At 71.2% G+C, this 115,343-nt stretch carries 92 protein-coding genes and 1 riboswitch (1 of these 93 cut by a window edge); of the genes, 36 read left to right on the plus strand and 56 right to left on the minus strand.

Annotation, left to right across the window (positions count from 1 at the left end; translation table 11 throughout):
- The 4 genes from FRAEUI1C_RS32840 to FRAEUI1C_RS32855 form a co-directional block, all read right to left on the minus strand.
- Positions 1-1,436, minus strand: partial view of a helix-turn-helix transcriptional regulator gene (locus FRAEUI1C_RS32840; protein ID WP_013427692.1) — the 5' portion only. It extends 1,303 nt beyond the left edge of the window; only the first 1,436 of its 2,739 coding nucleotides appear in the window; its start codon is at positions 1,434-1,436; its stop codon lies beyond the left edge, outside the window.
- Positions 1,437-1,473: 37 nt separating this feature from the next.
- On the minus strand, positions 1,474-3,987 hold the full coding sequence (locus tag FRAEUI1C_RS32845; protein WP_198318670.1) for an ATP-binding protein: 2,514 nt from the start codon (positions 3,985-3,987) through the stop codon (positions 1,474-1,476).
- A 129-nt stretch (positions 3,988-4,116) separates the two neighbouring features.
- Positions 4,117-5,055 carry an NADP-dependent oxidoreductase gene (locus FRAEUI1C_RS32850; RefSeq protein ID WP_013427694.1) on the minus strand — a complete coding sequence of 313 codons (939 nt, stop codon included), beginning with the start codon at positions 5,053-5,055 and terminating at the stop codon, positions 4,117-4,119.
- 107 nt (positions 5,056-5,162) lie between these two features.
- Positions 5,163-5,954 carry an alpha/beta fold hydrolase gene (locus FRAEUI1C_RS32855; RefSeq protein ID WP_049807054.1) on the minus strand — a complete coding sequence of 264 codons (792 nt, stop codon included), beginning with the start codon at positions 5,952-5,954 and terminating at the stop codon, positions 5,163-5,165.
- An 840-nt stretch (positions 5,955-6,794) separates the two neighbouring features.
- Between FRAEUI1C_RS32855 and FRAEUI1C_RS32860 the strand changes: the two genes are divergently transcribed.
- Positions 6,795-7,373, plus strand: coding sequence for a TetR/AcrR family transcriptional regulator (locus FRAEUI1C_RS32860; protein WP_013427696.1), 579 nt, complete (start codon positions 6,795-6,797; stop codon positions 7,371-7,373).
- Between the two features lie 87 nt (positions 7,374-7,460).
- The gene (locus tag FRAEUI1C_RS32865) at positions 7,461-8,417 is read left to right on the plus strand and encodes an alcohol dehydrogenase catalytic domain-containing protein (RefSeq protein ID WP_232425204.1); all 957 of its coding nucleotides are present in this window, start codon (positions 7,461-7,463) and stop codon (positions 8,415-8,417) included.
- Between the two features lie 360 nt (positions 8,418-8,777).
- Here FRAEUI1C_RS32865 and FRAEUI1C_RS32870 read toward each other — a convergent pair whose 3' ends face one another.
- The 4 genes from FRAEUI1C_RS32870 to FRAEUI1C_RS32885 form a co-directional block, all read right to left on the minus strand.
- The gene (locus FRAEUI1C_RS32870; RefSeq protein WP_013427697.1) at positions 8,778-10,001 is read right to left on the minus strand and encodes an epoxide hydrolase family protein; all 1,224 of its coding nucleotides are present in this window, start codon (positions 9,999-10,001) and stop codon (positions 8,778-8,780) included.
- 1 nt (position 10,002) lies between these two features.
- On the minus strand, positions 10,003-10,491 hold the full coding sequence (locus tag FRAEUI1C_RS32875) for a MarR family winged helix-turn-helix transcriptional regulator (RefSeq protein WP_041259803.1): 489 nt from the start codon (positions 10,489-10,491) through the stop codon (positions 10,003-10,005).
- Between the two features lie 93 nt (positions 10,492-10,584).
- Entirely contained in the window at positions 10,585-10,848 is a 264-nt protein-coding gene (locus tag FRAEUI1C_RS32880) for an anti-sigma factor family protein (RefSeq protein WP_013427699.1), read from the minus strand.
- Positions 10,845-11,510 carry an RNA polymerase sigma factor gene (locus FRAEUI1C_RS32885; RefSeq protein ID WP_013427700.1) on the minus strand — a complete coding sequence of 222 codons (666 nt, stop codon included), beginning with the start codon at positions 11,508-11,510 and terminating at the stop codon, positions 10,845-10,847. Before FRAEUI1C_RS32885 ends, FRAEUI1C_RS32880 begins: the two co-directional genes overlap by 4 nt.
- 233 nt (positions 11,511-11,743) lie before the next feature.
- On the opposite strand from FRAEUI1C_RS32885, the gene FRAEUI1C_RS32890 reads away from it, so the two are divergent.
- A complete protein-coding gene (locus FRAEUI1C_RS32890; RefSeq protein WP_013427701.1) occupies positions 11,744-13,507 on the plus strand; it encodes a glutamate synthase-related protein in 1,764 nt (587 codons plus the stop codon).
- 70 nt (positions 13,508-13,577) lie between these two features.
- On the plus strand, positions 13,578-14,291 hold the full coding sequence (locus tag FRAEUI1C_RS32895) for a hypothetical protein (protein ID WP_013427702.1): 714 nt from the start codon (positions 13,578-13,580) through the stop codon (positions 14,289-14,291).
- A gap of 61 nt (positions 14,292-14,352) precedes the next feature.
- Here FRAEUI1C_RS32895 and FRAEUI1C_RS32900 read toward each other — a convergent pair whose 3' ends face one another.
- Positions 14,353-15,072 (minus strand): SDR family NAD(P)-dependent oxidoreductase, encoded by a 720-nt coding sequence (locus tag FRAEUI1C_RS32900; RefSeq protein WP_013427703.1) that lies wholly within the window; start codon positions 15,070-15,072, stop codon positions 14,353-14,355.
- 138 nt (positions 15,073-15,210) lie between these two features.
- On the opposite strand from FRAEUI1C_RS32900, the gene FRAEUI1C_RS32905 reads away from it, so the two are divergent.
- The 3 genes from FRAEUI1C_RS32905 (at position 15,211) to FRAEUI1C_RS32915 (ending at position 18,945) form a co-directional block, all read left to right on the plus strand.
- The gene (locus tag FRAEUI1C_RS32905; protein ID WP_013427704.1) at positions 15,211-16,143 is read left to right on the plus strand and encodes an AraC family transcriptional regulator; all 933 of its coding nucleotides are present in this window, start codon (positions 15,211-15,213) and stop codon (positions 16,141-16,143) included.
- 86 nt (positions 16,144-16,229) lie between these two features.
- Positions 16,230-17,510 carry an MFS transporter gene (locus FRAEUI1C_RS32910; protein WP_013427705.1) on the plus strand — a complete coding sequence of 427 codons (1,281 nt, stop codon included), beginning with the start codon at positions 16,230-16,232 and terminating at the stop codon, positions 17,508-17,510.
- Positions 17,511-17,814: 304 nt separating this feature from the next.
- Positions 17,815-18,945: a sulfite oxidase gene (locus FRAEUI1C_RS32915; RefSeq protein WP_013427707.1), complete on the plus strand. Its 1,131-nt coding sequence runs from the start codon at positions 17,815-17,817 to the stop codon at positions 18,943-18,945.
- A gap of 64 nt (positions 18,946-19,009) precedes the next feature.
- Here FRAEUI1C_RS32915 and FRAEUI1C_RS32920 read toward each other — a convergent pair whose 3' ends face one another.
- Entirely contained in the window at positions 19,010-19,549 is a 540-nt protein-coding gene (locus FRAEUI1C_RS32920) for a MarR family winged helix-turn-helix transcriptional regulator (RefSeq protein WP_013427708.1), read from the minus strand.
- 60 nt (positions 19,550-19,609) lie between these two features.
- Here FRAEUI1C_RS32920 and FRAEUI1C_RS32925 point away from each other — a divergent pair, with 60 nt between their 5' ends.
- Entirely contained in the window at positions 19,610-20,614 is a 1,005-nt protein-coding gene (locus FRAEUI1C_RS32925) for a CE1 family esterase (protein WP_013427709.1), read from the plus strand.
- A 57-nt stretch (positions 20,615-20,671) separates the two neighbouring features.
- Here the strand turns inward: FRAEUI1C_RS32925 and FRAEUI1C_RS32930 are convergent, their stop codons facing one another.
- From FRAEUI1C_RS32930 to FRAEUI1C_RS32955, 5 genes are all read right to left on the minus strand, one after another.
- Positions 20,672-21,913: an MBL fold metallo-hydrolase gene (locus tag FRAEUI1C_RS32930; protein ID WP_232425205.1), complete on the minus strand. Its 1,242-nt coding sequence runs from the start codon at positions 21,911-21,913 to the stop codon at positions 20,672-20,674.
- Between the two features lie 94 nt (positions 21,914-22,007).
- The gene (locus tag FRAEUI1C_RS36895) at positions 22,008-23,195 is read right to left on the minus strand and encodes a hypothetical protein (protein ID WP_013427711.1); all 1,188 of its coding nucleotides are present in this window, start codon (positions 23,193-23,195) and stop codon (positions 22,008-22,010) included.
- A gap of 67 nt (positions 23,196-23,262) precedes the next feature.
- Positions 23,263-24,012, minus strand: a complete 750-nt coding sequence (locus FRAEUI1C_RS36900; RefSeq protein WP_013427712.1) for a class F sortase — start codon at positions 24,010-24,012, stop codon at positions 23,263-23,265.
- Positions 24,009-24,899 (minus strand): DUF4397 domain-containing protein, encoded by an 891-nt coding sequence (locus tag FRAEUI1C_RS36905; RefSeq protein WP_157735130.1) that lies wholly within the window; start codon positions 24,897-24,899, stop codon positions 24,009-24,011. The genes FRAEUI1C_RS36900 and FRAEUI1C_RS36905 overlap by 4 nt, the downstream gene beginning before the upstream one ends.
- 251 nt (positions 24,900-25,150) lie before the next feature.
- Positions 25,151-25,654 (minus strand): carboxymuconolactone decarboxylase family protein, encoded by a 504-nt coding sequence (locus FRAEUI1C_RS32955; protein WP_013427714.1) that lies wholly within the window; start codon positions 25,652-25,654, stop codon positions 25,151-25,153.
- A 47-nt stretch (positions 25,655-25,701) separates the two neighbouring features.
- Between FRAEUI1C_RS32955 and pdxR the strand changes: the two genes are divergently transcribed.
- Positions 25,702-27,147: a MocR-like pyridoxine biosynthesis transcription factor PdxR gene (gene pdxR / locus FRAEUI1C_RS32960; protein ID WP_013427715.1), complete on the plus strand. Its 1,446-nt coding sequence runs from the start codon at positions 25,702-25,704 to the stop codon at positions 27,145-27,147.
- A gap of 160 nt (positions 27,148-27,307) precedes the next feature.
- The gene (locus FRAEUI1C_RS36910) at positions 27,308-31,450 is read left to right on the plus strand and encodes a DUF4062 domain-containing protein (RefSeq protein WP_013427716.1); all 4,143 of its coding nucleotides are present in this window, start codon (positions 27,308-27,310) and stop codon (positions 31,448-31,450) included.
- Between the two features lie 62 nt (positions 31,451-31,512).
- On the opposite strand, the gene FRAEUI1C_RS32970 is transcribed toward FRAEUI1C_RS36910, so the two are convergent.
- Together FRAEUI1C_RS32970 and FRAEUI1C_RS32975 are read right to left on the minus strand one after the other, a co-directional pair.
- Entirely contained in the window at positions 31,513-33,354 is a 1,842-nt protein-coding gene (locus tag FRAEUI1C_RS32970; RefSeq protein ID WP_013427717.1) for an nSTAND1 domain-containing NTPase, read from the minus strand.
- Entirely contained in the window at positions 33,354-34,301 is a 948-nt protein-coding gene (locus tag FRAEUI1C_RS32975; RefSeq protein ID WP_013427718.1) for an SIR2 family NAD-dependent protein deacylase, read from the minus strand. Before FRAEUI1C_RS32975 ends, FRAEUI1C_RS32970 begins: the two co-directional genes overlap by 1 nt.
- Before the next feature lie 448 nt (positions 34,302-34,749).
- Here FRAEUI1C_RS32975 and fxsT point away from each other — a divergent pair, with 448 nt between their 5' ends.
- Positions 34,750-37,305, plus strand: coding sequence for an FxSxx-COOH system tetratricopeptide repeat protein (fxsT, locus tag FRAEUI1C_RS32980; protein ID WP_013427719.1), 2,556 nt, complete (start codon positions 34,750-34,752; stop codon positions 37,303-37,305).
- Here the strand turns inward: fxsT and FRAEUI1C_RS32985 are convergent.
- From FRAEUI1C_RS32985 to FRAEUI1C_RS33010, 6 genes are all read right to left on the minus strand, one after another.
- Positions 37,236-39,563 carry an HEXXH motif domain-containing protein gene (locus FRAEUI1C_RS32985; RefSeq protein WP_013427720.1) on the minus strand — a complete coding sequence of 776 codons (2,328 nt, stop codon included), beginning with the start codon at positions 39,561-39,563 and terminating at the stop codon, positions 37,236-37,238. The two genes, fxsT and FRAEUI1C_RS32985, sit on opposite strands and share 70 nt — an antisense overlap.
- Positions 39,557-40,843 carry an FxsB family cyclophane-forming radical SAM/SPASM peptide maturase gene (locus FRAEUI1C_RS32990; protein ID WP_013427721.1) on the minus strand — a complete coding sequence of 429 codons (1,287 nt, stop codon included), beginning with the start codon at positions 40,841-40,843 and terminating at the stop codon, positions 39,557-39,559. The genes FRAEUI1C_RS32985 and FRAEUI1C_RS32990 overlap by 7 nt, the downstream gene beginning before the upstream one ends.
- A 34-nt stretch (positions 40,844-40,877) precedes the next feature.
- Positions 40,878-41,066 carry an FxSxx-COOH cyclophane-containing RiPP peptide gene (gene fxsA, locus FRAEUI1C_RS32995; protein WP_013427722.1) on the minus strand — a complete coding sequence of 63 codons (189 nt, stop codon included), beginning with the start codon at positions 41,064-41,066 and terminating at the stop codon, positions 40,878-40,880.
- Positions 41,067-41,695: 629 nt separating this feature from the next.
- Positions 41,696-43,015, minus strand: coding sequence for a fatty acid desaturase family protein (locus FRAEUI1C_RS33000; RefSeq protein ID WP_013427723.1), 1,320 nt, complete (start codon positions 43,013-43,015; stop codon positions 41,696-41,698).
- Between the two features lie 22 nt (positions 43,016-43,037).
- Positions 43,038-44,147, minus strand: coding sequence for a ferredoxin reductase (locus FRAEUI1C_RS33005; protein ID WP_232425206.1), 1,110 nt, complete (start codon positions 44,145-44,147; stop codon positions 43,038-43,040).
- Between the two features lie 392 nt (positions 44,148-44,539).
- Positions 44,540-44,743 (minus strand): cold-shock protein, encoded by a 204-nt coding sequence (locus FRAEUI1C_RS33010; RefSeq protein WP_013427725.1) that lies wholly within the window; start codon positions 44,741-44,743, stop codon positions 44,540-44,542.
- Between the two features lie 535 nt (positions 44,744-45,278).
- On the opposite strand from FRAEUI1C_RS33010, the gene FRAEUI1C_RS33015 reads away from it, so the two are divergent.
- Positions 45,279-46,490 (plus strand): RNA polymerase sigma factor, encoded by a 1,212-nt coding sequence (locus FRAEUI1C_RS33015; protein WP_013427726.1) that lies wholly within the window; start codon positions 45,279-45,281, stop codon positions 46,488-46,490.
- A 19-nt stretch (positions 46,491-46,509) separates the two neighbouring features.
- Here the strand turns inward: FRAEUI1C_RS33015 and FRAEUI1C_RS33020 are convergent, their stop codons facing one another.
- The 4 genes from FRAEUI1C_RS33020 to FRAEUI1C_RS33035 all read right to left on the minus strand — a co-directional run bounded on the left by FRAEUI1C_RS33020 (position 46,510) and on the right by FRAEUI1C_RS33035 (position 48,606).
- Positions 46,510-47,367, minus strand: coding sequence for a class I SAM-dependent methyltransferase (locus tag FRAEUI1C_RS33020; RefSeq protein WP_013427727.1), 858 nt, complete (start codon positions 47,365-47,367; stop codon positions 46,510-46,512).
- Between the two features lie 42 nt (positions 47,368-47,409).
- On the minus strand, positions 47,410-47,754 hold the full coding sequence (locus FRAEUI1C_RS33025) for a VOC family protein (RefSeq protein ID WP_013427728.1): 345 nt from the start codon (positions 47,752-47,754) through the stop codon (positions 47,410-47,412).
- A gap of 1 nt (position 47,755) precedes the next feature.
- Complete coding sequence (locus FRAEUI1C_RS33030) at positions 47,756-47,935, minus strand: ribbon-helix-helix protein, CopG family (RefSeq protein WP_013427729.1); 180 nt, start codon at positions 47,933-47,935, stop codon at positions 47,756-47,758.
- A 467-nt stretch (positions 47,936-48,402) separates the two neighbouring features.
- A complete protein-coding gene (locus tag FRAEUI1C_RS33035; protein ID WP_013427730.1) occupies positions 48,403-48,606 on the minus strand; it encodes a cold-shock protein in 204 nt (67 codons plus the stop codon).
- A gap of 1,373 nt (positions 48,607-49,979) precedes the next feature.
- On the opposite strand from FRAEUI1C_RS33035, the gene FRAEUI1C_RS33040 reads away from it, so the two are divergent.
- The 4 genes from FRAEUI1C_RS33040 to egtD all read left to right on the plus strand — a co-directional run bounded on the left by FRAEUI1C_RS33040 (position 49,980) and on the right by egtD (position 54,315).
- Positions 49,980-50,567, plus strand: a complete 588-nt coding sequence (locus tag FRAEUI1C_RS33040; RefSeq protein ID WP_157735132.1) for a hypothetical protein — start codon at positions 49,980-49,982, stop codon at positions 50,565-50,567.
- A complete protein-coding gene (locus FRAEUI1C_RS33045; RefSeq protein ID WP_013427733.1) occupies positions 50,564-51,787 on the plus strand; it encodes a radical SAM/SPASM domain-containing protein in 1,224 nt (407 codons plus the stop codon). Before FRAEUI1C_RS33040 ends, FRAEUI1C_RS33045 begins: the two co-directional genes overlap by 4 nt.
- A gap of 174 nt (positions 51,788-51,961) precedes the next feature.
- Positions 51,962-53,290, plus strand: coding sequence for an ergothioneine biosynthesis glutamate--cysteine ligase EgtA (gene egtA / locus FRAEUI1C_RS33050; RefSeq protein ID WP_013427734.1), 1,329 nt, complete (start codon positions 51,962-51,964; stop codon positions 53,288-53,290).
- 29 nt (positions 53,291-53,319) lie between these two features.
- A complete protein-coding gene (gene egtD, locus FRAEUI1C_RS33055) occupies positions 53,320-54,315 on the plus strand; it encodes an L-histidine N(alpha)-methyltransferase (protein ID WP_013427735.1) in 996 nt (331 codons plus the stop codon).
- 79 nt (positions 54,316-54,394) lie between these two features.
- Here the strand turns inward: egtD and FRAEUI1C_RS33060 are convergent, their stop codons facing one another.
- Positions 54,395-55,192 carry an SAM-dependent methyltransferase gene (locus tag FRAEUI1C_RS33060; RefSeq protein WP_013427736.1) on the minus strand — a complete coding sequence of 266 codons (798 nt, stop codon included), beginning with the start codon at positions 55,190-55,192 and terminating at the stop codon, positions 54,395-54,397.
- A 387-nt stretch (positions 55,193-55,579) separates the two neighbouring features.
- Here FRAEUI1C_RS33060 and FRAEUI1C_RS33065 point away from each other — a divergent pair, with 387 nt between their 5' ends.
- Positions 55,580-56,443, plus strand: a complete 864-nt coding sequence (locus tag FRAEUI1C_RS33065; protein WP_013427737.1) for a Sco1979 family transcriptional regulator — start codon at positions 55,580-55,582, stop codon at positions 56,441-56,443.
- Between the two features lie 69 nt (positions 56,444-56,512).
- A complete protein-coding gene (locus FRAEUI1C_RS33070) occupies positions 56,513-56,878 on the plus strand; it encodes an FKBP-type peptidyl-prolyl cis-trans isomerase (protein WP_013427738.1) in 366 nt (121 codons plus the stop codon).
- A 99-nt stretch (positions 56,879-56,977) separates the two neighbouring features.
- Here the strand turns inward: FRAEUI1C_RS33070 and FRAEUI1C_RS33075 are convergent, their stop codons facing one another.
- The 7 genes from FRAEUI1C_RS33075 to FRAEUI1C_RS33105 form a co-directional block, all read right to left on the minus strand.
- Complete coding sequence (locus FRAEUI1C_RS33075; protein ID WP_013427739.1) at positions 56,978-57,766, minus strand: SDR family oxidoreductase; 789 nt, start codon at positions 57,764-57,766, stop codon at positions 56,978-56,980.
- Between the two features lie 161 nt (positions 57,767-57,927).
- A complete protein-coding gene (locus FRAEUI1C_RS33080; protein ID WP_013427740.1) occupies positions 57,928-58,992 on the minus strand; it encodes an NAD(P)H-dependent amine dehydrogenase family protein in 1,065 nt (354 codons plus the stop codon).
- Positions 58,993-59,241: 249 nt separating this feature from the next.
- Positions 59,242-60,543: a wax ester/triacylglycerol synthase domain-containing protein gene (locus FRAEUI1C_RS33085; RefSeq protein ID WP_013427741.1), complete on the minus strand. Its 1,302-nt coding sequence runs from the start codon at positions 60,541-60,543 to the stop codon at positions 59,242-59,244.
- Positions 60,544-60,860: 317 nt separating this feature from the next.
- Positions 60,861-61,889 (minus strand): heme-dependent oxidative N-demethylase family protein, encoded by a 1,029-nt coding sequence (locus FRAEUI1C_RS33090; protein WP_013427742.1) that lies wholly within the window; start codon positions 61,887-61,889, stop codon positions 60,861-60,863.
- Complete coding sequence (locus FRAEUI1C_RS33095) at positions 61,889-62,851, minus strand: PDR/VanB family oxidoreductase (RefSeq protein ID WP_013427743.1); 963 nt, start codon at positions 62,849-62,851, stop codon at positions 61,889-61,891. The genes FRAEUI1C_RS33090 and FRAEUI1C_RS33095 overlap by 1 nt, the downstream gene beginning before the upstream one ends.
- Positions 62,851-63,417 carry a dimethylamine monooxygenase subunit DmmA family protein gene (locus tag FRAEUI1C_RS33100; protein WP_013427744.1) on the minus strand — a complete coding sequence of 189 codons (567 nt, stop codon included), beginning with the start codon at positions 63,415-63,417 and terminating at the stop codon, positions 62,851-62,853. Before FRAEUI1C_RS33100 ends, FRAEUI1C_RS33095 begins: the two co-directional genes overlap by 1 nt.
- Positions 63,418-63,435: 18 nt before the next feature.
- Entirely contained in the window at positions 63,436-64,077 is a 642-nt protein-coding gene (locus FRAEUI1C_RS33105) for a TetR/AcrR family transcriptional regulator (protein WP_232425207.1), read from the minus strand.
- A gap of 306 nt (positions 64,078-64,383) precedes the next feature.
- Here FRAEUI1C_RS33105 and FRAEUI1C_RS33110 point away from each other — a divergent pair, with 306 nt between their 5' ends.
- The 7 genes from FRAEUI1C_RS33110 to FRAEUI1C_RS33140 all read left to right on the plus strand — a co-directional run bounded on the left by FRAEUI1C_RS33110 (position 64,384) and on the right by FRAEUI1C_RS33140 (position 71,976).
- Entirely contained in the window at positions 64,384-65,649 is a 1,266-nt protein-coding gene (locus FRAEUI1C_RS33110; protein ID WP_013427746.1) for an aromatic ring-hydroxylating oxygenase subunit alpha, read from the plus strand.
- A 41-nt stretch (positions 65,650-65,690) separates the two neighbouring features.
- On the plus strand, positions 65,691-66,455 hold the full coding sequence (locus FRAEUI1C_RS33115; protein WP_013427747.1) for an SDR family NAD(P)-dependent oxidoreductase: 765 nt from the start codon (positions 65,691-65,693) through the stop codon (positions 66,453-66,455).
- Between the two features lie 80 nt (positions 66,456-66,535).
- A complete protein-coding gene (locus FRAEUI1C_RS33120; protein ID WP_013427748.1) occupies positions 66,536-67,348 on the plus strand; it encodes an Fpg/Nei family DNA glycosylase in 813 nt (270 codons plus the stop codon).
- A gap of 209 nt (positions 67,349-67,557) precedes the next feature.
- Positions 67,558-67,830, plus strand: a complete 273-nt coding sequence (gene tatA / locus FRAEUI1C_RS33125; protein WP_013427749.1) for a Sec-independent protein translocase subunit TatA — start codon at positions 67,558-67,560, stop codon at positions 67,828-67,830.
- A 747-nt stretch (positions 67,831-68,577) separates the two neighbouring features.
- A complete protein-coding gene (locus FRAEUI1C_RS33130; protein ID WP_013427750.1) occupies positions 68,578-69,792 on the plus strand; it encodes an amidohydrolase family protein in 1,215 nt (404 codons plus the stop codon).
- Between the two features lie 116 nt (positions 69,793-69,908).
- Entirely contained in the window at positions 69,909-71,057 is a 1,149-nt protein-coding gene (locus FRAEUI1C_RS33135) for an alkaline phosphatase family protein (RefSeq protein WP_013427751.1), read from the plus strand.
- A gap of 52 nt (positions 71,058-71,109) precedes the next feature.
- Positions 71,110-71,976, plus strand: coding sequence for an HpcH/HpaI aldolase/citrate lyase family protein (locus tag FRAEUI1C_RS33140; protein WP_013427752.1), 867 nt, complete (start codon positions 71,110-71,112; stop codon positions 71,974-71,976).
- Positions 71,977-72,075: 99 nt separating this feature from the next.
- On the opposite strand, the gene FRAEUI1C_RS33145 is transcribed toward FRAEUI1C_RS33140, so the two are convergent.
- From FRAEUI1C_RS33145 to FRAEUI1C_RS33155, 3 genes are all read right to left on the minus strand, one after another.
- Positions 72,076-73,242 carry an acyl-CoA dehydrogenase family protein gene (locus tag FRAEUI1C_RS33145; protein ID WP_013427753.1) on the minus strand — a complete coding sequence of 389 codons (1,167 nt, stop codon included), beginning with the start codon at positions 73,240-73,242 and terminating at the stop codon, positions 72,076-72,078.
- A 45-nt stretch (positions 73,243-73,287) separates the two neighbouring features.
- Complete coding sequence (locus tag FRAEUI1C_RS33150; protein ID WP_013427754.1) at positions 73,288-73,761, minus strand: MaoC family dehydratase; 474 nt, start codon at positions 73,759-73,761, stop codon at positions 73,288-73,290.
- A 251-nt stretch (positions 73,762-74,012) separates the two neighbouring features.
- Positions 74,013-74,924 (minus strand): threonine ammonia-lyase, encoded by a 912-nt coding sequence (locus FRAEUI1C_RS33155; protein WP_232425208.1) that lies wholly within the window; start codon positions 74,922-74,924, stop codon positions 74,013-74,015.
- 170 nt (positions 74,925-75,094) lie between these two features.
- Between FRAEUI1C_RS33155 and FRAEUI1C_RS33160 the strand changes: the two genes are divergently transcribed.
- Positions 75,095-76,093 (plus strand): LysR family transcriptional regulator, encoded by a 999-nt coding sequence (locus FRAEUI1C_RS33160; protein ID WP_041259810.1) that lies wholly within the window; start codon positions 75,095-75,097, stop codon positions 76,091-76,093.
- 119 nt (positions 76,094-76,212) lie between these two features.
- Here the strand turns inward: FRAEUI1C_RS33160 and FRAEUI1C_RS37850 are convergent, their stop codons facing one another.
- The gene (locus FRAEUI1C_RS37850) at positions 76,213-77,283 is read right to left on the minus strand and encodes a helix-turn-helix domain-containing protein (RefSeq protein WP_013427757.1); all 1,071 of its coding nucleotides are present in this window, start codon (positions 77,281-77,283) and stop codon (positions 76,213-76,215) included.
- Positions 77,284-77,440: 157 nt separating this feature from the next.
- Here FRAEUI1C_RS37850 and FRAEUI1C_RS39930 point away from each other — a divergent pair, with 157 nt between their 5' ends.
- Complete coding sequence (locus tag FRAEUI1C_RS39930) at positions 77,441-78,121, plus strand: hypothetical protein (RefSeq protein ID WP_157735136.1); 681 nt, start codon at positions 77,441-77,443, stop codon at positions 78,119-78,121.
- Between the two features lie 252 nt (positions 78,122-78,373).
- Here the strand turns inward: FRAEUI1C_RS39930 and FRAEUI1C_RS33170 are convergent, their stop codons facing one another.
- The 6 genes from FRAEUI1C_RS33170 to FRAEUI1C_RS33195 all read right to left on the minus strand — a co-directional run bounded on the left by FRAEUI1C_RS33170 (position 78,374) and on the right by FRAEUI1C_RS33195 (position 87,322).
- Positions 78,374-80,896, minus strand: a complete 2,523-nt coding sequence (locus tag FRAEUI1C_RS33170) for an ArnT family glycosyltransferase (protein ID WP_013427759.1) — start codon at positions 80,894-80,896, stop codon at positions 78,374-78,376.
- A gap of 198 nt (positions 80,897-81,094) precedes the next feature.
- Positions 81,095-82,462: a bifunctional glycosyltransferase family 2/GtrA family protein gene (locus FRAEUI1C_RS33175; RefSeq protein WP_013427760.1), complete on the minus strand. Its 1,368-nt coding sequence runs from the start codon at positions 82,460-82,462 to the stop codon at positions 81,095-81,097.
- A gap of 292 nt (positions 82,463-82,754) precedes the next feature.
- A complete protein-coding gene (locus tag FRAEUI1C_RS33180) occupies positions 82,755-84,605 on the minus strand; it encodes a sensor histidine kinase (protein ID WP_013427761.1) in 1,851 nt (616 codons plus the stop codon).
- 224 nt (positions 84,606-84,829) lie between these two features.
- On the minus strand, positions 84,830-85,606 hold the full coding sequence (locus tag FRAEUI1C_RS33185) for a response regulator transcription factor (protein ID WP_049807309.1): 777 nt from the start codon (positions 85,604-85,606) through the stop codon (positions 84,830-84,832).
- 331 nt (positions 85,607-85,937) lie between these two features.
- On the minus strand, positions 85,938-86,681 hold the full coding sequence (locus FRAEUI1C_RS33190) for an anti-sigma factor (RefSeq protein ID WP_013427763.1): 744 nt from the start codon (positions 86,679-86,681) through the stop codon (positions 85,938-85,940).
- A complete protein-coding gene (locus FRAEUI1C_RS33195) occupies positions 86,678-87,322 on the minus strand; it encodes a sigma-70 family RNA polymerase sigma factor (protein ID WP_013427764.1) in 645 nt (214 codons plus the stop codon). The genes FRAEUI1C_RS33190 and FRAEUI1C_RS33195 overlap by 4 nt, the downstream gene beginning before the upstream one ends.
- 202 nt (positions 87,323-87,524) lie before the next feature.
- Here FRAEUI1C_RS33195 and FRAEUI1C_RS33200 point away from each other — a divergent pair, with 202 nt between their 5' ends.
- Positions 87,525-88,235 (plus strand): alpha/beta fold hydrolase, encoded by a 711-nt coding sequence (locus tag FRAEUI1C_RS33200; RefSeq protein ID WP_013427765.1) that lies wholly within the window; start codon positions 87,525-87,527, stop codon positions 88,233-88,235.
- A gap of 56 nt (positions 88,236-88,291) precedes the next feature.
- On the opposite strand, the gene FRAEUI1C_RS33205 is transcribed toward FRAEUI1C_RS33200, so the two are convergent.
- Positions 88,292-89,257 carry a helix-turn-helix domain-containing protein gene (locus tag FRAEUI1C_RS33205; RefSeq protein WP_157735140.1) on the minus strand — a complete coding sequence of 322 codons (966 nt, stop codon included), beginning with the start codon at positions 89,255-89,257 and terminating at the stop codon, positions 88,292-88,294.
- A 27-nt stretch (positions 89,258-89,284) separates the two neighbouring features.
- Between FRAEUI1C_RS33205 and FRAEUI1C_RS33210 the strand changes: the two genes are divergently transcribed.
- Complete coding sequence (locus tag FRAEUI1C_RS33210; RefSeq protein ID WP_013427767.1) at positions 89,285-89,824, plus strand: VOC family protein; 540 nt, start codon at positions 89,285-89,287, stop codon at positions 89,822-89,824.
- A 3-nt stretch (positions 89,825-89,827) separates the two neighbouring features.
- Here the strand turns inward: FRAEUI1C_RS33210 and FRAEUI1C_RS33215 are convergent, their stop codons facing one another.
- From FRAEUI1C_RS33215 to FRAEUI1C_RS33225, 3 genes are all read right to left on the minus strand, one after another.
- Positions 89,828-92,227, minus strand: coding sequence for a HelD family protein (locus FRAEUI1C_RS33215; RefSeq protein WP_013427768.1), 2,400 nt, complete (start codon positions 92,225-92,227; stop codon positions 89,828-89,830).
- Between the two features lie 544 nt (positions 92,228-92,771).
- Complete coding sequence (locus tag FRAEUI1C_RS33220) at positions 92,772-94,028, minus strand: ABC transporter substrate-binding protein (RefSeq protein ID WP_013427769.1); 1,257 nt, start codon at positions 94,026-94,028, stop codon at positions 92,772-92,774.
- Positions 94,029-94,463: 435 nt separating this feature from the next.
- Positions 94,464-95,504 (minus strand): SRPBCC family protein, encoded by a 1,041-nt coding sequence (locus FRAEUI1C_RS33225; RefSeq protein ID WP_157735142.1) that lies wholly within the window; start codon positions 95,502-95,504, stop codon positions 94,464-94,466.
- 256 nt (positions 95,505-95,760) lie between these two features.
- Here FRAEUI1C_RS33225 and FRAEUI1C_RS33230 point away from each other — a divergent pair, with 256 nt between their 5' ends.
- The gene (locus FRAEUI1C_RS33230; protein ID WP_013427771.1) at positions 95,761-96,528 is read left to right on the plus strand and encodes a class I SAM-dependent methyltransferase; all 768 of its coding nucleotides are present in this window, start codon (positions 95,761-95,763) and stop codon (positions 96,526-96,528) included.
- A 74-nt stretch (positions 96,529-96,602) separates the two neighbouring features.
- Here the strand turns inward: FRAEUI1C_RS33230 and FRAEUI1C_RS33235 are convergent, their stop codons facing one another.
- Entirely contained in the window at positions 96,603-97,391 is a 789-nt protein-coding gene (locus tag FRAEUI1C_RS33235; protein WP_013427772.1) for a VOC family protein, read from the minus strand.
- 182 nt (positions 97,392-97,573) lie between these two features.
- Entirely contained in the window at positions 97,574-98,203 is a 630-nt protein-coding gene (locus FRAEUI1C_RS33240; protein WP_013427773.1) for a pyridoxamine 5'-phosphate oxidase family protein, read from the minus strand.
- Between the two features lie 748 nt (positions 98,204-98,951).
- Here FRAEUI1C_RS33240 and trxA point away from each other — a divergent pair.
- Both trxA and FRAEUI1C_RS33250 read left to right on the plus strand, forming a co-directional pair.
- Positions 98,952-99,332: a thioredoxin gene (trxA, locus tag FRAEUI1C_RS33245; RefSeq protein WP_013427774.1), complete on the plus strand. Its 381-nt coding sequence runs from the start codon at positions 98,952-98,954 to the stop codon at positions 99,330-99,332.
- A 124-nt stretch (positions 99,333-99,456) separates the two neighbouring features.
- A complete protein-coding gene (locus tag FRAEUI1C_RS33250; RefSeq protein WP_013427775.1) occupies positions 99,457-99,897 on the plus strand; it encodes an NUDIX hydrolase in 441 nt (146 codons plus the stop codon).
- A 43-nt stretch (positions 99,898-99,940) separates the two neighbouring features.
- On the opposite strand, the gene FRAEUI1C_RS33255 is transcribed toward FRAEUI1C_RS33250, so the two are convergent.
- Both FRAEUI1C_RS33255 and FRAEUI1C_RS33260 read right to left on the minus strand, forming a co-directional pair.
- A complete protein-coding gene (locus FRAEUI1C_RS33255; protein WP_013427776.1) occupies positions 99,941-101,374 on the minus strand; it encodes an amidohydrolase family protein in 1,434 nt (477 codons plus the stop codon).
- A gap of 161 nt (positions 101,375-101,535) precedes the next feature.
- Positions 101,536-101,979 carry a DUF3052 domain-containing protein gene (locus FRAEUI1C_RS33260; RefSeq protein ID WP_232425209.1) on the minus strand — a complete coding sequence of 148 codons (444 nt, stop codon included), beginning with the start codon at positions 101,977-101,979 and terminating at the stop codon, positions 101,536-101,538.
- Positions 101,980-102,201: 222 nt separating this feature from the next.
- Between FRAEUI1C_RS33260 and FRAEUI1C_RS36915 the strand changes: the two genes are divergently transcribed.
- Complete coding sequence (locus tag FRAEUI1C_RS36915; protein WP_013427778.1) at positions 102,202-103,977, plus strand: sensor histidine kinase; 1,776 nt, start codon at positions 102,202-102,204, stop codon at positions 103,975-103,977.
- Positions 103,978-104,547: 570 nt separating this feature from the next.
- Here FRAEUI1C_RS36915 and FRAEUI1C_RS33270 read toward each other — a convergent pair.
- Positions 104,548-105,582, minus strand: a complete 1,035-nt coding sequence (locus FRAEUI1C_RS33270) for a magnesium transporter CorA family protein (protein WP_232425210.1) — start codon at positions 105,580-105,582, stop codon at positions 104,548-104,550.
- 225 nt (positions 105,583-105,807) lie between these two features.
- On the minus strand, positions 105,808-106,386 hold the full coding sequence (locus FRAEUI1C_RS33275) for a hypothetical protein (protein ID WP_013427780.1): 579 nt from the start codon (positions 106,384-106,386) through the stop codon (positions 105,808-105,810).
- A gap of 670 nt (positions 106,387-107,056) precedes the next feature.
- Between FRAEUI1C_RS33275 and FRAEUI1C_RS33280 the strand changes: the two genes are divergently transcribed.
- Genes FRAEUI1C_RS33280 through FRAEUI1C_RS33290 form a run of 3 tightly spaced genes read left to right on the plus strand, consistent with a single transcriptional unit; the run spans position 107,057 to position 112,853 of the window.
- Complete coding sequence (locus FRAEUI1C_RS33280) at positions 107,057-109,249, plus strand: APC family permease (protein ID WP_013427781.1); 2,193 nt, start codon at positions 107,057-107,059, stop codon at positions 109,247-109,249.
- Between the two features lie 50 nt (positions 109,250-109,299).
- Positions 109,300-112,041, plus strand: coding sequence for a sensor histidine kinase (locus tag FRAEUI1C_RS33285; protein WP_013427782.1), 2,742 nt, complete (start codon positions 109,300-109,302; stop codon positions 112,039-112,041).
- Positions 112,038-112,853 carry a response regulator gene (locus FRAEUI1C_RS33290; protein ID WP_013427783.1) on the plus strand — a complete coding sequence of 272 codons (816 nt, stop codon included), beginning with the start codon at positions 112,038-112,040 and terminating at the stop codon, positions 112,851-112,853. The genes FRAEUI1C_RS33285 and FRAEUI1C_RS33290 overlap by 4 nt, the downstream gene beginning before the upstream one ends.
- 13 nt (positions 112,854-112,866) lie before the next feature.
- On the opposite strand, the gene FRAEUI1C_RS33295 is transcribed toward FRAEUI1C_RS33290, so the two are convergent.
- A complete protein-coding gene (locus FRAEUI1C_RS33295; protein ID WP_013427784.1) occupies positions 112,867-114,348 on the minus strand; it encodes a substrate-binding domain-containing protein in 1,482 nt (493 codons plus the stop codon).
- 757 nt (positions 114,349-115,105) lie between these two features.
- A riboswitch (cyclic di-AMP (ydaO/yuaA leader) is annotated at positions 115,106-115,277 on the plus strand.
- Positions 115,278-115,343: the final 66 nt, after the last annotated feature.

The following is a 115,343-nucleotide window of genomic DNA, read 5'->3' on the forward strand; positions in this document are numbered from 1 at the left end:
GAACGCGCGGAGCGCCGGGCGATGTCACACAGCTCGAACACCCGGGTGGCGTCGCCGGGGATGCCGTCGTTGAAGATCTCGCGGAGCCATTCCATCCGGGCTCGGTCCAGCTCGGAGAGGCTGTTGCGGCTGGCCGCGGTCAGCAGCCGGTTGACGAGGTCTGCGCGGCCGAGGCCGAAGCTCAGCTCGGCGGCCAGCAGCAGCCGGCGGCCTCTCGTCGGCGCGGCGGTGCTCAGCGCGGCCGACCGCTCCAGCGCCGCGATCGCCTCGGTGACCGAGCCGCGCCGCAGGCTCGTCAGGTGCGCGGCCTCCAGCTCGTCGGCGACCTCGTCGTGCGGCCCGACGACCCCGTGCGCCCGGTGCCAGGTGCGGCGGTAGGGCTCGTCGACGAGTACCTCGGCGAGTGCGGCGTGGGCCGACTGGCGGCGGTGGACCGACTCCGTCTGCAGGATGCCGGACCGGACCAGCGGGTGGCGGAAACGGATGCTGTGCGCGTCGAGGTAGATCAGGCCGGCGTCGACGGCGGCGGTGAGCGCGTCCACGTCCGTCGGCTGCCCGGCGAGGATCTCGGCCGCCGCGAGGATCTCGGCGATCCGGTTGTCGTAGTCGACCGAGGCGACGAGCAGCGCGTCACGTGTCTTCGCCGGCAGCGTCGTCACCCGGCCGGCGAAGCTGCGCTCCAGCCGGGCGCTCAGCGGCAGGTACGGCGGGAGCACGTCCGAGATCGGGGTCTCGGCCGAGCGCCAGGCGGCGGGCAGCTCCACCAGCGCCAACGGGTTGCCGTCCGCCTCCCGCAGGATCCGCTCGCGGTCCACGGGCCGCAGGTCGGCCGCCGAGACGGCCAGGATCTCGCGGGCCGCCGCCTCATCGAGCCGGCCCAGATCCAGGTGACGCCGAGCCGAGGCGAGAAAGGGCCCGTGATGGCCCTTGCGCACGACGCCGACGATGAGGATCGGGTCGTTGGAGACCCTGCGGGCCAGGAAGGCGAGGACCTCGTGGCTGGGCGCGTCCAACCACTGGACGTCGTCGACGAGCATGACCAGCGGAACCCGCGCCGAGGCGTGCGTGAGCAGGTTGAGTGCCGCCAACGAGATCAGGAACGGCTCCGGCGGTGGGCCGTCCTCGACTCCGAGCGCCGAGAGCAGGGCCCGTCGCTGCCCGCCGGGAAGGACGTCCGCGTCGGCCACGAACGGGCTCAGCAGCTGGTGCATCCCCGCGAAGGGAAGCTGAGCCTCGGCCTCCATGCCGACGACCTCGAGGACCCGCCACCCGGCCGCCGCGGCGTGGGTCGCAGTCGCCTGCAGCAGGCTCGACTTGCCGATGCCGGCGTCGCCGAGCAGGACCAGGGAGTCGCCGTGGTCAGCGACGCCGCCAACCGCTTCGGCCAGGGCGCGCAGCTCGGTCTCCCGGCCGAAGAGCCTGCTCGTCTCGGTCACCACACCACCTTCGACATCGTCACAAGTCTGGCCCAGGTCAGCAGTGCGCGAGTTCCACGCGGGCCAGCTGCGCCCAGGTGATCGCGCCGAGGCCGCCGAGAACCTGGTGGGAGTGGCGCAGCCAGCCGCGGGCGTCCTCGCACCGGCCGGCCCGGCGCAGCCAGGTGCCGTAGGCGAGCTCGATGCGTGCCCGCACCCAGGGCCACTGGCTCAGGTCGTCGTCGAGGGCCGCCCGGAACTGCGCCTCCGCGTCGGCGGGCCGCGCGAGCACGGCGCGGGCGTACCGAAGCTGGACGTGCAGCAGCGGGGACGGCGTCACCGCGGCGACGCGTTCCAGGTCCGCGAGCACGGCCAGGGCGTCCTCGCGGCGCCCGACCAGCACGGCCGCCTCCGCGAGGAACATCACCGCGTCGAACCGCTCGCGCTGGTGATAGCTCGCCGAGTCGGGGTCGAACAGCGCCCGGTAGGCGTCGTAGGCGGCCTCGTAGCGGCCCTCGGTGAACCACGCGATGCCGCGCGCCAGCTGCACGCAGGACAGCAGGTCGTTCAGCCGCTGCTGGTTGGCCGCGAGCTCCGCCTGGCCGGCCAGGTCCAGGGCGCGCTCCGCGTCCCCCCGCAGTGCCTGGGCCCGCGCGTCGCAGACCAGGGTTCCGGTCGTCCAGATGGGCTGCCCGGTGTCCTCGGCCAGGCGGCGGCCCTCGGCGGCGGCCGCCGCGGCCCGGTCCCAGCTCCCGAGCTCCAGCCGGACGACGACCTGCATGCTCAGCACGTGCGCGAGCAGCCCGAGGCGGCCCTGGTCCCGCAGCAGGGTCTCGGCGCGGTCGAGCAGCTCGGCCGCCCGCGGGCTGTCGCCGATCGCGTGCGCGGCCATCCCGAGCAGCCGCAGAGACGCCGGATCGTCGACGATGTCGATCACGACGCGGTCCAGCAGCCGCGTGACCTCCGCGCCCTGAAGGACGGGCTCGGCGACGGCGAGAGCCGCGATGAACCTCGGATCGCCGGACTGGCCCGGCAACGTCGCGAGGACCTCGGTGACACGAGCCCTGGCGGCCGGCCCGGTGTCGGCCCACCAGCAGCGCATTCCGGCACCCAGCAGCAGGTTGAGCGCCAGGCTGACGTCGCCGGCCTGGGCCGAGCGTCGAGCGACGTCACAGAGCTCGAACACGCGGGTCGCGTCGCCGGGTATCCCGTCGTGGAAGATCTCGCGGAGCCACTGCGTCCGGGCCCAGTCGAGCTCGTCGAGGTCGTTGCGGACGGCGGCCTTGATGAGCCGGCTGACAAGGTCCGCGCGCCCCAGGCCGAACGCGTGCTCGGCGGCCACGAGCAGCCGGTGGCCGCGCCGGGCCGGACCGGTGGTCAGCTGCGCGGCCCGCTCCAGCGTCGCGATGGCCGACATGACCGCGCCCCGCTTCAACGAGACGGCCGCGGCCGCGTCGAGGCCGTCGGCGATGTCGTCATCCGGGCCGACGACCGACTGCGCCCGGTGCCAGGTCTGCCGGTACGGCTCGTCGACCAGGACCCGTGCCAGCGCGGCGTTCGCGGACTGTCTGCGCCCCAGCGGCTCGGACTGCAGGACACCCGATCGCACCAGCGGGTGCCGGAACTCCACGCAGCGGCCGGACACGCGCAGCAGCCCCGCCCCGACCGCCGGATCCAGCACCTCCGCGGAGACCGGCCCCTGACTGAGCACGGCCGTCGCCGCGAGGATCTCCGACACCGTGTTCTCGCCGTCGACCGCGGCCACCAGCACGGCATCCCGGGTCTGGGCCGGCAGGTCCGTGATCCGGCCGCCGAACGCCCGCTCCAGCCGCGCGGACAGGCTCAGCGGCGCTCCCTCGAAGGGAGCGCCGCCGGACAGCCGCCAGGACTCGGGCAGTTCGAGCAGGGCCAGCGGGTTCCCGGCCGACTCCCGCAGGATGCGACGCCGGTCGGGCATCGGCAGGTCGCCCGCATGACGACCGAGGATGTGCTCGGCCGAGGCGTCGTCCAGGCCGGTGACCACCAGCTCGCGCAGGCCCACCGCGAGGAACGGGCCAGGGTGGCCAGTCCGCGCCGCCCCGACGACCACCAACCCGGCCTGCGCCGACCGCCTGGCCAGGAACGCCAGCACCTCATGCGTCTGCGGGTCGAGCCACTGCACGTCGTCCGCGATCAGCGCCACCCGGGCCCCGTCCGCGAGCGAGGTCACCAGGCTCAGGACGGCACGCGCGATCAGGAACCCCTCCGGCCTCGGGCCGTCGGACATGCCGAACGCCGAGAGCAGCGCGTCGCGCTCCGCGGCCGGCACCCCGTCCAGGCTCCGCAGGACGGGCTGGAGGAGCTGATGCAGACCGGCGAACGGCAGCTGCGCCTCCGCCTCCACCCCCACGGTCGTCAGAACGCGGCAGCGACGGGCCCGTGCTCGGCGTTCCAGCTCACCCAGCAGCGCCGACTTGCCGATTCCCGCCTCGCCGACCAGGACGAGCGCGCCGCCCCGCGACGAGGTGCCATCGAGCACCTCGTCCAGCACCGCGAGCTCGCGTTCCCTGCCGGTCAGAGCGGACATAGCCATCGACGGCCCTGTCATGTCGGCATGCCCACCTTTCCTACCGTCGCCGCTGAGATCAGCCGAAGGTAGTAAATGATCACGGTGGGCGGCTTCAGTCATCCGACTGCACCTGCCCTCGGCTGCGGCGGGGCGTCACCGGACGACGAGGACCGTCTTGCCCGGTGGCCGCGGGCCGCGGCCGCTCTCGAACGCCTCGCGGCCCTGGGCCAGCGGGTAGGTCCGCGCGACCACCGGGCGCAGCCTTCCGTCGTCGACCAGCGCGGCGAGGCGGTTGAGCTCGGTGCGGTCGGGCCGTACGACGAAGAAGATCGCCCGTACCCCGTAGCCGTCCGCCACCTCCGCGGACGGCGGCGCCCCCAGCGTGACGAGCCGGCCACCCGGACGCAGGACGCGATACGACCGGTCGAGCGTGCTCCCGCCGACGGTGTCGAGCACGACGTCCACGTCGGCGGTGACCTCGTCGAAGGCGGTGGCGGTGACGTCGATGAACGTCTCGGCGCCGAGTTCCCGCACGAACCGCTCATGCGCCGGCAGGTCGGTCGCCGTCACGTGTGCTCCCAGGATCGCCGCGAGCTGGACGCCGTAGACACCGACTCCGCCGGCGCCGCCGTGCACCAGCACCCGCTCGCCGGGCCGCAGCCCCGCGTGGTCGACAAGCGCCTGCCAGGCGGTGAGAGCGGCGAGCGGGAGCGCGGCGGCCTCGACGTGCGACGCCCGCGCGGGCTTGGCGCCGAGATCGGCCGCCGGCACGGCCACGTAATCCGCCGCGGCACCGTCCCGGTCAAAATCGATCAGGCCGAAGACCTCGTCGCCCACCGCCATCCCGTCGACGCCCGCGCCCACGGCGGCGACGACCCCCGACACCTCGTGCGACGGAATCATCGGGGTTCGATCGGCGCCGTTCCGGGTCGTCCACGACTGCTCCCAGGTGAGCTCGGCGAAGGTGATCGCCGCCGCGTGCACGGCGACAAGCACCTCCCCCGGCCCGGGCACCGGCCTCGGGGCCTTCTCGTAGACCAGCTCTTCCGCGCCGCCGCGCGCGTGGGCACGAAGCGCCATCATGACGTCCATCCGCACTCTCCTTTGTCTGTGCAATGTGTTGACGCGTCGGATTTCACGTCGGACCACCGCCGCGTCCCGTTTCCGGGACGCGGCGGCGAAACCACTCGGGTGACAGCTCACGCGACGCCGCGCGACGCGCTTTCGATGAGGCCCGTGACCGCGTCCGGCCGCGAAATGAGCACGGCATGCGACGCGTTCACCTCCGCCGTGTGCGCGCCCGCGCGTCGAGCCATGAACCGCTCCGTGGCCGGCGGGATCGCCTGGTCGGCGGATGCCACCAGATACCACGACGGGATCGTCTTCCACGCCGCCGACGTGGCGGACTCCTGTAGGGCGGAAAGCGTCACCGGGCGCTGGGACGCGGCCAGGACGGCCGCGGTCGTCGCCGGCAGGTCAGCCGCGAAGACCTGGGAGAACCGTGCGCTGTTGATATAGACGTCGACGCCGTCATCGCCACCGGTTCCGGCGAACGGCAGCGAGGTCACGGCGGTCGGCAGCGCGCTGCCCGGGTTCATTCCAATCAGCCCGAACGCACTCTCACCGACCGTGGGCGCGAAGGCGGCGACATAGACGAGGGCCTTCACGTTCGGCGCCGCCGCGGCGGCCTGGGTGATGACCGCGCCGCCGTACGAGTGGCCCACCAGGATCACCGGCCCGGGGATCGTGTGGAGCACGCTGTCGAGATAGGTCGCGTCGCTGGCCAGACCGCGCAGCGGGTTCGCGGGCGCCACGACCGGGTAGCCGGCACGCTGCAGACGCGTCACGACGCCACTCCAGCTGGACGCGTCCGCGAACGCACCGTGTACCAGGACAATGGTCGGCTTCGGCGGGCCGCCGTTCGGCTGCCCGGCATCCGCCCGCGGGGCGAGCACCATGAGCAGTACGCCGAGCACGGCCAGCGCACCCATCAGGCGCACCGGTCGCAGGGCGAACAGACGACGAAACGGCCGACTGACCGGACGGCCAGAGGACATGAACAGCCTCCCAAAATGGTCGCCAGAAGACGGCGAACGACCTACGGCTTTCCGGCAGGGAAAATCGAGCCCGGCCATGCGAATGCCAGGCAGCATTCCAGCTGAGCATCCGGTTCCCGTCCGCGCCGTAACCGCCGATACGCAGCAGGCTGGCAGGGGTGAAAGAGGAGTACAGGGCAAAGAATCAAAGTTCGTGGACCAGCACCGTGGCCATCACGCTAGACAGCGACACCCCGGCTGAGCTTGCGTCATCCGACTGCAATCCCCACACGAGTCACCAGAGCCCACCCGACGACCCGCGGAACCGGACTGTGACCGACGACGTCGAGGCTCGCGACAAGGGAGTCCCGGAACCCGGAGGACATACACCACCGAACGCGGCATGGACCCCGCCGAGGCGACCCTAAGTCGGCAGGACGGACGTCACTACACGCGAGGCGTTCATCCAGAACCTGCGGCAGGTCAAGTCCTTCACCGGCAGCGGCCTGATCGCTCCGGTCGACCTCTCCCAGCCCAAGCTCCCGACAACCTGCAAGACCTTCCTCCGAGTCGACCCGACCGGCCGCGACTTCGTCGCGGTATCGCCACCCGCCGCGCTGAACCACAACGGCTACTGGTGCGGCCAGCCGCTCCAGTGACGCCGAGGACCCCCGTCCCGCCTTCGCGGCCACCGCGGCCCGGGGGCCGAGGACCATCGACCGAGCTCGGCGCTTGCGACCTCACCGCGTTTTACGTTAGAGTTCATATCGAATCGTAATTTGGAGAGGGGGTGCCGTGCGGGACGAGCTGGCTCGTGGCCGGCCACGGGACCCCGGGATCGACGCGCGGGCGCTCGCCAGCGCCCGGGAGATCCTCGCCGAGGGCGGATTCGCGGCGACGACCGTGCAGGCCGTTGCCCGCCGCGCCGGAGTCGGCGCCTCGGCGATCTACCGGCGCTGGCCGTCGCGCGTCGCGCTCGTCGAGTCCGCTGTCTTCCCTGGGCCTGATGCTCTGAACCTGACCCACACCGGGGACATCGACGCCGACGTTCGCCGGCTGGTGGCCGCCTACTGTGGGCTGTTCGACTCGCCCGCGGCGCGAGCCGCCATCCCCGGTCTGTTCGCGGCCTACCAGTCCCAGCCAGACCGGCATCGCGTTGTGGTGGACCGGGTTGGCGAGGGTGTCCGACCCGCCTTCCGGGCCATGCTCGCCGCCGCCGCGCCGGGGAGCGTCGAGCCGGGCCTGGACCCGGACACCGTCCTGGACGTCCTGATCGGCGCCGCGCTGTACCGATCGTTCGTGCATCCCTTCACCGGGCGGGACAACCCACCGGATCGCATCGCCGAGTTCCTGCTGCGCGCACTGCGGCCCTGACCGGCGTCCGCGGCCGGCGGAATTCTCGATTGATTGTCACACGCACTGTGAATCGACGAATGCGTCGAGGCGGAGATGAGGGTCTGCATGCGAGCGGCGGTGCTGCGGGGTAGGCGGATAGAGGTCCGGGAAACCACGGATCCGGTGCCGGGCCCCGGCCAGATCCTCGTACGGACGTTGTCGTGCGCGATCTGCGCGTCCGACCTGCATTTCATGGACAACCCGGAGGGCGTGGCCGAGGACGACAGCGGTTTGTGGGACTACCACGAGGACCGCGACATCGTGATGGGTCACGAGTTCGTCGGCGAGATCGTCTCCTTCGGACCGGACACCGAGCAACGGCTGCCGGCCGGCACGCGGGTGACCAGCCTGCCAGTTCTCGTCGGGGCTGGACCGGTCCGCATCATTGGGTGCAGCCCGGAGGCGCCGGGAGGGTTCGGCGAGCTGATGCTGCTGACCGAATCGCTGGCCCGCGCGGTTCCCGACCACATTCCACCCGACCAGGTCGCGCTCGCGGACGCGTTCGCTGTCGGTGAGTACTACGTCCGGCGGGCGGCGCTCGACTCCCGCGACGTCCCCCTCGTGATCGGCGCGGGCGCGATAGGTCTGTCCGCCGTTGCCGCCCTGCGCCTACGCGGCGTCAGCCCGATTCTCGTGTCGGACTACAACACCGACCGGTTGGAGACGGCGCGCGTGCTAGGTGCCACCCACACGGTCAATCCGGCCGACGGGTCCCCGTACGACCTGTGGCGGGAGGTGGCGCTCGGCGGCGGTCCGGGCCGGCCCGCGTTCGGCGGCGCCGACCCGTCGGCACCGCGGTGTGTGGTGTTCGAGTTCGTCGGAAGGCCCGGTGTCCTCGACGGAATCATCCAGCAGTGCGAGCGTGGTACCCGCATCCTGACGGCGGGCGGCCCTCCGGAAGGCGACCACATCTCCTCCCTGGTGGCCAAGCGAAAAGGCGTCAACATCCAGTTCGGCGGTGGGCCGGACCGGAGGACTGGTACGGCACCCTGGACGCGATCTGCGCCGGCGAACTGGACGTGAGCCCGGTCATCGGGATGACGGTCGATCTGGACGGCGTCCCCGACGCCCTCCAGCTTGCCCGACGGGCCGACGGCCCGGCCCGCATCATGATCCGGCCCGCGGGCGGCAGGGGCGGGGAGGAAATCCGATGAGCGACACCGAACCGCTCGCGCAGCTGCGGGCGACCGTGGCCGCCCTCGGCGGGGGCCCCCGAGACGATGCGAGGGGTCGGCTCCATCGAGCTGTACGCCGAGCTCTACCGCTGACGTAGTCACCGCACCGGCCTGACGCTGCCGGCCGACGACGGATTCGTCAGACGATCACGCCCGTACCTCACGCGGCTGGGCTGCGCTCTGGCGACTGGTTCGGTAGCGGCCGGGACTAACGCAGCCCTCGGAAGGTCCGGCGCAGGTCGCTGACCCAGGCCTCAGGGTTCTCCCAGGGGATGAAGTGGCCGCCGTGCTCGTGAGCGTTGACGTTGACGTGGTTGCTCCAGGCGGCTTGCGGGCTGGCCTTGAACGCGCGGACGCGTTCGTCGGTGGTGTGGATGCCGGGTGGGTTCTCGTAGCTGACGAAGGTGAGGCCGACGGGGGCCTGCACCACCGGGACGCGGTCGTGGGCTGGGGTCCAGGGGTAGCGGTTGGCGTTGGCGTAGTAGCGCATCGATGTGGCGATGGAGTTGTTCGCCCAGTAGATCGTGGCGTGGGTGAGCAGGTCGTCCTTGGTGAAGACCGATTCAAGGTCGCCGCCGTTGTCGCTCCAGGCGTTCCAGCGTTCCAACAGCCAGGCGAGCAGTCCGGCGGGTGAGTCGCTCAGGCCGTGGGCGAGGGTGGCGCCGTCGAGCATGTGCACGGCGAGGTGGGACGCCGAGCGGCGGTCGCGCTCGATGATGCGGGCGCGGATGTCGGCGGGCTGGTCGTCGGTGAGGGGCTGCTTCTGGGCGAGGTCCCAGGCGCGCGGGCCGGTGAAGAAGTCGAGCGGCAGCCCGGAGGCGATGTGGATGCCGTAGAGCTCGTCGGGGTACTTGTGGCCCAGCTGGCTGCTGATAAGCCCGCCGATGTCGCAGCCGCCGGCCGCGTACTTCTCGTACCCCAGGGTCTCGGTCATCAGGGTGTGCCAGAGGTCGGCGACCTTCCAGAAGTTGACGTCGGGAAAGTCGGTGAGTGGGCCGGGGAAACCGAAGCCGGGCAGCGAGGGCACGAGAACGTCGAACGCGTCGGCGGGGTCGGCGCCGAACGCGCCCGGGTCGGCGAGCGGGTCGATCACCTTCGACCAGTGCCAGAACGTCCAAGGCCAGCCGTGGGTCAGAATCAACGGGATCGGGCGAGGCCCGCGGCCGGGCCTGCGCAGGAAGTGCACCGGGACACCGGAGACGTCCACCTGGTAGTGCTCGTAGGCGTTGATGGCCGCCTCGGCCCCGCGCCAGTCGTAGCCGTCCCGCCAGTAGGCGACAAGATCACCCAGATAGCTTTCCGGGACGCCGTAGAACCAGTCCGCATTCCCCTCGTCCAGTGGCGGACGGGTGAGTGTGAGACGGACACGGAGGTCATCGAGGACCTCGTCGGAGACGCGGATCGGGGTTGGCTCCAGGGGAAATCGGGTCATGTCATTCTCCTCGCCCGCGGTCGGGACCGCTCGACGGCTCGGTCGGTGCCTCGTGGGCGATGGCGACCAGCCGGGACAGGACTTCCTGGGCCTCGGCGAGCACAGCCCGGTCGTGGTCGTCCAGCCGGTCGGTCAACCGCTCCAGCCGCGCGACTCGGTCGGCGTGCCGGGACTGGACGACCGTCTCGCCGGCCGAGGTCAGCGAGAGCAGCGCCGCACGGCCGTCGCTCGGATCAGGCCGGCGGGATACCAGGCCGGCCGCCTGCAGTTTTGCGACCAGGCTGGTCAGAGCCGGCTGTTTGATCTGCTCGGTCGCCAACAGCTCGGTGAGCCGCATCGGCCCGCCACGCGAGAGGCTATGGAGCACCGACAGCGTCGAGAAGTTCAGTCTCTGCACCGACGCGAGCCGGATGAAGACCGTGTTGAAGTCCTCGATCACCGTCGCCAGGCGATCGACATCGAGCGATCTGCCTGTCGCTGATCGACCCACACCCCGACTATATCAATCTTCGATGTAAATCGTTGCGCGAGGAGCTGGACCTGGCCAGGCGGCACACGACCGTCCAGCACCGGCCGCGGACCGTCAGGGGGGCGGCGCGGTGTCGGCCTTCCATCCCCTAAAGGCCGCGAGCAGCTTGTCGCGCATGTCCGGTCGAAGCTCGTCCTGCTGGAGCGTGCCGGCCAGCCGGATGGTGTCGCGCATCTGCTCGACGTAGGCGTCGCAGCCGTCGCACAGGTCGAGGTGTTCGGTGAATCGCCGACGGGTGTCCGCGTCCAGCGCTCCTTCGAGATAGTCGGTGACGATCTCGACGAGCTCATCGCAGTCGATCTCCAGGCCGCGGGTCATGCCTGTGCCTCGTTCATGTAGTCCTCCAGCACCTGCCGCAGCCTGGCCCGCCCGCGGTGCAGCAGCACCCGCTGGTTGCCCGGTTCGATGTCGAGCAGCGCGCAGACCTCGTCCGCGTCCAGCCCCTGCACGTCGCGCAGGTGCACGACGGTGCGTTGCCGGGACGGCAGCGCGTCGAGGGCGGCGCGCAGCCGGGTGCGGACCTCGTGGGACAGCAGGGCCGACTCGGGCAGGTCCCAGGGCCGGGGCGCGGTCGCCCAGTGCCCCGGCCACTCGTCGCCGGGTGGGCGGAACCGGCTGGGGTTGACCGTCGGGCCGCTCTCGCCCTCGGGAAACGCGGTGCTGAACGGGACACTGCGGCGCTCGCGCGCGCCCCGGCTTCGGGCGAGATTGAGCAGGATGGCGAACACCCAGGTTCGTAGGCTGGACCGGCCCTCGAACCGGTCGAGGCCGGTCAGCACGGCCAGCCACGTCTCCTGTACGACCTCCTCAGCCACGGTCCGGCTAGGCACATGGCCCGCCGCGACCGCCAGCATCGCCGGTGCCATCCGGTCGACCAGGTCCGCGAAGGCCGCCTCGTCACCGGACCGCAGCGCCTGAACGACGCGGGCGTCCTCGGTGCTCGCAGCCGAGCTGGCCGGCGCAGTCCCTCGAACCTCCACGAAACGGAACCTAGGCGGCACCGGGCGGCACCACAATCTCCCGCGCCCACCGCGCCCAGGGAGTTTGGCCGGGCGCCCCGGCGCTCGCGGGAAACGGTCAGTCCAGAGGTTGTCGATGAGCAGGCGCTGCCTGATGACTGTCGCGCGCGCGACGTTGTGGGGTTCCGTGTAACGCCTGGCCTTCTGTGACGACTGTGCTGGCGTCCGAGTAGCGCGGTGACGGGGAGGCCCGGATGACGGGTGCGGAGATGGTCGTCGAAGCGGTGGCGGCCGACGAGGTCGCGGGCGGTGCGCCGTGGGAGGTCGTGATTGCCGACTGGGCGGCGCTGCCAGCACGGGAGCCCGTCCGGGCGGTGGTGGACGGCCTCGACCTGGTGGTGGTGCGTCTGCGCTCGGACAGTCCGGGAAGCGGGGCGGCGGGCGCGGACGGTGCCGATGGGGCTGACAGGGCCGATGGGGCTGACAGGGCCCACCTGGCTGATGGGGCGGTGGCGGTGTACGAGGGGCGGTGCCCGCACCGCGGCGCGCTCCTGGCCGACGGCCGGATCGAGGGGCACAGCATCGTGTGCGGCGTGCACGGCTGGGACTTCCGGCTGGACACCGGGGTGAGCGACTACGACCCTTCGCAGCGGCTGCACCGCTTGCCGGCCCGGGTGCGCGCGGACCGGATGGTCGTGGTCGACCGGCGCGAGCTGGACGCCTACCGGGCGGTGAAGCCGCAGACGGCGGTGACCGACGTGTACGCCCGGCTGTTCGCCGACCCTCATCAGGCCAGTGCGGAGGAGCCGTACGTCGGGGAGATCCACGAGCTGGCCGCGGACGGGCTGACCAGGCTCGGTCACCACGGCCGGACGGCGGCGATGGGCGTGCCACGGACCGAGCTGCCGAAATGGGAGGACCTGCAGATCCTCACCGCACAGCTGTCCCGGTTTCCGCTGCTGGACGACGAACCGGTCGGCACCGACGTGGTGATCGGGCCAGCAGCGGCGCGGCCGTTGCGGCTGGACATTCCGCTGTTCGTCTCCGACATGAGCTTCGGCGCGCTGTCCGCCGAGGCCAAGCGAGCGCTGGCTGCCGGCGCGGAGGCGGCCGGGACCGCGATCTGCTCGGGCGAGGGCGGGATGCTGCCGGAGGAGCAGCAGGCCTGCTCCCGCTACCTCTACGAGCTGGCGTCGGCGCGGTTCGGCTGGGACGAGGGGCACCTGGCGCAGGTGCAGGCGCTGCACCTCAAGCTCGGGCAGGGAGCGAAGACCGGCACCGGCGGGCACCTGCCAGGCCACAAGGTCACCGGCCGGATCGCGCAGGTCCGCGGGCTGCGGGAGGGCCAGCCGGCGATCTCGCCGGCTCGCTTCCGGGACTGGCGGTCGCTGGATGACGCCCGCGACCTGGTGAACCGGGTGCGCGAGGTCTCCGGGGGCATCCCGGTCGGGGTGAAGATGTCCGCGCAGCACGTGGAGTCCGACCTGGACGCCGCCCTGTCGCTTGGCGTGGACTACGTGATCCTCGACGGCCGGGGTGGCGGTACCGGTGCCGCACCGACGATCTTCCGGGACAACATCAGTGTGCCGTCGATGGCGGCGCTGGCCCGGGCCCGCCGCCATCTCGACCGGGTCGGCGCGGAGCAGGTCAGTCTGGTCGCGACCGGCGGACTGCGCCGGCCCGCGGACTTCGTCAAGGCACTCGCGCTGGGCGCGGACGCAGTGGCCGTGTCGAACTCCGCGCTGCAGGCCATCGGCTGCGTGGGGATGCGCGCCTGCCACACCGACAACTGCCCGATGGGCATCGCCACCCAGAAGCCACACCTGCGGGCCCGGCTGCCGGTCGAGCGGGCCGCCGGCCAGCTGACGCGGTTCCTGACCTCGTCGGTCGAGCTGATGGCGGTACTGGCCCGGGCGTGCGGCCACCGGCACCTGTCCGGGTTCAGCGCGGACGATCTGACGAGCTTCAAGCGGGACGTGGCCGATCTGGTCGGCGTGGCCTACGCCGGCGTCCGCTGACCCCCCGCTGCCGGGACCTACGCCGCTCCGTCGCACAGCCAACAACGACCGACAGGATCGTGGAGACCAGATGAGCGAGAACATCAGCCGGCACTCCGGTGTCGACGACACCTTCGTCCGTACCCGGGCGGCGCTGCACGCCGTCGCCGAGCACGTGCTGGCCGCCGCGCGGTACCGAGCCATCGGCCGCATCGGTCTGGTCGTCACCCCGGGTGGGTTCGGTACGCCGCCGTTCGGTGCCGAAGAGCGGGTCGTCGCGGTCGACGGCACCGACCTGGTCGTCAGGTCCGGCGGTACGGACGGGGCTTCGGCCGTGAGACGGGCGCCGCTGCGCACCCTGGCCGCGGCCGCGGCGCTCACCGGGCTGCCCGCGCCCGGAGGCCCGGCCGACGTCTACCACCTGAACACGCCGTGCGACCCGGACGCGGCGCTGGACGTCGACCCGGACGCGGCCCGCCGCATCGCCGACTGGTACGCGCTCGGCGACGCGGCGCTGCGCCAGTGGTGTGCCGAGATCCCTGCCGACGAACCCAGCGGCGTCACGCTCTGGCCCGAGCACGCTGACGTCGCGATCCGTGCCGCGGACATCAACTATGGCGCGTCGCCCGGCGACGATTACGTCTCCGAGCCCTACCTCTACGTCGGCCCGCCGGCGCCCCCGCCGCCAACCGAGGACGGGTTCTGGAACGCGCCCTTCGGGGCGTTCCTCACCTGGGACAAGGTGAGCTCCGTCGCCGACGCCGTCGACTTCTTCCGTCAGGGCCGCCAACTCGCCCGCCGCTGACGGCTGGCGGCGGGCGAGTCGGCGGCGACGGCCACGGAGGGCCCAGGGATGACGGCGTCGGTCAGCCGGCGAGGGTGCGCTCGAGGGCGAGCGGGTCGCCGAGGTAGAGCGAGCCAGCCCCCGCCGAGGCGTCGTCGGGCCAGATCACCGTCTGCCCGGCGGTGAGCCCGGCGACGATCCTTTCCGCGACGGTCTCGGGCGCGGCCTTGTCGGCGTCGACTCCGGCGAGCATGTCGGTGTCGATGCCGCCGGGGTAGGCACCGATGACCTCGACGCCCTTGCCCCGCAGCTCGGCCCGCAGCGACTGGGTGATCGAATGCGCGGCGGCCTTCGAGGCGCAGTAGCCCGCCATTCCTGCCACGGGCGCCAGCGCGATCAGGGTGAGCACGTTGACGATCGCGCCCGGGGCGTTCGTGGTCAGAACCGGGGCGAAGGCCTGGCTCACTCGCAGCAGACCGATGTAGTTGGTCAGCGCGTCACGCTGGAAGAGATCCAGGTCCGCGTCGAGGGCGGTGCCGAACCCGAGCACCCCGGCGTTGTTGACCAGCAGGGTGACGTCCGCCGCCGCCTTCGCCGCCGCGTCCACGCTCGCCTGGTCGGTCACGTCCAGGGCCAGCGTGCTGACCCGCGGGTGGCTGCTGACGACCGGGTCGACGGTGTGGGGGTCGCGCGCCGTGGCGTAGACCTTGCTGGCGCCGGCGTCCAGGAGGCGGTCAACCAGCCGGGCGCCCAGGCCTCGGTTGGCACCGGTCACCAGGGCGATGCTGCCGTCGACGTTCATGGTTCGCCTTCCGGTTGAAGTGTGGGACACGAAAACCGTATGGCGCAGATAGTCGGCAATCGATGCTAGAAAATCTCAGATTCTTGTCCAAACGTCTCACCGAACGATGCATCGGGTACCTATCGGTAGTGTGCGATCGTGGATCTGCTCGCCGACGTGCTGGACGTCGCCGGAGTGCGTGGCACCGTCGCCGCCACGGTGCACGCCGGTGACCCGTGGGGGCTGCGGCTGTTCGGGGTCCCAGGCGCCGCCTTCCACGCCGTGACCGCGGGCGCCGCCTGGCTGCGCCTCCCCGGAGAACCGCCGCTGCGGCTCATGCCGGGCGACGTGGTCCTCCTGCCGACCGGTTCCGAGCATGGGCTCGCGGGGGATCCCGCCGGTCCGCTGGAGCCCTTCGACCACGCCGCGTCGAAGGCCGCGCTCGCCGCCGGTGGCCGGCTCGACCTCGGACCACCCCCCGCGCGGACCAGGATCCTGTGCGCCTCCTACCGGCACGACCCGGCCGTCACCACCCCGCTGTTCACCCTGCTGCCCGAAGTCGTCCACGTGCCCGCGGGGGCGCCGGGAGCCGGCCTGCTCGCCGACACCGTCCGGTTGCTGTCCGGCGAGCTCGCCGAGCCCGGGCCAGCCAGCACCACGCTGCTCGACCGGCTCGTCGACGTGCTGCTCATCCAGGTCCTGCGAGCCTGGCTGCGCGCCGAACCCGCGTCGCCGTCGCTCTCCTGGCTGCGCGCCCTCAACGATCCGACCATCAGCGCGGCACTCACCGCGCTGCACGCCGACCCGGGCCGGGCCTGGACGCTGCCCGCGCTCGCCGACCACGTCGCCGTCTCCCGAGCCACCCTCGCCCGGCGCTTCCCCGGCCTCGTCGGCGAGACGCCGGCCGCCTACCTGACCCGCTGGCGCATGGACCTGGCGGCACGCCGCCTGCGCGACACCGACGACCCGATCGACACCGTCGCCCGTTCCGTCGGCTACACGTCGGAGTACGCGTTCTCCCGCGCCTTCTCCCGTGGCCGCGGCCTCCCGCCGGGCCGCTACCGGGCGCAGGCACGCGGGAAGATCACTTAAGCGGCTCCGTCCACCGGCGTGTAACGGTTGGCCACTGTCAGGGGACTTGGGTGGCGTCCACAGCTCGCACGACTGGGAGGCACCCGATGAGTGACACCGCGCCGGCCGCCCCGTCCAGGCTGGCCCGGCGGCTGGTGCCGTTGCAGGTCGCGGTGGGTCTGTCCGGCATGGTCCTATGGGTCCCCGTCGAGAAGCTGTTCATGACGCAGATCGGCTTCACGCCAGGAACGGTCGCGATCATGGCCGCCGCGTACGCCGCCGTCGTCCCGCTGCTGGAGGTGCCCTCGGGGATCCTCGCCGACCGCTGGAGCCGCAGCCGCCTCATGGTGTGCGCCAGCGTCGCGCTGCTCCTGAGCACGGTGCTGGGCGGTCTGAGCAGGAACGTGCCGACCTACATCGCCGCGGCCATGATCCTCGGTGTCTACTTCGCGCTCAGCTCCGGGACGGTGGACAGCATCGTCTACGACGCGGTGATGGAGGAGACCGGGTCGAGCGACGAGTACGAGACCTGGATCGGCCGCGTGAACATGGTCGAGAGCGGCTCGCTCGTGATCAGCGCCCTGGGTGGCGGCCTGATCGCCGGCTGGACCTCCGCGCGGGTGACCTACTTCGCCACGCTTCCGTTCGTGGCGGCGTCGGCTGTCGCGTTCCTGCGCTTCACCGAGCCGCGGCTGCACCGCGCCGCGGAGCCAGTACCGCTGCGCAGCCAGGTCGCCGTCACCTACCGCACGATGATCCGGATGCCGAAGGTGCGCCAGGTGATGCTCCTGTCAGCGCTGACCGCGATGCTCGCGCAGGCGGTGTTCGAGTTCGGCCCGCTGTGGCTCGTAGCGCTGGCCGCCCCAGCGGCGCTGTTCGGCCCGTACTGGGCAGCGGTCGTCTCCACCCTCGGCATCGGTGGCTATCTCACGGGCAAGCTGAACATGAGCAGCCGCGCCGTCGTGGCCGCACTCGCGCTGGCCACGCCAGCAGTCACCCTCGCTCTGACGCTGACCAGGTCACTCGCCGCGGTGATCGTCGCGCAGACTCTGCTGTCGCTCCTCCTCGCGATCATCAGCATCCGGGCGGGCAAGCTCCTGCACGACGGTGTTCCCGCGACGATCCGGGCCGGCGTGTCCTCAGGCGCCGGCACCCTGTCCTGGCTGCTTTTCCTGCCCTTCTCCCTGGTGTTCGGGTGGTTCGCGCACGCTCACGGAGTGCGCCCGGCCGGCTGGTTCCTGACCGGCGCGGCTCTCGTCGCGGCCTGGCTGCTCGTCGGCTCCGCCCGCCGCGACGCCGAGGGCGATCCTGCCTCGGTCATCACGATGCCGGCCGTCATCCCGCGGCCGGCCGATCGGTCAGCGGTGGGTTGTCGGGAGCTGCGGTAGCGGTGCCGGCGTGCACCGCCAGGAAACGGGCGGAGGCCACCTGCTGGGGAATGAAGTGGACGCGGCGGCCCGTGCGATCGTCGTCGCCCGGGATGCCCACGCTGGTCCATTCCACGGCGGCTCGTCCGAAGCCGGCTCGTTCGGCGCGACGCTCGCCACCAGCATCCAGGCTCCTCACTCGTCGGCCCGCGTCCGATGTCGGCTGGCCGATGGACGTCTCCGACCGGCCTCGATGCGTGTGAGGCTGGACCATCCGTCGCGAGGCCGGTTCCAGTGCCTCGCCCTGGGCGCCGGAGATCAGCCAATGACGTCGGTACAGAGCCTGAGTTCGCCAGCCCGGCTAGCCTCGCCGGAGGAGGGCATCTCCACCGACGAACTGGCCCTGGCCGCCCGTAACCACGGTCTGCCGCTGGAGGCGTTGCGGTACGACCTCACCCCGCCCGGCCTGCACTATCTCCTGATCCACTACGACATTCCGTTCGCGACTGACGCCGAGTGGATGGTCACGGTCACCGGGTCGGTTGCCCGGTCGTTGACGCTCGACATGGCCGCGATTCGGGAGCTGCCCCGCCGGACCGTGGCGGTCACGATGGAATGCGCTGGCAATGGTCGCGCCCGCCTGCACCCGAGGCCGGTGAGCCAGCCGTGGATGGTTGAGGCCGTCGGAACGGCGAACTGGACCGGTACCCCACTCGCCGGAGTTCTGGAGGCGGCCGGTGTGACGCCGGACGCGGTCGAGGTGGTCTTCACCGGTGCCGACCACGGCGTGGAGCGTGGTGTCGAGCAGGACTACCAGCGCAGCCTGTCATTGACGGATGCCATGGCCGATGACGTCCTGCTGTGCTACGAGATGAACGGCGAACCGCTGCTACCGCAGCACGGATTCCCGCTACGGCTGATCGTGCCGGGCTGGTACGGCATGGCACACGTCAAGTGGCTGCGGGACATCACCGTCGTCGACACGCCGTTCCAAGGCTTCCAACAGGTCACCGCTTATCGCCTTCGGCAGGAGCCAGACGAGGTCGGCGAACCGGTGACGCGAATCTTCCCCCGCGCGTTGCTGGTGCCACCTGGTTTTCCGGACTTCATGTCTCGGCGGAGATTCGCCAGACCGGGGCCGATCATGATCGAGGGACGGGCCTGGTCAGGCTGGGGCCCGGTCGTCTCCGTCGAGGTCAGCGCGGATGGCGGGGCGACCTGGGCACCGGCGACGATCGACGCGCATTCCGACGCAGCTGCCGACGGCGCCGCCGATCCGGTACGAAGGTGGGCCTGGCAGCGATGGACGTTCCTGTGGGACGCGACCCCCGGTGCTCATGAGCTGTGCGCTCGGGCGACCGACGGCACCGGGCGGGTGCAGCCTCTCGATGACCGCTGGAACAGGGGCGGTTTCGCGAACAACGCCGTCCAGCGTGTCCCCGTGACCGTCGAGTAGCCGGGGGCGCACGACTTCCCCGCCTGGTGGGTGTCATCTCCTCTGTCCAGTTGGAACCTCGGCGTCAGGCCTCGGCGCGGTCCTCGTCGGCAAGCCGGCGGGCGAGGGCGACGGTCTGCTTGTGGTCGGGCCGCAGACCGAGCACCGCCGCCAGGCCCTCGCGCAAGCCCCGCAGCCCGTCCTCGCCGAGGACGCCGACCAGCCGTCGCGTGTCGCGTTCACGCAGCTGGCGGGCGGCCAGAATCGCCCCTCCGGCCCGGGGAGTGATCACGAGGCGCACTCGCCGACGGTCGGCTTCGTCGATCGCGCGGTCGAGGTAACCGCGGGCGGCGAGGCTGTCGACGACCTTGCTGACCGCCTGCTTGCTCACCTCGAACAGGCCGGCCAGCTCCCCGACGGACGCGACGCCACCGTCAACCAGACGAAGGAGCTGCAGGTCGGACGGCCGCAGGTCGCCGTAGCCGCTCTCGGCGAGGGCCCCGGCGAGCCGCGCGCGCCACACCTGGCTCGCCGTCGCCAACGCGAGGCCCAGCTCCCAGTCGGTCGACGGCGTGCCGGAGGGACCCTCGCCGCTCGGGCATGGCTCAGCGGGGGCCGGTGTCACAGCCAGAGCATATCCGTCTCCGCCGGTTGACAGTCAACCTAGGTTGTCTATTCTCGGGCCATGCCTCCGCCCGTCGACGTCCAGTCCCCGCGAAGCCGGCGCCCACCGCGTGCCGCCCTCCTGACCGCCGTCGCGCTGCTCTGCGTCCTGGCCGGCTGCGGCTCGGGAGGAACTCCGGCGCGCGGGCTCACGACCACCGCCGCCAGCACGACCGGGCCGGGCTGCGCCTCGAGCCGACCGGCGACCGGGGCACAGACACTGCGGTACGACGGCCATGATCGCGCCTACCTGCTCAGCCTTCCGACCGGCTACGACGCGCGCCGCCCCTATCCGCTCGTCCTCGACTTCCACGGCGCTGGCGGCACCAAGGAAGCCCAGGAGGCGAACACCTTGATGGCGCGGACGGGCACAGCTCGCGGCTTCATCGTCGTCACCCCGGACGCACTGGGCGACCCGCGCAAGTGGAACGTCTTCGAGGCACCCGCCGCGGCCGACGACGTCGGCTTCGTCCACGCCCTCGTCGCCGAGCTGAATCAACACCTCTGCGTCGACCCCACCCGGATCTACGCGGCCGGACACTCCAACGGGTCCGCCTTCGCCGCGACACTCGTGTGCCAAACCCCCTACGTCTTCGCCGCCGTGGCCATGGTGTCCGCGACCACCCCCGCGGCCTGCCCGACCGGCGTGGCCCCGGCGACACTGGCGATCGCCGGCACAGCCGACCCGCAGGTGCCCTACGCCGGCGGAACAGTCCGCAGCACCACGACCCGCATCCCCGCTGCCACCGCGGTGGTCGACAGCTACGCCACCCGCTACGGATGCGCCCGGCCGCCTCACCACGACCGGCCCTTCCCCGAGGTCGAACGCCTCACCTATTCGGGCTGCGCCGACGGCGCCGCGGTCGTCCTCGACACGGTCAGCGGCGGCACCCACGCGTGGCCAGGCGGCCCAGCAGCCAACGGCGACAGCCCATCGGCCGCCGGCGAAAGCCAGGCCGGCAAATCCTTCCCGGCCACCGCTCAGATCCTCGACTTCTTCGCCTCGCACTCCCGAACCATGCGATGACCCGACTCGCTTTCCCGGACTTGACGCACAGTCCCCCTGGCGACCCTCGGTCGGTGTCTAGGCCGCAAGCCGGAATGAGGTCCCGGAACTGCTCGGGACCCAGGCCTCGGGGAGTGCCGTGGCCAGCGCCTGCTGGGCGCGCCAGCCGCTGCAGTGGCCGCTGGCGACGAGGTCGGGAGCCATGTCGGTCAGCGCGCTGACCGTCGGCGCGATGACCGGTTCGAAGGCGGTCCCGCTCAGGTGCAGGCCGCCAATCAGCGCATGCAGCCGGTCGACGCCGGTAAGCCGCAGTGCGTGTCGCGCGATGTTGACCACACCCGCGTGCCCACACCCGGTCAAGACCACGAGTCCTCTATCCCTGACCTGCACGACGAGGGCCTGATCGTCGAGAACGAGTGGGTCATGACGCCAGCCGGCGCCGTCCCAGGCCTGGTGCGCGCGGGGCATTCCCCGTTCGAAATCGGTCGTGCGGTCGATCTCGCCGGTGATCAGTACGCTGCCGTCGACCAGCAGCGACGGAGACCGTCGCTCGATCACCTCGAAGCCCTCCGACTCCAGCGCGCGCCTGCTCAGCGTCGGTAGCGGTGACGGGTCGAGGCCGGGGGGTGCCAGCCGGCGGCGGGTCCAGACCAGCGGGTGCACCGTCATCGGTAGGCCACGGACCCCCCGACGGCCCGCCAGGCCGGCAAGACCCCCCGCGTGATCGAAATGGCCATGGCTGAGCACGACGCCCTGCACGTCCCCGAGATCGATTCCGAGACGCTCGGCATTGCTCACCATGCCGTCCGGCGAAACACCGGTATCGAACAGCAGGGTGGTGACCGCGTCGCCGCGCCTGACCTGGACCAACGCGGAAAACCCGTGCTCGGCGCGCAGACCGACCGTCGTCAGGCCGTCCTCGAACTGGGGCGCCTCGACCAGGCCGGCCCCGATCGGCGCCCGCCTCACCCGGTCGTCGCTTGCCAGCAACGCGTCAAAGGTGTTGTCGACGAGCGTCGTGACGACTACCTCGTCCACCGGAACCAACGACACCGGGTCGAACGCCACACCGGCGACCGGCCGGGGAAAGGCCGCCCGCAAACCCGAGGCATCGTCGTCACACATACTCCGGACCCTAGGTCGCCGGGCTTTGGCCCGCAGATCTACCGCACCCACGCGGCGAGAACACCGTCGAAGTCGAGCCAACGGTCCGACCGAGCTCGGCGCCCGCCGCCGTCGATCTCCCACCACCCCGCCATCGACAGCGTGATCGTCGTTTCGGCCCTCCGGTGGCTGTCTCTCGGCTCGGATCGCGACCACTGGAGGGCCGCAACAGCGATCTACCCCACCGAACCGGCCAGCGCGCCGTCGCCCTGAGCCACCGCGCCAGTCCGGCGGGCGGTGGCAAGGATGGTCAGCTCCCTACATAGGGCCAGCTGGTGGTCCGACCGGACGGACCGGCGGCGTAGACGAGCGTCCCCCGCGGCGGCGCCTCGATGGTCACGTAGCCGCTGACCTCCGCTCGGGCGGCGAGCACGCCGGTGTCGAGCGCCGGTTCCTGGCCTCCGGCGACGATGGGCTCGTAGCGGGCTCCGTTCGGCCCGACCACGCTGAAATACAGCGGGTTGTAGACGAGACCGTCGCGCGCGGCGCGCACCGTGACCCGGAAGGTCAGGAACGACCCGCTGCTCGCCGTCACACCGGCGACCTGCGCGGCGGGGGCTGGGGTGTCGACCTCGATCGTGCCGGCCAGCTGGCCGTCCTGGCTGACGCCGACCGGCTGGCCGAACCGGGTGGCCTCCACGGCCGGAACGGCCGCGACCGGCTGACGGGCGACGGTCGGGGTCGCGCCGGCCAGGTCCCGATGCCGTGAGCCCGCTTTGTCGCCATGACCACCGATTGTGATCACAACTCCGACGGCGGTCACCAGCAGCAGGACGACCACCGCGGCCACCAGCCCGATCTCGCGGCTCCGGTCCGGCCACCTCAGCCGCTGGATCGCCCCGGGCGACCGGCGGGGACGCGACCTGCGGTGGCCGGCCGCCGCGGGCGTGGCGGTGCCGCCGACGGCCACGGGAGTGTCGGCGGCCGGCAGGCCCTTCGAGATCTTCGGCGGCCTGCCAGCCTTCGGCGGCTTGGCGGCTTTCGGGACCCGGTGAGCCTTCGGCTGCTTCGGAGCCTTCGCCAGCCGGGGCGGCGCCGCGTACCTGGCCGGAACCACCGACCGGGGCGGAACCACCGAACTGGACGAGACCACCGAACTGGGCGGAACCACCGAACTGGGCGGCAGCACAGGCTTGGGCGGCACCACACGCTCGGACGGGGCCACCGGAGACACCCCCGCCGCGGCCGGCGGCGCCTTTGTCACGGGCACCGCGGCCTCGAACGGAGCCCTGGTCACCGGCGACGACTCGGCCGCGGCGGGCGCCTTCGTGCCTTTCGCCGCTTTGGCCTGTGCCTTGGCGGCTGCCGCGGCGGCGGCGCGCGCCCGGCGCGCGCACGCCTCGCAGGGGCAGCCGGCCGACGCGGGTCGCCGGGCGGCCGGCGTCGGGACCCGGAGCGGGCCGCTCGCCGCGGGATCGGGCCTGACGGGACCGGGCATGTGACTCACCCTTCAGTCGCGGCCGGCGGGAGGCGGGGGCAGGACAGCGGCCGGGCGCTCGCGCGGATCAGATCGGTTCGGCGAGGACGATGAGGTTGTCCAGGTAGCTGTGGGTGGCGGTGTCGAATCCGCCGCCGCAGGTGATGAGCGCGAGCCGGTTCGCCCCGTCGGCCCGGAAGACGTCGGTGTCGGCCAGCGCCGCCTTGGCGACATGGCGGCGGGTCACGACTCGGTAGCGGTGGGCGCTGCCGGCGTCGTCCGTGACGGTGACGACGTCGCCGATCCTGATCAGATCGAGGCGGAAGAAGACGCCCTCCCGCCCGTCGTAGTCGACGTGGGCGGCGAGGACGACGGTGCCGCGGCCGGCGCCCGGCTCCGCTCCGGCGGCCCACCAGACGACGGTGGTGGCGTTGGCCGGCACCTCCAGCGCGCGGGTCTCCGGGTCGACGCCGGCTGGCACGACGGCGGCGTCGATGCCGGTCGTGGGCTCGCTCAGGCGGACCGGTGGGCGGATCGCGCCGGAGTCGAGGTCGGCGAGCCGACCGGGCCGGCTGGTCAGCAGGTCATCCGACGCCGCCCCCGCCGGGGCCACGCCTGGCCGGGTCGAGGCCGACGTGCCGGTCGCCTCTGCCGGGCCCTCGGCGGAGGCGACGAGCGTTCCGCTGTCGGGCGGTGGGGCCGTCGAGCGCCACCACAGCAGCCCGCCGCCGCCGAGGATGGCGGCGCCGAACGCGACACCGGCGATCGAGCGGCGCAGCAGCCTGCGGCGCCGGGTCCGGACCAGCCGGCTCCCGGGGTGCCGAAGCCAGTGGATCACGTCGTCCCGGGCTGGCCACGCCGGGCGAGCCAGACGCGCCGACGCCGCCATCCGACCAGGCCGGCCGCCGCCACGACGGCGACGCCGAGCAGCGCCGGGAGGACCGCCGGCGGCGTGGAGTGGTCCGCGACGAGCCCACTCGTTCCGGTGTTGACCCGGTCGGGCGTCGCGGTCGCGACCTGGTCTGCCAGCCAGGTGTAGGAGCCGGGGCGACCGATGAGGTACAGCACGCTGGCGGTGCTCGGGCGCACCGGGACGGTCTGCGCCTTGACCAGCGTCGTCGTGCCCGCCGTGTCGGTGACCGTCACCGTGTGTGAACCGGTCGTGGCGACCGTCGCCCGCTGGGAACTGTTGACCACCGACCCGGCTCCGGCCGCGCCGCCGAGAGGGGCGCCGTCGAGGCTGGCCCGGGCGTCGGCGACGTCGGCGACGTTGCGCACGATCACCCCGGCCGCGCCGGCCGCCAGGCCACTGGCCGCGTCGTCGTAGACGTGCGCCATCGGCTGGCCGGCCGCGTCGAGGCCGACCGCCACCGACAGCCGCGAGCCCGCCGCGATCGCGAACGAGCCCGACACGGCCGGCGCGGACGTGGGCGCGGCGCCGGCCGGACGGACCGCGAACTGGTGGACTCCGGCGGGAAGGCTGAGCGGGTCGGTGATCCGTTCCGGCGCGAAGCTCTTGATGACCTCTTTGCCGTCGACGGTCACGTCGGCGACGACGCCGGGCAGGCCGTGGACCAGCGTCACCGTTCCGGTCGCTGTCGTGGTGGCGGCCGGAGCCGCGGCAGCCGGCGACGCCAGCGCCGGGACCCCCACCGCCGCGCCGACGGCGACCGCCAGCAGAGCCATGGTCCGCCAACGGCGCGGCGCGGTCAGTCCTCTAGTCACGATGCGACCCCCACTAGCCAAACGGTTCCAGGCGCTTTGGACCCCAGTGCCCATAAACGTCGGGACTTCGGACCCTAACCGCTCAAGCCGGCATATGCGCCTTTTCCGTCAGCTAAGAGCACTAAACGTGCCATTGAGCGCACCGTGACCGCCCGGTCACGGTGATCGAGACTGTGGCCGAGCCAGGCGACACGGGGTCCACGGGTACCGCTGTGGGCGCGACACCCCGGCCGGGGCGTCAGGGCTGGGCGTCAGGGCTGGTAGGAGCCTGGCTCCCAGGCCTGGGTGGTGACGCCGAGGGTGTTCCAGGCGTTGATCGCCACGATCAGCGCGATCAGCGCCGCGACCTCGTCGGGGCTGAACTGCGCGGCCACCGCGTCGTAGGCCGCGGTCGGCACGTGGTCGACGGCCATCAGGGTGACCGCCTCGGTGAACGCGAGGGCGGCGCCCTCCCGCTCGGTGAAGAAGGGCGTCTCGGCCCAGACGGACAGCGCGTAGAGGCGCTGCTCGGTCTCACCGATCGCCCGGGCGTCCTTCGTGTGCATGTCGACGCAGTAGGCGCAGCCGTTGAGCTGCGAGGCCCGCACGCGGACCAGCTCACGCAGCCGCGGGTCGAGGCCGACCCGGTCCAGCTCCTTCGTCGCAGCGTGGTCGAGGTGCGAGACCGCACGGTAGAACGCGCCGGCGTGGCTCTCGAAGTCCAGGCGGACCGGGACCGAACGGGCGGGGGACGCGGGGGTCGGAGTCGTTGTCATGGCACCTACGCTAGGCCCGGATTAGCCCGCGAGTAAGGTCCATTTCTGTGCCAGAAATCTGGGCCACTTCGGGATTCGACCTGCATCTGGACCTGACCGGCCCACGGGTGCGGACGGCGCTGGAGGGCGCGCTGCGGGACGCCGTGCGGACCGGCCGCCTGGCCGCGGGGACGCGGCTGCCGTCGTCGCGCTCGCTGGCGCGGGATCTGGGGATAGCCCGCAACACGGTCGCCGAGGCCTACGGCCAGCTCGTCGGCGAGGGCTGGCTGGTCGCCCGGCAGGGCTCCGGCACCAGCGTCGCCGACCGCCCTGCCAAGCCCGGACCGGCCCGCGGACCGGGTCGCCGTGCCGGCGCTGAGACTGCGGTTGCTCCCGGTGACGCGCCACCCCGGTACAACCTGCGGGCCGGCTCGCCCGACCTCGCCTCGTTCCCGCGGGCCGGCTGGCTCGCGGCCTCCCGGCGGGCGCTGCTCGCCGCGCCGTCGGACGCCCTCGGCTACACCGACCCACGCGGGCGCCCGGAACTGCGCGCCGCGCTGGCCGAGTACCTCGCCCGTGCCCGCGGTGTCCGAGTGACCCCCGACCGGATCGTCGTCTGCTCCGGGTTCACCCAGGCTCTGGGCCTGCTCTGCCAGGTGCTGCGGACCCGCGGGGCGACCACCATCGCCACCGAGGCCTTCGGCCTGACCGGCATCGCCGACACGGTGGCCAGCCAGGGACTGCGCCCGCTCTTCCTGCCCGTCGACCCGCAGGGCGCCCGGGTCGGCGGCGCCACCGGCGCCGACGCCGTGCTGCTGACCCCCGCGCACCAGTTCCCGCTCGGCCAGCCCCTCTCCCCCGCGCGGCGCACCGAGGTGGTCCGCTGGGCCGCCGACACCGGCGGTCTGATCATCGAGGACGACTACGACGGCGAGTTCCGGTACGACCGCCAGCCGATCGGCGCCCTGCAGTCACTCGCTCCCGATCACGTCGTCTATGCCGGTACCGCGAGCAAGACCCTCGCGCCCGGACTGCGGCTGGCCTGGCTGGTCGCGCCAGCGCCGCTCGTCGCCGAACTCGCCGCGGCCAAGGCGGCGGCCGACCGGCAGTGCGGCGCGCTGGACCAGCTGACCCTGGCCGAGTTCCTCGCCTGCGGCGAGTACGACCGGCACGTCCGCCGCCGCCGGCTCGCCTACCGGCGCCGCCGTGACCGCCTCGTCGAGACGCTGCGCCGCGACGTCCCGCACCTGCGGGTCCGGGGGATCGCGGCCGGTCTGCACGCGGTGGTCGACCTGCCCGACGGCCAGACCGAGGGCGCGGCGGTGGCCCTGGCGGCGCGGCGCGGGCTCGCCGTCGAGGGCCTGGACGCCTACAACCTCGCGCGGCAGCCGCACCGGCCGGCGCTCGTCGTCGGCTACGCCACCCCGCCCGACCACGCCTTCACCGCCGCGCTCGCCCGGCTGTCCGCCCTGCTGGCCGAACCAGGCGAGTCCACCGCCGCCACCGCCCGCTGACCCCGAACCTTCGTTGCTGACAGGCCGCACTGGCTTGACCTGGGGTTGTACTGGAGGCTGCCCGTCCGCAATCGCCCTGCTGCGTTCCGCTTGTTCGGGTTAGGCGCGGTTGATGCCTGATCCGGGTAGCGTGATGAGACAGGTCCCCAGGGAGTGCGCTATGGATCTCATCGGCGGAGATCAGGGTGCTACGGGTGGCTCCGGACCGAACCCGCCGTGGCGGATCTTCATCAGCCACACCAGCGAGCTTGCCCGGCACCCTGCGCGCCTGCCGTTCGTCGTGGCCGCGAAAAGAGCCATTACGGACTCCGGTCATGTCGCGGTCGACATGTCCGGTTTCGAGCCCGAGGACAGCGATCCCGCCGAGATGTGTCGGCGCCGGGTCGGCGACTGCTCGATCTACCTCGGAATCATTGGATTCCGGTACGGCTCCCCCGTGCGCGGCCACGAGGCCGTCTCCTACACGGAGCTGGAGTTCGACACGGCGACCGCGCTCGGGCTGGAACGCCTGGTGTTCCTCCTCGACGAGAAACGCACCGTGGGAACGCACGAGTGGCTCGCCGACGTCAGCTACGGCGAACGCCAGCTGGCCTTCCGCACCCGGATCATGGATGACCTGGTCGCGACGTCGGTCGCGTCGCCCGAGGAACTCGAAGCAAAGATCATTCGCGCGCTCGTGGGCCTACAGGAGCGCCGGGCGCGGGCGGAACGCCGGGCGGCGGCCGCCGTCCTCGTCCACCCGCCCGCGCTGCCGTTGCGGTCACGGCGGCCCCTCGAGCACGTCGTGGAGCGGCCCGAGCTGACGGGGAGGCTGATCACGGCGCTCACCTCGGACGGCTCCGCGCCGGTCGCCGTCCGGGGCGGTGGCGGGTTCGGCAAGTCGACGCTGGCCACCGTCATCGCCGACCGGCCCGAGATCCTGGCCCGGTTTCCCGACGGGCACATCTGGATGGACATCGGCCCCGACCTGGCCGGCCCCCGGCTCGCCGCGAAGATCAACGAATGCGCGACCTGGCTCGGGGCGGTCGGGCCCGGGCCGGCGGACCCGCACCTGGCCGGCGTGCGGCTGGGCGACCTGCTCGGCGAGCGCCGGCTGCTGATCATCATCGACGACGTGTGGCGGGCGGAGCAGCTCCAGCCGTTCCGGGAGGGCGGGCGCAACTGCCGCCGGCTGGTCACCACCCGCGACCGGGCCGTCCTGCCGATGGACGCCGTGCTGGTCGACGTCGACGTCATGGCACCCGGCCAGGCGGTACGCCTGCTCACCGAGGCGGTTCCCGGGCTGGACGACGACCGGGCCGGGCCGCTCGCCCAGCGCTGCGGCTACTGGCCGGTGCTGCTGCGGCTGGTCGCCGGCCACCTGCACGGCATGCTGCTCGACGGCCGCCCGCTGGACGGGGCGCTCACGGAGGTCACCGACGGTCTGGACGAGGAGGGCCTGGCGGCGTTCGACGACAGCACCCGCCGCGAGCGGGCCGTCGCGGCGACCGTCGAGGCGAGCCTGCGGCTGCTCGGCGAGATGGACGCCTTCGGTGACGGGGCGCTCGAACGCTTCCAGGACCTGGCCGCGTTCCCGCGGGGCGCGACGATCCCGCGGGACCTGCTGGACGTGCTCTGGCGGCACACCGCCGGGTGGGGCCGGCTGCAGACCAGCCGGTTCTGCCTGCGGCTGACCGACCTGTCCCTGGTCCTCGCCGTGCCTGGGGAGGATGGCGGGCTGCGGCTGCACGACGTCATGCACGAGTACCTCCAGATGCAGCTCGGCCCGCGGCTGCCCGAGGTCCACGTCCGGCTGCTCGCCGCGCGGGCCCGTGACCTGCCCGTCGAGGACGGGCAGCCGGCCTGGTCCCAGCTGCCGGAACAGGAGCGGTACCTGTGGGAGCACCTGGCCGTGCACCTGGCCGAGGCCGGCGAGCGCGCCAGGCTCGTCGCGCTGGTGCAGGACCTGCGCTGGGTGGCGGCCAAGATCCGCCTGGTCGGGCCCGCCAGCGTGGAGGCGGACATGGCGCTGCTCGGGGCGCATCCGGTCGCGCTCGCGCTGGCCCGGCTCGTGCGGCAGACGGCGAACCTGCGGGACACCGGCGATGCGCCGCAGGCCGTCGTCGCGACGCTCGCCGCCTACGCCGCCGGCATCGAGGTGCTCGCGCCGGCCGCGCGCCGCGCGCTGCGTCGGCTGCCGGGCCAGGCGCTGCGGCCGATGGTGCCGCCGCTGCCCGACCAGCCCGACCCGGCGCTGCTGCGGACCCTGACCGGGCCGATCGGCCACATCACCGGACTGGCGGTGGCCGACGACGAGTCCTGGCTCGCCGCCGGCGGTGGCGCGGACGCGGGCGACGGCGAGGGCACCGTGGTGATCTGGCACCTGCCCACCGGGGGTGAACGGGTCCTGCGCGCCGGCCACAGCGGTCCCGTCTCGGCGCTCGCGGCCTCCCGGGACGGGTCCTGGCTGGCGTCGGCCGACCGGGACGGGACCGTGCGGATCTGGGACGTCGAGACCAGCCGGCTGCGGCACACGCTGACCGGTCACAGCGGCCGGGTCGCGATCCTGGTGGCGGCGCCGGACGGGTCCTGGCTCGCCTCGGGCGGGGCGGGCGACGGGACGGTCCGGATCTGGAACACGGCGGACGGCACGCTGCGCCACGTGCTGCCGAGCGCCGGCGCCTGGATCTCCGCGATGGCCGTCGGCCCGGACGGGCACTGGCTCGCCGTCGGTGCCGGCGACGGGTCGCTGCGGGTCTGGGATCCGGCGACCGGCGCCTGCTCGGCGTCGACGCAGGCACACGCCGGCTGGGTGTCGGAGCTGGCGGTCGAGCCGGGCGGGTCCTGGCTGGCGTCCGGCGGCGGTGACGGCACCGTGCGGCTATGGGCTCCCGCCGCGCTGCTCGCCGAGGGCTCCAGCCCGCCGGCCCCGCCCGCGCGGCCCAGTGGCGCCGGCGGTCCCGCCGGCCCGGCGACCCTGGTCGCGGCCCCGGACGGCTCGTGGCTGGCCTCCGGCGGCGGTGACGGCCGTGTGCGGCTCTGGGATCCGGTCCACGGCGTCGAGCGCCGGGTCCTGAGCGGGCACGCCGGCGACGTCACCGCGCTCGTCGTCGCGCCCGACGGCTCGTGGCTGGCCTCGGCCGCCGGGGACGGGACGATCCAGGTCGCCGACCCGCGGGCGGTCAGCGACCGTGTGCTGGTGCCCGGCCACGCCCGTCCGGCGCACGCGCTGGTGGCGGCACCGAACGGGTCGTGGCTCGCGTCCGCCGGGGGCGACGGGACGGTGCGCATGTGGGACCCGGCCGCGGTCGGGGCCGAACGGGCCGAGCCGGTCGGCCGGATCCGCGGGGTGACCGCGATCGAGTCAGCCGGGTCCGACGGCTGGCTGGCCGTCGGCTCCGGCGACGGGGTGATCCGGCTGTGGGACGCCCAGGCGGGAGCCGAACGCGCCGCGCTCACCGGGCACCCGGCCTCGGTCCGAGCCCTCGCCGCCCCGTCCGACGGGCGGTGGCTCGCCTCGCTGGACGACGACAACGTGGCGCGGGTCTGGGATCCGCGCGAGGGCGCGCACACCAGGCTCGCCTCGGCCGGTCTCACCACGCGGGTCTCGGCGTTGCTGGCCGACCCGCGCGGATCGTGGCTGGCCTCCGGTGGGCCGGACGCCGTCGTCCGGCTGTGGGACCCGGTCTCCGGCGCGGAACGCGCGGTGCTTCCCGGGCATGGCCAGGGCGTCCTGGCGCTGGCCGCGCCGGCCGACGGGTCCTGGCTCGCTTCGGCGGGCGGCGACGCGACCGTCCGCGTCTGGGACCCGGCCGAAGGGCAGGGCGCGTCACCGCTGCATGTCTTCGACGGTCACACCAGCCGCGTGCAGTGGCTGGCGGCGGCACCGAACGGGTCCTGGCTCGCCTCGGCCGGCATCGACGGGACCATCCGGATCTGGGACGTCGGCACGGGAACGCGCCGCCTGGTCCTCGGCGGCGACCTGCACGACGTCTGGGCCTTGGCCGCGGCGCCGGACGGGTCCTGGCTCGCCTCGGGCGGGGCGGACGCCTGCGTCCGGATCTGGGATCCGGTCGGCGGGGTCGAACGGCACGTGCTGACCGGTCACCGCGAGGGCGTCGTGGCGCTCGCGGTCTCGCCGGACGGCGCCTGGATCGCGTCGGTCAGCAGCCGGGACCGCACCGCCCGCATCTGGACTCCGGGCGGCACGGCGGCCACCATGATCCGGCTCGACGGTGCGCTGCAGTGCTGCCGGTGGACCGGCCCGACCCGGCTGGCCGTCGGCGGCGCTCGCGGGCTGTACCTGTTCGACCTCGCGGGCTGACCTCGTCGCGGACGCTCGTCGTCAGAACCCTCGCCGTCAGAACCCCAGGTCTCGGCGCGAGGTCAGGCCGGCGGTGCCAGTGGCCCGGGCTCGTCGGTCTCCCCGCGCAGCCGCCGCACCCGTTCGCGCGCCGCCGCCACGTCCGGCCGCCGCGCCGTCTGCGGCGACAGCCGCTCGACCATCTCCAGGTCGCGCAGCGCCGCCGCGATCGAGCCGCTCTCGGCGTGCAGGGTCCCACGCAGCGCCAGCGCCTCGATGTTGCCGAGCTCCAGGGCCAGCGCGCTGTTGAGCACGCCGATGGCCGCGTGCCGCTGGCCAGCCTGGGCAAGGGCCTTGGCGTGGTCGGTACGCAGGTCGATGTCGCCGGGCAGCCGCGCCGAGGCGGAGGCGAGCTCGTCGGCGGCGTTCGCGACCTGTCCGTGGCGCAGCAGCAGCCGGCCGAGCGAGGCGAGCACCCGGCCGCCGGCGGTCAGGTCGCCGAGCGCGTCGAAGGCCGCCGCCGCGGTGCGGTACCGCTCGGCGGCCTCGTCCGGCCGGTTGCGCCCGGCGGCGATGTGCGCCACCAGCGCCTCCACCTCGGCCCGGAAGCGGCCGTCGCCGGGGTCGGTACTGAAGCGGACCGCCTCGGTGGCGTACTGCTCGGCCAGCGCCAGGTCCCCGTCGGCCAGCGCGCTCTCGGCGGTACGCAGCAGCAGCGCGTTGCGGGACTGGGTCGGCTCCTCCTCGACGCCCGACCACGACCGCGTGCCCGCGCGGATCGGCTCGATCAGCCGGTCATGCAGCAGCTCGTACCAGCGGGAGCCGGCCCGGTCGTCGGCCTTCAGCAGGTGCAGCCGGGCCAGTTCCCGGGGGATCGAGTTGGTCATCCCCGCGGTCGAGCTGATCCCCTCGTAGACCGTGCTGCGGGTGCCCAGCTCGGTGATGAACTGGGCCCGCACCCACCGCCACAGCTCGGCCGTCGGCAGCCCGTGCTGCGCGGCCACCTCCGCGATCGCCCGCGCGCAGACGTTGCCGAGCATGCGGTCGATGTCCGCGTGGTCCAGCAGGTACTGGGACGAGATCAGCTCGACGTCCTCGGGCAGCGCGTCCCACAGGGCGGAGCAGACCATCTGCAGGTGGCTGGGCTCGACGGTGTCGGAGGCGACGGTCCGCCGCTCACCGAGCGTGTTGGTGAACGTGACCGCGCGCAGGTCCGCCACCAGCCGCTCGGCGACGCCTGGCGCGAAGGCACGGCCGGTACCGGCGAGCGGACCGGTCACGGCCGCGAGGGCGGCTTCGGGGCGCATCGACGCCATCGAGTACCGGCAGGCGCCGGACGGGACGATGTCCTGCTCGTAGGGCAGCAGGCGGGCGAGCGCGTCCTCCCGGATCGAGACGAGCAGCCGCAGCCGCGGCACCGCCGCCACCGCCTCCCGCAGGTCGGCGATGAAGTCCTCGCGGTAGCCGATCCGGTGCGGGAGGTCCGAGAACAGCTCCTCGAACTGGTCGATCGCGCCGTAGAGCGGCACCGGGTCACCGAACCGGTCCCGCTGGTCCTCCACACCGCGCAGGAACGCGGTGATCGACATGCCGGTCAGCTGAGCCGGCGACGTCGCCCGCGACCAGGTCGAGAGCAGCGAGTAGGTGTAGGGGTTGAGGTTCGGCATGCCGGCCGTCGGGAACGCGGTGCCCTGCGAGACGCGGCCGAGCGGCAGCACCTCGGCCGCCTCGCCGCCGAACCGGGGCAGGACCCCCGCCCGCAGCAACGACGTCTTGCCGACCCCGGACTGGCCGAACAGCACCACCAGCCGGTGGGACTCCCACAGCGCCCGGACGGTCTCGCTCTCCTGGTCGCGGCCATGGAACAGGTGCCGGTCACCGACGTCAAAGGAACGCAGGCCGAGATACGGGCGCCCCGCGGCCATCAGGCCCACCCCAGCCGGTCACCGAGGGCCGTGCAGAACTCGGCGAGGTCTCCCCAGAAGACCGCGATGTTCCATCGCTGAAAATAGCCCGCCAGATAGCGCTGCGCCTCGGCGACACGTTCCGGATCATCTTCGGGACCCGGTGGGGAGAGTTGCAGGACGGCGCGCCGCCGCGGCTCCATCGCGGCGACCGTCCGCAGCAGCCCGTGAAAAAGGAACCGGAACGTCCAGTCGTGGATGTCGTATCCGAGGAAGAGCAGCGGCCGGGTGGTGAGCGACGGGCGAAGCTGTGTCGGTATCAGCTGCCGGCCGTTGCCCCGGTCCGCCGCGAGGCCTAGCAGGAAGTCCAGGTGATCCTCTTCGGTGACGACCATCGAGCGCGGGTTACTGGCGTTTCCGTGCAGATGGTAGACGACCGGCTCGCGGGAGTTCGGGAAGCGCAGCAGTCCTTCTTCGGCGGCCCGGGATCCGACCGCCTCGGCGTTGAGATTCCAGGGGCAGATAGCAGAACGTGGATTCTTTCCCTGCCGGCGCAGCGCCTGCGCGAGGAATCCGTCGTAGTTCGTGGTCAGATACACCGGCAGCGGCAGCCGGGCGAGGAGCGCGTGTGGCTCGGTCTGCACCTCGAAATCCGGCGGCGGGACGGCCAGGATCTCGTCGGCGAGCTGTTGGCGCACGAACGCCGGCTCCCGCCGGTGGATCGAGTCGACCGCCGCGGCGCGTTCGCCGGCTCCGCCGGCCGGCGCGGGACCGGCCGTCCCCGGACCGGACGTGGCGGGCCCGAACGTAGCGGCGAGACCGTCGAGAAGACTCGGTGGCGCAGCATGAACCGGGCCGACCGGCCGCTCGCCGCGACCGTCGCGCGGCATCGCTCCAGCCCCGAGCAGCGGCGTGCACGCCCCGTTCTTGAGCTGGTCGACGAGCCGGCTCCAGTCCTTGTCGTCCACCCGTGGCCCCCGCCGATCCGGCCCGTGGCCAGTGCCTTTGGCCATGCCTGCCGCCGCCCGCGCCGCCTACGTCGACGACATGGCGGCCGAAGGCTCGTCGCATTTTTGTATACCCGACGGCGACCGCGGACAGAGGCGAATTCGACGAGCCCGCAGCCGTTCGTTTCTCGGTAACCCGGTGGTAGGACGAGCGGGCCGCGCCGGACGGGGTGTGCCGACGAGGTACCAGCTGCGCGGCCCTCCCGAGCGAATGCGGATCGACCGATGAATACGGAACGGCAAACGCTCCCGCGCGGGCCCGACCGGATGCGATGATGAGGACGGTGGCTCTTCGTCTCGGCGTGTGCCCACCGGGCATCGCGCCGGTTGTCGTTCGTCGCGGCAAAGCTCGGCGGCGGCCTGCGTCGATGTCGTGGAGGCTTGGCCAGCACCTTTGCAAGGGGGATACATGGCCGTCGTCGAGCCCCGGGACCTGCCGGTGCGCGCGGTTCCCGTAGTCTGGGGCAACGTTCCACAGCGGAACAAGAACTTCACCGGTCGGCAAACCCTGCTGGAAAAGCTGCGCGCGAACATGACCTCGGACGGCATGGCCCTGCTGCCGCATGCCCTGCAAGGGCTGGGCGGTGTGGGTAAGACGCAGCTGGCGGTCGAGTACGCGTATCGCTTCGCGCACGACTACCAGGTCGTGTGGTGGATTCCCGCGGACCAGGCCGCGCTGGCCCGGGCCGCGCTCGCGGCGCTCGCGACCCGGCTGGGCATCACGGGCGCGACCCGGATCGAGGACGCGGTGTCCGCGGTGCTGGACGCGCTGCGCCGGGGCGAGCCGTTCGGGCACTGGCTGCTGATCTTCGACAACGCGGACCAGCCGGAGACGATCCGCGAGCTGATGCCGCACGGCCCGGGGCATGTCCTGGTGACCTCCCGCAACCATCGCTGGCACAGCATGGTCGACACGGTCGAGGTCAACGTGTTCAGCCAGGCGGAGAGCCTGGAGTTCCTGACGCGGCGAGTGCCCGGCATCGACGAGGGCGACGCGAAGCGGCTCGCCGAGGAGCTCGGCGACCTGCCGCTGGCGTTGGAGCAGGCAGGTGCCCTGCAGGCCGAGACCGGCATGTCGGTGGACGACTACCTCGGCCTTCTCGCCAGAGCGACGACCGAGGTGCTGCAGGAGAATCCGCCGTCGGACTATCCAGTCCCCGTCGCCGCCGCCTGGAGCCTGTCGATGGCCCGGCTGCGCGACCAGATGCCGTTCGCGCTGGAGATCCTGCGCCGGTGCGCGTTCTTCGGGCCGGAGCCGATCTCCCGCGAGCTGCTCGTCCTCGGCCGCTACGTGCTCGACCCGCCACTACGGGACCTGGTGGCCGATCCGATCATGATGAGCCGGGCCACCCGGGAGCTGGGACGATACGCGCTCGCCCGGATCGACAACCACCGTCGCACCCTGCAGGTGCACCGACTGATCCAGCGCCTCATCCAGGACGAGTTGGACGACGACGTGGCGGCCGGCATCCGCAACGAGGTGCACGCGATGCTCGCCGCGGCCACTCCCGATGACGCCGACGCGGAAGAGCGCTGGCCCGACTTCGAGCTGGTGCTGCCGCACGTCGAACCATCCGGGGCGGTCGCCAGCCGCCGACCGGAGGTGCGCCGGCTGGTCAGCAACGTCGTTGGATACTTCTACAACGTCGGAGACACCCTGGGCAGTCTCTCCCTCGCGGACGAGGCGCTGGCTCAGTGGATCTACGACGACGGCAGCGCCGAGAGCCGGGCCGTCCTTGAGCTCAACCGCCGCAAGTCCGCCGGGCTATGGGCGCTCGGGCGTTACGCGGAAGCGTACGAGCTGCGCCGCACCACGCTCGACCTGATGCGGCGGGTGCTCGGCGAGGACGACGAGGAGACCCTGCGTATCACCAACGGGCACGGCGCCGATCTGCGCGCCAGGGGCGAGTTCGACACGGCGCGGTCGCTCGACGAGGACTCGTTGGCCCGTCATCGCCGGGTGTTCGGGGAGGACCACCCGGAGACCTTCCGCGCCTCGAACAACCTGGCCGTCGACCTGGAGCTGACCAGCGACTACCGGGCCGCCTACGAGGCGGACGAGAAGACCCGGCAGGACCGGCTCGACTTCTACGGCCGCGACGACAACATCCTCGTCATCTTCTCGATGAACGCGGTCGCCCGAGACCTGCGCCAGCTCGGCCGCTACCACCAGGCCCGGGACCTCGCCGAGCAGGCCTACCTGCTCTTCCAGGACGTCGTCGCGCGCAACGTGCTGCGCGAGAACCACGCGTGGGTGCTGCTGCAGGCCAAGGACCTCTCCGTCGCGCGCCGGATGGCCGGCGACTTCGCGGCGGCGCTGGAGCTCGCCCGAGACGTCCACGAGCGCTACGTCCGGGATTTCACCTCGACCCACCCGGACACGCTCGCGGCGGCGATCAACCTCGGCAACGCGCTGCGCCGGACCGGAGATCTCGACGGGGCAGCGGTACTGATCGAGCAGACGGTCGACGGCTACCGGCGCGCGCTCGGCGAAGGGCATCCGTTCACCCACGCCAGCATTCTCAATCTGGCGATCATCCAACGGCAGATCGCCAGCCGCACCGGCGACCTGGGCCGGGTCGAGGTGGCCAGGACCGCGCTCCAGTCCGCGATGGAGAGCCTCACCGCGACGGTCGGCCCGGACCATCACTACACACTGACCTGCGCCTCCAGTCTTGCCACCGCCCACGCCGACCTCGGCGAGGTCGAGGAGGCGCGAGCACTCGGCGAGCAGGTCCTGCCAATGCTGCGCGTCGTTCTCGGGGAGGACCACCCGCACACCCTGATGTGCGCGGCCAACCTCACCCTCGACCTACGCGCGCAGCAGCGCGACCACGAAGCCGACGAACTGCTCGCGGACACGCTGCTGCGCTACCGAGCGGTGCTGGGCGAGGATCATCCAGATGTTCTGGAGGTCGCGGACGGTGTCCGCGTCGACTTCGTGTTCGAGCCGTCGCCGCTGTGACTGCCCGCGCGCCCGCCGACCGACATCGCGGCCGAGGCCGGGGCCGCCGTTTGGGCGGCCATCCAGTCGGCGAGCTCGATCGGCGCCGCGACGGCGCCCTCCGCACGAAGGTGCGCGTGCAGAGCCATGAGCACCTCAGGTCGGCAAACCGGCGGATCGGCGTCACCACGCGCCCTGCGGCGCGAAAGGACGAGCCCAGCCCAATGGTCGATCCGTTGGGGCTCCGCCACGATCAGGTCGTGGTACAGCAGCGACGCGCCCGTCGTCTGCCCGGTGAGCAGGAGCAGGTCCGCGGGTGAGGCGGCGGGAAGCACCGGGCCCAGCCGGAATGGTTCCTCGAGAAACTGTTCGAAGCGCTCCGGCTCGCGCAGCCGCAGATAGCTCAGGCTGAGTCGACCGGGCGCGACGAACCTCGGAGCGGTGGGAGCAAGGTCATCCGGCGGGGTGGGGCCGATGGCGGCCACCGCGCCAGGGCCACCGCTTGAGGGGACGCCGCTTGAGGGGAGGCCGTCTGAGGGGACACCGCCCGCGCTGATGCTGCTCGCGGGCAGCGACGGACAGGGCTGCCCGGCCCGCCAGGCCGCGCCGAGCGCGGCCACGAACGCGGCGCGGGGGCGGACGTTGCGCAGCCGCCACGTGATCCGGTGCTCAGCACTGGCCAGATCCGCCAGGGCCACGACATCCTCGGGCACGTCGCCACCGGCGATCGCCGCAAGCCCCCGCCGCATGCCGCCCACGAAGCGCTCACCCAGACCCGTGAGCACCCCCGAGCTCAGCAGGGTGGCCATCACCCCGGGGAGCTCGGCCCGCCATCGTGCGTACTCGAACTGAGCCAGCCGGCCGCCGGCCCCCCGGACCGTCGACCGATGGTCGTTCCAGAAGTCGGTGAGCGCCAGGAACGCGAAGGCTCCCTGGGTCAGGCCCGGCACCGGTCGAGGGTCACGGCGCCAGGGCGAGTAGTGGACCGCCCGCCTGTCCGGCTCGAAAAGCGGCACCAGGCCGAGGAGCGCCGACAGCCGGCTGTGGGCGAGCTCGTGGATGAGCGACGCGGCGAGGGCCAGTCCGCTGTGCGGGAGAGTGAGGGAGACGGCTCCGAACGCGTCCGCGGACGAGGCGCTCAGTACCTCGGCGTCGTTTGGTGCACGCAGCGGGATGAGCGACGCGAGGGCAGACGCGATCATCGAGGCGCGGCCGCGATGGTGCGTCACGAGCAGTTCCCAGGCCTCATCGAGCCGGCGACGCCACACAGCCAGCTCGCCGTCGTCGAGCCGGGGCGCCGGCGGGACGTGGTTGAACGAGCGGAACGGGTCGATGTCGTCGAGGTCGACGACCAGACGGCAGCCGTCGACCTCACTGACCAGAGTCCTCAGCGGCAGCCAGGCCGGACCGCCCGGACCGCCCGCGGCGCCGGCCTCCGCGACCACCGCCAGCGCCCGGTGGACAACTCCGGTGCCGGTGCCCGCCCGGTCTCCGGGACGGGCGTCGAGCTCAAGCTCGAACCGCGCCAGGACCTCCGGCGTCCCGCTGTGCGCCAGCACCGACAGTGTGGCCCGGCGCGGGCCGGCCCGCCGCTCGTCGGGCGGCCGATCCCCAGGCGTCTGTCTCCCGGAGCCCTGTCCGACCGGTGGCTGTTCGATCGGTGGGAAGGTGACGCGGATCCGGACCCAGCCGGACAGTCCCGGGACCGTCGCCAGCCCCAGCGTCGGAAATGCCAGCGCACCGTCCAGGGCGTGCGCGACGACGTCGCACTCGCGGCCGAGGAGCAGGGCCGCTGCGGCCGACAAGGTGCCGAAACAGCCCAGCTGCGCGGCCAGGGTGCCGGAGCCAAGGCCGGCCCGACGCCGCGGCGCTTCCGGCCGGTTCGTCTCTGGGCCATGCCCGAACAGCAGTCGCAGGCAGCCCATCCCCCAGGCACCGATCTGCGGGTGCAGCAGCAGCCGGTCCACCTCGGCTCGATCCGCCCGGTGCGACGCCCGCAGCTGCGCCAACGACGCGTCGAGCTCTGCGAGCCCGGCCAGGTCAGGGCGGCGTTCCGCGGCGGCGCCGGCGAGCGCCTGGATGAGCAGCATGCGCCGGCTGAGCTGCCCGGCTCGCAGCGTGGCGAGGTCTCCGTGGCCGGCGGCGATGGCGTCGAACTCGTCAACGGCGAGGCGATGCCTGGTCAGGCCCGGGTGGCCGCTCGGGCGCGACTCGGCCGCGGACGCCTGCCCCGCGGGGTCGCCGGCAGGTTCGGTCGGCCCAGGGTCAGTAGTCAGCACTGGGGCGCCCTCCGCAGGCCGGTGAGATCCGCACGCACACGAGCCTCGATATGCCGAACCAGGCGGAAGAGGTCCGGGCAGTAGACGGACGGGTTTCTGAAGCCCGAACCCACCCGATAGCGATGCGGATAGTAGCCACCGCCGCAGATGCGACCGACGGAGCACGCCTGGCAGCTCTCACAGAGCGCCTCGGCACCGATCTGCCGGGCGATGATGGACGTCAAGCCGAGCGCGTCGTCGAAACTGTGGTTGAAGATGTCGAGCCCGGTGGCGGCGGCCCGGTCATAGGCGGACTTCAGTGTGTCCACCTGCTCCACCGCGCCGTCCGTTTCCACCACCACCAGCCCAACCGGTGAAAGCCCAATGGCCTCCAGCCGGCTGGCGCCGCCGAGCACGAGCTGAATTATTTCCGCGAAAAGCCGGATGTTGGTCTCCTGTCGCGGCGCCGAATACCAGCGGTCGAACAGGGGAATCAACCACTCCGCATAGGGAGTGCTCTCGTTGGGAGTTCGCCCGGCGGGCGGAGTGTTCCAGTTACCATGCGGGAGCAGGACATCGACGGCCGGCGGCGCCCAGGCGAGGAACTCGTCGTACAGCGCAAGAGGGTCGGTGTCGAGGTCGACGACAGCCAGCAGACCCGCGAAGATGCGCCGGTAAGGCGCGGACGTCAGGAGCTCCAAGGCCTCGCGCACCCGCGGGTAGCTGCGACGGCCGTCCGCGAACCGGCGATGCCGGTCGTGGGCGCCGGACGGGCCGTCCAGGCTCACGCAGACCGCGATGTCCCGCTCAACGAGCAGGTCCAGCAACCCGGCTCGCAGGGCGACACCGTTGGTCTGCGTGACGATCCGCACCCGGACTGGCGGGGGAATCTGTCGGCGCAGCTCGTCAGCCAGCCAGCCGACGAAGTCCGCTCCGGCCAGCAGCGGTTCACCGCCGTGCAGCACGATCTCGACCTGCGACAGGCCATGGGTGCGGGTGTGCTCGGCAATGCGCCGGATGGCCTGCTCCGCCGTGCGGCGGCTCATTCGGGGCGGTTGTCGGCGCCACCCGCTGTCCGCCGCCGAGTAGACGTAGCAATAGTCGCACGCCAGGTTGCACCGGCTGTGGATCTTGAGAATGAACTGACGGAACGGTCGGGCCCGCCAGCCACGCTCACGCAGCGCAGCCACGTCGAGAAGATCGCGCGGCCATTCTGGCGGGCTGGCCGGGGTCTGCGCGGGGCCGGCCACAGCGGGATCAGTGTGGTCGGGCGGGCTCGTCGTGAGCGGCACGATCTGCACGGTCGTGGTGATACTCGGGCGGTCCCGGACGAGGTCAGATGCTCGAATCAAAGCCGGCGAGTGTCTCCTCGGGATGACTCGCGTCGCGCAGCAACCGTCGCAGAGACTCGGTCAGGACGTCCGCCTCCAGGCCCTCCAGGTCGGCCAGGTCGAGGCCCACCAGATCCACCATGGTGGTTTCCACCCCGGCGTCGCTCTCCATCGCGGCGGCTGCCGTGTCCATCGGCGTTCCCCTTCGCCCCGAGGCGCCGACTTCCCCGGTTCGCGGCCCGGAGGCCATCAGCGGCACGCGGTCATCCTGGGATGACCGCCGCGCGACTAGTCCCCCGACCCGATGGCCTGGTAATGGCGCCTGGCCCGTCTCGGATGTACTTCTCCCACGGCCGGACGCCGCCGGCCCCCCTACGGTCCGACGGTGGCCCGGTTCGAACGCCCAGTTTCTGGCTGGGCTAGTACCTTTTGCCAAAGAGCTACCAGCTCCGGCAGGAGCTTGGGCGCCAGCTTAGCGAAGGCGAGGTCGTGAGGCCTCACGGGGGGCCGCGCGGCGTACCTCCGCTACACCGGCGACGCCCCTTTGGACGGAGGATTCCACGGCCTCCGGCTGGGAACGCGAGAGAATTTCGACCGCGCGGCCGCGAACGGAGCGGAACGATGCGGCACGCCCGGTCGCGCGTCGAGCGCGGGTGTGGGATGTGCCACCAATACCCTGGTTGTCCGTGGTCGGCTGGCCGGTCCGCGTTACACCGACGTATCGCAATCCTCAAACTTTACGAAAAACCTTGTTGGGTCAAGTTTGGCCCAATAGGCGGCTGTTCGAGGCTCAACGAGAACGAGACGATGCCTCGCCTATTGTCAGATGGCCCCGAAACGGCTGGCGGTCGCGCGCCGGCCGAGGGACGCCATGGCCGGCTCGACAGGGCGACGCGGCTGTGCGGGGAGCCTCCTGACCAGATTTTGCCAGCCTGCTCCCTGACGGGAGGCGCCGGTCCGGCCGACCGGACCGGCGCCGACCAGGCGGCCCGATCGACGCGGCTCACCGACCTCACCGGCCCCGGTATTCGCGGTGTTCGCGGCGGTCCGCGCGGCCGCGGACGGCGCGGCGGCGGACCGCGTGCCCGGCCCCGGCAGGGCCATCCGCAGGACCCGCTTCCAGACGTTGGCGGTCTGCCTCGGGAGTGAGCCCGTCGTGTAGGGGATCCCGTACCGCTCGCACAGCGCGCGCACCTGCGGGGCGATCTGGGAGTAACGGTTGCTGGGCAGGTCGGGGAAGAGATGGTGCTCGATCTGGTGGCTGAGGTTCCCGCTCAGGAGGTGGAAGAGCGGGGGGCCCTCGATGTTGGCCGAGCCGCGGATCTGGCGCAGGTACCACTCGCCACGTGTCTCGTTCTCGGCCTGCTCGGTGGCGAAGACCTCGACCCCGTCGGGGAAGTGGCCGCAGAAAATGATCGTGTGCGCCCAGAGGTTACGCACGACGTTCGCGGTCAGGTTGCCGAGAAAGACCGGGAGGAAGGCCGGACCGGCCAGGACCGGGAATACCAGGAAGTCCTTCAGGACCTGCCGTCCGCCCTTGCGCAGCACAGCGCCGAACTGGCTGAGGACCTCTTTCCAGCTCTTCTCGCCGTTCCAGGCCCGATCGACCTCGACGTCGAAGATCGCGATGCCCCACTCGAACGTCGCCGCGAGGCCGAGGTTGTAGAGCGGCTGCGCGAGGTATACCGGGTTCCAGCGCTGGCCCGGCGTCATCCGCAGGATGCCGAAGCCGATGTCGCGGTCCTTGCCGAGCACGTTCGTGAACGTGTGGTGCCGATAGTTGTGCGCCTGCCGCCAGTGGCCGGCCGGGGACACCGCGTCCCATTCCCAGGTGGTGGACTGGATTCTGGGATCGCCCATCCAGTCCCATTGCCCGTGCAGGACGTTGTGGCCGATCTCCATGTTGTCGAGGATCTTGGCGGTCGTCAGCATCGCGGTGCCCGCGATCCAGGCCGGCGGCAGGAAGCCGGCGAACATCGTGATCCGCCCGCCGAGCTCCAGGAGGCGCTGAGCGCCGATCACCCTGCGGATGTAGCGCGAGTCATTCTCGCCGAGGCTGGCCACCACCGAGGCTCGAAGCTGGTCGAGCTCGTGGCCCAGCTCCTCGATCTCCGCCTTGGTCATCTCGCGTGTGTCCGGCAACGTGGCTCCCTGCGCTAATGAACTAAAGATCGATGTCGACGTCGCCGGCAGCCGCCGACACGCAGGTCTGGATGAGGTCGCCGGGCTCGCCGTGCTCCACACCGGTGCGCAGGTCCCGGACCTGGCCGGAGCCGAGCCGGACGACGCACGTGCGGCAGATACCCATCTGGCAGCCGCTCGGCATCAGCACCCCGGCACGCTCGCCGGCGGACAGCAGCGGCGTGGCCGCGTCCGTGGCCACCCGGCGGCCGCTGCGGGTGAAGTGCACGCTGCCCTCGGCGGCCGGGCCGGCGTCGAGACCGGCGAGCGCCGGGCGGAACCGCTCGACGCGCAGCCGGTCGGGGACGCCGGTCTCGTGCCACAGCGTCTCGGCCGCGGCCAGCAGGCCGGACGGCCCGCACGCCCAGGTGGATCGCCGCGCCCAGTCCGGGCACGCCGCCAGCAGGTCCGCCAGAGGCGGGCGCTCGCGGTCGGCCGCCTGCGCGGTGCCGGCTCCCGGGCGGGTGTAGTGCTCATGCAGCCGTAGCCGCGTGCGCCGGGCCGCCAGCCCGCGCAGCTCAGCACCGAAGATCACATCCGCGCGGGAACGGGCCAGGTGCAGCATCACGATGTCGGGCATCTCGCCGCGCAGTTCGAGATCGCGCAGCATCGACATCACCGGCGTGATCCCGCTGCCTGCGGTCAGGAAGAGAATCCGGTCGGGGAGTGTTCGCGGTAGTACGAACTCCCCGGCCGGCGAATCGAGGCGCACGACGGTGCCTGGCGACACCCCGAAGACGAGCTGGCCCGACACGCGGCCGCCGTCGACCGCCTTCACCGTGATCTCGAAGCAGCCGTCCGGACGGCCCGGTGCGGACGACACCGAGTACGTGCGCTGCCGCCACACGCCGGCCACCCGGACCGCGGTCCCGACGTACTGGCCGGCGCGGTGCTCCCGCCAGCCCCGCCCGGGTCTGATCGTCAGCGTGGCGGCGTCGGGGGTCTCCGGCCGCACGGCCTCGACCCGGCCCCAGAGCTGGCGGCGCGACCAGAGCGGATTGACGAGCTCGACGAAGTCATCCAGCCGCAGGGGAGTCATCAGCAGCGACGCGGCGTTCGACGCCAGTCTGTACGGGGCGGTTCGCACGCTCACCTCACCCGCGCCGCGTCCGGCGGGCCCGTGATGATCACAGCCGCGCCCCCTCGGTCGCGCGGGCGGAGGGCCGCCTGCGTCGGCGTGCTCCGGAAGGACCAGGTCTCGGCCCGGGAAGCTACCCGGAACTCAGGCCTCAGGCGCGCGGAGGGCTCAGCGACGCGCCGCGGCGGCGGTTTCGCTGACAAGGCGGGCGTGACGACGAAAAGGTGGCACACGTGCTCGAATAGCTGCTTAACGTGTCTGCCTCTCAGCTTGTCACCTGATATCCGGCATCACGCCGTGTGAAAATACGCCGGTAGCCCCGGGAGGCCCGACGTTCTGGGTGCGGGTAGGACAAAAAAGCGCGCGGCCAGCCGGTCGCGCGCTTTTCCGTTCAGGTCTGTGTGTCGTCAGACAGGCATGACCTTCTCAGCCTGCGGGCCCTTCTGGCCCTGCACGATCTCGAACTGCACGGTCTGTCCCTCGTCAAGCGACTTGTAGCCGTCGGCCACGATCGCGGAGAAGTGGACGAACACGTCCGGGCCGCCCCCGTCCACGGAGATGAAGCCGAAACCCTTTTCCGCGTTGAACCACTTAACAGCGCCCTGAGCCACGAGCGTTCTCCTTGCTAGCTTTCCCGGCTGACGTCTCTCGTCTCCCGGGTCTCGCTCCGGCCGCAGATCGCTCCACGCTCGGCCGTTCCGTTCGACGATGCATGACGCTCACACAGCGGAGAACAGGTAACGCCGCCATCGTACTCGTCGCCGGCCCCGCGGGCTCCACCGCGCGCCGGTCCTGGTCCCGGTCCACAGGGCACGAACAGGAAACCGATCGGGCTTGGGCCCCGGACAGGACCGGCATCCCCGAGCAGGCCAGGGCTGTTCCGACCGAGGGCGCCGCGCGGGCTCGGGTCCCGGTCGGCGCTGTGTGGTGGCGTAGCCTGGCGTAGATCGCCGCACACTCCTGCCACCCGTTCCATCGTCATACACAACCGACGCTGGACGGCAGCACTACCCAACTGCAACCATCGCCCGACGACAGTCGCATGCCGCCGCGAACGATGCCCCACGGACATGAGGCAGCCTGGGTCGTGACCCATGACTTTGGTGACTCCACCGCACAGATCCCTCCAACAGGCTGGAGTTAGCCATGCAGAGCACGACCCGGGTCGCCAGCGGACGGGCCCCCACGGGCCGGCGGACCACGACGATCCCGGTTCGTCTCGTAGGCGAGCCTGACGGCGAGAACGGCCTGGGACTGAACGGCACCGGCGGCGGACGGCCGGAGGTCGACGGCGAGGTAGACGCCAACGACCCCGAGAACAGCGTCGACAACGGCGCGGACGACGCGGCGCAGGACGACGCTCAGGAGGACGGCGACGGCGACGCGGCCGACGAGCCGAAGACGCCCGCGCGGCGCCGGGCGGCGACCCGGACGACGGCGACGACGACCGTCTTCGACCCGGTGCGGATGTACCTCGCGAGCATCGGCAAGACGCCGCTGCTGACCGCCGAGGGCGAGGTCGACCTCGCGAAGCGGATCGAGGCGGGGCTGTTCGCCGGCCACAAGCTGGAGACCGCGGTCGAGGAGATGTCCCCGGGGCAGCGGCTGGACCTCATCGCCGTCGAGCGGGATGGGCAGGTGGCCGCCCGACAGCTTGTCGAGGCCAATCTCCGGCTGGTCGTCTCGATCGCGAAACGGTACGCCGGACGCGGGATGCTCTTCCTCGACGTCGTGCAGGAGGGCAATCTCGGCCTCATCCGGGCCGTCGAGAAGTTCGACTACACCAAGGGCTACAAGTTCTCGACCTACGCCACCTGGTGGGTGCGGCAGGCGATCACCCGGGCCCTGGCCGACCAGTCCCGTACGGTCCGCCTTCCGGTGCACCTCGTCGAGCTGCTCAACCAGCTGGTCCGGCTGCGCCGGGAACTGCTGATGGAGCTCGGCCGCGAGGCGACCCGGGAGGAGCTGGCCACGGCCCTCGGCGTCACCGCCAACAGGGTCGACGAGCTTCAGCGCATCTCGCGAGAGCCGGTATCCCTCGACAGCCCGGTCGGCGACGACGCCGACACGGAGCTCGGCGACCTGATCGAGGACACCGCGGCGATCGAGCCGGTCGAGGCGGCCATGGTCTCCGTTCGGGCGGCGCAGCTGAGTGCCGTCCTGCGCGCCCTGCCGGACCGGGAGCGCCGGGTGATCCAGCTGAGGTTCGGCCTGGCCGACGGCCAGGTCCACACGCTGGAGGAGATCGGCCGCGAGTTCGGGCTGACCCGTGAGCGCATCCGCCAGATCGAGCAGCGGACGCTGGCGAAGCTGCGCCATCCCGCGCGGTCCGAGGCCCTGCGCTCGTACCTCGAATAGGTCGCCCCGGCGCGGGCCGTCAGGTCGTCGCCACCAGGATGTCCTCCCCGCTCGACGGGCGCAGGCCGTCCGTGCGACCGCTGAAGTAACGCTCGGCGAGGAGCGCCCCCGGCACGTGCCGAACGTCGGTGAAGCCCGCCTCGCGAGCCAGCGCGACCATCTCGTCGGGCGTGTAGAAGCTGACGAACGGCGTCCCCGAGGCCTGCGCGCCCTGCTTCGACGTCTGCAGCCCGGCCCGGTCGGCCTCGTCGAGAAGCTCGGGGGGCAGCAGGAACGTCATGGCGAACGTCGAGCCGGGGGCAAGCCCGGCGCTCTGACGCAGCGTCGCGGCGGTGGCCTCCTTGGAGAGGTACATGGCGACGCCGGTGGAGGCGACGAGCGCCGGCCGCCGGTCGGAGAAGCCGGCGACGGACAGCTGCTTCAGCCAGTCACCGCCGGCCTCGAGGTCGACCGGTACGAGTCGCAGCCAGTCGGGGACGCCGTAGCCGAGCTCGACCAGGCGCGCGCCTTTCCAGGCCTGGGGCCCGGGCTGGTCGACCTCGAAGACCCTCAGCCCCCCGCCAACCTCGGGCCTGCGCTGCGCGAACGTGTCCAGGCCGGCACCGAGGATCACGTACTGGCCAAGACCCTGCGCGGCCCGTTCGACGAGCAGGTCCTCGATGAAGCGGGCCCGCGCCACGATGGACGCCCGGAACGGGCTGGTACCGCGCGGGTCCATGTCCGGCCGGGATCGCCAGCCGTCGTCGGGCCCGACCAGCCGTAGCCCGACCTCATCGACGAAGACGTGCGGCGCCGCATCGGCCTGGACGTGCAGCGCCCGCCACAGCGCGACTCGGACCGCGGTGCTCTCGGGTGCCTCAGCCTGCCTGTCTGCCATGTCGTTTCCCTTTCCCAGCGCTCGGCTCCCGGTTCCCCGCGGTCAGCTCTTGGCCGGGGCCTGCAGGCTCCACAGCCGCCCATCGGGGTCACGGACGGTCATCATCCTGGTGCCGAAGTGGGTCTCCTCGAACGGTGTGACCACCTCGACGGCCGGGTCCGGCTGGAAGGCATCCGCGTCCGGCACCTTCAGCACGACCTGGAGACCCGGCTCGCGATCCTCGGGGATCTCCGCGATGAACACGGTCGCGCCGTCACCGTTGCGAAGCTGGCCGGAGTTGTGGTCGGTCTCGAACTCAAGCTCGAAGCCCAGTGCCTGGAAGAACCCCGCCGCCTTGCCCCAGTTGTGGGTCTCCAGGAACACCGCTTCGATTCCTTCGGTACTCACGTCAGTTCTCCGTCTCAGCCGAGTGCTCGCGCGGATCGTGGGCGTCGTCGAGGTAGCCGCGCAGCGCTTCGGCGACCAGCGCGGACAGCGACAGGCCCGACTCGATGGCGCGGTGCTTGACCTGCTTGATCAGCCCGATCGGCAGGTACACGTTGAACTGCTTGACGTCCTCATCGCCCACGGCTCGATGCTAGCAAGCTAGCACGGTGGGCGGAATGCCTCCAGGCAAAGTCCGGCGCCCGCTACTGGTGGCCACCCGCGGCTGCCAGTCGCGCTCCAACGCGCCGCAGACCGCGCGGGGCCGGACTGCGGCTGCGGCTGCGGCTGCGGCTGCGGCTGCGGCAAGATCGCCGTTTCAGCCCTCTACTGGTTGTCCCTGAGGCACCTCCACGACCACGGGAGGGCGCAAACCGCGATCTTGCTCGCGCGGCGCGGCGCGGCGTGGCGCGGCGCGGGCGCGGCACGGCGCGGCACGGCGCGGGGCGGGGCGGCGCGGGCGGAGGTGACGTCGCGGGCGGCGTTAGGACCGCGCGGTTTGCGGGAGATGCCGCCGCCGGGGCTTCATGCGGATCGCGCTACGACCGGCCGTAGAACAAGAACAGCGCGCGGCCCCCGGCCGCGCGCTGTTCCGTGTGAGGTCTGGGTGTGTCAGACAGGCTGAACCTTGTCAGCCTGCGGGCCCTTCTGGCCCTGCACGATCTCGAACTGCACGCTTTGCCCCTCGTCCAGCGACTTGTAACCGTCTGTCAAAATCGCCGAGAAGTGGACGAACACGTCCGGACCGCCACCGTCCACGGAGATAAAGCCGAACCCCTTCTCCGCGTTGAACCACTTGACGGTACCCTGAGCCACGAGCGTTCTCCTTGATGTTTCTCCGGTAGACGTCCATCGTCTCCCGGTCTCGCATCGGCCGCCGATCACCGCACAGCCGGTCGTTCCGTTCGACGATGCATGACGCTCATACAGCGGAGAACAGGCAACGCCACCACCTTACGCGCCATCGGCGCCCCGGGTCCCACCGGTCCGCGCCCTGGTCCGCGAGCGTCGCGGCGGGAACCGGCAAACGGCCGCGCTCACGGCCGACCGGGCGTCGCTGGACATGCCCAAGCGGTTCAGCCGACATAGACCGCGGCCGGAGCGGTGGCCCGAGTCCTGGCCCGCGCCGGCCAGGACGTGGCCTACCGGCTCCACCACACACACCCGCCACCGAACGGCGAGTAGGCCAGTTCAATCATTGCCCGACGACCTCGGCGCTTCGCCACCGACGAGACCCAACGGGCGCACGCCGCCACTCAGGTCACGCTCCGGCGGGGTACCCCGCCGTAGAGCCCCCTCCGACGAGCCAAGACGGCGACGGCCAGCACGGACCGGACTCGGAGCGGGGTTCTGGACCGGCGCGGCCCCGGCCTCGGACCAAGCCTGACCCGGCCAGGCGCCGGACCCTTCCGGTGCCTGTGCCCCGAGGCCACGAGTTCGCCGCGTCGAAGCCGCCCAGCCGAGGCTCGGGCGGCATCGCCGGGCCACTACCGACCGCGCCAACGGCCACCGGTACGCGGTTCAGCAAACCTTCACGTCGGCCGACGGTCTCCGACTGACGAACCAGCGGGAACAGCCGATCGTTCGGGCCCGGACGACTACCTGACAGCGACATGGTTCACGCTCGGTAATCGCGGGTATCTCGGACCCGCAAATTCCAGCCGGTACTTCCTCAACGAAATGGTGCAATGCGCCGGAGGGAGCAAACATGGCGTACCGAAGGAGTCGGGCATTTTCCCTGCTGATCGCCGCCACGGCCCTGGGCTCAGTCCTGTCCACGGCTCCCGCCGAGGCTTCAGTCGTCTCAAGCCATGTCACCGGTACCGCGTACCACTGTTACTGGCGCACGGTAAGCGGCCACTGGGTCTGGGAGAACGGGCACCGACGGTGGGTTCCGCCCCACTCGGTCCGCGTCTGCGGGTGACGGCCGTGGCAGGACAGCCTGGCACGAAGCCCGCAGGGGCGCGGTAAGCCAGAAGAGCCGCTGGGCCCGGTGTTCCGCCCGGATCAGGGTGGAACACCGGGCCCAGCGCCGTTCGAACAGTCTTGTCACGCCGATCGCCGACCCGACCTCCGTGGCCGTGCCCATTAGCCTGGGGATGTCGCGCGCTGCCCGGATTTTTCGCGCTTCCGGCCCCGAGAAGGTCGGCCGTTCCGCCAACGGACGGGCCCCACGGAAGGTGACACCTGTGCCACGGGACTCCCCCGAACCGCGCCTGCCCCGCGGACCCGGCCGCGAGGAGCAGGTGAGCCGGGAGCGGGCCGACGACATCGCGCGACGCCTCGCCGCCGAGGAGAAGGCCAACGGCGAGACCACGACCAAGCCCGAGACCACACCCGAGCGCGAGACCACAGCTGGGCGCGAGACCACAGCCAACGGCGCGGCCGCAGCCGAGGGCGAGACCACGGTCGACCTGGGCGAGGCCGGGTTCCCCCGGGCCGCTCCCGGACCACTCCAGCCGGCCACGCCCTGGACCGGCCAGCGTGGCGACCCACCCCTCACCCAGGACGCCCTGTCTCCCCACCCGTTCGGCCACCCCACCGGCGAGCTCCCTCCCCCGTTCCCGGCTCCACCGCCGGCACCCGTCTACGGCGGACCACCACCGCCTGGACCCTTCTACGTCGGACCGCCACCACCAGCACCGCCGCCACCAGCACCGCCACCGCCGGCGCCCGTCTACGGCGGGCCGCCGCCACGAACCGGCCATGGCGCGCGGACCGAGCCGGGGCGTCCGTCGGGCTGGCGCCACCTGCTGGCACGGCTGCTGGGCCGATGACCACCCCCCGGCGGACGTACGCGGTCTGGGAGCTGACGCTCGCCTGCAACCTGGCCTGCGGGCACTGCGGCTCCCGCGCGGGCAGTCCCCGGGACGCCGAGCTCACCACCGCGCAGGCCCTGGACGTCGTCGCCCAGCTCGACCGGGCAGGTATCGACGAGGTGACGCTCATCGGCGGCGAGGCCTTCCTGCGCCGGGACTGGCTGACGATCGCGGCCGCGATCACCGACCGGGGCATGACCTGCACGGTGACGACCGGCGGCTACAAGCTGAGCGCGGCGATGGCCCGGGGGCTGCGGGCAGCCGGGGTCAGACAGTGCTCCGTCTCGGTGGACGGGATGACCCGCACCCACGATCGGCTGCGCGGCCGCGACGGCTCCTGGCGGTCCTGTTTCGTCACGATGGAGCGCCTGCGCGCCGCGGGCGTCACCGCCACCTGCAACACCCAGATCAATCGGCTGACCGCGCCGGAGCTGCCCGAGCTCTACCTCGCGCTGCGCGCCGCCGGCATCGCCGCCTGGCAGTGGCAGCTGACCGTCCCGATGGGAAACGCCGCCGACCAGCCGGAGATCCTGCTCCAGCCGGTGGAACTGCTGGACGTGTTCCCGATGCTCGCCCGGGTCGCCCGGCAGGCGGCGGCCGACGGCATCGGCATTCACGCCGGGAACAACGTCGGGTACTACGGCCCGTACGAGCGGCTGCTGCGCTCGCCGGAAGGCACGGCATTCTGGACCGGCTGCCAGGCCGGCCTGTCCACCCTCGGTATCGAGGCGGACGGCACCATCAAGGGCTGCCCGTCGCTGCCGACCCGGGACTACGCGGCCGGCGACATCCGCGAGCGCCGCCTGGCCGACCTACTGCGCGACGCGCCCGAGCTCGCCATCAACACGCGGGCGGGCACGCCGGCGGCCAGCGACGGCACCTGGGGATTCTGCCGGACCTGCGAGTACGCCGACGTCTGCCGCGGCGGCTGCACCTGGACGGCGCACACGTTCTTCGGCCGCGCCGGCAACAACCCGTACTGCCATCACCGGGCGCTCACCCGCCAGCGGGCGGGGGTCCGGGAGCGGCTGGTCCAGACGGCGCCCGCCCCCGGGCGCCCGTTCGACCATGGCCTGTTCGACCTCGTCGAGGAGGACCTGACGGCGCCCTGGCCGGCCGGGGACCGCGCCCGCCTCACCGCCGCCGACATCCGGTGGCCACCGTCCTGGGGTAGCTGACCCGGCGCATGCGACCACGCGCGGCCGTATTCGGCCGCCGACTGCCGGAATGTCCGTCCATGACCAGCCGTTAGGTGTCTGGGCAGAGAACCTGCCAGCAGACCCGACCACCACGACCCGCGCCGACCCGCGGCCAGCCGACCACGGCTGACCGGTCCGGACCTGGAGGGGTTCATGGCACGACGGCACACGCCGGAGGCGTCGACGCGCCCGGCGGACGACCTCGGCGAGGTGGTGGAGCGGCCCGCCGACGTCCACGACTTCGCCGAGCGGACGATGCTCGCCGACACGGCCGTCGGCCAGGTCGGGATCGAGACCGAATGGTTCGTGGTCGACCGGCATTCCCCCGACAGCCCGGTCGCGCCGGAACGGACCCGGGCGGCGCTCGCCGGCTGCGGGCCGGACCTTCCCGGCGGGAGCCGGATCACCTTCGAGCCGGGCGGCCAGTTCGAGCTGTCCGGCCCGCCGCTGGCGCTTCCCGCCGCCCTGCGGGCGATGTCCGCGGACCTCACCGCCGTGCGCCTGCGCCTGGCCGACGACGGTCTGCTGCTGGCCGGCCTCGGCGCGGACCCACTGCGCGCGCCCCGGCGGCTGCTCACCCACAGCCGTTACGCGGCGATGGAGGAGTTCTTCCAGACGGGTGGGTTTCCCGCCGGCCCGCTGATGATGTGCTCGACCGCTGCCCTCCAGGTCAACCTGGAGGCGGGACCGAGGTCCGGCTGGGAGGACCGATGGCGGCTCGCCCACACGCTCGGGCCGGTACTGGTGGCGATGTTCGCCTCGTCGCCGGTCCTCGCCGGCCGGCCGACGGGCCAGGTCTCAACCCGCCAGGGCATCTGGTCGGACATCGACGCCACCCGGACCACCCCGGTCGCCGACGCCGGCACCCAGTTCACGACGGGCGGCCCGGCCGCGGAGTGGGCCCGTTACCTGCTCGACGCCCGGCTGATGCTGGTTCGCGACGGCGACGACCGCTACCTCCCCGTCCGCGACGGCTCGACCTTCGCCGACTGGGTCGCGGGGGCCGGCCCGGTGCCACGTCGCCCGACCGTCGCCGACCTCGCCTACCACGCGAGCACGGTCTTCCCGCCCGTGCGGCCCCGCGGCTGGCTGGAGCTGCGCTACCTCGACGCCCAGTCGCCGGCGCTGTGGCCGGTCGCGGTCACGGTGGCCGCCGCGCTGCTTGACGACCCGCGGGCGGCCGACACCGCCCGCGACGCGTGCGCGGGCGTGGCCGGCCGCTGGGCCGAGGCGGCGGCGCTCGGCCTCGCCCAGCCCGACCTGCGCACAGCGGCGCTGCGATGTGTGATGGCCGTGGTCGAGGCGGCCGGACGCCTGGGCCTGTCCCCGGCCCTGACCGCGGCGGTCGCCGACTTCGCCGACACGTTCGTGCGGCGAGGGCAGAGCCCCGCCGACGCCGCGCTCGCCTCCTGGCGGGCCGGCGGCGCCTCCGCCGTCCTGCTGGACGCGACGACATGGGTGGAACTACCGCAACCGATCTAGCCGGCCAGCCCAGGAAGAGGAGATCACCGATGATTCCCACGAAGCTGAGCGACACCGGCAACCGGCGCATCGCCGTGCACCTGACCGCCGCCGACCGGGCCACGCAGCTCGCCGCCGACGTGCGGCAGGGTCTCACCGCGTCGCCCAAGGAGCTGCCGCCCAAATGGTTCTATGACGAGACCGGCGGCCAGTTGTTCGACGAGATCACCCGCCTGCCGGAGTACTACCCGACGCGGCGCGAACGGGCGATCCTCACCGAGCACGCCGCCGAGATCGCCGCGTTCTCCCGGGCGGACACCCTCGTCGAGCTCGGCTCGGGCACGTCGGAGAAGACCCAGCTGCTGCTGAACGCACTGAGCGACACCGGGACGCTGCAGCGGTTCGTCCCCTTCGATGTCGACGAGGCCGTCCTGCGCCACGTCGCGGATTCCCTGGCCACGACGCGGCCGGCGCTGCGGGTCAACGCGCTGGTCGGGGACTTCGACCACCATCTGGGCCATCTGCCGCGAGCCGAGGCCCGCCTGGTCGCCTTCCTGGGCAGCACTATCGGCAACATGCGCCCGGACGAGCGGCTGGGCTTCCTTGCCCGGCTGCGGGCCACGGCCTCGGACGGCGACGTGCTGCTGCTCGGCACCGACCTGGTGAAGGACCCGGGACGGCTGGTCGCGGCCTACGACGACGCGGCGGGCGTGACGGCGGCCTTCAACGGCAACGTCCTCACGGTGGTCAACCGTGAGCTCGACGGCGACCTCGACCCGGACGGCTTCGCGCACCTCGCCGTGTGGGACCCGGACGCCGAGTGGATCGAGATGCGGCTGCGCTCCCGCCGGGCCCAGACGGCCCGGATCGCCGCGCTGGACCTCACCGTCCCGTTCGAGGCGGACGAGCAGCTGCGGACCGAGATCAGCGCGAAGTTCCGCCGGGACGGCATCGAGAAGGAGCTCGCCAACGCCGGGTGGGGAATGACCCACTGGTGGACGGACCCCGACGGTGACTTCGCTGTCAGCCTCTCGGTCCCGGCCTGAACCAGGTGCTGGCAGGAGGAACAACCGACGATCCGTTCGTCACGACCCGGACCGGCTGCACGGAGGCGCCGAGGCGGAGTCAGAGCTTGCGGCCGACCCCGCAGTGGGAGGGCAGGATCTCGGGGTCGGGGGCGTCCGGGCGCCACAACGAGTTCGGCACGAGACCGGGCTCGACGAGCTCGGTGCCGTCGAAGAAGCTCGCGATCTCCTCCAGATAGCGGACGGTGTATTCGTAGCCGCCTTCGGCGATGGCGTCGGCGGCCTTGTCCGCGTCCCCGTGCACGCTGTCGTTGATGGCGACGTAGCTCCCCGGCACCATGCGGGCGAGAATCTGCTGCACGATGCCGCGCGCCTCGGCCGTGTCCTTGACCGCCGCCCCGAGGACGCCGAACATGATCAGGCCGATCGGCTGGTCGAAGTCGAGGGTGCCGGCGGCCTGGTCAAGAATCGTCGCCGGCTCGCGCACGTCCGCCTCGATGTAGGACGTGGCGCCCTGCGGCGTGCTGGACAGCAGGGCCCTGGCATGCAGCAGGACCATCGGGTCGTTGTCGACGTAGACGATCCGGCACTCCGGGGCGATCCGCTGGGCCACCTCGTGCGTGTTGTTCTCCGTGGGCAGCCCGGTCCCGATGTCGAGAAACTGGCGGACGCCCGCCTCCTCGACGAGATACCGCACGACGCGGGCGAGCGCCTTACGGGACTCCCGCGCGATCGCCACGATGCCCGGATAGGCGGTGATGGCCGCCTCGGCGACCTCCCGGTCCGCTGGGAAGTTGTCCTTGCCGCCCACCCAGTAGTTCCAGATCCGTGCACCGTGCGGGATGTCCGGGTTGTAGCGGGGGTCCACTTCGGCCACGACCTCGCCGTCGGTGCTCATGGGTGACTCCTGGTGTTGGGGAACGAACCAACAGGTCGGGAACGCCAGCATGATCGACTACGCGCCCGGCATGGTGACTGTACTTATGCACAGAGACCTCGTCCATGGCCTGGAGCACCTGCATGGACACGTTCACTCTCCGCTTCCAAAGGCCCAGCGATACCCCAGGAAACCTCGACCCGGTTGCGGTAAGTAGGCCGTTGGCCAGCACCGACTACCGAAAGACACCTGAGGTTCACGTCACGGAGAGGGAGCTTGCCGTATACGACCGACCGTGCTGTGATCGCGTCGCGAGTCGGCCCCTCGAACCGGGTCGACGCTTGGGGGGCCGGTGGCGCCTCGATAAACTGAGCTATCGCACAAGGCGAGTGAAGCGGGGGAACAGGCGTGGCCGTACCGGCGGGCGGCAGCCCGACCGTGCGTCGCATCCTCCTGGGTTCGCAGCTGCGGCGGCTGCGGGAGGACAAACACATCAGCCGCGAGGACGCCGGTTATCACATCCGCGCCTCCGAATCGAAGATCAGCAGGCTGGAGCTCGGCCGGGTCGGTTTCAAGGAACGTGACGTCAACGATCTGCTCGTCCTCTACGGCGTCACCGACGAGACCGAACGCAACGCGCTGCTCGCGCTGGCCAGGGAGGCGAACCAGCAGGGCTGGTGGCAGTCGTACTCCGACGTTCTGCCGAGCTGGTTTCACCCGTACATCGGGCTGGAGGAGTCGGCCTCCCAGATCCGTACCTACGAGCTCCAGTTCATCCCCGGCCTGCTCCAGACCGAGGACTACGCCCGCGCGGTCATCACCCGGGGCGCCCTTGGCGCGCCCAAAGAAGTGATCGACAGCCGGGTGAACGTCCGGATGAACCGCCAGCAGGTGCTGGCCAGGGAAAACCCGCTCCGGCTCTGGGTGGTGCTCGACGAGGCGGCGCTGCGCCGGCCGATCGGCGGCGACCGGATCATGCACGCGCAGATCAACCACCTGCTCGAGTTGATCAGCAGCCCCTTCCTGACCCTCCAGGTGATGCCGTTCGCCTTCGGCGGTCACACCGCGGAAGGCGGCGCGTTCAGCATCCTGCGTTTCCCCGACCCCGAGATGGCGGACATCGTCTATCTCGAACAGCTTTTCGGCGCGGCCTACCTGGACAAACGCGAGGAGGTCGACCGCTACACGATCGCGATGGACCGCCTCTGCCTGGACAGCAGTACGCCGGACCGGACCGCCGACGTGCTCCGGAAGATTGACAGAAGCCTGTAAAGGACGCGGTCGTCCCGACTGGCGATGTCGCCACGGAGCCAGCGCCTGAGCGACCGTAGGGTGGGGACCATGGAGAAGCCAAAGATCGACCTCGTGGACAAGACCCCGCCGAAGGACCTGGTCGTCCAGGACATCACCGAGGGCGACGGCGCCGAGGCCACCGTCGGCCGCGCGGTGTCGGTCCACTATGTCGGCGTCGCCCTCAGCTCGGGCAAGGAGTTCGACGCCTCCTACGACCGCGGCAAGCCCTTCCGGTTTCAGCTCGGCGCCGGGCAGGTCATCGCCGGCTGGGACCAGGGCGTGCAGGGCATGAAGGTCGGCGGCCGCCGCCAGCTCGTCATTCCGCCGCACCTGGGCTACGGCGTCCGGGGTGCCGGCCCGATCAAGCGGAACGAAACGCTGATTTTCGTCGTCGACCTCCTCGGCGTCGGCTGATCCCAGCCGACGGGCCCGGCAGTTGCCCCGGTCCCGCGCGAAAGCCACTCCCGTCGGCTGGGTAAGCCGGCCCGGCCTACCGCGGCCGGCGCCCGCCGATCAGGACTGCTCCACCTTGCGCGCCAGGTGCCGAATTCCGGCCAGCCACCGGTCGGGATCCGCCGCCTTCTGCGCGTAGTACCCGCCTACCTCGGGATGAGGCAGGATGAGGAACTTTTCCGCGGCGAGGCCGTCGATCACCGCCTCCGCGACGTCCTCGGCCGTGAGCAGCGTTCCCGACGCGGCGACGACCCGGGCCGCCGGGTGACCTTCCCGAAGGCCGTCGAGCAGCAGCGGCGTGGCCACTCCCAACGGGCAGACGGCGCTGACCCGAATTCCCCGGTCTCCGTAGGTCACGGCCAGCCATTCCGCAAAGGCTAGCGCCGCGTGCTTGGTGACGGCGTAGGGCGCGTCGCCGGGCGTCGTCAGCAGACCCGCGGCCGAGACCACGTTGAGCAGGTAACCGCTGCCCTGCGCCAGCATCGACGGGACGACGGCGCGGGCCGCATGGACGTGCGCGAGCGTGTTGACCGCGAAGGTGTCCAGCCACGTCTTGGTGTCGACTTCCAGGCCGCCGCCGACAGTCACGCCGGCATTGGAGCAGAACAGGTCGATCCGGCCGTACTCGGCGAGAGTCTGCTCGACCAGGGCGGCGACGGCCGTCTCGTCGGCGACGTCCGTCCGGACCGGCCGTCCACCGATCTCGGCCGCCACGCTCGCCGCCGCGTCCGCGTCCCGATCGCTGACCACGACGGCCGCCGCGCCGCCCGCCGTGAAACGCCGCGCCAGCGCGGCTCCGATCCCGCTGCCCGCACCGGTGACCACGATGACCGCACCGTTGACATCCACCTGGGTTCCTCCCCACGCCTCGGACCAGCACCTGATCATGCACACATCAGGTCTGAGGGGCGCGATCCGCGGAGAGGACCGAAGGCCGTCGGCAGCGGTCCGCGCCGGCACCTGCTGGGGCCGGCGCGGCCCCCTGTGACGTCAGCCGCCGTCGACCAAGGTCAACGCTTCGTCGCGAAACGCGAGGCGACCGTCGGAAGGTCGGCATAGGTGACGATGCCCGGCCGGGCGGCGACCACGGCGGGAATGGCGTTGACCACCGGCAAGGCGGTGAGCATCGATCCCATCACCGACGCGTCCTCCAGCGTGAACGTCTCCAGGTTCTCCGGCAGGACGTCCACCCGCAGGTGGATCTGCGGCGCGCCGAGCACTGTGATGAGGTGGCCGTTCGCGACCTCCCAGGCCGGCTCGAGATCCGCGACGACCGTCCAGCGGATGTGCGCCTCCACCAGGTCGACGCCGGCGCTGGCGCCGATCCAGCGGGCGTCGATGCCCGCGACCGTGCCGCGCGTGACCGTCCGGCCCGGTACGTCGGCGTCGCTGGCCGCGTGGGCGAACTCGACCTCGCACCGGATGTCGTCGATCGCCAGGCCGAGCTGGGCGCCCATCGACTCCACGGAGTCGGCGAACGGGGCGGTCGCCTTCCGGATGTCATCGGCGTGGCCAGGGTCGCCGGCCGGCCGTCCCCAGCCCAGTTCGTCCTGGTTCGCGTCCGCGGCCCACAGCCCGATGTTGGTCGACTCGGTCACCCGCAGGTAGCTGACCTCACGGCAGATACCGGAGGCGACCGTCGCCAGATAGGCGACCCAGCCCGGATTGATGCCGCTGCCGAAGAGGCTGACCTTCCCCTCCTGGGCCGCCGCCTCCAGCGCCGCGCGCGCCTCGGGGCCGTACGCGTGGCCGGTGATGAAGCTGGCCGTCGAGGCGACGTTGATCCCGGCCCGCAGCAGCCGGGTGAGGTGGTCGACATCCGGGTGCAGCGGCATGTAGATGACGCAGTCCGGCTTTAAGGCGATGAGGGCGTCGATGTCGTCGGTAGCGGTGACGCCGAGGGTGCGCCCGACCTTGGCGAGCTCGCCGGCGTCCTGGCCAACCTTGTCCTTGCTGAAGGCGAACACGCCGACCAGTTCGAGGTCGGGGCGCTCGGCGATGGCCTTGACAGACTCACTGGCCACCTTTCCTGTCGTCCATTGCACGACCCGCAGGGGGTGGTCGGTGGTCGCCATGGCGTCCTCCTCGGTAGCGGCGGTGACGATGAGCGCGCGGCGCTGGGGCGACCCGTGTTGGGCAGTCGCCAAAAGACGCCGCTCAGATGCTTAGCATGCGCGCGTCGGGGCCGGCAAGGCACGAGGTACGCGGCGACCGAGCAGCCTCCCGACGGCGCGAGCAGGACGCTCGCGCCGGCCGCCTCCCGCGCGGCCCGGGACCGCGTTCGGCCGAGCTCTTCCCGCGTTCTGGCTACCGACCGCCCGAAATCACGGCCAGAGGGTGGGAGCGGACCGGCCCGACGCGACGGCGGTCCGGGCCAGGGTGTCGAGCTCGGCCAGCCAGAGGTTGGCCAGGGTCGCACCCCGGGGCACGTTGCGATCGATCGCGACGCCCAGCGACGCCGTCGGGCCGACACCGCCGAGGATCACGAACATGCGCTGGCCCGGAACGGGAACCGGGACCGGGACCGCCTCTTTCACCGGCCTCCCCGCGATCGTCAACGGAGCGGGCATGACGCCCAGGTTCGACGTCGAGACCGCCACTCTGCGGGGATCCATGCCCATCGCGACCGCGACCCGGCCATAGCGGGTGGGAACCCGCTCGAACCACCAACGCTCGCCGGCACCCGCGTCCGTGCCGCGCCGATACCGCGAGGTCTGCCGCCTGACCACCCCAAACCGTCGCGACGGCGAACCCGGGCCGCGGGGCAGCCCTACCCGGGTGCCCACCACGAAGTTGCTCAGGTGGTTGCTTTCGTCCGGGCGCCGGGCGCTGACCGGCATGAGGATCTTCAGCCGACGTGCGCCGCCCACCGGCCGAGACCAGGCCTCGAAGGCGCCCGCGAGCGCGACCAGGAAGACATCGTTGACGGTCGCCCCATACGCCCGGCCGAGGGCCCGCAGTCTCTCGACACTGGTCGACGCCCAGTAAAGGTCGTGCTCCCCGGCCACCGGCCGGGCCAGTGCCTCAAGGCTGGCCGTCGGCGTCATCCAGCCCGCGAGCCGTCCACCGGCCAGCGCGAGCGATCGGGGGGTCACCCGCCCCTCGCGCAGCCAGCCGTCGGAGTCGACCGCGGTCTCCGCGCCGAAAAGGGCGGTCAGCACCCGGTGCAGCGCGGTCCCGTCCAGCCAGACGTGGCTCGCCCGGAACAGGACGTAGAACTCCGCCGCGCCCGGAGCGTGCAACAGGCACAGCTCCCAGGGCGGGGCGTCCAACGGGATCTGCGTCTGGCAGCGCCGCGCGACGAGAGCCCGCACGTCCGCCTCGTCCGTGCCGGCCGGCAGGCGATGTTCCCGCACATGGGTGATCACGTCGAACCACGGGTCCGGCGCCCAGTCGGGCCAGGTGGCCTGGCCCGCGCCGTGCGTCACCCGATGGGCGAGGAGCGGAAAGAGGGCCGCCCTTTCCAGGACGGCTTCCCGCAACGCGCCGACCGAGCACCTGCCCTCGGCCCGCAGGAGATAGGCGACGCTCAGCGGTGTGGCGCGGTTTTCCCGCTGATATCCCAGCAGTGCCCGGTCCATCCTGCTCAGCGGGCGCGGGCTCGCGTCGGCGGCCCGAGGGCACATATATACCACCACATTCCTGGGCTGCGGGACCGGTCGCGCAACGGCCGGAATCTCCGCTTCAGAAGGCGGTCACGGCGCCCTGTCAATGGGTCACCGAATGCGGGGTGACTCTAGCCCGAAGCCGATCGGCCTCGCTGGAAAAGTCCGTTCCGGGCCCCGGGGACGGCGCTTCCCCGAGAATCCGCACCGGCCCGGCTATCGGGCCGTCGGGTTCCATAGTCCGACGCGGCGCCCGTAGGAAGAATGCCGTAGCCGCCGCCTGCGCCCCGCCTCGTGCCGGCGGGCCGTAGGCCGCGCTTCCCGGCCGAGACCGCGAGTCAGCCGGGGCCGGCGGAGCCGGCGCCGGGGCCGGGGCCGGCCGTGATCGGCCTGGACCGCAGCCAGCGGACGGCCCGGTCCCGCAATGGCAGGATTCCCTTGTAGTCGGCGATGTCGGTCGGCAGCTCGGCGAGCACGCTCGCGGTGCGCCGCCGCCAGTCCTCGATGCTGACGAGCTGGTCGAACGGGAGCTGATAGGTGCGGATGAGAAAGAGAACCGCGCCGGAGTCGGGCAGCCGGAGCAGGTGCTGCACCTCGACCCTCAGGTGGAGCAGCCGGCCGAATGTGTCGTCGTCCGCCTGGGCGGCCGCGTTTCGGTCCGGCGCCCATTCGGGGTAGCGCTCCAGCGACAGGTCGAGCCGGCGGCCGAAGCTCGTGGACCAGTTGGTGCGCCGGTAGGCCTGGTGTGGCTGAAGCCGGCGGATGAACTCCTGCGCCCGGGTGACGACGCCCTCGTCGTGAACACGCGGGACGGGGCCGTGAATTTCGTGAAAGCTCATGCCGAGGTCGAAGCCGAAACTCCAGGCCGCCGCGAACGTCACCACGCCGGCCTCGATCCAGAGCTGGCCGGCCCGTTCGTCGAGAAGGACCAGATCCTCCTGGACCTGCTGCGCCATCCAGCGCAGCGGCTCGCCGTCCAGGCACGCGTCGTCGCCATATCCGAAATCCGCCGTGATATCGCGGAGACGGTTCTCCCAGTGCCAGGTCTCTGGCCCAGTCCGGGTCAGCCGCAGGTTTTCCGGATAGCTGGCCGAGAGCTCCCGCATCAGGGTGAGTGCCGCGTCCCAGGCCGCGGGCCGCATGTGCCCGGGGACCGCGTACCTGCTCGGGTCAGCGGCCAGGATGTCCTCGCGTTCGGCGAGGTCCCGGTGGTAGTCGCCGTCGATGTCGACGATCGCCGCTCCCCAGGAGCCCGCCGCCGTCCGTACCGGCACCCGAGCCGGCTCGACGTTGGTCGCATAGCGGAACTGGTCGGCGGCGAACGGGAACGGGAAGCCACGCAGTCGCGCCGTCTCAGTAGCGGACATCAGAGCGGAACCTCCAAGCGCGGGCCACTCGCCCGGGAGACGCACGGCATCAGGCAGTCGGCGGCGGCCTTCTCGGCCACGGTGAGAAACAGGTCGCGATGCAGCGGCGGTCCGCCGGTGACGGGGGTTCGGCACTCGCCGCAGACGCCGTGCCGGCAGCGGTTCGGAATCGCGATTCCGGCGGCTTCGAGGGCCTCCAACAGACTGGTACCGCTCGGCACCCGGACGGTCCGCCCGCTGCGGGTGAGAACGACCTCGAAGGGCTCGCCAGGGTCGGTCGTGCCGACACCGAAGTGTTCGACGTGGATTCGGGACCCGGGCCAGCCGAACCGGCGCGCCGAGCCGACGACCCGGTCGATCAGCGGACCTGGACCGCAGACGTACAGGTGCGTGCCCAGAGGCTGGTCCACCAGGGCCTCTTCGAGGCGGGCGGCGAACGTGGCGCGGTCGGTGAAGATGCCGGCGCGGCCGTCGGTGAGGCCGTGGACGTCGTCCAGGTGGGCGCCACGCCCGGCCCGGTGGACGTACAGGACGCGGCGGTCCTGGCCGCGGCGAGCGGCTGCGCGCAGGTGAGAGACGATCGGCGTCACCCCGATGCCCCCGGCGACGAGCAGGTGCCGGCTGGCCCGGGCGATCGGCGGGAACCCGCTGCGTGGCGGCCGGGCCGTCATCCGGCTGCCCAGTTCCAGGTGCGTGTGCAGCCAGCGCGAGCCACCGTTGCCGCCCTCGACGCGAAGCACGGAGATCTCGTACACGGTCGGCGCGAACCCGGCGGACGTCAGGCTGTAAGCGTTGGTCCGGCGACCACCATCCTCGCCGCCGCAGTCCACGATCAGGTGGCTTCCGGGTACGAAGGCGGGTAGCTCCCGACCGTCGGCCGCCGCGAGCCTGAAGCTGCGCACCCCGGGAACGGGCTCGGCGATACCGACGACCACGAGATCCAGGGTCGCTTCGCCGGCCATCAGGCACTTCCTCCCGCGTCGGCCTGGAAGCCCAGAAAGCTGCCCAGCCGACGGGAGACGTGCTCGAAGACCAACAGTGGGCGCCCGCAGCCCGCGCAGGCGATGGTGTCCCCGATCTCGGCCTCTACCTCGGTCGCACGGCCGCAATGGACGCAGGCGACGTCGATTGGGCCGTTCCCGACGGGTACGACGACCAGCTCGTCGTCCGCCAGGCCGGCCGCGAGCGCGGTGGCCCGCAGCGTCAGACAGGCGCCGACCGGTCCGGAGACCCAGACGCGCACGCCGACTCGTGCCCGCGCCAACGCCACCGCGAGCAAAGCCCGCGCGGCGCTGCCGTCCGGCGCGCGCAGGACCCGCACCGCGGCGCGGCCCGCGCCGAGCTCGGCCGCCCAGCGCGCCAGGACCGGCGCAGACTCCGAGCCGACGCCGACCAGGAGATGAGCGGCGCCGTCGGCACCGGTAGCGGACGTCGCGCGGGACGGGACAACCCCCCGCGCCCACGGCGGCAGGCTGGTGTGGACCAGCTCCGCCGGGTCGACCCGCGGGCGGGCACCGCCGTCCTCCACCCTCGCCGCCCCTGGTCGTCAGCCGGGCCGGCGGACCAGCAGGCCGTTCAGGAAAAGCTCGATCGCGTGCTGAAGATGTTGTTCCTCGACCTCTGGCGTCCGGTAGATGCCGTAGGCGGCCAGCCAGGCCGGCATCGCGCCGACCATCGCGAAGAACTGCTCGGCCGCGATTTCCACGTCCTTGACGATGATGGTGCCCTCGCCCTCGTGCCGGCGGAGCAGATCGATGATGACCTGAATCCGCGGCGACCAGGTGACAGCCTGCGAGCTCAGCGCGAAGTCGGGGAAACGCGCCGCCTCGGCGATCGCGATCCGGCTCATCCGGACGATGTCCGGGTCGACGGACCGGGCGAGGATCGCGCGGGCGATCACGGTGAGGCTTTCGGCCAGGCCGTCGGGCAGTTCCTCCGCGACGCGTTCGTTGCGTTCCTGCCGGGTCAGCGCCCAGGAGCTGACGGCGATGAAGAGCGCTCGCTTGTCCGGGTAACGGGCGTACAGGGTGCCCTTGGTGACGCCGGCGGCCTGGGCCACGGCCTCCATGGTCGTGCCGTCGTAGCCGTTCTCGAGAAAGGCGTCGAACGCCGCGCGGCGTATGCGGTCGGTCAGCCGCGCCGCCTGGGTCGGTGTTGGTCGTCCGGACCGGGAACGTTCCACGCTCACCTGGACAACACCATCCATCAAGTATGCGGCCCCGGCGGCGGCAGCCACCGAGGCGAGCGTGCCCGTCGACCTCCGCCGCGGTCGGGCCGGCCGGGCCGCCGCGCCGTCCGGGAGCGGTCTGGCCAGGACCGCCGGGCCCTGCGGTCCTGGTCCCACCCCCGTTGACCCAAACCGTACGACACCGTACGGTTAACTAACCGTACGGCACCGTACGATTCTTCGCGTCGGCGTCACCTGCCCGGCGCGGGCGAGCCACCGCACCGGCCAGGTGCCGCGTGGCGTCACGGGTGGCATGGAGGTCGATCGATGGCGCACTTCCCCAAGCCCGCCGAGGGCAGCTGGACGCAGCACTACCCCAGCCTCGGCACGGGCCTTGTCTCGTTCGAGGACTCGATCTCGCCCGAGTACTACGAGCTGGAGCGAAAGGCGATCTTCGAGAAGACCTGGCTGAACGTCGGCCGCGTCGAGCAGCTGCCCCGGACCGGCAGCTACTTCACGAGGGAGATCTCCGCCGCGCGCCGCTCGGTGATCGTCGTCCGGGACGCGGCGGGCGAGATTCGCGCGTTCAACAACATCTGCCGCCACCGCGGCAACAAGCTGGTCTGGCAGGACTACCCGAACGAGGAGACCAGCGGCACCGTCCGGCAGTTCCAGTGCAAGTACCACGCCTGGCGCTACGGGCTGGACGGCGCGTGCACGTTCGTGCAGCAGGAGTCCGAGTTCTTCGATCTGGACAAGTCGCTGTTCGGGCTCCTGCCGGTGCGCTGCGAGGTCTGGGAAGGGTTCGTCTTCGTCAACTTCGACGACACGGACACCACCTCGGTGCGCGACTACCTGGGCCGGTTCGCCCACGGGCTGGAGGGCTACCCGTTCGGTGAGATGACCCAGGTCTGGAAGTACCGGGCCGACGTGGGCAGCAACTGGAAGCTCTACATCGACGCGTTCGCGGAGTTCTACCACGCACCCGTCCTGCACTCGAAGCAGTACGTCAGCGAGGAGTCCCGCAAGCTGCAGGCCTTCGGTTACGAGGGGCTGCACTACGAGATCGACGGTCCGCACTCGATGCAGTCGGCGTGGGGCGGGATGTCGCCGCCGAAGGACCTGAGCATGGTGAAGCCGATCGACCGTGTGCTGCGCAGCGGCAACTTCGGGCCCTGGGACCGGCCGGACCTCGCCGCCCTCGACTCGCTGCCGGCGGGCCTGAACCCGGCCCGTCACCCGCGGTGGGGACTGGACTCGTACGTCTTCTTCCCGAACTTCATGATGGTGGTCTGGGCGCCGGGGTGGTACCTCACCTACCACTACTGGCCGACCGCGTACAACCGGCACATCTTCGAGGGAACGCTGTATTTCGTGCCGCCGAAGGACGCCGCAGAGCGGCTGCGTCAGGAACTGGCCGCGGTCACGTTCAAGGAGTTCGCCCTCCAGGACTCGAACACCCTCGAGGCCACGCAGACGATGTTGGAGTCACGGGTCGTCCGGGAGTTCCCGATCAATGACCAGGAGATTCTCATCCGGCACCTTCACAAGACCGCGGCCGACTACGTCGCCGCCGCGCAGCGCCAGAGCTAGCCGACGAGCCCGTCGGTATCAGGTGAGTTGAAAGGAATCAGATGGCCGGAAACCAGGTCGGCAAGGTCGCGATCGTCACGGGCGCCGCGTCTGGCATCGGTCGGGCGTGTGCGACGCGCCTGGCCCAGGACGGCGCCGCCGTCGCCGTCCTCGACCTCAACGAGGGGGACGCGAAAACGGTCGCCGACGAGATCCAGGCCGCCGGCGGCGCCGCGCTGGCGGTGGCCGCCGACGTCGCGGACCCGGAAAGCGTGGCCCGGGCCCTGGCGGCGACCCGTGACCGGTTCGGCCCGGTCACCATCCTGGTGAACTCGGCCGGGAAGACCGGCACGAAGCGCTTCCTGGACATCACCCTGGAGCAGTGGACCTCGGTGCTGACCGTGAACCTGACCGGCACGTTCCTGTGCTGCCAGGCGGTCGTCCCGGACATGGTCGAGGCCGGCTGGGGACGGATCGTGAACATCTCGTCGTCCAGCGCCCAGGGCGGCCAGGCGCTCATGAGCCACTATGTCGCGTCCAAGGGCGGCGTCATCGCCTTCACGAAGGCGCTGGCGCTGGAGCTCGGCCCGGCCGGGATCACGGTGAACACGATTCCGCCGGGCTTCGTCGACACCCCGATGCTGCGCCGCGACGAGGCCCGTGGCCGCTGGGGCCCGAACACCGCCGACGACCTCATCGCGCGGACTCCCGTGCGCCGGATGGGCCTGCCGGAGGACATCGCCGCGGCCTGCTCCTTCCTCACCTCCGAGGAGGCCAGCTACATCACCGGCCAGGTCTTCGGCGTCAACGGCGGCCGCAACACCTGAGCTCGGCGAGCGCGTCCCGGCCTCGGCGGGCGGGCCGGGACGCCATTCGGGCCGACCATCGCCCATCGATAGGCTCAGGCATGCCCGAAGGTCACACCGTGCACCGGCTGGCCGCCGCCCACGCGGAGATGTTCCGTGGTCGGCCGGTCGCGGTGACCAGCCCGCAGGGACGCTTCGCCGACGGGGCACGAAGGCTGACCGGGCGGGTACTGGAAAGCGCCGAGGCGTATGGCAAGCACCTGCTGCTGCGCTTCGACGGCGAGCAGGTTCTGCACGTTCACCTCGGGATCTACGGCAAGTACACGCTCGCCCCAGGCCCCGCGCCGACGCCGACTGGAGCCGTTCGGCTGCGGCTGGCCTCCGACGGCGGCTACGCCGACCTTCGCGGCCCGAATGCCTGCGAGCTGTTGGAACCCGGCGACGTGAAGACACTGCTGGACCGGCTCGGCCCCGACCCGCTGCGTCCCGACGCCGACTCCGAGCTTGCCTGGCGCCGGATCAGCCGAAGCAGGACGGTCATCGCGCAGTTGCTGATGGATCAGGCAGTCGTCGCCGGTCCGGGCAACATCTACCGGGCAGAGGTGCTGTTCCGCGCCGGGATCGACCCGCGCCTGTCGGGCAAGGATCTGGCCGCGTCGCAGTGGGCAGCGCTCTGGGCCGACCTGGGCGTCCTGATGGCTGAGGGCGTACGTACGGGGCGGATCGACACCGTGAGGCCGCAACACACCCCCGAGGCGATGGGCCGGCCGCCCCGGGTCGACGACCACGGCGGCGAGGTCTACGTCTACCGCCGTACCGGTCAGCCCTGCCTGATCTGTGAGAACCCCGTTCTGACCACGGAACTCGCGGGCCGCAACCTCTTCTGGTGCCCCGTCTGCCAATCCCCGCGCTAGAAACCCGGCCTCAAACAGGACACGGCCGCGATCGGATTTAGGCGGCGGGAAGAGGTCGTCGAGGTCGAAAGACAACGGAGTAGAACCGATCAGGCGGCCCAGACCACAGAACGGAATGGGTGGTCCGGGCGTCGGTCGTCCCGCGGGCGCCGTAGCATCCGGTGAGTGCTGGCGATATGCCGGCGTCCACGAGTGGAGGAGCGAAACATATGCCAGATCTGGGCGCTCCGGAACTGATCATCATTGCCATCGTGGCAGTCGTCCTGTTCGGGTCGAAGAAGCTGCCCGAGGCCGCCCGGTCGATTGGTCGGTCCATGCGGATCTTCAAGTCCGAGGTCAAGGGCCTGCAGGAGGACGACAAGCCCGCGGCGATCGCCACTCCCGCTCCGCCGGCCGCCCTCCCGGCTCCCGCCGCCCCGGCTCCCGCCGCGGAGCCGACCCCGGCCCCGGTCGCGATGGCCAAGGACGCCGGCGCCTCCTAGTGCCGCGCCCCGCGAAGGCCGGCCCGGCGCAGTGATCGCCGTTCCGGCCCTCGGGTGGTCGCGAACTGGGCCAGAGCGCAACCGTTCGAGGGCCGAACTCGCGATCATGCCCTGCCGGGGCGGCACCGGCACCACCTTGGACCGGGCTCGCCCCGGTCCGCGGAAAGCCTGATCGCGGTCTCGGCCCGCTAGGTGGCCGTCATCGCGCTCTTTTCGCGACCGCTGGAGGGCGCCGTCGGGCGATCACGCCGGCGTGGCGACCCTGCTCGGCGCCGGTCGTCGGACGCCGCTACCCGGCCCTACGCTGTGGTTGCGGAGCGGACGGAACCGCGACCACAACCCAGGACTGAACCGAGGTCCGGGTCTGCCCCCAGCGCCCGAAGCGCCACGCCACCCTCCCAGTCGGGGCACAGCAGCGGCGAGAACTTCGTTGCAGCCCGAGGTGCTCGCCGCCCCCGGACCAAAGTCGCCGATCCTCGGCCGCCACTGCCGCATCCGCCAAGGTTGGCTTGGCCCCGAGACCGGCAAGATCGCTGTTCTTGCCCCCGCGTGCCTGTAACCGCGGCGGGCTTGTGACCAGGTGAGGGCCAAAACGGCGATCAAGCCAGCGGGCCGACCTCGCCGATCAACGGCCGTCGGCCGCCGCCGTCGGGGGCAGGACGGCCGCCCTGCCCCGACCGCTTGACAGCCAATACTGAAATCGCGTTCTATCGATCGTGTCCACCTTGACGCGATCAGGGAGTGCCCGTGGCCGCCCGGTACACGATCATCTCGGCTGACACCCACGCCGGTGCCAACCACGAGACCTACCGCGAGTACTTGGACCCGTCGTTCCTCGAGGACTTCGACGCCTGGCGCGGCAGGTACAAGAACCCCTGGAAGGACCTACGCGACACCGACCTGCGGGTCCGCAACTGGGACGACGAGCGGCGCGACCGCGACCAGCTCGCCCAGGGCGTCGTCGGCGAAGTGATCTTCCCGAACACCGTGCCGCCCTTCTACCCGGGCTTCGTGCTGTTCGCCGGCCCGCCGAAGGCCGAGGAGTACCGCCACCGCCGCGCCGGCATTCAGGCGCACAACCGGTGGCTAGCGGACTTCTGCGCCCGTAAGGCCGCGCAGCGGGCCGGTGTCGGCCAGATCTTCCTGAACGACATCGACGACGCCATCGCGGACGCGACCTGGATCAAGGAAAACAACCTGCGTGGCGGCGTACTTCTGCCGAACGTGGCGCCCGACGTGACCTGGGTCAAGCCGCTCTACGACCCGGAGTACGACCGGCTGTGGGCCGCGCTGCAGGACTTGGAGATCCCGGTCAACCTGCACGGCGGCACCGGTTCACCCAACTACGGTCGTTACGCGGCCACGCCGGCCCTCATGATCAGCGAAGTGGGCTTCTACGGCATGCGGCCCTTTGTGCACATGCTGCTGGCCGGTGTGTTCGAGAAGTTCCCACGGCTGAAGTTCGTCATCACCGAGGCGTCCGCCGCGGGCATCCCGCCGCTGCTGAAGCAGTTGGACGGAGTCCTCGCGAACATCCGCGGTGGCTCGATCGGCGAGCTGAAGTACCGGAAGGAGGACGCGCTCTCGCGTTCGGCGACCGAGTACTTCGAGCAGAGCTGCTGGGTTGGCGCGAGCTTCCCTCGTCCCGACGACGTCGCCGCCCGCAGCGTGATCGGCGCCGATCGGTGGATGTGGGGCAACGACTACCCGCATGACGAAGGAACCACGCCTTTCACCCACGAGGCGCTGCGCCAGGTCCTCCACCACCTGTCGGAGAACGAGCTACGGGCCGCGCTCGGCGGTAACGCCGCCAAGCTGTACGACTTCGACCTCGACGCCCTTGCCCCCCTCGCGGCGCAGTACGGCCCGACCGTCGAGGAAATCGCCGAGCCCCTGCTGGCCCTGCCGGAGAATGCCAACATGGCGCTCCGCAACGCCCAGGCCCAGCTGACCGCGGCCTGAGCACCACCGATCGACCCGGCCCGGGACGGAACCGGCCGGGTCGATCGGCCGAACAGTCCGCGGCCAGCCGGCCAAACCGGTTCGCCCGCCGGTGTCCTGCGCGAGAGACTCAAGCCGTGCAGCCTCCCGCGCTTCCCCGGTATGGCGTTGATTCGCTGGCCGAGGTGGTGCCGGCGCTGCTGGATTCGGTCGGGGCCACCGGTTTCGCCGGTGCGTCCCGGTTGGGGCTGGAGCCGGTGCGGTCGGCCTGTCTGCTGCTCGTGGACGGGCTTGGCGACGAGTTGCTGACCGCCCACCCGGAGGTCGCGCCGACCCTGGTCGCACATCGGGCGGGGGCGCTCACCACCTGCTACCCGTCGACGACGGTCACCAGCCTCACGTCCCTCGGCACGGGCCGCGCGCCCGGCGACCACGGCATGATCGGCTATCTGTTCGAGCCGTTCGCCGGCGCCGGCGGCCTGTTGAACGCGCTTCGCTGGCAGTTCCAGGGCCAGGATCGTTCGCTGCTGGACACCCTGCTCCCCGAGCACCTCCAGCCCGAATCGACAGCCTTCGAGGAGGCGGCCGCGGCCGGACTGCCGGTCACCTCGGTCTCACCGCCGCAGTTCAGGGAGTCCGGGCTGACCCGGGCCGGGCTACGCGGCAGCCGGTACGTCGGCGCGCCCACCTGGGGCACGCTGGTCGAGGCCGTCACCTCCGCGCTGCGCGAGCCCGGTCTCGTCTATGCCTACGTCTCCGACCTGGACACGACCGGACACGTGCTCGGCCCGGCCTCACCGGGCTGGCGGGCCCAGCTCGCGTTGATCGACCGGCTCGTCGCGACGCTCGTGGAGGCGCTGCCCCCGGACACACTGCTCGTCGTCACGGGCGATCACGGCATGGTCACCGTGACGCCGGAGGACCGGGTCAGCCTGGACGCGGCGCCCGAGCTGCTGGCCGGAGTCCGCGCGATCGCCGGCGAGCCGCGGGCCCGGTACGTCTACGCGCAGCCGGGCGCGGCCGAGGACGTCCTGGCCGCCTGGCGGGAGGTGCTCGGCGAGCGGGCATGGGTGCTGTCGGCGGAGCAGGCCGTGGCCGACGGCTGGTTCGGGCCCGAGGTCCGCGAACGCGTCGTTCACCGGCTGGGTCACGTCATCGCGGCGGCCCGAGGGACGACGGTGCTGGTCCGACCGGACATCGAACCGCACCTGACCACGATGCGGGGACAGCACGGCTCGTTGACGTCGGCCGAGATGAACGTCCCGTTGGTCATCGCACGCGGCTGAGTCCGTCACATCCCAGGTGAACCCGTGGGCGGGCACCGCTAGCGTTCCGGCCATGACCACGGGAACGCTTCGGTGGCGGTCGCCACTGTTCACGCCGGCCAACCGGCCCGACCTCATCGCCAAGCAGGCACGCTTCGGCGCCGACATCGTGATCGTCGACCTGGAGGACGGGACGCCGCTCGGCGCCAAGGCCGCGGGCCGGACCGGCGCGATCGAGGCCGTTCCGAAGCTGCGCGCCGAGTTCGGCGGGGCGATCTTCCTTCGGGTCAACGGGGTGACCGACACGGAGAACTTCGACGCCGACCTGGACTGTTACGCGGACCTCGGCCTCGACGGCGTCGTCGTTCCGAAGATCGAGACGACCGGCGACGTCGACGCGCTGGCCGCGGCGCTCGGGGCGCGCGGGCTCGGCGACCGGGCCGTGATGTACGGGCTCGAGTCGGTCGCCGGGGTGCACCGGGCCGCCGAGGTGCTGGCCCACGCCGCGAGCACGGCCCGGGTGGACGCGGCCTACTTCGGCGCCGAGGACTTCATCGCCGATCTGGGCGGCCGGCGGACCCGGTCCAACGCCGAGGTGCTGACGGCCCGTTCGCAGGTCGCGATCGCCTGCCGGCTGGCGGGCGTCGTTGCCCTCGACCAGGTCACCACCGCGATCAACGACCGGGACCGGTTCCTGGAGGAGGCATCCTTCGCCCGGGACCTGGGCTACGGCGGAAAGCTGTGCATCCACCCCGGGCAGGTGGCGCTGGCCCACGAGGCGTTCACCCCGTCACCCGAGGAGTACGACCGGGCCCGCCGGCTGGTCGACGCCTACGAGGAGGCCCAGCGCGAGGGCCGAGGGACGATCAACTTCGAGGGCGGCATGGTCGACGTCCCCCTGGTCGCCCAGGCGCGCCGCGTCCTCGCCGCCGGGGCCTGAGCCCGAACGCCGCCATGGGCGGCTGGCTCCGGGTGAGCCAGCCGCCGAGCGGGTGCCTTAGGCGACCGGCCGCCCAGGCACCGGCGGCCGGTCGCCCGATCAGTACGAGCGAGGCAGCCCGAGAACGTGCTCGGCGATGTAGTTCTGCACCATCTCCTGCGAGACGGGGGCAATCTTCATCAGCCGCGACTCGGCCCAGAAACGGCCGACCGGGTACTCCGTGGCGAACGCGAAACCGCCGTGCGTCTGCATCGCCCGGTCCGCGGCGAAGAACGCGGCGTCGGAGGCCAGGAACTTGGCCGTGTTGGCGTGCTCGCCGCACGGAAGACCCTGGTCGTACCGCCAGGACGCCTGCCTGATGACGAGTTCGGCGGCGGCCAGGCGCATGTGCGCCTCGGCGAGCGGGAACGCGATGCCCTGGTTCTTCCCGATCGGCCGGCCGAAGACGACCCGCTCGTTCGCGTACTGGGCGGCGACACGCAGCGCGGCCTTGCCGATGCCGAGCGCCTCGGAGGCGATGAGAATCCGCTCGGGGTTCAGCCCGTCGAGCAGGTACTTGAAGCCCCTGCCCTCCTCGCCGACCAGATCCGACCCGGCGACCCGCAGGCCGTCGTAGCGGACCTCGCAGGAGCCGACCGCGTTGCGGGCCACCTTGTCGATCTGGTGGATGTCGACCTCCGGCCGGCGCAGGTCGGCCAGCAGCAGGGTCATGCCGTCCGTGCGCTTCCTGACCTCCTCGAGCGGGGTCGTCCGCACCAGGAGCAGCACCTTCTCGGCGATGTGGCCCTTGGTCGTCCAGACCTTCTGGCCGTGCACGATGTAGTCGTCGCCGTCGCGGACCGCGCGGGTCGAGATCGAGGTCGTGTCCGTGCCGGCGTCCGGCTCCGTGACGCCGAACGCGACGTGCATCTCCCCGGTGGCGACCTGGGGCAGGTACTTCTCCTTCTGCGCCTGGCTGCCGTACTTCACGACCGGGTTCATGCCGAAGATCGAGATGTGCAGGGCGCTGGCCGCGTTCATCGCGCCGCCGGCGGCCGCCACCTCCTCCATCACGATCGACGCCTCGGTGATGCCGCCACCGCCGCCGCCGAACTCCTCCGGGATCGCGATGCCGACCCAGCCGGCCGCGGCCATGTCGTTGTAGAACTCCCACGGGAACTCGTGGTTCTTCTCGTGCTGGCGCCAGTACTCGGCGTCGTACCCCTTGCAGATGTCCCGCACGGCCTCGCGGATGGCCGTGTGCTCGGCGGGTTCAGCGAACTCCATGCAGACTCCTCGCGCCTCTCTTACAACCAGCTGTGTGGCAAGGGGTTATTCGGCCTCGTCGGCCGGGCGGCAGTGCATCATCGCGGACCGGAACGCCCGGCAGACCAGCTCGTCGTGCTGGTTGTAGCCGTCGTGGCGGAATTCCACGATGCCGACGCCGGGCCGCGAGCTCGACAGCCGCGCCTTCGTCACCTCGGTCACGACGTGCAGGGTGTCGCCCGCGAACATCGGCTTGGGAAACTCGATCGAACCGAAGCCCAGGTTCGCCACCGTCGTTCCCAGCGTGAGCTCCGGCACCGCGAGGCCGACGACGGTCGCGATCGTCATCATCGAGTTCATCAGTGGCCGCTTGAACTCGCTCCTGGCCGCGAACTCGTGGTCGAGGTGCAGCGGCTGCGGGTTCATCGACAGCGTCGTGAGCAGCACGTTGTCGGTCTCGGTGAGCGTGCGGGTGATCGCGTGGTGCACGACGGTCCCGACCGGCAGCTCCTCGAACCAGGAACCCATCCTCCGGCTCACCGCACTCGCCTCCTCAGATCCTGCGCCAGCTCTGGCCCGACGCGTCAGCCCGACCGTGTCAGCAGTCTGCTTCTCGCCTGGCGAGAACGCCATGTCCGACTACTACACCACGCCGGGCGGTGGGTGCGCCCCGGAAAGTGGCGCGCACCGCCGCCCGTTCGCGCGTGCCTGAGCATCATCGCCAGTTCGCCGGTCGGGCGGGGCAACCCCCGCTGGGGCTGGCCTACGGGAGCGGGGCGCGCCGGAGGCGTCTACGCCGCGTCGGAGACGGCGGTCCTCCCGGCGCCCGCGAGCGCGGCGATCTCGGCCGGTGAGGCGTTCCCACCAGTGACGACGACCGCGACGCGCTTCCCGGCAAATCGCGCCGGACGGGCCAGGATCGCGGCCAAGGATGCCGCCCCGGCGCCTTCGGCCAGGGTGTGGGCATCGCTGGCCAGCAGGGCCTGCGCCGACCGGATGTCGTCGTCCGTGACGAGCTGGAAGTCCGCGAGGCCGCCGCACAACACCGCCTGCGGCAACCGGTAGCCCCGCCCGGTGGCGAGGCCGTCGGCCCGGGTGTGGATCGGCCGGCGTACGCACTCGCCCGCGCGCCAGGAGTCGTGCGCGGCCCGTGCGGCTGTGGACTGCACGCCGACCACCCGGCAGTGTGGCGCGAGCCGGCCGGCCGCCAGACACGCTCCCGAGGCACCGGTGCCGCTGCCAATCGGAACGATCACGACGTCGAAGTCGGACCGGGCCTCGAAGATCTCCATGTAGGCCGTTCCGACGCCAGCGATCAGTTCAGGGGTGTCACCAGGGCTGACGAGGAGCTGACCGGTCTCGGCGGCCAACTGCTCGGCTCGGGCCTGCGCCGACGCCATGTCGGGTCCATGAAGCTCGACGACGGCGCCAAGGGCGGTCAGCGCTCGCACCTTCGAGGACGCCGCGTTCGACGGCATGACGACGGTGCAGGGCGCGTCGAACCTGGCGCTGGCATAGGCCATCGACTGGGCGTGGTTCCCCGTCGAATACGTGATCGTCCCGATCGCGCGCTGAGCCGGCGACAGGCCGGCGAGCAGGTTCAAGCCACCGCGGACCTTGAACGCCCCGGTCGGTTGGACGTTCTCGTGCTTGAGGAAGACGGTCGCTCCGACGGCGGCGTTGAGGGCGGGATACGACCACATCGGCGTCACCGGGAGATGAGCGGCCAGAAGATCACGAGCGGCGGCGAGGTCGGCAAAAGTGGGGAGCGAGGCACAACCGTCTTCCATATGAGCATGGTCCGACAGGTCGATCCATCGGTCCAATGCCAACTATCACCCGAACACATCGACCAGATTGATACGTTTGGCGGATGCTGGACGTGACCAGGCTGCGGGTGCTCGTGGCCGTCGCTCGACACGGTTCGGTGACCGCCGCGGCCCGGGCCCTCCAGTACGCGCAGCCGTCCGTCAGCCACCACCTGTCGCGACTGGAGGCGGAAACCGGCAGCCAGCTGATCCAGCGGGTCGGCCGGGGCGTTCGCCTCACGGAGGCCGGCCAGGTGCTGGCCGAACGAGCAGAGGAGATCCTCGGCCGCCTCGATGCCGCCGAGGCCGAGCTGGCCACGTACACGGGGCTGCGGGCGGGGCGGGTCCGTCTGGCCGCATTTCCGTCCGCCCTCGGGACCTTCGTGCCGACGGCCGCGGCCGCGTTCGCCGCCGCCAGCCCTGGCATCGAACTGCGCCTGACCGAGGCCGAGCCGCCCGACGCCATCCGGCTGCTGCGCTCCGGCGAGGTCGACGTCGCCCTGATCTTCGCCTACCGGGACCAGCCATCGGAAGGGAACAAGCCACGAGACGCTCAGCCGGCCAATCCCACGGTTACAGCTGCCGCACCCAGCCAACCGCGGGACGAGCCAGCAGACGACGGCCTGCGTCGCGTCACGTTGCTGACCGAACCGATCTATCTGGTGACCCCGCTGAACCTGCCCGGAGATCGATTGGTCGACCACAGCTCGAAACGATGGATCGCCGGCTGCGAGCGGTGTCGTACCGCATTGATTCAGTCCTGCACGGCGGTCGGCTTCACTCCCGACATCGCCTTCACCACCGACGACTACCTGGCGGTCCAGGCGTTGGTCGCCGCTGGTCTCGGCGTCACCACCTTGCCCGACCTAAGCCTGCGCTCCCACCGCCACCCCGGCGTCCGCGCCACCGAGATCCCCGGTCTCGCCCGCACGGTGACCGCCGCCGTGCACGGCGAACCCCCGGACCCGCCGGCCACCGCCGCCCTCCTCGCCCACCTCGCCACCGCGGCGCGAGCCTGGACTCCGGAGCCCTCAGGGTGCGCGGCCATCGAGGACCGCCGGTAGTCGGTCATCGAGGACCGCCGGTAGTCGGTCATCGAGGACCGCCGGTAGTCGGTCATCGGGGTACACGCCGGCCTTCAATTCTTCGCCAACCACCACCGCCTACCCGACCGCATTCGGAGCTAGCGCGAACTGTCGGGTAGTGGCACGCACTCCTGCCGGATGAATATTAGGCGCGCGGGATCAACATATCCCCAGATTCCCGGCGGTGCGACATAGGACCAGTACCGGGTCCGATACGGTCCGTTATCCGTCGGCGTCACCACATAGACGAGCCCGCCAGTCGACAGGGTTCCGCGGGATACTTTCTCTGCGGACAGTATCGCCCCCACGCTATCTTTGGCCTTGTACGTCCGCACCACCGTGCAGCCGGGAACCGACTTACCAAGAGTCGGCCGAGAAATAGTCGAGGCGCCATCGACACGCGTCGACGTCGAACCAGCCACAACGGGCACCGCCGTCACGGGCGCAGCCTCCGCCAGATCGGACGGCTTTCCCTCCTTGCCTCCCAACCCCATAAGGAAACCAGCGGCACCCCAGCCCAGCGGGATCAAGAACACCAGCGCGCCCAGCAGCGCTACTGGGCGAACACGCCCGCGTCCCGCGCGCATACGGACAGTGGGCCTTTCCCGGCGCAACTTCGGGCGCGGCAATTTAGAATCGGCGCTCAAGGCGGCTGGAAAATGCTCATTCGCGCCGACCGTCACTGGAGCCTCCGCCTCAGGCTCCTTCACATCCACACCCACCACCGGCGCGGGCTTCACAGCGGACTCGACCGAATCGGCACCCACCGGCATCTCGGACCCGGAGGTAGGCCTCCGGCCATGTGCCGAAGCGCCGGTCAGCGGACCGTTCGCGGCAGACTCCCTCTCGGTCGGCGCCGGCACCGGCGCGATGGAGACGGTCGCCTGGAGACACTTCCAGCGCTCGGACCACTCGGCTTCGTCACCATGGCAGGTCCGCACGATCGCGAGGGTCGTCGCGCGTGAAGGAAGTCGCCTACCCGCCAGGTAGTCGTCGAGGGTACTACGACCTATTCCGACTGTTTTCGCGAGCGCCCGGCAGGTCAGGTCGGCCGTCACCCGGAGTTCGGCGAGGTCGGCGCCGAATGTCTTGAGCGGTTCGTCGTCTGCCGGGCGCTGGCGAATCACGCGCGCTACCACTTTGTGCCCCTTCGCTGCGCCGTCCCTCATCCGGAGGTCCCAGGTGTGTCCAGGACTGTCCGGAACCCTAGCCGGACACGTGCCGGCCTCGTAGACCGGGATTGCCGCCCCACCCGAGAGGCGGCACATCCGATTGCGAAGGCAGCTTTCTATGCATATCTGTCAGGCTCGATGGGCCGCCCGTCTCTTGACGGTCGTACTCATCACCCTCGTCGGCGTATTGACCCTGGCACCCGACTCACAGGCAGCGGTCCGTCGAAAGGTGGCACCAGGCCGGGACCACACCCTGCGTGCGAGTAATCATCGAGACGTTCGCGGGCCGGGCGAATCCGACGACTACCGCAACCTGGTCGTCGGCAACGCCCTCGCGGGAACTATCCTCGACGCGGGGCCGGTGAAGCACGGGTACCGGGCCGTTTGGGTCAACGGCGTCGACCGGTGCCTGTGGATGCCAGTTGACGGTCAGACACTGCAAACGGTTAGCGGCAAGGCCCGCCATTCGTGCGATACGTTCGAGGGCCTCAACGTCGGCACGTTCGCGTCCAGGGTAAATTGCCTGACGGGTCGGAAACCCGCATGCTCACCGACCAACAACGGCTCACCGGCCCGGATCAGGACCAGCCGTCCGGGTTGTGCGGCGGTGCCCGCATACGGCAACGTCTTCCCATGGCGCACTGGCGCCCAGCCGCGCGATCAGTACGGCACGATCAGGCATGACTACAACGTCCTCTGGCGCTACGTGACCAAAGACAAGAGGTTCGTCATGGTTAACGACAACCACAAGCGCAGGGACCCCACGTTCGCCCAGACCCGCCCTGCGGGCGGCCACTGGTTTTTCGTACCCGCCGCCTGCATAGACCTCCACTAATTCCGGACGTCGGTCCACGAGCGAAAAGAGGTGTACTGGTCAGCGGCACCGGCGATCACATTGACGGGCTGACCCGGCCGTCGCAGCACTAGCCGCGCAGTTCCGCAGCGTTGCCGCCAGACCACTCTCTTCGTTTCTTTGTTGGCCAACGACGTCGATACGGATTGACTTTCCAAGCCGAAAGGTGCTGGTGCCGGCGAGTCGCGCCGGCACCAGCACCTTGGGCCGTCCCCGCTGGGCGCGGGTGGTGGGTTACGACTTCGGCTTGGTCAGGTCGTACAGGGTCTGGCCGTTGACGGTGACGGTCGAGTAGTTCGCCTCGACCCAGGTGGTGATCTGGCTGATCACGCCGTTGCCGCCGCCACCGAAGCCGCCGCCACCCCCGCCGAGGTAGTAGTGGATCTGCCCGTCCTTCACGTACTTCTGGAACTGGGCCAGGGTGATGGCGTTGTCGCTGCCGGTGAAGCCGCCGATCGCCATGACCGGGAGGCCGCCGCTGGCCAGCTCCAACGAGGCCGCGGACTGCGAGCTGCTGACGGCGGCGACCCAGCGGTACAGGCCGGCGTTCGTCGACAGGAGCTTCGTCACCGCGCTGTCGGCCTGGGCGTCCATGCCCAGGCCGCCGGCAGAGCGGGCGGCCGTACCGGTCTGGCCCTCCGCCGAGGTCGCACCGGTGGCCGGGGCCTCGTTACCGGTAGCCGAGCCGCCCGGCTGACCCGCGCCGTCCGCCGAGCCGGTGCCGTTCGGCCCGCCCGCACCGCCGAAGCCGGGGAAACCGCCAGGCGCGGCGCCAGCCTGGTTGGTCCCGTCGGCGCCACGAGCGGCGCCCGGGTTGAACCCGCCACCCGGCCCGCCGAAGCCGCCGCCTCGGGCCGACGCGGGCCCGGCGAGCGGGGTGGAGCCGGTGTGCGCGACCGAAGCGGTCTCCAGCGCGTAGGCGGCCGGCGCGCCGACCGTCCCGAACGCCGCGGCGGCCAGCGCGACGATGGCCACCGCCCGGCGCGCCGGCGTCAGCCGGCCGGTCGGGGCGTCGATGTCCTCGCGGTTGGCCAGCCGCGGCCAGGCCAGCAGGACGACGGCGGCGAGCAGGCCGGTCAGCAGGACGGGGTAGCGCAGCCAGGTCTGCCAGTCGGTACGGCCGAGCAGGACGAAGTCCCAGACCGCGGTTACCCCACAGCTCACGGCGAGGACAGCCCGGCTGACCAGCTGGTCACGGGTCTGCCACAGCGACCACGCCCCCAGCGCGACCGTCCCCGCGATGCCCGGGGCGAGCGCGACCGAGTAGTACTCGTGGATCGTGCCCTTCATGTAGCTGAAGACGAGCGCGGTGACGATCGTCCAGCCGCCCCAGAGCACCAGGGCCGCGCGGAGCCGGTCGGTCCGGGGCGCCCGCCTGGTCGCCCACAGGCCGCCGACGAGCAGGATCAACGCCGCCGGCAGCAGCCAGGAGATCTGCGCCCCGAAGTTGTCGCTGAACATCCGGGTGATGCCGGTCGCGCCGCCGAAGCCGCCGCCACCGCCGCCGCCGGGGCCGGTCGGCGCTCCGCCCGCGAATCCTTCGGCTGCCCGCGCCGCCGCGCCGGCCGCCGCGGTCGGCGCGTCGCCGGAGGCGTTGGAACCGAGCGCGGCCAGCGCGTCCGCCGCCTGTCCGGTCGGTCGGCCGCCGCCACCACCGCCGTTGCCGTCGCCGCCGAAGATCCGCCCGAGGCCGTTGTAGCCGAAGGCGAGGCCCAGCACGCTGTTGTTACCGGAGCCGCCGAAGTACGGCCGTGAGCTCGCCGGCCACAGGATGGTGGCCAAGACCCACCATCCCGCGCCGACGACGATGCCGACACCGCTGAGCAGCACATGCCCGATCCGAGCCCGCAGCCCGGTCGGGGCGGCGATCAGGTAGGCCAGCGCGAAGGCCGGAACCACCAGGAACGCCTGCAGCATCTTGGTGAGGAAGCCAAAGCCGAGGGCGACGCCCGCCAGCGTGAGCCACCGCCACGAGGCGACTTCCAGGGCCCGCGTCACGCAGTAGGCGGCGAAGACCAACAGCAGAACGAGCAGGGCATCCGGGTTGTTGAAGCGGAACATCAGCACCGCGACCGGCGTCAACGCGCACAGCGCGCCCGCGAGCAGCCCCATGGCCGGCCCGGCCACCCGCCGGACCGCCCCATAGAGGAGTCCCACCGAGGCGACGCCGCACAGCGCGTTCGGAACGAGCATGCTCCAGCTGGAGAATCCGAAGATCCGTCCGGACAGCGCCATCATCCAGAGTGAGGCGGGCGGCTTGTCGACGGTGATGTAGTTCGACGCATCGATGGAGCCGAAGAAGAAGGCCTTCCAGCTCTTCGTCCCGGCCTGGACGGCTGCGGCGTAGAAGCTGTTCCCGTAGTTGGACGCGCCAAGGCCCCACAGGTAGAGGACCGCGGTCGCGGCGAGCAGGACCAGCAACGCGGGGCGGGCCCAGCGCGGGTCCTCGGGCCGGCCGCGCAGGAGCCGACCGGACCGTCCGGGCCGGCCATGCCGCCCACCGCCGGAGCCTCGGCCACCTGCGCCACCGCCGGAACCGTCACCGTCACGCTCGCCGTCACCGTTCGCGGGGCCGGAGCCAGGACGCTCGCCGTCGCGTGGGAACCCGGGGGCCTGCCGGCCCGGCCAGGTCTCGACGACGTCGATCCCACCGGTCTGGCTCGCGTCCGCCGCATAGGGATTCGCCAGCGGCGGCTGGGTGGCATAGGGGTCAAGGGAGTGTTGCGGGGCGCGCCAGGCGCCCTCGTCCGCTCTCATCGGTCGTTCTCCGAGTTCCAGTGATTGGCGGGGAAGTAACTGCCAGGTAGGACAGGTGTGGTCAGTGCTGGGCCAGGTGGCGCGGCGCCAGGCCGGGCTGAGAAGCGACGTCCGGCGGGGAGGCGGCGCCGGGCCGAGGCGCCAGGCCGGGCGGGGAAGCGGAGCGCGGGCCGGCGCTCCCGGTGCCCGGCCCCGCGGTCACTCGTCGCTGTGCGGGCTCCGCGGGCGGATGGGCTGGAAGAGGGTGCCCGGCACCGGCTCGGTCGGTTCCTGACCGGTCGGCGGGTGACCGGGGACGGCCTCGGTCCGGCGCGGGTGGAAGACCCACGCGCGGAAGGCGACGAAGCGCAAAAGCGTCGCCATGAGGTTCGCCGCGATCAGCGCCGAGAGCTCGACACCGCGGCCGGCTCCTGGCGCCAGCGCCCGCACCGCGCCCAGCGCGCCGCTGGTGAGCGCCAGGCCGAGACCGAAGACGATCAGGCCCTCGATCTGGCTGCGGGCGCCGACGCCGCGCTGCCCGAAGGTCAGGCGCCGGTTGGCGGCCGTGTTCGCGATGGCGGTGACCAGCAGGGCGAAGAAGTTCGCGCCCTGCGCGCCGAACCATCCGCGCAGCAGGACGAAGAGGGCCAGGTACGCGGCGGTGCTCGCGATGCCGATCGCGCCGAACCTGGCGAGCTGCTGGATCAGCTGACGCTGGCCGGTGGCCTCGGCCGCCGCCTGGGTTCCCCCGGTCAGCGGACGACGGCCCAGCTGGGCTCGCACCTCCCGCACCGGCAGCCGGCCGGTGGCCAGGTCCCGGCCGAGACGAGCGATCCCCCGCAGGTCCGCCATGGCCGTGGCCATGATGTCGACCCGACTGTCAGGATCATCGACCCAGTCGACCGGAACTTCGTAGATCCGCAGCCCGGAGCGTTCCGCGAGCACAAGCAGCTCGGTGTCGAAGAACCAGCCGGTGTCCTGCACGAGCGGCAACAGCGCCCGGGCCACGTCGCGACGAATGGCCTTGAATCCGCACTGCGCGTCCGAGAACCGGGCAGCCAGCGCGCGGCGCAGCAGCAGGTTGTAGCAGCGTGAGATCACTTCGCGTTTCGGGCCACGCACGACCCGGGCGCCCGGCGCGAGCCGGCTGCCGATCGCCAGGTCCGAATGGCCGGAAATAAGGGGCGCGACCAGGGGAAGCAGCGCACGCAGGTCCGTGGACAGATCGACGTCCATGTAGGCGAGAACCGGCGCCTGGGACAATCCCCACGCCGTGCGCAGCGCTCTGCCGCGGCCTTTCGCGTCGAGGTGCAGCACGGCGACCTCGGGAATCGTCGCCTCGAGGTGGTTCGCGACGGCCAGCGTCCGGTCAGTGCTGGCATTGTCCGCGATCGTTATCTGAAAGGGGTAAGGAAATGTTTCGACGAGATGCCGGCGTAGCCGGGTGACGCACGGCTCCAGGTCGGTTTCCTCGTTGTAGACGGGAATTACCACATCCAGCACGGGACGTGGCCCCAGTTGCTCCGATCGAGCCGGAATGTGCTCGACCAGCGCCGCGCTGCCTTGCGGGTGCCCTGTCGTGGTCATGGTTCCAGGCTGGCGGCTCGGCCTGTGCTCTCCATTGCGGCCAACTGTGGGTCCGCTGTGAAAACGTCGAGCCAGGCCGCGCGCGGGCCGTCCCGAACTAGCCATCAGCCCACGAGCCGCAGGTCACAACGTATAAGCGGCATGCCGTCGACGGGCGATCTTCAGTCGTGTGCGTGACAATATCGCAAACGCGGCGACAATGACCGGACGACGTCGGAAATGTTTCACCGACATGTCGCCCGGTGGCCCGCGGCGGACCGTTTCTCACGTGGCTTCCCACCCGCGCCCGAGGTCAGCGAATCCGGATCTCTCCCGGTTTCCCGATGCCCGCCGTCGCCAGGTCCACGACCGTGTCCAGGTCATCGACGGCATCGAGGTCATCCACCAGGTACAGGCCGTCCTCGACCCCTAGGCCGTCCTCGACCACCAGGCCGTCAGACGGGCCGAACTCGTCCGGCGCGTACTGGTCGTCCAGGGAGTGCCGGAGACCCCGCGGTTGGTGGGCATCGGCCGCGCAGAGATCACCGGCTACTCCCGCGACCGCCGGCGCGGCGGCTGGCACGGTGCGCGGAAGCGTGACGGTGAAGGCGGTACGCCCGGGGCTGCTCGTCACGCTGATCCGGCCGCCGTGCGCCTCGACGACGGCGGCGACGATCGCCAGCCCGAGCCCGGTGCTGCCAGCCGCCCGGGAACGCGACGAGTCGCCCCGCGCAAACCGTTCGAAGACGTTAGGCAGCAGGTCGGCGGGAATGCCGGGCCCATCGTCGATGACCGAAAGCCGGACCTCGCCGGTCAACGAATCCCCGGTTCCGGAACCAGGCGGCAGTTCCAGCGCGACGGTCACCGAAGTACCGGCCGGTGTGTGGGTACGGGCATTCGCCAGAAGATTTGCCAGAACCTGGTGCAGTCGAGCCTGATCGCCACGAACGGTCACTGGATCGGCCGGCAGCGACAGGCTGAAGCGATGACCGGGCGCCGCGATATGCGCGTCACTGACCACGTCGACGACGAGCAGCGACAGGTCGACGTCGCCATGTTCGAGCGGCCGGCCGGAGTCCAGGCGTGCCAGCAGCAGCAGGTCCTCCACCAGCGTGGTCATCCGTTTCGTCTCGGATTCCACCCGGCTCAGCGCGTAGGCGACGTCCGGCGGCACCAGGGGTCGTAGCGGATCGTCAAAGCCGTTCTGAGCCCCGATGCGCCGCGTCAGCTGGGCATAACCGCTGATCGCGGCCAGCGGTGTGCGCAACTCATGACTGGCGTCGGCGACGAACTGGCGCACCCGTGTCTCGCTCGCGTGCCGGGCGGCGAGGGCGGCGCCGACATGGCCGAGCATGTGGTTCAGCGCCGCGCCCACCTGGCCGACCTCGGTCCTCGGGTCGGTGTCGACATCCGGGACGCGGACCCGCAGCGTGACCGCTCCCCGGTCCAGCGGCAGCTCGGCGACCTGAGCGGCGGTCGCGGCCACTCGGCGCAGCGGTCGCAGGGTTCGCCGCACGGTCACCGCGCCGACCACCCCGAGCAGCAGCACCCCGCAGCCCGCGACGCAGCCGGCGATGATGATCAGCTGGTCGACCGTCGCGTTGACCTCGCTGAGCGAGAGCCCGCTGACGACGGCGGTGCCGTCGGGGACCAGCCGGGCGGTCACCCGGTACTCCCCGAAACTGCCCAGCGTCACGGTTCGTGGCGTGTCGTCGACGGGAATGGCCGCCAGCTTGGCCGCCTCGCTCGCCGGAAGCTGCTTGGCGACCTCGCCCGGCGCCGGAATCACGGCAGTCTCGACCTTGCCACCGACGATGTGGGCGGCGACGGTGCCAGTCGACTGGCCCTGCAGGTTGACGAAATCGGTCGGGGTGCCCTGCCACGGCTGCACGCCGCTCGGGCCACCGTCTGGCCCGCCGGTCGAGCCGAGGCCGGTCCCGTTGCCCGGCGCGAAGGCACCGCCGGCCCGCGCGTTGGCGTCGGACGGCGGCGGCTTGACCCAGCGCTTGTCGACCGCGCCGAGACGCGCGTCAACCTGGTGGATCAGGTAGGAACGCAGTTCGAGCGCCGTCACTCCGACGATCGCCGTCGACACGGCCGTCAGCAGCACCAACAGCAACGCCAGCAGTCGGGTCCGCAGCGACCACCGGCGCGGCGCGAACACCCGGCGTGACGACCGTTCGCGGTGTCTCACCCGGTCCGGGCGCGACGCCGAACGCGGGGGTGCACCGCGGCCGGGCCCGGAGCGCGACTGCCGATGCCGACGGCCGCGCGACCCCGTCTCGACACCGGTCTGGTCGCCACCGCCCACGCCCTCAGCGGCGGCTCGTCCGGTTGCGGCTCGCTCGACGGCCGAGCCGATCCTCGGTTCCGGGCTGGCAGCGGCGGTCACCCCGTGGCCGCCGGATTCGCCACCCTGACCGGACCGGCTCCGGCCGGCGCCGTGACCGGCCGGAGCACGTAGCCCGCGCCGCGCATCGTGTGGATCATCGGCTGGCGGCCAGCGTCGATCTTCTTGCGCAGGTAGGACACGTAGAGCTCGACGACGTTGGCCTGGCCGCCGAAGTCATAGTTCCAGACCCGGTCGAGGATCTGCGCCTTGCTCAGCACCCGCCGCGGGTTGCGCATCAGGTAGCGAAGGAGCTCGAACTCGGTCGCGGTCAGGTGGATCTCGGCTCCGTCGCGGTAGACCTCGCGGCTGTCCTCGTCGAGGGTGAGGTCGCCAACCGACAGGACGTTGCGGCGGGCGGCGACGGTGCCGTGGACCCGTCGCATCAGGCCGCGCAGCCGGGCGGCAAGCTCCTCGATGCTGAACGGCTTGGTCACGTAGTCGTCGCCGCCGGCGGTGAGGCCGAGAACCCGGTCCTCGACCGCGTCCTTCGCGGTCAGGAACAGCACCGGGATGTCGGGCCGAACCGAACGCATCCCGCGCAGCACCGCGAGTCCGTCCATGTCCGGCAGCATGATGTCCAGGACGACCGCGTCCGGCTGGAACTCGTCGATCATCCGCAGGGCGGTGGTCCCGGTGCCGGCGGCGGCGACCTCCCAGCCCTCGTAGCGCAGCGCCATGGTCAGCAGCTCCGTCAGCACGGACTCGTCGTCTACGACGAGCACCCGCAGCGCCCGGCCGTCCGCGGCCCGGGTCTCCCGTGCACCACCGCGCAGCCCGCGTGTCCCGGCGGCTTCGGCCGAGACGCCCGCGCTCACCGGCGGCAGCGGCCTCACGCCGGCGATGGACCCCCCACCACCGGCGGGGCCCGCGAAGGTCCCGCCGTTCGGCGCAGCCCCGTCATCGGTCCGCGAAGCGGCCCCGTCATCGGTCCGCGAAGCGGAGGTGGACGTCGACACCGGTTCACGCCATCCCATGTCCTCAGGTTCCGCCAGCCGACTGTGGGCTTCCTGAGCGAAACCTGTGGAAAGCCTGTGCGCGTCCGCACCGGAGCGCGACCGAGCGGCTCTGCCCGAGCCGCGGCCACGCCGCCGGATGCGGACGATCTCAGCCGTGCACCGCCGCCGAGCCGATGATCGGTGTCGTCGGCTGTTGGGAGCCACCGGCCGGCTCGATGGTCATCTTCACCGAATCCACGCCCTTGCGCAGCGAGAGCACCCGGGCGGCCCGTTGGGCGTTTCCTCCGACGACTCCGGCGGACTCGACGCCCTGTGGGCTCGACATCCACAGCTGGTACACCCGGCCACCGGAGAGCGGTGGCAGGTCGTGGACGTCGACGTAGGCCTGGTTTCCGAACGGGATCACGGCGATGGTCCCGCCGCCCGCCACCGGCTGGCCCAGCCGGTCCGCGGCCGCGGCGACCGCCGAGGTGAGGTCGGTCGCCCGGCTGCGCTCGGCGGAGAGCTGGTGGTGCTGGTCAAGGGAGACGCCACCGACGATGCCCAGCGCGACCAGGGCGACGGCCGCGGCGGCGCTGGCCACGGCAGTGATCGTCCTCAGCCGTCGCCGCTCCCGCCGGGCGTCGAGGTCGTCGTCGACCTCGACGACCAGCGGCGGCAGCTGACGGGTTCGAGCGGCTTCCCGCAGTACTGAGGTGCGCAACGTGCTGGGTGGCGTCTCCGGCACCGACTGGCCGAGCAGGCCGGCGACCACCCGCAGTTCGGCCACCTCTCCGGCGCAGGTCGGGCAGCCGGCCAGATGCCCCTCGACCTCGGCCCGGTCACGGCTGTCCAGTGCGTCCAGGGCGTAGGCGCCCGTCAGCAGATGTGCCTCCGGCGACGGCGATGTCATGCCTCCACCCCCAGGCAGTCGCGCAGCCGGATCAGTCCGTCGCGCATGCGGGTCTTGACTGTCGGTACCGGGGTCGACAGCAGGTGCGCGACCTCGCGGTAGGTATGGCCGTTGTAGTAGGCCAGCACGATCGACTCGCGCTGCAGGTCGGTGAGACCGCCGAGGCAACGGCGAAGCCGCTCGTATTCGAGCCTCAGCTCGACCTGCTCGGTCACCTCGTCGTAGCCGGAATCCTCGGCGCCCCCCGCCCAGGCGACACCGACGCGGCGTTCCCGGTCGGTCGCGGCCTGCGCCGAACGCACCCGGTCGACGGCCCGACGGTGCGCGAGAGCGCAGACCCATCCGACTGCGCTGCCCTTCGCCGGGTCGAAGCGGCTTGCGAGCCGCCAGATCTCGACGAACACCTCCTGGGTGACTTCCTCTGCCTGCGCCGGGTCGCGTACCACCCGCTTGATCAGGCCGAAGACCCGCGCCGCCAGTTGGTCGTAGAACGCGGCGAAGGCGTCACCGTCTCCCCGGCCAGTGCGTTGCAGGAGCTGTTCGACGTCAGGAGCCCCACCACCCGTGGGACTGACGCCGAAATCGGGCGTCGGGACGGCGTGGAGCGCTGGACCGTCATCCTCGTCCGCGCGTCGCGGCATGGCCGGAACCTCCGGGTCGTGAGGCAAGGCCCGGTCGCCGACGCCTCGGGGCGCCGCCCCGCCGGGCCGCTGTCATCCAGTACTTCGAGCCAAACCGCCGCGCGGATTGGTCCCGGCGCCACAATTCTCGCCGACCTCGCGTCAGCGCCCGAAGAGGCCTATTCGTCGCGCCGGCCGGGGCAAGCCGGCACAATTGCCCGCCGTGGCCTCGATCGTGCTCATTCATGGCGGCGGTTTCGCCGCGTCGTGCTGGGACCTGCTGCTACCGGCCCTGACCGCGCCAGCCATCGCGGTCGACCTACCGGGCCGCGGCGCGCATCCGGCGGAGCTCGGCTCGGTGACCTTCGCCGACTGCGCGGCCTCCGTCGCCGCCGACGTGGACGCGGCGGGGCTCGCCGACATCGTCCTGGTCGGGCACTCGATGGCCGGCTGCACGATTCCCGGCGTCATGAAACTCCTGGGCGACCGGGTCCGGCACAGCGTCTTCGTCGCCTGCACGGTGCCCGACGACGCGACCAGCTGTCTGGACATGCTCGACCCCGGCTTCCGGGAGCGCGCCACGGAGGCTGAGCCATCCGGCGGCTCCGGCCTCCTCGGCTCGGATCTCGCCCGGACGGTGTTCGGCAATGACCTGGACGACGAACAGTTCGCCTGGTGCCTGGCGCGGATGGTGCCTGAGGCACCAGGATTGCCGGCCGAACCGGTCAGCCTGGCGCCGTTACGGTCGCCGACACCGAGAACCTGGATCCGCACGATGCGAGACGTGATCGTCCCGCCCGACCGGCAGCTGCGCTACGTCGGCAACGTCGGCGGCGACTGCTCGGTGGTCGACCTCGACGCCGCCCACATGTGCATGATCAGCCAGCCGGCCGCGCTGGCCGCGGCCCTTGACAAGATCGCCGCTGCGTCCTGAACCGACGAGCCCGCTCGCTCAGCTCGTCGCGGGGAACCCGCCCTGGAACGTCCGGACTATCCGGGGGTGGGCGCGGTGTACACGCGCGGCGGAACCCCCACGGCGGCGCGGAAGTCGCGGGTGAAATGGGCCTGGTCGAACCAGCCGAGGGTCGTGGCGAGGGTCGCCAGGTCCTCGACCTCGCCGGCGTCGAGCATGAGCTGGGCGTCGTGCAGGCGGAAGCGCCGCAACACCCATTTCGGCCCGACGCCGACGTAGCGGCGGAACAGCCGCTGCAAGGTACGCGGCTCGACGTTGAATCGGTCCGTGACGGACTGGACGCTGGTCAGGCTCCGGTCGGCGAGCATCTCGGCGACGATCGCCAGCAGCTCCTGGTAGCGAGGATCAGCCACCGATGGGCGGCGGGCGAGCAGGAACTCGTCCATCAACGCGACCCGCTCGTCGTCCTCGCCGGCGGCCAGTATCGAGGCCTGGAGTTCCGCGACCCCGCCGTCGGCGGCGGCTGGCGAGCCGATCGCGCCGCCGCCCCCGCCACCGAGGACGTCTGCCAGCAGGACCGCCCGATCGGTGTAGCTGGCGACATCGACACCACCGCCGGTGTCCAGGCCGGTGAAGGCCGCGAAGCCGCCGGGTCGGAACTTGACCCCGAACACTCGGCCCTCGCCGCGCAGCAGGATGTCGAACCGTCGGGTCACCACGCCGTGCAGAAGTGTGGCCGGCATCGGGAAGCCGTGCCGCGGACCGTCGCCTGACTCGACCGAGAGATGCAAGGCCGGGTGGGAGAGCACTGACGACAGGTAGGACGCCCCCGGCGGCAGCTCCCAGCGAACTGTCCAGTACCGGTCCACCCAGAGGTCGAGATCCGGATGGGCCGCCGGACGGCCGAGGGTGAAATGCCGCAGTCCCTCGTCCGGGCGCAGCACGCCCGCGAGGTTGGACGTCACCGGCGGCCGAGCCCCGCCGGCCGCGCTGTTATCCGGGGGTGTCCCCGTCGGCTGTGTCGCGTTCGTGCAAGCCCGCACGGACCCAGCCTAGGCACGATCGAACGCATGACCACTCAGACCGCACAGCCAGGCGACCACGCGGCAGCCAAGTCGAGCGCGGTGAGCCCGATCCCGGCCGGTTTCACCTCACTCACACCCTTCGTCGTCGTCGATGGCGCCGAGCAGGCAATCGCCTTCTACCAGGCGGTCTTCGGAGCCCGGGTCATCAGTCGCAATGACACCCCGGATGGGGCGAAGGTCGCGCACTGCGAGCTGGAACTCGCCAATGGCCGCCTGCAGCTGTCCGACCCGATGCCCGACCACAACCTGGTCGCGCCGACCGGCGGCGACGTCGTCAGTGGTTCGGTCGTCGCCTACCTGCCCGACGTCGACGCGTCGTACGCGAAGGCCGTCGAACTCGGTGCGAAGGGCTACGGCGAGCCGTCGACCTTTGTTACCGGCGACCGGTTCGCCGCGATCCTGGATCCCTGGGGACACCGCTGGGCGTTGATGACCCGCGTCGAGGACGTGGACCCCGACGAGGCCCAGCGCCGGGTCGACGCCTGGCTGGCGGAGGGTGGCTACGAGGCCGACCAGTCGAGCTGAGTTTCAGCGGGCGACGGCCTGGGCCACCGCGGGGCCTGGTTCCAGCTTCCCGAGGGCGGCCGGGAGTGGAGAGGTGTGCAGAACGGCGAGCGATCGGGTGGCGCGAGTAAGAGCCACGTAGAGGTCGTTCAGGCCGCGCGGAGACTCCTCGACGATCAGATCGGGCTCGACGACGAGGACCGCGTCGAACTCCAGGCCCTTGGACTGACGGACGGTGAGGATGGCGACGGGCGAGTCCAGATCCGGTTCGTCGCCGGCCGTCGTGGTGGCGGGGAGGGCGGCCTCGAGCGCGGGCCGCAGGTCGCCGAGCAGCCCTGACGGGACCAGAACCGCGACGCGGCCGCCATCCGGGCCGTCGCCGAGGGCTTCGCGCAGCTCGGCAACCTCACTGGCGGCGATCGCGGCCAACTGGCTGGCGAGCGTGTCCGGGGCGACCGTGAGTTCCCACGGCGCGGTGCCCGTCTCCCGGACGGATCGAGGTGGTTCCAGCCCAGGATCGATCGCCGCCAGCACCTCGGCGGCGACAGCCATGATCTCGGCCGGCGTGCGGTAGTTGACGGTCAGCCGCTCCAGCCGCCAGCGATCGCCCAGATGGGGCCCGAGAACTCGAGCCCACGACGAGGCGCCGGCGAGGTCACCAGTCTGGGCGACGTCGCCGACCAGCGTCATCGAACGGCTCGGGCATCGACGCATCACCATGCGCCAGGCCATATGCGACAGTTCCTGCGCCTCATCGACGATGACGTGCCCGAAGGCCCAGGTCCGGTCCGCGGCGGCCCGTTCGGCGGTCGAACGGTCATCGGAGTCCTCGTGCCGCTCGGCGAGCCGTTCGGCGTCGATGAGGTCGGAGACCATGAGGATGTCCGGGTCGTCGTCCATATCCCGGGTGAGGATGTCGACCACGCCCTGCGCGTACGCGATCCGCTCGCGGCGGCGGCGCTCGGCGGCGGCCAGCGCCGCCGCCTCGTCGTCGCCGAGCAGCTCGGCTGCCTCGTCGAGCAACGGCGCGTCGGCGGAGGTCCACATCCGGTCGGCCGCGCGGCCACCGTGCGGATCGGGCCGCGACAGCAGGTCACGCTCGGCGTCGGTCAGCCCGGCCGCCTCGGCGGCGGAGGCGAGCAGCTCCGCGTCGGCGAACAGGTCGGCCAGCAGCCACTGCGGTGTCAGCACGGGCCACAGCTCGTCGAGCGCGGTGAGCACGGCCTCGTCCTGGCGCAGCTCCTGGCGGATGTCGTCGACGACCTCGTCGCCCAGCAGGTTGCTGCCGCCGCCGGGCGCGTCGTCCTCGCCCAGCGGGTCGTCGGCGTACGGATCGGCGCCGAGGCGATCGGCGTACTGCCGAGCGAGCGCGTCGACGACGGCCTGAACGAAGACGACGCGGGCCTGGTTGTGCGGCCGATGCGTCGCTCGGGCCCGGTCGCGGGCGGCCTCGCAGGTGGCCGCGTCCAGCAACAGGATGTCGTCCTCGAAGGCGATCTCCAGCGGTTCGTCCGGCACCCGCTGCCGATCGCGGACGGCGGCGGTGATCAGCTCGACCATCCGCGGGCCACCCTTGAGCTCCGCCGTTTCGCGCGGCTCCGTTCGCGTGGCGTAGACGCCGGGGAACAGGTCACCGACGGTCGAAAGCACCACGCTGGTCTCACCCAGCGCGGGCAGCACATGGGAGATGTACCGCAGGAAGGTCGGGTTCGGGCCGATGACCAGGACGCCGCGTTTGGTCAACTGCTCGCGGTACGTATACAGCAGGTACGCGGCCCGGTGCAGCGCGACGGCGGTCTTACCGGTGCCAGGGCCGCCCTGAACGACGAGGACCCCGGCGTTCTCGGCCCGGATGATGCGGTCCTGCTCGGCCTGGATCGTCTCGACGATGTCGCCCATGCGGCCGGTCCGGCCGGCGGTGAGCGCAGCCATCAGCCGGGCCTCGCCGGTCAGCGACTCATGGCCCGTCCCCACGTTGGCATCGGCCAGCTCAAGCACTTCGTCGTCGATCTCGACGACCCGTCGCCGGGCCGTCCGGATCTGGCGGCGGCGTCGGACGCCCTCGGGAGAGGCTGCCGTCGCCAGGTAGAACGGCCGGGCGGCGGGAGCCCGCCAGTCGATCAACAGCGGGGCATAGTCGTCCGACTCGTCGAAAATGCCGAGACGGCCGACATAGCGGGTCTCGTCGCCGTCGAGGTCGAGACGGCCGAAACACAGTCCATCCTCGGCGGCGTCATAGCGGGCGAGCTGACGCGAATAGGTCGAGGCCGCCGCCTGCCGTTCGGTGTGCGCCTGTGGCCGGCCGCCCGGCCGCTCGGCCAGCACCTCGGCGAGCCGGGTCGACGCCTGTTCCCGGAAGCCGTCAAGACGCTCGTAGAGCATCGAGACATACTCCTGCTCGTGCTCCACTTCTTCGTTTGACAATACGTCTCCCCGGACAGTACAATCCGCCTTGCCTATTTTCCCTTTACCTCGCGGTCCGGAGAATTGTAACTGGCCAAACGGGCCAGGCGAGTTCCCGGGCGGCGCGGTGGGTAGGCGTTCGCGGGTTACCGGCGGCCGTCGGGCTCGCGCCGGGAACGGCCCCACGTGCGTTGGGCTCCCCGCGGACCCGCAGGTCCCAGGTCGAACGCCCCTTCTGATCCAACGTCGCGGCCCGCTGCGGGCAGCACGTCGGCGTGCTCGCCACCCGCGAGCGACTCCGGACGCGGCCGGGCCCCCGGGTGGCCGGCCGGGCCCGCCGATCGCCCTTTCCGCCCGCCAAGAATCGCGACCAGGGCAATTCCCCAATCATCAGGGGGCGCGACCAGCAATCACCTCGGGCCGGAAAAGACCAAGGCCGGCGTGTCCGTTGTGGACACGCCGGCCAGGTCTAACGGGTGATTACCAAGCTCTTTCCGGAGGCGCTTCGAGACTGGCCCGCTGTCGCGGCACTCGCGCGAACCGGAAAATGCTCACCGCTGGCGGATCAGGACTGCGCCGCGACCGTCTTGCCGGGGATGACGTCGCCGCAGATCGGGGTCGCGCCCTTGACGAGCTCGAACTTGTCACCGACCAGCTTCGTCATCCAGGAGCAGTTGTCCGGACCGCTGACGACGTTCACGCGGTCATTGATGTCAACCGTGTGGGAGCCGTACAGGCCCAGCGCGTTCCAGTCGTGGATGCTCTCCAGGCCCTTGAGCAGACCCGCCTGGCTCGGGGTACCCCCGGCCGCCTTCAGCGCGCGGACCAGCAGGCCGATCGAGACGTAGCCGTTGTACATGGCGAACGTCGGCTCACCGGTGGTACCGCCGCTCTTGAGGTCGGCCACGAACTGCTTGGTCGCCGCGGTCTGCATCTCGACCGGCTCGTAGCCGAGCAGGAAGTAGACGTTCTGCGCGCTCGCCAGCGCACCCGGGCCGGCCTGGATCAGGTCGCCGCCGTAGCCGGTCGGCAGCAGCGCGCCCTTCAGCTTGACGCCGGAGTCCCGCAGGCCCTTGATGAGCTCGAAGCCGGTGTCCGGGTCCGTGGAGGTCACGAGCCCGTCAATGCCGGCGTCCTTCATCTGCAGGACCGCCGGACCGACGTTGGTGCTGCCGAACGGGAACTTGGCGTTCAGGTAGCCGACCTTGATGCCCGCGGCCTCGGCGGACGCCGCGGAGGCGCTGGCCGACTCAGACGAGATCGGAGAGACGGCGTAGCCCAGCGAAGCCAGGTTGGTGACACCCACCAGCTTGAAGAACTTGCCCATCGTGGTCGCCACCTTGGTCTGCTGCAGCGGACCGGAGATGGAGAACATGTTCTTCGAGGTGATCCACTCGGGACCGTCCTCACTGATCCCGATGACCGGGACGTTGTGCGCGGTGAGGTAGTTGGACGCCGTGAAGAGCAGCGACGAGTTCGCGATCACCGCGAGGACGTGGTCCTGCGTGACGAACTTCTGCGCGATGGAGAGCGCCGTCGTCGGGTTGGTCGCCGTGTCGCCGACGACGTACTTGATCTTGTAGCCATTCCTGGCCGCGTAGTAGGTCCCCGCCTTCACGCCGGCCTCGACGGTCTTGTTACCGGAGGCCGCCGGGCCAGTGATGTCAGCGAACACGCCGACCGTGATGGTCTGGGTCGCCCCGGCCGAGCCGGAACCGGTCACGGTCGGGCCGCTCGACCCCGACGAGCCACAGCCAGCGGCTAAGAGCATCGCACCAGCGGCGACCATTGCAGCTAGGGCGGTACTGCGCTTACGGATCACTGCTTTTCCTCATCCCACTCGGTGTTGGCGCCGGGACATGTATACGCATCGCAATGGACGGCCACATGACTACATAGAGTGACGATCATTGGGTAGGGTCGGCGACGAATTTCGGACGGTGCGCAACCTTTCGCCTGCTCCAGCCAGCACGGAGCACGCGCCGAGCACCTCAACTGCCGTTACGGCGTGTGAGCTAGGTTACAGATATTGACGTCGGCGTCAAGCATTGCCCACAGCGGCCCCACACGCAACCGACATACCGCCGCCGCAGGTAGGTCGCCTGCCCGGCCGGCGAGCGCGACCGGCGTGGACCCGCTGGGTGGCAGAAGTGCCAGCCCCGCAGGCGATAGCGTCCGATTTGAGTGCGCCCAAAGGCGACAGGTCGCGCGACGCCCCGGCCGCCGGCCGGGGCGTCGCGCGCTGTGGTGAGGCGCGCTAGACGCGACGAGCGCGGGCGCGGCGGCGAGCCCGCACTCCGGGGATCGCGAGCGTCGCGGTCGTGTCAGGGACGAGCATCCGCCGGATGCGCTCGTTCTCCTGGGCAAGCCGCGCCCCGGCCTCGCCAAGCGTCTCGAGCAGACGCTGGCGCTGTTCCGGGGCGAGCGGCTTCGCTCCCAGCCACAGGGTCCGGGTAAGCCGCGTACTGTCCGGCCCGACCGCACGCAGCGCCGTCTCCACGCGCAGGGAGTGGTTACGGGCGCCGCGCGCCATCATGCGCCGTGGCGGGTCGAACGCGACCGTCTCGGATTCGACGACGTCCCCGACCGTTGACGGCGGAACCGGGAACAGGTGAGCGACGAGAATCCGGCCGACTCCCGCGGGCGTGCCAGGCTTCTGGTAGATGCGCTCGACGGTGTCGTCGTAGCTGGTGACGTTGCGCGGGTCGTCGAGAAAATGCCACACCTGCGCGCGGGGCCGGTCGATGACGACCGATGACTCGCCAATCTTGATCCACTCGACGAGCCGTCGCGAGTGGATCAGGTTCAGCAGGTGCCGGCCGTCACTGACCGCCCCGGACGAGTGCACCCGCGGCACGAGGTTCGCGACCAGAAAGACGAGGTTCACGACGAAGACGAAGACCGTGACGACCGGGAGATAGGTGTGCGCCCCCGGCTGCACCGCCACGCCGTGCCGGAACTCCCAGCCAAGGCTCGCCGGCGCCGTCACCACGACGATGAGCAGGTTCACCGCTGCGCCGCCACCGTAGGTGACTATCCCCCGCCAGCCGGCTATCCAGCCGCTTCCCGGCGAAATCAGCGTCGCGGCCCGCCCGAACTTGCGGCCGAACTGCAGGAAGCCGCCGCTACGGGAGAAGTCCGCACTGGTCCCACCGACGATGAACCCGCGAACGCGATACCCGACCGCCAACGCGGCCAGGGCATGGCCGATCTCATGCAGCACGTTGCTGACCAGCACGACCACCGGCAGGCTGGCCACGATCGAGACCAGCGACAGCCACTGCAGCCCCTGACCCACGCCGCTCCCATCCACGACCAAGACCCGCCCCGCGTCCAGCCATCTTGCACCAGGGCCACAGAACGGCGCGTCCGGCCCCTCTTGGCGGATACCCCCACATCCGGAGCCCGCTCAGCACCGCGCACGATTCGCCGAGTAGCTGCGCACGATCGGTAGCGCGGCGTACACGGCCGAAGTAGACGAGAGGGCGGGGCAGGACCGGTGACAACTGGATGAATACGCCGGGCTGGCCAGCCTCGCCGCATAGGCTGAGGCCGTGCCAAACTCCGTCAACTTTGACCGGATGGCTGACCGTTACGACGCGACCAGGGGCGGCGAGCAGCGTGGCTCCCTGGTTGCCGAAGACGTGGCGCCGCATCTGCCGAAAGGGCGGCTACTGGAAATCGGCGTCGGCACTGGGCTGATCGCCGCCGCGTTCGCCGGCCTGGGCCGGGAGGTCGTCGGAATCGACCTTTCGGAAAAGATGCTCGCCCACGCCACCCGGCGGGTGCCTGGACGGGTGGTCCGCGCCGACGCCTCGAAGCTGCCGGTGGCTGACGGCTGCGTGGACGCTTGTCTGGCCGTTCACGTCATGCATCTCGTCGGAGACGCACCGGCCGTCGTGGCCGAGGTTGCCCGGGTATTGCGGCCCGGTGGCCGGTTCGCCGTCGTTGGCGGCGGAGCGAACGTCGATCTCTCGGATATCACCGAGACGATGATGGGTATGCAGTCGCAGTTGGAGCGCGGCGCGCTCAAGGAACGCGGGGCGCAGGTCGCCGCCCTGGCGACGACAGCGGAACGGGCCGGTCTGCGGTTGGTCGAGGATCTCGTCAGCGTGCACGAGGTCGGCCAGACAACACCGGCGCAGGCGGCAGAAGGCGTCGAGCAGCGGCTGTGGTCCCGGCTGTGGGATCTTTCGGCCGAGACCTGGGCCGAGGTGGTCGAGCCGACGATCGTGCTGCTACGCCGGCTGCCCGACCAGGACCGCCCTCGTTCCAGCGTGCTCCGCAGCCCGGTCCAGATCTTCGAGGCACCCGCCGTCTAGCGTCCCGGTGCGGCGGGACCACCCGGTGAGCGCCCGAGCTCGCCGGCTCCGGGCGCTCACCGGGTAAGAGGCGGTCACCCCTTGTTCGGACCCATGATCTTGAAGGTGGCGCCGGTCGCGTCGGCGGCCTCGGCGAGCCGGCCGTACGGCGTGTCCTCGGGCTCCCGCAGGGCCTTCCCACCCAGTTCGGCAATCTTCGCCGTCGCCGCATCGGCGTCCTCGACGTTGAAGTACACCGACCAGCTGGACGGCGCCCCCGCCGGAAGGAAGCTGCTCGCGTCCATCACTCCCGCCTGCTGCTCACCGGCGGCGTTGACCAGCGTCGCGTAGCGGAACTCGTCGGTATCAGACACCACCTGGACCGTCCAGCCGAACGCATCCCGGTAGAAGTCGAGGACAGCGGCGAAGTCCCGAGTGAACAGCTCGAACCAGACGGGCGCACCCGGTTCGCCGACCTTCGCGAAGCCGGCGTGCGTACCAGGCTGCCACAGGCCGATGGCCGCACCGCCAGGGTCAAGCACGACCGCGAACACTCCCAGGTCTCCCACCGGCATCGGCGGGGCGATCACCTGGCCACCGCGGTCCACGACGGCGGCGACCGTCTTCTCCGCGTCGTCGGCGCGCAGGTAGACCGACCAGCGGTCGGCCACCGCCTCCGCCGGCATCCCCGGCTGGTAGCCCATGCCACCGGCGACCGGCTCGCCCGCCCGCAGGAAGTTGAAATACCCGCCGAACTCCTCACTCCCGGCCTCCGCCGTCCAACCGAACAGCTCTCCGTAGAAGGCCCGGGCGGCGTCCGTGTCGGTCGTCATCAGGTCGATCCAGATCGGGCCGCCGGCGACGGTGCTGTCTGGCTTGGGCATGCTGGCTCCTTTGGCTGGGCGCACGGAACCGACGGAAACGCGGCCGCCTGGTCGGCGCGCTTCCTGGCCCGTGAGCGGGTCACTGAGATGCTTCTTTGACCTGCCCGCCGCGCCGAAGTCATCGGTCCCCGGGATTTTCTGCCCATGCCCGCCGAATGTCGGCCAGGCCAACCAGGTGAGTCCTACCGGAGGGACGGCGCCAGTCCGGTGGGGATCGGGAGGTCACAAGCAGGCTCCGGCGAGCCGGCGACGAGCCGAACCGGGACGACGCCGGCCCAGTGACCCAGCTCGAGGTCAGCCTCATCGTCGATCGGCCCCCCAGTCCGCACCTTGAGCGCGACATCCGTGGTCTCGGCCGCGAGATCGACGGCAAGCACCGACGTCGCCGCGAGCTCCTTCGCCGTCGGCGGGCGGCACTGGGCGGACCGTTCGGTACCGACCCGGTCGACCAGGGCGCCCAGCATCCGGCTCTTCTCCGCGGCGTCGGTCACCAGCCGGGCGTCACCGTGCACGACCACCGACCGGTAGTTCAACGAATGGTGAAACGCGGACCGGGCGATCACCAGCCCATCGAGCAACGAAACCGTGACGCAGACCGACAACGGTCCGGAGCGGGCCGCCGCAAGAATCCGCGCCGCCGATGATCCGTGTACATAGAGAGTGTCGTCGACGCGGGCGTGCAGCGTGGGCAGCACGTGCGGCCGGCCGTCGACGACCACGCCGACATGACAGAACAGCGCCTCGTCGAGAACAGCGTGCGCGGCCGCGCGGTCGGTGACGAAACGGTCGCGATGGCGAGTCGGGCTCAGCATGGAGCCATCCTCCGGGCCGGCTCCGGCGGACGTCCAGCGAATTTACGCGGGCGGACAGCCACTCGGCGAAATCTCCTACCGGGTTACTGGAAAGCGCCTCGCCGGCAATCACGAAAGCGTTTTCGGTATTGCGCCGTTCCGCAGCCCTGGGCGGGCCGTCCAACTGGGTCGTCATCGGCCAGCCGTACCGAGCCACCGCGCGTGACAGATCAGACCATCACGATCTCCGGCCAGCACCCAGCCGGGTCACGGCCAGGATCCCCCCCCCCCGCGATCCGGGCTGCCGGTCTTCGCGTTCCGCCGAACGGCCCATCGGCGCGTTCCGGACGACCGCGCACTCCCGCACGTCCCGGCACGGCAGATCCTCGCGTTCCGCGGAACGCGGCGCACGCCGCGATCGGCACGACAGCGCACTCCCACACGTCCCTACCCACACGTCCCGGCACAGCCGATCTTCGCGTTCCGCGGAACGGGTGCACGGCGCGTTCCGCACGACAGCGGATCGCCATGTTCGCCGACGCGGTCGATCCCGCGACGCGCACGGAGGCGGATCTGCCGGTTCCGCGGTGCGGTCGATCCCGGCCGCCCGGCGACGGCCGCCACCAGCGGGGATCGCGCGAGGCAGGGGCCCGTCGCGGGGGGCTCCGACTGATCGACGGGAGGCCCTGGGTGCGCCGAGGTACGGGAATGCGGGCTGGCCGCCGTAGCTTGGGGTGGTGGAGGGAATTCCGACCGAGGAAGGCCAGCGATGGCGACTGTGGAATTGACCAAGGAAAACTTCGACGAGGTGGTCGGCGGGGACGCGGACCTCGTCCTGGTTGATTTCTGGGCATCGTGGTGCGGGCCGTGCCGGATGTTCGGGCCGGTCTACGAGCGGGCGTCGGAGAAGCACCCGGACGCGGTGTTCGGGAAGGTCGACACCGAGGCTCAGCGCGAGCTCGCCGCGCATTTCGGCATCTCGTCCATCCCGACCCTGATGATCGTCCGAGACAAGGTCGTCCTCTACTCCCAGCCCGGTGCGCTGCCCGAGGCCGCGCTGGAGGACCTGATCACGCAGGCAAAGGCCGTTGACATGGACACGGTCCGCGCCGAGGTGGCCGCGCAGGCCGGCGAGAAGCACACGCACTGACGCCTTTGGTCGTCCCGGCCACGTCCCAGACCGCAGTGGATTGAGCCGCCGGGCGGACGTGCCCTGGGCAACTCCGCGCCGAAGGCGCCCGGATGATCGCCGATCTTCGGCTAACGTCCGGGACGTGGCGAAATCATTGCGGATTCGGCCAATCGCGCTCGCGGCCGTGCGCCGTGGCGACGACCTCCTGGTCTACGAGGGGGTCGACCGCGTCAGTGACCGGCGGATCTTCCGGCCGCTCGGCGGCGGTGTCGAGTTCGGCGAACGGGCGGTCGAGGCGGTACACCGCGAGCTGCGTGAGGAGCTTGGCGCGGAGCTCACGAACGTCTCCCTGCTGGGCGTGCTGGAGAACGTCTTTCAGTGGGAAGGCCGACCGCACCACGAGATCGCCTTCGTCTTCGCCGCCGACCTCGTTGACGCGTCGTTCTACGCGCGCGACGAGCTCGGCAAGGTCCTCGACGCGAATGACGAGGTCAGCTGGCAGCCGATCTCACGGTTCACCGACGCTGACCCGTCAACGCCCCAGCTGCTGCCGCCGGGATTGCTGCCCCTGCTCAGCGGATGAGCAGGGGCAGCGCGGGGGCAGAGCGGAGGAGCCGGGGCGAAGATCAGAAGGTGAGCGGCCCGGGAGTGACGCCGGCGGCCCGGGCCGCGTGGGCGACCCGGGCGTGCAGTTCGGTGGTCGCCGCGAGGGTGAGCTCGGACGGCGGCTGAGCGGCGTCGTAGACCGGCTTGCCACCGACGTAGACCTGCTTGAGGTTGCGTAGCCCGCAGGCGAAGACATACGTCGCGTAGACATCCCAGATGGGACCCGTGTCCGGCTCACGGGGATCCACGACGAGAAAGTCGGCATGCTTGCCGACCTCCAGGCTGCCAAGCCGGTCCGCCACGCCGAGCACCTCCGCCGACCCAAGCGTGTGCATTCTCAGCATCTCCGCCGGCATCAGCACCTTCGCGTCGGAATGCAGGGCTCGCAAGGTGTAGATGCCGATCCGCATGTTCTGGAACGGATCGGAGATGTCGGTGCACGACTGATCGTCGAGACCAACTCCGATCCGGATGCCGGCCGCGCGCAACCGTGGGATGTCGGCGATTCCCGAACCGAGGCGGCCGTTCGAAGTCGGTTGCCACACCATCCCGGCACCGGCGGCCGCAGCCCTTGTAATCATCTCGTCCGTCGGGTGTACGAAGTGGCCGAACAGGAAACGCGGCCCCAGGATGCCTGCCTCGTCATACCAGGCGAACTTGGCCTGCTGCTGCTCCAGCGCCTCGGCCGTCTCGACGAAGTGGGCCTGGTTGATCACGCCATGCCGACGCATGAGCTCGGCCTCCACGGCGGCGGTGCGGGACGTGGCCGCCCATTGCACGGCACCGAAGATCGCGGCGCCGAGGTTGAGCGGCGCCGGCACGTTCGCCTCGATGTGGTCGGCCACCGCGGCAAACGTGTCGAGGACCTGCTGCTCGGGGAAAGCCTCGTCATCGAGCCGGATCGCGGACATCACCCGAATGCCGGCGTCGGCGCCGGCGTCGACCTGACGGGTGAGGAAGTCGACAGGATGGACCTTCCCGAGGCTGGCGCTGCCGACCTGGGGGTCGTAGTTCCAGATCACCCGGCTCTGGGCGAAGTTGAACGCGGACGTTATGCCGTTGCGGGCGAAGTCCAGGCTGCCGTGCAGAGTGAACCAGTACAGGTCCTCGACGCCGGCGCCGGTCAGAACGGCCATGTTTTCGGCCAGCCAGCCGTAGAGCGTCTCGCCGACCCCCAGCCCGCGCAGCCCGGACATGAACAGGTGGCTGTGCGCGGAGATGAACCCTGGGGCGACGATCGCCCCACCTACGTCCAGTACCGCCCTGGATGTCGCTGAGGCGCTGGGGTCGACGGTCGAGGGTGGCGTCGGCGGGTCACCGGGCCCGATTCCGGTGATCGTGCCGTCGTCGCCGACGGTCAGCCAGCCGCGGAACGGTTCCGCTCCGTCCGCCATCGTCAGCAGCAGCGCGTTGACGACCGTCAGCGCCGTCGCGTCCGTACCACCAGCGGTCATGCCTGCTCCCTCGCGCCCGCGCACAGCCACCGACCATGAGGCCGCTTGTGGTCATGAGCCGGCTCCGCAGGGCCGGCGCACGCCTCACGCCCGCCTTGCTGGTCAGTACCGTCCTATCTGCTGGCACGCTACCGACCTGCTGTTTCTCACGGATTAGGCGGCTATCGCCGTTCCTTGCGCCACACGAGCTTGAGGGCGGACCAGTCCACGTCGAGGGCGGCGACCTTGGTGTCGACCAGACCGAGGGGGAGCGCCTCGTCACGGATGAGGTTCTCGGTGACATCGCTTCGATGGCCGGCCGCCTTGCGTGGCCAGGCGATCCACAGCGCACCCGCCGGAAAGATCACCTGGCCGAAGCCCGCGATCGCAGCCTCCAGCTCTTCCGGCGTCCGGCAGAAGGCAACGACGACGTTCGCCGCGCCGGACGGAGGGCCGGCGGGCTCGGCGGCAGGCGGCGTGGAGATCCGCTGGCTCGTCACGTCGGCCGGAAGGTCAGGGATGGCCCAGCCCGCCGGCGCGCCGCACAGCACAACCTCATGTCCGGCCTTGACCCCGAGCTTCCGCACCATCGCGGTGCCTGAGTAGCCTGCCTGCCCGTTTGTCACGGTCACAGTGTTATCCAGGGCTGGTCCGGCGAGGTCGGCCGGTGGCTCCGCGACCCCGCGCCAGCTGGGCAGCGACTCACCCCGCGACCCACCGGTTGAGGCGCGGCCAGGCCCCGCACACCCCCGGTACAGGGTGGGGTTCTCCCGACCAGGGCGGGCGGCCTGGGCCTATGGTGCGAGGCCTGGGCCACAAGGCAGGCTGGAACTGTGGAACCCGATCGTGTGGCAGCGGAGCGCGCCACTCCCGATAAGCAGGACACGGGCGTTTCGGCGCAGGGCGACGTCGAAGCCGCGGGTGACGAGGTCGTCGCTCTCGAGAAGACCCGTTCGGACGAAGGCCTGCCGGACGCTGAGACCGACACCGCGAGCGAGACCAGCGAAGAAGACCGCGCCGACGACCCGGCCGGCGACGACGCTAGCGACACCGTGCCCGACGCTGACGAAGCGCATCACGCCGACAAAGAGCCCTACGCCGACGAAGCGCCTGACACGGATGAAGCCGCCGCCGAGACCGACGAAGCCGAGGCCAAGGACGTGGCCGAGACCGCCGCCGAGACCGACGACGCTGAGGCCGAGGCCAAGGATGTGGCCGGTGCCGAGGTCGAGGCGGACGGCACTGAGGCTCAGGGCAAGGACGGGGCCGACGCGGAGGTCGAGGGCGTCGCCGAGGCGTCGAAGTCCCGTCTTGACGCCGCTCCGGGCGGTGCGCCCGGAGCGGCCGGGCTGACCCCGGACGAGGCGCGCAAGCCGGTACCGGAGTCGATTCCCCTCCTGGGGATCGGTGCCCGGGCGTGGAAGCAGGTGACGTTCGAGCTGCTGAACCTGCCGCTCGCCATCGCCGGCTTCGTCTCCATGGTCGTGCTGCTCACCCTCGGCAGCGGCCTCGCGATCACGATCACCGGGCTTCCACTGCTGGCCGTCGGCTTGATCATCTGTCGCATGTGGGGGCAGGTCGACCGAGCGCGAGCCCGGTCATTGCTGGGCCTAGACATCCCAACGCCGTCCAAGGTCCCGGTTCGCAACTCAGGGTTCTTCGGCTGGTTGTGGGCCCAGCTTTCCGACCCGGTCGGCTGGCGCGCGGCGTTGTATCTGCTGATCCGGCTCCCGTGGGGCGTGGTCTCGTTCAGCGTGACACTCACGGTCCTCGTCGGCCTCTGGCCGGTGGCGCCCTACGTCGTGTACGGATTCGCCGCCGTCGACCGCGCGTTGATGTCGGCGCTGCTCTCGCCGTCGAGCGCGATGGAACGGCGCATCCGCGAGCTGGAGGCTGGCCGGGAGACCATGGTCGATGCAGCCGCGGCCGACCGGCGGCGGATCGAACGGGACCTCCATGACGGCGCCCAGGCCCGACTCGTCGCGCTCGCTATGGATCTGGGGCTCGCGAAGGAACGGATGAATGAGGACCCAGCTACAGCGGCCCGGATGGTCGAACAGGCGCACGGCGAGGTGAAGGTCGCGCTCGAGGAACTACGCAACCTAGCCCGTGGCATCCATCCGGCGATCCTCACCGAACGGGGTCTCGGGGCGGCGCTGTCGAACGTGGCCGGACGCTGCATCGTCCCGGTCACCGTCAACGTCGACCTGCCGAGCCGTCCGTCCGGCGCGGTCGAGGGACTGCTCTACTTCACGACCGCCGAGTTGCTCACCAACATCAGCAAGCACAGCGGCGCGACCAACGCGGACGTCCGGCTGGCGCAGCGCGGCCGGACGATCGAGCTGACCGTCACCGACGACGGGCGCGGCGGGGCGAGCGCCACCTCGGGCGGTGGGCTCGCCGGGCTCACCGAGCGTGTTCGTGCCATGGACGGCACCTTCACGCTAACCAGCCCGCCGGGCGGTCCGACGGTCGTAGAAGTCCGACTCCCCCAGCAGGATCAGGTCATGGCGGTGACACAGCCAGGCACCCCGGCCAGAAGCGAACGGGAGGTCAAACGTGATCTGCGCCAGGCCAGTCGTGAGCTGAAGGAATCCATGCGCACCGACCGCCCCAGCTCCTGACGGCCAGAGCCCTGGCCCGCGCCGCCCGATCACCGGGCCCCCGATCGCCGGGCCCCCGATCGCCGGGCCCCCGATCCCTGGGCACAGACTGCCTGATCTTCGGGCCACACAGCCTGACCTTCGGACCGAGCCTGATCTCTGGCCTTCCTCCGCGGTCGGTCGCGGCGGTCGCGGTGTGGTGTTCGGTTCGGCGCATTTCCGGCCCGCGGAACCGCCGATTTCCATACCTAATCGGTGATCACCGGTAGCCGTTCCCGCGCCCGAGAGGCCTTGATCACGAACTGGGTATGCAGATCGTCGTTCCGCGTCCCATTCGCACCTTTTATTCATACCAAACTGGCGATCATGTCCGGCCAGTCCCGCGAGATCGCGCGAAGATCGCCAGTTGCGTATGCGAACCGGCGCCTGCCCTCGAAACGAAGATCCACCTCGGGAGCACGGCCCCACCGGTAGCCTGTCCCGCGCCCCCGGGGGAGCGCAGGCACCCGAGGCGTTCCTCGAAACACCTGGCCTCCCGCGGAACGCCTGACCTCGGCGTCCCGCGGAACGCGCCGACAGGACCCGCCTGGCCTACCACCAATCGCGGCGTTTGGCCCAGCGCAAGAGCGCCGCGGACATGGCGGCCATCGCGATCAGCACGATGATCAGCTGCTCGGGGCGGGTCCTCGTGTTCACGATGATGTTCATGCCGTAGATCGAGGACACCGCGGTGATCGGCAGGGTGATCGCGGCGATGACCGCCAGCCGTTCCGCCGCGATCGTCATCTTGGTGTCGATCCGGGTGCGGTAGAACTCGATGACGCCCTGCAGGTACTCGCGCTGGACGTCGGCCAGGCCGCGTACCTGCTCGAACTCGTCGGTGATCTCGGCGAGCAGCGGCCTGACCCCGGCCGGGAGCGCCCAGACTCGGCCCATGAGCCGGGCGTAGGTCTCCCTGTTCAGCGCGCTGATCGTGCGCGCGGCGAGCAGGCCGTGCCGGGCCCGGAACAACTCGTCGAGGAAGGGCTCCGGCTCGCCGAAATGGCCGGCGATCACCCGTTGCTCCAGGCCCCAGACATCGGCGGTCAGTGCCTCGACGAACCTCTCCTGACTGGCCGCGAGGGCGAGCACGATCGCATGCGACAGATCGAAGGGGCTAGCCGGGCGAAGCCGCCCGGCGTCCATCCGGGCCAGCACGGAACTGGTCTCGCGCAGCGCGACCGACGGGTCCACGGCGGGATTGATCGGCCCGTGCACCGTGACCAGGAAGTGGCGGCCGATGAACTGGTCGAGTTCGATGTAGTGCACGTGTCCGCCTACACCCTGCTCCGGGCCGTGGAGAACGACGAAGACATGGTCGGCATAGGAATGCGTCTTGGCCACCAGGTTTCGCTCGGCGCAGTCGTGCACCGCCCGTGGGTGGAAGCCGAAAACGTCCAGCAACACCCGTTCCGCGTCCTTTTCGCAGCTCGGAATGTCGACCCAGACGAACTCCGTACCGGTCTCCACCGCGTCGGCGTCGTCGGGGCTCTCGGCCTCGCCGCCGCCGGCAGGGACGACCGAGACCCTGCGGAGCAGTTCGCCAAGCGCCTCGACGGGGTGCCGCTCGACACCGGCCCTCGTCACCAGCCGAACATCCATGAACCGCCTCGACCCCACCCGCCGCGGCTGTTCAGCCGCCTGAACCGGCACCTTGCGGCCCGGAGGATGAACCGCACGATAGGTGGCGGCCAGCGCGGCTGTCCTCGCCCGCAGCGTCAACGCATCGTGAACACTCGGCCCCGCCTCTGGGCCGCCGAACGTGCCTCGGGCGGCATGATCGGCCTCGAACCGCGGCTGTCTCCGCCCAGCTCAGACCTGGTTGATCTTGCCGGCCGGGCGCGTCCCGTACCGCCCGGGAGCGCCCTTCGCCGCACGCGGCGAGCGGCGTGGAAGCCGCTGGAACAGGGCCGCGACCCCGGCCGCCGCGACCTCCCCGGCACCCACAGCGTCCCCGGCACCAACGGTGTCCCCGGTACCAACAGCGTCCCCGGTACCGCCAGCGCAGGCCTCGGCGGCGCTGGTCTCGGTGAAGCGGCTCCGGACCGACCAGGTCAACGCCTTGCGCAGGGTGACGGCCAGCAGCGCGATGCCGACGAACACGGCCAGCACAAGCGGGTCGATCCAGCCACGAAGGCCGAGCTGACCGTCGTCGCGAACGACCCAGCCCAGATAGAACGGCCAGGCCAGCGTGCCGACAGCTACGGCCGCGGCCGGCGACGCCCACCAGCCCAGCACCGCCACGAGGGCGCAGAGCAGCAACAGTCCGTCGTGCCGCACCCCCGGCATCGAGCTGAATCCGGCGCAGAGAATCAGGAAGCCGACGAAGCCCGCGGCCAGCACTACTTCGAACGGTGCGGTGGGCACCCGGACGGCCGGGCGTTGGCCCACGCTGGAGGGACCTGCCGTACCGACGGATCCATGGTGATCAGCTGTCGGTGACCGCATGATGCCTTCCTTCCGGCTCCGCTGCCGATGCCACCGGCCCCGCCGGTGACCGCGGCGATGCGTCACCCGATCGCTGCCCACCGGCCTAAGCGTTTCGACTTACCGCCCCAGCGCCCTCGGCCGGTCTACTGCCAGGCTCACCCGAGCACGGAGCAACAGACGCCACATCTACGCGATATTGACGACGCCGGGCCGACTTTCTACCCGGTGTTGACGCGGCCCCGTCCTGGGCAGCGGGCTCCGGACGAAATATCAGCATCGATGGCTTAATTCCGTGAATCTTCACCGAGGAGCGGCTTTCCCGAAACTCCCGCGCTCAGCTCGGCGACCGGAGTGCTCCGCCGACGACCCGTCCTGGTGCTGCCGTCGACGACGGCCGGCGGTTGACGTCCCCCGCGGGTAAGACGGCCCGTCGATGGGACGGCAGGCCCCCCGGCGGGAAGCGTAGGTCCGTGTGCCGGCGTTGGGGGCGTCAACAAACCATTAATAAGGATCTTCGCGCCCACTTGCCGCCCCCACGATGTATTGCGGTCATAACCCAGGGAGCCGGGCAACCCGCCTCGGCGGCTCGGCAGCTTCGGCCTGGGCGCTCAGACTGCCGATGGAGGCACTGGTGACCACGCGGCCGCGATACCCTGCGAACGCGCCGGACAACGTCCAGCCGGCCGAAGACGGCCACTGTGGCCCCGAAGACCCTGGCCCCGCAGACCCTGGCCCAATCGAACACCGTGGCCCAATCGAACCAGCCGGCGTCCCGCAGCCCGCGCCGCCGTCGGAACGGCGCCGGGAGGTGAGCCGACCGGCCAGCCCGACCAGAAGCGGCCGCTACCGGCAGAGCCTGCGGGCCTGGCTGCTGCAGGGCCTGGCCGAGCAGTCACAGCGGCACGCCGGCCCGCACACGCAGCCGCCGGCCGAGGCGCACCGGATGCACCGGTGGTGGCGGGTCATGTGCCTGACCGGGGTCGACTACTTCTCGACGCTGGGGTACCAGCCGGGCATCGCGGTGCTCGCCGCCGGCGCGGTCAGTCCGGTCGCGACGCTTGTCCTGATCGTGCTGACTCTGGCCGGTGCGCTGCCGGTGTACCGGCGAGTCGCGCACGAAAGCCCGCATGGCGAGGGCTCGATCGCGATGCTTGAGCATTTCCTGCCCTGGTGGGCGGGCAAGCTGCTGGTGCTCGCACTGCTCGGCTTCGCCGCCACCGACTTCATCATCACGATGACACTGTCGGCCGCGGACGCGTCGGCGCACATCGTCGAGAATCCGTACACGCCAGCCGTGCTGCACGGCGAGTCGATGCTGATCACGCTGTTCCTGCTGGCGTTGCTCGGAGCGGTGTTCTTGCGGGGCTTCACCGAGGCCGTCGGCCTAGCCGTGGTCCTGGTCGTCGTGTACCTGTCGTTGAACGCGGTGGTCATGGTCGCCGCCTTCAGCAAGGTCGTGAGCGAACCCCACGTCATCGGCGACTGGCACCGACTCCTGATCGCCCAGCATCCCAATCCGTTCCTGCTGGTCGGGTTCGCCCTGATCGTGTTCCCCAAGCTCGCGCTCGGCATGTCCGGCTTCGAGACCGGTGTCGCCGTCATGCCGCTGATCCGGGGGGACGAGACCGACACGGAAGCCCATCCCCACGGCCGAATCCGGGGCGCCCGCCGGCTGCTCACGACCGCCGCCCTGATCATGAGCTGCTTCCTGCTGGCCAGCAGCCTGGTGACGGTGTGGCTGATCCCGGAGCGGGACTTCCAGACCGGTGGGCCCGCCAACGGCCGCGCTCTCGCGTATCTCGCCCACGAACTGCTCGGCAAGGCGTTCGGCACCGTCTATGACGTCAGCACCATCACGATCCTGTGGTTCGCGGGAGCCTCCGCGATGGCCGGGCTGCTCAACCTGGTCCCGCGCTATCTGCCCAGGTACGGCATGGCTCCACGGTGGACCCGGGCAGTTCGCCCGCTCGTCCTGGTATTCGTCGGCATCGGGTTCCTGATCACCTGGGTCTTCGACGCCAGCGTCGACAAGCAGGGCGGCGCCTACGCCACCGGCGTGCTCGTTCTGATCACCTCAGCCTCGCTCGCGGTGACGTTGTCCGGAATGCGCCGAAGGGCCGACGGGCGCCGCTCGACCAAACGGCTCCTCGGCTTTGGCCTGATCACGGCTGTTTTCATCTACACGACGATCGCCAACGTCTTCGAACGGCCGGACGGTCTGATCATCGCGTCTATCTTCATCGTCGTGATCGTGACCGTCTCGTTCATCTCCCGGTCGGTACGAGCGTTCGAGCTCCGGGTCACCGAAGTCCGCGCCGACGCGGCCGCACGCGAGTTCATCGCCGACGTGGCGGCGACGAGCCGACGAGACGGCTCGGGGGACGGCGAGCCCGCGGATCTGCGGCTGGTGGCCAACGAGCCCGACACTGGTGAGGCGGCCGAGTACCGCGGCAAGGAGGCGCAGATCCGTCGAGACGCGCACATCCCCGCCGGAGACCCCCTGTTGTTCGTCGAGGTGGCGATCACCGACGCGTCCGAGTTCGAATGTGCCCTCGATGTCACCGGCCTCGACCTGCACGGCTATCGCGTGCTGCGGCTGACCAGCACCTCGGTACCCAACGCGATCGCCGCGCTGCTGCTCTACGTGCGTGACACCACCGGGACTCGCCCGCACATCTACTTCGAGTGGACGGAAGGGAACCCGTTCACCAACCTGATCCGGTTCCTGATCTTCGGCGTCGGGGAGGTCGCTCCGATCACTCGCGAGGTGCTACGCGAGGCCGAACCGGATCGTTCCCGGCGCCCCGCCGTCCACGTCGGCTGAACAGCCATGGCCAGCGCACTACGACGACCAGACAGGACCGGACCACGCCCATGACCTCCGACGCCGTCGACGGGCCGCGGCGAGGCCGGCTGCGGATCTACCTCGGCGCCGCCCCCGGCGTCGGCAAGACCTACGCGATGCTGTCCGAGGGCCACCGCCGGGCCGGACGCGGCACCGACACCGTGATCGGCCTGGTGGAGACGCATGGCCGCCACCTCACCGCCGAGATGATCGGCGAGTTCGAGATCGTCCCGCGGCGGACCGTCTACCACCGCGGCGCCCGCTTCACCGAGATGGACGTCGACGCGGTACTCGCCCGCAAGCCAGCGCTCGCCCTCGTCGACGAGTACGCGCACTCGAACGTCCCCGGCTCCCGCAATGCCAAGCGATGGCAGGACGTCGAGGATCTGCTCGGCGCCGGCATCGACGTCGTCACGACTCTGAACATCCAGCACCTCGAGTCGCTCAACGACGTTGTCAGCACGATCACCGGGGTGCCACAGCGGGAGACCATCCCCGACGCGGTGGTCCGGGCGGCCGACCAGGTAGAGCTGGTCGACATGGCCCCGGAGGCGCTGCGCCGCCGGATGGCGCACGGAAACGTCTACGCGGCCGACAAGGTCGACGCCGCGCTGGCCAACTACTTCCGGGTCGGCAACCTGACCGCGCTGCGCGAGCTCGCACTGCTCTGGGTCGCCGGCAAGGTCGAGGAGCAGCTGGACGACTACCGGGTCGATCACGGAATCACCGACACCTGGGAGGCCCGTGAGCGGGTTGTCGTCGCGATCACGGGCGGGCCGGAGGGCGACACACTGATCCGCCGGGCTGCCCGGATCGCGGCCCGTTCCACCGGTGGCAGCGACCTGCTTGCCGTCCACGTCAGCCGGCCGGACGGCCTGGTCACAGGCGCTGACCCGGCGGCGCTGGCCCGGCAGCGCGCCCTCGTCGAGAGCCTCGGAGGCAGCTACCACCTGGTTCTCGGCGACAACGTCCCGAAGGCGCTGCTGGACTTCGCGCGCGCCGAGAACGCCACCCAGCTGGTGCTGGGCGCGAGCCGGCGTGGCCGGTTCGCGCACCTGGTCAGCCGCGGCGTCGGCGTCACGACGACGGCTCGTTCCGGGTCCATCGACGTGCATCTCGTCACCCACGAGGAGTCCAGCGCCGGTGGTCGAGGAACGCGCATACCCGGCGAGGACGGGTCGAAATCGGGCGGAGCCTGGGTTCTCGGCGCTGGGCGGGCCAGACGGCGGGCCTCGTCGCTGACTCTGTCGGCAAGCCGGCAACTGGCCGGGTTCACCCTCGCCGGCGGCGCCCTGGCGCTCCTCACCGTGCTGGCGACCTCAAGCCGACAAGAGGTCAACCTGACCTCCGACACGCTGCTCTACCTGCTGGTCGTCGTCGCGTCGGCCTTCATCGGCGGGATCTGGCCTGCGCTCGCGGCCGCGGTCGCGGCCTCGTTGCTGTTGAACTTCTACTTCACCCCGCCGCTGCACACCTGGACGATCGACGATCGCAACAACGCGTTCGCGCTGGCGGCGTTCGTGGCGGTCGCCATCGCCGTCAGCCGGGTCGTGGATCTCGCTCGGCGCCGTTCGGTGCAGGCGGCCCGGGCGAGTGCCGAAGCGGAGACCCTCGCGACACTCGCCGGCACCGTCCTGCGCAGTGAGCATCCACTGCCGGCGATCCTGGAACGTGTCCGCGAGGGGTTCGGCATGACGTCGGTGACCTTGTTGGCGGCCAGATCCGGTGACGACGCCTCGAATCCGCCGCCGCCTGGGTCGGGCCGCGACCTTTGGGAGATCGTGGCGAACGTAGGTCCCAGGCCCGCCGAACACCCCTCCGACGGCGATGTCGAGGTGCCTGCCGGCCGGTTCACGCTCGTCCTCCGCGGCCGGCCGCTGCCGGCCGCGGACCGGCGGCTGCTCGCCGGATTCGCCGCACAGGCGGCCACCGCCGCGGAACGGCTCCGGCTGGCGCAGGAGGCCGCTTCCGTCAAACCACTCGCCGAGGCGGACCGGGTCCGCTCCGCTTTGCTGACGGCGGTCAGTCACGACCTGCGCACCCCCCTGGCGGCGGCCAAGGCGGCTGTCACCGGCCTGCGGGCCGAGGATGTGGTCTGGTCGCCGGAGGAACGGGCCGAGTTGGTCGCCACCGCGGACGAGTCGCTCGACCGGCTGACGACGCTGGTCGAGAACCTGCTCGACATGAGTCGTCTCCAGGCGGGGGTGTTGTCGGTGTTTCCACGGGCGGTCCACGTCGAGGATGTGGTCGCGCTCGCACTCGACTGTCTCGGGCCGGATGCGGTCGGAGTACGCATCCAGGTCAGCGCGGACCCCGAGGTGCCCGCGATGCGCGCCGATCCGGTGTTGTTGGAGCGCGTCATCGCCAACGTGGTCGCCAACGCGATCCGATTCTCCCCGGCGGGCTCGCCCCCACTCGTCAGCGCGAGCACGCTCGGCGACCGGGTGCAGATCCGCGTCGTCGACCGCGGCCCTGGCGTGCCCAAGACGGACCGTGACGCGATCTTCCAGCCGTTCCAGCGACTTGGCGACCGCGACAACACGGTCGGCACCGGCCTCGGTCTCGCGCTCTCCCGCGGCCTGACCGAGGCGATGAACGGGACCCTCACCCCCGAGGACACCCCCGGCGGCGGCCTCACGATGGTCGTCGAGCTTCCGGCCGCCAGCGGGACGACCGAGGAGGCTGTGGATCCGGCAACATCAGGGGGGCCGGCAACATCAGGGGGGCCGGAGCCATCAGGGGGGCCTGCGACCTCAGGGGGGCCGCGATGACCCGGGTTCTGATCGTTGACGACGAGCCGCAGATCCTGCGCGCGATGCGGATCAACCTGCGTGCCCGCGGTTACGAGGTGGTGGTCGCGGATACCGGCGCCACCGCGCTCACCGCCGCCGCCGAGACTCGACCGGACATCGTGATCCTCGACCTCGGCCTGCCCGACCTGGACGGCGTCGAAGTGATCCACGGCCTGCGTGGCTGGACCCGGGTGCCGATCGTGGTCCTGTCGGGCCGCGCGGACAGTCGGGACAAGGTCGGCGCCCTGGATGCCGGCGCCGACGACTACATCACCAAGCCGTTCGGCATCGACGAGCTGCTGGCCCGGCTGCGCGCCGTCGCCCGCCGCACCGGCGAACAGTCAGCGAGCCCCATCGTCCGGTTCGGCCGGGTGACCGTCGATCTAGCCGCCCACCGCGTCACCCGGTCAGCCACGCCGGCTGCCGGCGCACTCGGCGAGGCGACACCCAGCGAACGATCGCGCCTGGAACCGGCCGCCGAAGCAGCCACCGGAGCGGGGGCAGCGGGCCACCCGGACAACGGCGTCCCCGCGGAATCGGCCGCGGAGCCGGTGGAGGAGATCCACCTGACGAAGACCGAGTGGGGCCTGCTCAAGGTTCTTCTCAGCCACCCGGGCAAGCTCGTCACCCAACGTCAGCTGCTCACCGAGGTCTGGGGCGCCAACTACGGATCGGAGACCCACTACCTGCGCACCTACCTGAATCGGCTTCGCCAGAAGCTAGAGGAGGACCCCGCCCGCCCTCGGCACCTGCTCACCGATCCGGGCATGGGCTACCGCTTCCAGCCCTGACCGGGCGCGCCCGTCAGTGCTGGGCGCACAGCGTGGTCATCAGGTTCTTGGCGCGGTCGACGCAGGGCGTGAAGCTGTCGGCACGAAGCAGGTTCTTCGCCGCGTCGAGGGTGGTGTATTCGAGGAAGGCCGAGAGCAGGCTGTCCCCGGCCGGGTTGCCGTAGGTGTAGAAGTACTCGACCTCCCAGAACGGGTACTCGCCGCGTTCGACGGTGCTCAGGTCCGCCTCCCAGCCGCCGAGCTTGACCTCGTTGACCTTCTGGTAGGTCGCCGCGGCGCCGCGCTCGGCGTAGCCGATCGCGCCGGGTGTCCGGGAGACCTCGTCGAGCAGGGTCGCTTCGGTGCCGAACTCGCACCGGATCGTCGCCGCCTGGGGATCGCGGTCCTTGCTGATGCAGTCGTTGGACGAGACGGCCGGTTCCGGGGTGCCGAGCACCCGGCGTTCGAACGCTCCGCGGGTCCCCGACTCGGATCCCCGGGAGACGATCCGGATCGCGAGGTCCGCCCCGCCGATCTGCTTCCAGTTCGTCACGCGGCCGGCGTAGATATCGCGCACCTGGGCGACAGTCAGATCGTGGACCCCGGTCGACTGGTTCACCACGAGCGAGAAGACGACGACCGCGACCGGCCGCGCCACCAGGGAGCCGAACTCCCCGGACGCGGCGCCGTCGGACATCGCGAGCCGGGTGACCGCATCGCCGGCGTTCGCCCGGCCAGCGCCCTCGACGGACCGCAGGCCGGTGATGCTGCCGTCGGCGACAACGGTGAGGGTCGCGTTCCCACAGCTGTGGTGGTAGTCGTCGGCGATGCTCTTCACCACCGGAGCGAACGCCGTGGAGCCCTCGATCCGAAGCTCGCCGCGGACGCAGCGGATCGCGCTCGGCGTCCCGCCCGTGTGGTTGACGATCAGCAGACCAATGAGCAGGCCGGCTAGCAGCAGGGAGAGCCCGCCGAAGACGAGTCCGCGGTTGCGCCGCCGGTCGCTGTCTCGTTCCACCCGGCCGCCGCGGATGTAGCCGCCGGCGCCCACTTCCGTCCGGTCGCCGGACAGCAGCACCAGGAGCTTGAAGCGATTGCCGCGGTTCAGCTCGAACTGCGGGATGCGGACCGTCTCGCCGTCGAACTCCGGCTGGATCACCCGATCCAGCGAGGCCGGGCTCGGCTCGACGACCTGGACAGCCTGGACCGTCCGGCCGGGGAAGGTGAAGGTGATCGGAGACTCGGTGCTGACGTCCTCCCGGCTGACGTCGAGCCGACCCGCGTTCTTCAGCCTCAACAGGACGAGGCTGCCGTCGGGCACGGGCTGACCGCGGTGGCGGATCTCGAAGTCGAAGTTGCTCGCGACCGACCGGGGAGTCACACCGATCTTGCTGTTGAGGTGCACCCGGTAGGTCACGACCCGGCGGTCACCGAGGAACCGGTCGACCAGCCAGCCGGCCAGGGTCGCCAGCAGCCCCAACCCGGAGATGAACGTGTCCAGGTGGTTCCTGATCATGCCGAGCACCTGACGACGCTCCCACCCGCGCGATCGAGCACCTCCCGCGTCGGCTCCGACGCGAAAGTCGAACGATTGGCCCAAAAGGTACCTTCGCCAACTACCTTCGCGACTGTCGCATCACGGACAGTTCATTCGCTGTTAACGGTTCGCGTCCCAGCGAAGCCGCAGCGCATCCGACCCGGCCTCGACCGAGCCAGCCGAGGCCGGGCGGCACCACCGAGCGGCCCACCGCGTCGCCGCGGCGTCCAAGAAATCAATCGCCGTTTATCGGCGGCGCCGGCCGACGCGCCGGAATTCGCGACAAAGAGCGCTGCCGAGCGGGCGGCCCAGCGCGCACCACGGCGATGACGACGCAAAGTGGCGGCCACCACGCCCACCACGGGACGCAAACGGCCCCCGGCGACGGTTGAGACATCCGAGCGTAACGAGCGCGGGGTTCACGTATCGCAGCGGGTCTGCCGCGCAGCGGACATCCGAATATCCCCAAGGCGGCCTCTCGGAGCCATTGCGCGACAGTCTTTCGCGGAACAACCAACCCGTGTTCCCACATTTTCGCGCAGAACACCGTGACCCTCGTCACAGATCACCTTTAGCAGACACCTGACCTCAGTGCATTGCACGGAGAGTGACAGATCTGCCGGACAGCCGCCCTGGTCAGCGGCTTGTGGCTACGTCGAGTAGTTAGTTACGGTTTCCCCGGTCGCAACAAAGCACCGTTTCGGACGCCGAGTTCTGCCCCCGGTCCGGTGCCCCCTCCTAGAGATCGCCAGGGCAGAAGTGGGGGAACCATGTTCCTCCGGGCCCGCGCGCAGCGCGCGCCCTTGGGGTTAAGCCAGCCATTTCCCGAGCGTCCTCGGAAGAAAGGCTGGCCGGGCTTCCCGGCCCGAACCCGACAGCTAACCTCACAGGCGTGCGGGAAAGATTCCTCCAGAATGCTCCAGGGCCGTCACCGCAAGAAGAGTAATGCCCGCCGCCGCCGTTCGTCGATTGTC

The organism is Pseudofrankia inefficax (genome assembly GCF_000166135.1).
Lineage (GTDB): Bacteria > Actinomycetota > Actinomycetes > Frankiales > Frankiaceae > Pseudofrankia > Pseudofrankia inefficax.

Excerpts from the sequence above, each read along its gene's own strand:
- FRAEUI1C_RS33085 (WP_013427741.1), bottom strand. The coding sequence starts at position 60,543 with ATGTGCCCTCGGGCCGCCGACGCGAGCCCGCGCCCGCTGAGCAGGATG.
- egtA (WP_013427734.1), top strand. The coding sequence starts at position 51,962 with ATGGCACGACGGCACACGCCGGAGGCGTCGACGCGCCCGGCGGACGAC.
- tatA (WP_013427749.1), top strand. The coding sequence starts at position 67,558 with ATGCCAGATCTGGGCGCTCCGGAACTGATCATCATTGCCATCGTGGCA.
- egtD (WP_013427735.1), top strand. The coding sequence starts at position 53,320 with ATGATTCCCACGAAGCTGAGCGACACCGGCAACCGGCGCATCGCCGTG.
- FRAEUI1C_RS36895 (WP_013427711.1), bottom strand. The coding sequence starts at position 23,195 with ATGCCCGGTCCCGTCAGGCCCGATCCCGCGGCGAGCGGCCCGCTCCGG.
- FRAEUI1C_RS33095 (WP_013427743.1), bottom strand. The coding sequence starts at position 62,851 with ATGGCCGGCGAAGCGACCCTGGATCTCGTGGTCGTCGGTATCGCCGAG.
- FRAEUI1C_RS32915 (WP_013427707.1), top strand. The coding sequence starts at position 17,815 with ATGACGTCGGTACAGAGCCTGAGTTCGCCAGCCCGGCTAGCCTCGCCG.
- FRAEUI1C_RS33090 (WP_013427742.1), bottom strand. The coding sequence starts at position 61,889 with ATGTCCGCTACTGAGACGGCGCGACTGCGTGGCTTCCCGTTCCCGTTC.
- FRAEUI1C_RS32880 (WP_013427699.1), bottom strand. The coding sequence starts at position 10,848 with ATGACCCGCGGCCTGGAGATCGACTGCGATGAGCTCGTCGAGATCGTC.
- FRAEUI1C_RS33195 (WP_013427764.1), bottom strand. The coding sequence starts at position 87,322 with ATGCCGCGACGCGCGGACGAGGATGACGGTCCAGCGCTCCACGCCGTC.
- FRAEUI1C_RS32900 (WP_013427703.1), bottom strand. The coding sequence starts at position 15,072 with ATGAACGTCGACGGCAGCATCGCCCTGGTGACCGGTGCCAACCGAGGC.
- FRAEUI1C_RS33160 (WP_041259810.1), top strand. The coding sequence starts at position 75,095 with ATGCTGGACGTGACCAGGCTGCGGGTGCTCGTGGCCGTCGCTCGACAC.
- FRAEUI1C_RS37850 (WP_013427757.1), bottom strand. The coding sequence starts at position 77,283 with ATGAGGGACGGCGCAGCGAAGGGGCACAAAGTGGTAGCGCGCGTGATT.
- FRAEUI1C_RS33110 (WP_013427746.1), top strand. The coding sequence starts at position 64,384 with ATGGCGCACTTCCCCAAGCCCGCCGAGGGCAGCTGGACGCAGCACTAC.
- FRAEUI1C_RS33140 (WP_013427752.1), top strand. The coding sequence starts at position 71,110 with ATGACCACGGGAACGCTTCGGTGGCGGTCGCCACTGTTCACGCCGGCC.
- FRAEUI1C_RS33240 (WP_013427773.1), bottom strand. The coding sequence starts at position 98,203 with ATGCTGAGCCCGACTCGCCATCGCGACCGTTTCGTCACCGACCGCGCG.
- FRAEUI1C_RS33290 (WP_013427783.1), top strand. The coding sequence starts at position 112,038 with ATGACCCGGGTTCTGATCGTTGACGACGAGCCGCAGATCCTGCGCGCG.
- fxsA (WP_013427722.1), bottom strand. The coding sequence starts at position 41,066 with ATGGACACGGCAGCCGCCGCGATGGAGAGCGACGCCGGGGTGGAAACC.
- FRAEUI1C_RS33115 (WP_013427747.1), top strand. The coding sequence starts at position 65,691 with ATGGCCGGAAACCAGGTCGGCAAGGTCGCGATCGTCACGGGCGCCGCG.
- FRAEUI1C_RS33190 (WP_013427763.1), bottom strand. The coding sequence starts at position 86,681 with ATGACATCGCCGTCGCCGGAGGCACATCTGCTGACGGGCGCCTACGCC.
- FRAEUI1C_RS33295 (WP_013427784.1), bottom strand. The coding sequence starts at position 114,348 with ATGATCAGGAACCACCTGGACACGTTCATCTCCGGGTTGGGGCTGCTG.
- FRAEUI1C_RS33070 (WP_013427738.1), top strand. The coding sequence starts at position 56,513 with ATGGAGAAGCCAAAGATCGACCTCGTGGACAAGACCCCGCCGAAGGAC.
- FRAEUI1C_RS32955 (WP_013427714.1), bottom strand. The coding sequence starts at position 25,654 with ATGACAACGACTCCGACCCCCGCGTCCCCCGCCCGTTCGGTCCCGGTC.
- FRAEUI1C_RS33255 (WP_013427776.1), bottom strand. The coding sequence starts at position 101,374 with ATGACCGCTGGTGGTACGGACGCGACGGCGCTGACGGTCGTCAACGCG.
- fxsT (WP_013427719.1), top strand. The coding sequence starts at position 34,750 with ATGGCCGTCGTCGAGCCCCGGGACCTGCCGGTGCGCGCGGTTCCCGTA.
- FRAEUI1C_RS32910 (WP_013427705.1), top strand. The coding sequence starts at position 16,230 with ATGAGTGACACCGCGCCGGCCGCCCCGTCCAGGCTGGCCCGGCGGCTG.
- FRAEUI1C_RS32925 (WP_013427709.1), top strand. The coding sequence starts at position 19,610 with ATGCCTCCGCCCGTCGACGTCCAGTCCCCGCGAAGCCGGCGCCCACCG.
- FRAEUI1C_RS33285 (WP_013427782.1), top strand. The coding sequence starts at position 109,300 with ATGACCTCCGACGCCGTCGACGGGCCGCGGCGAGGCCGGCTGCGGATC.
- FRAEUI1C_RS33210 (WP_013427767.1), top strand. The coding sequence starts at position 89,285 with ATGACCACTCAGACCGCACAGCCAGGCGACCACGCGGCAGCCAAGTCG.
- FRAEUI1C_RS33175 (WP_013427760.1), bottom strand. The coding sequence starts at position 82,462 with ATGACCACGACAGGGCACCCGCAAGGCAGCGCGGCGCTGGTCGAGCAC.
- FRAEUI1C_RS33120 (WP_013427748.1), top strand. The coding sequence starts at position 66,536 with ATGCCCGAAGGTCACACCGTGCACCGGCTGGCCGCCGCCCACGCGGAG.
- FRAEUI1C_RS33155 (WP_232425208.1), bottom strand. The coding sequence starts at position 74,924 with ATGTGGTCGTATCCCGCCCTCAACGCCGCCGTCGGAGCGACCGTCTTC.
- FRAEUI1C_RS33045 (WP_013427733.1), top strand. The coding sequence starts at position 50,564 with ATGACCACCCCCCGGCGGACGTACGCGGTCTGGGAGCTGACGCTCGCC.
- FRAEUI1C_RS33020 (WP_013427727.1), bottom strand. The coding sequence starts at position 47,367 with ATGGCAGACAGGCAGGCTGAGGCACCCGAGAGCACCGCGGTCCGAGTC.
- FRAEUI1C_RS32845 (WP_198318670.1), bottom strand. The coding sequence starts at position 3,987 with ATGGCTATGTCCGCTCTGACCGGCAGGGAACGCGAGCTCGCGGTGCTG.
- FRAEUI1C_RS33060 (WP_013427736.1), bottom strand. The coding sequence starts at position 55,192 with ATGAGCACCGACGGCGAGGTCGTGGCCGAAGTGGACCCCCGCTACAAC.
- FRAEUI1C_RS32870 (WP_013427697.1), bottom strand. The coding sequence starts at position 10,001 with ATGACCCGATTTCCCCTGGAGCCAACCCCGATCCGCGTCTCCGACGAG.
- FRAEUI1C_RS33170 (WP_013427759.1), bottom strand. The coding sequence starts at position 80,896 with ATGAGAGCGGACGAGGGCGCCTGGCGCGCCCCGCAACACTCCCTTGAC.
- trxA (WP_013427774.1), top strand. The coding sequence starts at position 98,952 with ATGGCGACTGTGGAATTGACCAAGGAAAACTTCGACGAGGTGGTCGGC.
- FRAEUI1C_RS33080 (WP_013427740.1), bottom strand. The coding sequence starts at position 58,992 with ATGGCGACCACCGACCACCCCCTGCGGGTCGTGCAATGGACGACAGGA.
- FRAEUI1C_RS32855 (WP_049807054.1), bottom strand. The coding sequence starts at position 5,954 with ATGGGTGCGCTGGCCGTGCTCGGCGTACTGCTCATGGTGCTCGCCCCG.
- FRAEUI1C_RS33235 (WP_013427772.1), bottom strand. The coding sequence starts at position 97,391 with ATGCCCAAGCCAGACAGCACCGTCGCCGGCGGCCCGATCTGGATCGAC.
- FRAEUI1C_RS32970 (WP_013427717.1), bottom strand. The coding sequence starts at position 33,354 with ATGGCCGCGGGGCGCCCGTATCTCGGCCTGCGTTCCTTTGACGTCGGT.
- FRAEUI1C_RS32850 (WP_013427694.1), bottom strand. The coding sequence starts at position 5,055 with ATGGACGTCATGATGGCGCTTCGTGCCCACGCGCGCGGCGGCGCGGAA.
- FRAEUI1C_RS33145 (WP_013427753.1), bottom strand. The coding sequence starts at position 73,242 with ATGGAGTTCGCTGAACCCGCCGAGCACACGGCCATCCGCGAGGCCGTG.
- FRAEUI1C_RS36910 (WP_013427716.1), top strand. The coding sequence starts at position 27,308 with ATGGATCTCATCGGCGGAGATCAGGGTGCTACGGGTGGCTCCGGACCG.
- FRAEUI1C_RS33015 (WP_013427726.1), top strand. The coding sequence starts at position 45,279 with ATGCAGAGCACGACCCGGGTCGCCAGCGGACGGGCCCCCACGGGCCGG.
- FRAEUI1C_RS32865 (WP_232425204.1), top strand. The coding sequence starts at position 7,461 with ATGCGAGCGGCGGTGCTGCGGGGTAGGCGGATAGAGGTCCGGGAAACC.
- FRAEUI1C_RS32895 (WP_013427702.1), top strand. The coding sequence starts at position 13,578 with ATGAGCGAGAACATCAGCCGGCACTCCGGTGTCGACGACACCTTCGTC.
- FRAEUI1C_RS32890 (WP_013427701.1), top strand. The coding sequence starts at position 11,744 with ATGACGGGTGCGGAGATGGTCGTCGAAGCGGTGGCGGCCGACGAGGTC.